At 45.7% G+C, this 115,343-nt stretch carries 80 protein-coding genes, 1 tRNA gene and 1 other RNA gene (1 of these 82 running past the window's edge); 39 read left to right on the top strand and 43 right to left on the bottom strand.

Annotated features, from left to right (window positions below; translation table 11 throughout):
* Positions 1–219: dTDP-4-dehydrorhamnose 3,5-epimerase (locus BMY80_RS01665; RefSeq protein WP_143066427.1), on the top strand; the 219-nt coding region annotated here is incomplete at its 5' end.
* A gap of 303 nt (positions 220–522) precedes the next feature.
* On the opposite strand, the gene BMY80_RS01670 is transcribed toward BMY80_RS01665, so the two are convergent.
* Entirely contained in the window at positions 523–1,209 is a 687-nt protein-coding gene (locus BMY80_RS01670; RefSeq protein ID WP_143066428.1) for a hypothetical protein, read from the bottom strand.
* Positions 1,210–1,594: 385 nt separating this feature from the next.
* Between BMY80_RS01670 and mepA the strand changes: the two genes are divergently transcribed.
* Positions 1,595–2,410 (top strand): penicillin-insensitive murein endopeptidase, encoded by an 816-nt coding sequence (gene mepA / locus BMY80_RS01675; protein WP_093140351.1) that lies wholly within the window; start codon positions 1,595–1,597, stop codon positions 2,408–2,410.
* Positions 2,411–2,570: 160 nt separating this feature from the next.
* Here mepA and BMY80_RS01680 read toward each other — a convergent pair whose 3' ends face one another.
* From BMY80_RS01680 to rbr, 9 genes are all read right to left on the bottom strand, one after another.
* The gene (locus BMY80_RS01680) at positions 2,571–3,290 is read right to left on the bottom strand and encodes a hypothetical protein (RefSeq protein ID WP_093140354.1); all 720 of its coding nucleotides are present in this window, start codon (positions 3,288–3,290) and stop codon (positions 2,571–2,573) included.
* A gap of 335 nt (positions 3,291–3,625) precedes the next feature.
* Entirely contained in the window at positions 3,626–4,597 is a 972-nt protein-coding gene (locus tag BMY80_RS01690; protein WP_031580072.1) for a diaminopimelate dehydrogenase, read from the bottom strand.
* A 446-nt stretch (positions 4,598–5,043) separates the two neighbouring features.
* Positions 5,044–5,955 carry a BON domain-containing protein gene (locus BMY80_RS01695; RefSeq protein ID WP_093140360.1) on the bottom strand — a complete coding sequence of 304 codons (912 nt, stop codon included), beginning with the start codon at positions 5,953–5,955 and terminating at the stop codon, positions 5,044–5,046.
* A 373-nt stretch (positions 5,956–6,328) separates the two neighbouring features.
* Positions 6,329–8,407, bottom strand: a complete 2,079-nt coding sequence (locus BMY80_RS01700) for an SEL1-like repeat protein (RefSeq protein WP_093140363.1) — start codon at positions 8,405–8,407, stop codon at positions 6,329–6,331.
* A 334-nt stretch (positions 8,408–8,741) separates the two neighbouring features.
* Complete coding sequence (locus BMY80_RS01705; RefSeq protein ID WP_031580069.1) at positions 8,742–9,221, bottom strand: hypothetical protein; 480 nt, start codon at positions 9,219–9,221, stop codon at positions 8,742–8,744.
* A gap of 340 nt (positions 9,222–9,561) precedes the next feature.
* The gene (locus tag BMY80_RS01715) at positions 9,562–11,892 is read right to left on the bottom strand and encodes a methyl-accepting chemotaxis protein (protein ID WP_093140368.1); all 2,331 of its coding nucleotides are present in this window, start codon (positions 11,890–11,892) and stop codon (positions 9,562–9,564) included.
* 369 nt (positions 11,893–12,261) lie between these two features.
* Positions 12,262–13,155 (bottom strand): hypothetical protein, encoded by an 894-nt coding sequence (locus tag BMY80_RS01720; RefSeq protein ID WP_093140371.1) that lies wholly within the window; start codon positions 13,153–13,155, stop codon positions 12,262–12,264.
* Between the two features lie 164 nt (positions 13,156–13,319).
* On the bottom strand, positions 13,320–14,156 hold the full coding sequence (locus BMY80_RS01725) for a hypothetical protein (protein ID WP_093140374.1): 837 nt from the start codon (positions 14,154–14,156) through the stop codon (positions 13,320–13,322).
* 810 nt (positions 14,157–14,966) lie between these two features.
* Positions 14,967–15,542: a rubrerythrin gene (gene rbr / locus BMY80_RS01730; RefSeq protein WP_093140376.1), complete on the bottom strand. Its 576-nt coding sequence runs from the start codon at positions 15,540–15,542 to the stop codon at positions 14,967–14,969.
* Positions 15,543–16,166: 624 nt separating this feature from the next.
* Here rbr and BMY80_RS01740 point away from each other — a divergent pair.
* Positions 16,167–16,243 (top strand) — tRNA-Pro (locus tag BMY80_RS01740).
* Positions 16,244–16,530: 287 nt separating this feature from the next.
* Here BMY80_RS01740 and BMY80_RS01745 read toward each other — a convergent pair.
* On the bottom strand, positions 16,531–18,465 hold the full coding sequence (locus tag BMY80_RS01745; RefSeq protein ID WP_093140382.1) for a hypothetical protein: 1,935 nt from the start codon (positions 18,463–18,465) through the stop codon (positions 16,531–16,533).
* Positions 18,466–18,492: 27 nt separating this feature from the next.
* Entirely contained in the window at positions 18,493–22,080 is a 3,588-nt protein-coding gene (locus tag BMY80_RS01750; RefSeq protein ID WP_093140385.1) for an AAA family ATPase, read from the bottom strand.
* A gap of 125 nt (positions 22,081–22,205) precedes the next feature.
* On the opposite strand from BMY80_RS01750, the gene BMY80_RS12020 reads away from it, so the two are divergent.
* Positions 22,206–22,424: a hypothetical protein gene (locus BMY80_RS12020; RefSeq protein WP_143066429.1), complete on the top strand. Its 219-nt coding sequence runs from the start codon at positions 22,206–22,208 to the stop codon at positions 22,422–22,424.
* Between the two features lie 1,006 nt (positions 22,425–23,430).
* Positions 23,431–24,039 (top strand): hypothetical protein, encoded by a 609-nt coding sequence (locus BMY80_RS01755; protein ID WP_031579832.1) that lies wholly within the window; start codon positions 23,431–23,433, stop codon positions 24,037–24,039.
* Positions 24,040–24,662: 623 nt separating this feature from the next.
* Here BMY80_RS01755 and BMY80_RS01760 read toward each other — a convergent pair.
* The 7 genes from BMY80_RS01760 to BMY80_RS01790 all read right to left on the bottom strand — a co-directional run bounded on the left by BMY80_RS01760 (position 24,663) and on the right by BMY80_RS01790 (position 35,497).
* Positions 24,663–25,007 carry a hypothetical protein gene (locus BMY80_RS01760; protein WP_093140388.1) on the bottom strand — a complete coding sequence of 115 codons (345 nt, stop codon included), beginning with the start codon at positions 25,005–25,007 and terminating at the stop codon, positions 24,663–24,665.
* A gap of 1,248 nt (positions 25,008–26,255) precedes the next feature.
* A complete protein-coding gene (locus BMY80_RS01765; RefSeq protein WP_093140391.1) occupies positions 26,256–26,870 on the bottom strand; it encodes a cell division protein ZapC domain-containing protein in 615 nt (204 codons plus the stop codon).
* A 114-nt stretch (positions 26,871–26,984) separates the two neighbouring features.
* Positions 26,985–28,010, bottom strand: a complete 1,026-nt coding sequence (pyrD, locus tag BMY80_RS01770; RefSeq protein ID WP_093140395.1) for a quinone-dependent dihydroorotate dehydrogenase — start codon at positions 28,008–28,010, stop codon at positions 26,985–26,987.
* A 365-nt stretch (positions 28,011–28,375) separates the two neighbouring features.
* Positions 28,376–31,030 (bottom strand): aminopeptidase N, encoded by a 2,655-nt coding sequence (gene pepN / locus BMY80_RS01775; RefSeq protein ID WP_093140399.1) that lies wholly within the window; start codon positions 31,028–31,030, stop codon positions 28,376–28,378.
* 287 nt (positions 31,031–31,317) lie between these two features.
* Positions 31,318–33,399, bottom strand: a complete 2,082-nt coding sequence (locus BMY80_RS01780; protein ID WP_177178465.1) for a carboxy terminal-processing peptidase — start codon at positions 33,397–33,399, stop codon at positions 31,318–31,320.
* A gap of 293 nt (positions 33,400–33,692) precedes the next feature.
* Complete coding sequence (proQ, locus tag BMY80_RS01785; RefSeq protein ID WP_177178466.1) at positions 33,693–34,385, bottom strand: RNA chaperone ProQ; 693 nt, start codon at positions 34,383–34,385, stop codon at positions 33,693–33,695.
* A 479-nt stretch (positions 34,386–34,864) separates the two neighbouring features.
* The gene (locus BMY80_RS01790; protein WP_143066430.1) at positions 34,865–35,497 is read right to left on the bottom strand and encodes a hypothetical protein; all 633 of its coding nucleotides are present in this window, start codon (positions 35,495–35,497) and stop codon (positions 34,865–34,867) included.
* A 270-nt stretch (positions 35,498–35,767) separates the two neighbouring features.
* Here BMY80_RS01790 and BMY80_RS01795 point away from each other — a divergent pair, with 270 nt between their 5' ends.
* Both BMY80_RS01795 and BMY80_RS01800 read left to right on the top strand, forming a co-directional pair.
* Positions 35,768–36,448 (top strand): hypothetical protein, encoded by a 681-nt coding sequence (locus BMY80_RS01795; RefSeq protein WP_143066431.1) that lies wholly within the window; start codon positions 35,768–35,770, stop codon positions 36,446–36,448.
* Between the two features lie 118 nt (positions 36,449–36,566).
* Positions 36,567–36,830, top strand: a complete 264-nt coding sequence (locus BMY80_RS01800; protein WP_093140413.1) for a DUF2498 family protein — start codon at positions 36,567–36,569, stop codon at positions 36,828–36,830.
* Between the two features lie 128 nt (positions 36,831–36,958).
* Here BMY80_RS01800 and dapE read toward each other — a convergent pair whose 3' ends face one another.
* The 5 genes from dapE to rluB form a co-directional block, all read right to left on the bottom strand.
* The gene (dapE, locus tag BMY80_RS01805; RefSeq protein ID WP_093140416.1) at positions 36,959–38,116 is read right to left on the bottom strand and encodes a succinyl-diaminopimelate desuccinylase; all 1,158 of its coding nucleotides are present in this window, start codon (positions 38,114–38,116) and stop codon (positions 36,959–36,961) included.
* 269 nt (positions 38,117–38,385) lie between these two features.
* On the bottom strand, positions 38,386–39,801 hold the full coding sequence (pykF, locus tag BMY80_RS01810) for a pyruvate kinase PykF (RefSeq protein ID WP_093140419.1): 1,416 nt from the start codon (positions 39,799–39,801) through the stop codon (positions 38,386–38,388).
* A gap of 338 nt (positions 39,802–40,139) precedes the next feature.
* Positions 40,140–42,278: a hypothetical protein gene (locus BMY80_RS01815; protein ID WP_093140422.1), complete on the bottom strand. Its 2,139-nt coding sequence runs from the start codon at positions 42,276–42,278 to the stop codon at positions 40,140–40,142.
* A gap of 265 nt (positions 42,279–42,543) precedes the next feature.
* Positions 42,544–44,121, bottom strand: coding sequence for a TerC family protein (locus BMY80_RS01820; protein WP_177178467.1), 1,578 nt, complete (start codon positions 44,119–44,121; stop codon positions 42,544–42,546).
* 122 nt (positions 44,122–44,243) lie between these two features.
* Complete coding sequence (gene rluB / locus BMY80_RS01825; protein ID WP_093140425.1) at positions 44,244–45,461, bottom strand: 23S rRNA pseudouridine(2605) synthase RluB; 1,218 nt, start codon at positions 45,459–45,461, stop codon at positions 44,244–44,246.
* Between the two features lie 753 nt (positions 45,462–46,214).
* Between rluB and BMY80_RS01830 the strand changes: the two genes are divergently transcribed.
* The 5 genes from BMY80_RS01830 (at position 46,215) to rpiA (ending at position 49,040) form a co-directional block, all read left to right on the top strand.
* On the top strand, positions 46,215–46,712 hold the full coding sequence (locus BMY80_RS01830) for a methyltransferase family protein (protein ID WP_037318745.1): 498 nt from the start codon (positions 46,215–46,217) through the stop codon (positions 46,710–46,712).
* Positions 46,713–46,945: 233 nt separating this feature from the next.
* Entirely contained in the window at positions 46,946–47,284 is a 339-nt protein-coding gene (locus BMY80_RS01835; RefSeq protein WP_031578910.1) for a cell division protein ZapA, read from the top strand.
* 5 nt (positions 47,285–47,289) lie between these two features.
* A non-coding RNA gene (gene ssrS / locus BMY80_RS12780) (6S RNA) lies at positions 47,290–47,466 on the top strand.
* Positions 47,467–47,531: 65 nt separating this feature from the next.
* Complete coding sequence (locus tag BMY80_RS01840) at positions 47,532–48,125, top strand: 5-formyltetrahydrofolate cyclo-ligase (RefSeq protein WP_031578909.1); 594 nt, start codon at positions 47,532–47,534, stop codon at positions 48,123–48,125.
* 252 nt (positions 48,126–48,377) lie between these two features.
* The gene (rpiA, locus tag BMY80_RS01845; protein WP_031578908.1) at positions 48,378–49,040 is read left to right on the top strand and encodes a ribose-5-phosphate isomerase RpiA; all 663 of its coding nucleotides are present in this window, start codon (positions 48,378–48,380) and stop codon (positions 49,038–49,040) included.
* Between the two features lie 207 nt (positions 49,041–49,247).
* On the opposite strand, the gene BMY80_RS01850 is transcribed toward rpiA, so the two are convergent.
* The 3 genes from BMY80_RS01850 to BMY80_RS01865 all read right to left on the bottom strand — a co-directional run bounded on the left by BMY80_RS01850 (position 49,248) and on the right by BMY80_RS01865 (position 52,582).
* Positions 49,248–49,877, bottom strand: a complete 630-nt coding sequence (locus BMY80_RS01850; protein WP_093140428.1) for a hypothetical protein — start codon at positions 49,875–49,877, stop codon at positions 49,248–49,250.
* Positions 49,867–51,138, bottom strand: a complete 1,272-nt coding sequence (locus tag BMY80_RS01855; protein WP_093140430.1) for an AAA family ATPase — start codon at positions 51,136–51,138, stop codon at positions 49,867–49,869. Before BMY80_RS01855 ends, BMY80_RS01850 begins: the two co-directional genes overlap by 11 nt.
* 541 nt (positions 51,139–51,679) lie before the next feature.
* A complete protein-coding gene (locus BMY80_RS01865; protein WP_093140436.1) occupies positions 51,680–52,582 on the bottom strand; it encodes a hypothetical protein in 903 nt (300 codons plus the stop codon).
* Between the two features lie 408 nt (positions 52,583–52,990).
* Here BMY80_RS01865 and BMY80_RS01875 point away from each other — a divergent pair, with 408 nt between their 5' ends.
* The 6 genes from BMY80_RS01875 (at position 52,991) to nrdD (ending at position 60,134) form a co-directional block, all read left to right on the top strand.
* Positions 52,991–54,730, top strand: a complete 1,740-nt coding sequence (locus tag BMY80_RS01875) for a PP2C family protein-serine/threonine phosphatase (RefSeq protein ID WP_093140442.1) — start codon at positions 52,991–52,993, stop codon at positions 54,728–54,730.
* Positions 54,731–54,756: 26 nt separating this feature from the next.
* Entirely contained in the window at positions 54,757–55,155 is a 399-nt protein-coding gene (locus BMY80_RS01880; protein WP_093140445.1) for an ATP-binding protein, read from the top strand.
* 51 nt (positions 55,156–55,206) lie between these two features.
* Positions 55,207–55,467: an STAS domain-containing protein gene (locus BMY80_RS01885; RefSeq protein WP_031578903.1), complete on the top strand. Its 261-nt coding sequence runs from the start codon at positions 55,207–55,209 to the stop codon at positions 55,465–55,467.
* A gap of 302 nt (positions 55,468–55,769) precedes the next feature.
* A complete protein-coding gene (locus BMY80_RS01890) occupies positions 55,770–56,477 on the top strand; it encodes a M15 family metallopeptidase (RefSeq protein ID WP_093140448.1) in 708 nt (235 codons plus the stop codon).
* A 259-nt stretch (positions 56,478–56,736) separates the two neighbouring features.
* Complete coding sequence (locus tag BMY80_RS01895) at positions 56,737–56,946, top strand: hypothetical protein (RefSeq protein ID WP_031578901.1); 210 nt, start codon at positions 56,737–56,739, stop codon at positions 56,944–56,946.
* A 1,049-nt stretch (positions 56,947–57,995) separates the two neighbouring features.
* Complete coding sequence (nrdD, locus tag BMY80_RS01900; RefSeq protein WP_093140454.1) at positions 57,996–60,134, top strand: anaerobic ribonucleoside-triphosphate reductase; 2,139 nt, start codon at positions 57,996–57,998, stop codon at positions 60,132–60,134.
* Between the two features lie 154 nt (positions 60,135–60,288).
* Here nrdD and BMY80_RS01905 read toward each other — a convergent pair whose 3' ends face one another.
* Both BMY80_RS01905 and BMY80_RS01910 read right to left on the bottom strand, forming a co-directional pair.
* Entirely contained in the window at positions 60,289–61,188 is a 900-nt protein-coding gene (locus BMY80_RS01905) for a hypothetical protein (RefSeq protein WP_093140457.1), read from the bottom strand.
* Positions 61,189–61,225: 37 nt separating this feature from the next.
* Positions 61,226–62,293: a 3'-5' exonuclease gene (locus tag BMY80_RS01910; RefSeq protein ID WP_177178468.1), complete on the bottom strand. Its 1,068-nt coding sequence runs from the start codon at positions 62,291–62,293 to the stop codon at positions 61,226–61,228.
* A 701-nt stretch (positions 62,294–62,994) separates the two neighbouring features.
* Between BMY80_RS01910 and BMY80_RS01915 the strand changes: the two genes are divergently transcribed.
* From BMY80_RS01915 to BMY80_RS01925, 3 genes are all read left to right on the top strand, one after another.
* Positions 62,995–64,092: a glycosyltransferase family 2 protein gene (locus BMY80_RS01915; RefSeq protein ID WP_093140462.1), complete on the top strand. Its 1,098-nt coding sequence runs from the start codon at positions 62,995–62,997 to the stop codon at positions 64,090–64,092.
* Positions 64,093–64,650: 558 nt separating this feature from the next.
* Positions 64,651–65,970, top strand: a complete 1,320-nt coding sequence (locus tag BMY80_RS01920; protein WP_031578896.1) for an SPFH domain-containing protein — start codon at positions 64,651–64,653, stop codon at positions 65,968–65,970.
* Positions 65,971–65,978: 8 nt separating this feature from the next.
* Positions 65,979–67,232 carry a TFIIB-type zinc ribbon-containing protein gene (locus tag BMY80_RS01925; RefSeq protein ID WP_093140464.1) on the top strand — a complete coding sequence of 418 codons (1,254 nt, stop codon included), beginning with the start codon at positions 65,979–65,981 and terminating at the stop codon, positions 67,230–67,232.
* A gap of 134 nt (positions 67,233–67,366) precedes the next feature.
* On the opposite strand, the gene BMY80_RS01930 is transcribed toward BMY80_RS01925, so the two are convergent.
* Together BMY80_RS01930 and BMY80_RS01940 are read right to left on the bottom strand one after the other, a co-directional pair.
* The gene (locus BMY80_RS01930) at positions 67,367–69,448 is read right to left on the bottom strand and encodes a tetratricopeptide repeat protein (protein WP_093140467.1); all 2,082 of its coding nucleotides are present in this window, start codon (positions 69,446–69,448) and stop codon (positions 67,367–67,369) included.
* Positions 69,449–69,922: 474 nt separating this feature from the next.
* Positions 69,923–70,603: a TetR/AcrR family transcriptional regulator gene (locus tag BMY80_RS01940; RefSeq protein WP_093140473.1), complete on the bottom strand. Its 681-nt coding sequence runs from the start codon at positions 70,601–70,603 to the stop codon at positions 69,923–69,925.
* Positions 70,604–71,854: 1,251 nt separating this feature from the next.
* On the opposite strand from BMY80_RS01940, the gene BMY80_RS01945 reads away from it, so the two are divergent.
* From BMY80_RS01945 to trxB, 8 genes are all read left to right on the top strand, one after another.
* Positions 71,855–72,226, top strand: coding sequence for a hypothetical protein (locus tag BMY80_RS01945; RefSeq protein WP_093140476.1), 372 nt, complete (start codon positions 71,855–71,857; stop codon positions 72,224–72,226).
* A 15-nt stretch (positions 72,227–72,241) separates the two neighbouring features.
* Positions 72,242–72,550, top strand: a complete 309-nt coding sequence (locus tag BMY80_RS01950) for a hypothetical protein (protein WP_093140479.1) — start codon at positions 72,242–72,244, stop codon at positions 72,548–72,550.
* Between the two features lie 37 nt (positions 72,551–72,587).
* Complete coding sequence (locus BMY80_RS01955; protein ID WP_093140481.1) at positions 72,588–74,858, top strand: anaerobic carbon-monoxide dehydrogenase catalytic subunit; 2,271 nt, start codon at positions 72,588–72,590, stop codon at positions 74,856–74,858.
* Between the two features lie 110 nt (positions 74,859–74,968).
* Positions 74,969–75,973, top strand: coding sequence for an ABC transporter substrate-binding protein (locus BMY80_RS01960; RefSeq protein WP_093140484.1), 1,005 nt, complete (start codon positions 74,969–74,971; stop codon positions 75,971–75,973).
* Entirely contained in the window at positions 75,963–76,754 is a 792-nt protein-coding gene (locus BMY80_RS01965) for an ABC transporter permease (RefSeq protein ID WP_031578888.1), read from the top strand. The genes BMY80_RS01960 and BMY80_RS01965 overlap by 11 nt, the downstream gene beginning before the upstream one ends.
* A gap of 4 nt (positions 76,755–76,758) precedes the next feature.
* On the top strand, positions 76,759–77,532 hold the full coding sequence (locus BMY80_RS01970; RefSeq protein ID WP_093140486.1) for an ABC transporter ATP-binding protein: 774 nt from the start codon (positions 76,759–76,761) through the stop codon (positions 77,530–77,532).
* A 301-nt stretch (positions 77,533–77,833) separates the two neighbouring features.
* Positions 77,834–78,601 (top strand): EF-hand domain-containing protein, encoded by a 768-nt coding sequence (locus tag BMY80_RS01975; protein WP_177178469.1) that lies wholly within the window; start codon positions 77,834–77,836, stop codon positions 78,599–78,601.
* Between the two features lie 273 nt (positions 78,602–78,874).
* Positions 78,875–79,822, top strand: a complete 948-nt coding sequence (gene trxB / locus BMY80_RS01980; RefSeq protein WP_031578885.1) for a thioredoxin-disulfide reductase — start codon at positions 78,875–78,877, stop codon at positions 79,820–79,822.
* Positions 79,823–79,955: 133 nt separating this feature from the next.
* Here trxB and BMY80_RS01985 read toward each other — a convergent pair whose 3' ends face one another.
* Positions 79,956–80,921, bottom strand: a complete 966-nt coding sequence (locus BMY80_RS01985) for a GTP-binding protein (protein ID WP_093140492.1) — start codon at positions 80,919–80,921, stop codon at positions 79,956–79,958.
* Positions 80,922–80,932: 11 nt separating this feature from the next.
* The gene (locus BMY80_RS01990) at positions 80,933–82,003 is read right to left on the bottom strand and encodes an NAD(P)-dependent alcohol dehydrogenase (RefSeq protein ID WP_281242261.1); all 1,071 of its coding nucleotides are present in this window, start codon (positions 82,001–82,003) and stop codon (positions 80,933–80,935) included.
* Positions 82,004–82,510: 507 nt separating this feature from the next.
* Between BMY80_RS01990 and trmL the strand changes: the two genes are divergently transcribed.
* From trmL to BMY80_RS02020, 6 genes are all read left to right on the top strand, one after another.
* A complete protein-coding gene (gene trmL / locus BMY80_RS01995; protein WP_031578880.1) occupies positions 82,511–82,981 on the top strand; it encodes a tRNA (uridine(34)/cytosine(34)/5-carboxymethylaminomethyluridine(34)-2'-O)-methyltransferase TrmL in 471 nt (156 codons plus the stop codon).
* Positions 82,982–83,157: 176 nt separating this feature from the next.
* Entirely contained in the window at positions 83,158–83,919 is a 762-nt protein-coding gene (locus BMY80_RS02000; protein ID WP_093140495.1) for a DedA family protein, read from the top strand.
* Positions 83,920–84,040: 121 nt separating this feature from the next.
* On the top strand, positions 84,041–84,970 hold the full coding sequence (gene cysK, locus BMY80_RS02005; protein ID WP_425441289.1) for a cysteine synthase A: 930 nt from the start codon (positions 84,041–84,043) through the stop codon (positions 84,968–84,970).
* Positions 84,971–85,336: 366 nt separating this feature from the next.
* A complete protein-coding gene (locus BMY80_RS02010; RefSeq protein WP_093140500.1) occupies positions 85,337–86,605 on the top strand; it encodes a dicarboxylate/amino acid:cation symporter in 1,269 nt (422 codons plus the stop codon).
* Between the two features lie 214 nt (positions 86,606–86,819).
* Positions 86,820–90,296: a hypothetical protein gene (locus BMY80_RS02015; protein ID WP_093140503.1), complete on the top strand. Its 3,477-nt coding sequence runs from the start codon at positions 86,820–86,822 to the stop codon at positions 90,294–90,296.
* 230 nt (positions 90,297–90,526) lie between these two features.
* Positions 90,527–91,147: a YigZ family protein gene (locus BMY80_RS02020; protein WP_031578875.1), complete on the top strand. Its 621-nt coding sequence runs from the start codon at positions 90,527–90,529 to the stop codon at positions 91,145–91,147.
* A 423-nt stretch (positions 91,148–91,570) separates the two neighbouring features.
* Here the strand turns inward: BMY80_RS02020 and BMY80_RS02025 are convergent, their stop codons facing one another.
* The 3 genes from BMY80_RS02025 to BMY80_RS02035 form a co-directional block, all read right to left on the bottom strand.
* Positions 91,571–94,093, bottom strand: coding sequence for a glycogen/starch/alpha-glucan phosphorylase (locus tag BMY80_RS02025; protein ID WP_093140506.1), 2,523 nt, complete (start codon positions 94,091–94,093; stop codon positions 91,571–91,573).
* A gap of 557 nt (positions 94,094–94,650) precedes the next feature.
* The gene (gene pgm / locus BMY80_RS02030) at positions 94,651–96,300 is read right to left on the bottom strand and encodes a phosphoglucomutase (alpha-D-glucose-1,6-bisphosphate-dependent) (protein ID WP_031579321.1); all 1,650 of its coding nucleotides are present in this window, start codon (positions 96,298–96,300) and stop codon (positions 94,651–94,653) included.
* A gap of 545 nt (positions 96,301–96,845) precedes the next feature.
* Complete coding sequence (locus tag BMY80_RS02035; RefSeq protein WP_093140509.1) at positions 96,846–97,526, bottom strand: UPF0149 family protein; 681 nt, start codon at positions 97,524–97,526, stop codon at positions 96,846–96,848.
* A gap of 475 nt (positions 97,527–98,001) precedes the next feature.
* Here BMY80_RS02035 and suhB point away from each other — a divergent pair, with 475 nt between their 5' ends.
* Both suhB and BMY80_RS02045 read left to right on the top strand, forming a co-directional pair.
* On the top strand, positions 98,002–98,805 hold the full coding sequence (suhB, locus tag BMY80_RS02040) for an inositol-1-monophosphatase (RefSeq protein ID WP_031579323.1): 804 nt from the start codon (positions 98,002–98,004) through the stop codon (positions 98,803–98,805).
* A 482-nt stretch (positions 98,806–99,287) separates the two neighbouring features.
* Entirely contained in the window at positions 99,288–101,756 is a 2,469-nt protein-coding gene (locus BMY80_RS02045; RefSeq protein ID WP_093140512.1) for a PKD domain-containing protein, read from the top strand.
* A 366-nt stretch (positions 101,757–102,122) separates the two neighbouring features.
* Here the strand turns inward: BMY80_RS02045 and BMY80_RS02050 are convergent, their stop codons facing one another.
* From BMY80_RS02050 to glgX, 5 genes are all read right to left on the bottom strand, one after another.
* Positions 102,123–103,523, bottom strand: a complete 1,401-nt coding sequence (locus BMY80_RS02050) for a replication-associated recombination protein A (protein ID WP_093140515.1) — start codon at positions 103,521–103,523, stop codon at positions 102,123–102,125.
* Positions 103,504–104,127, bottom strand: a complete 624-nt coding sequence (gene lolA / locus BMY80_RS02055; RefSeq protein WP_177178470.1) for an outer membrane lipoprotein periplasmic chaperone LolA — start codon at positions 104,125–104,127, stop codon at positions 103,504–103,506. Before lolA ends, BMY80_RS02050 begins: the two co-directional genes overlap by 20 nt.
* 302 nt (positions 104,128–104,429) lie before the next feature.
* Entirely contained in the window at positions 104,430–108,137 is a 3,708-nt protein-coding gene (locus BMY80_RS02060) for a DNA translocase FtsK (protein WP_093140521.1), read from the bottom strand.
* A 317-nt stretch (positions 108,138–108,454) separates the two neighbouring features.
* Positions 108,455–108,952 (bottom strand): Lrp/AsnC family transcriptional regulator, encoded by a 498-nt coding sequence (locus BMY80_RS02065; RefSeq protein WP_051621868.1) that lies wholly within the window; start codon positions 108,950–108,952, stop codon positions 108,455–108,457.
* A 58-nt stretch (positions 108,953–109,010) separates the two neighbouring features.
* Entirely contained in the window at positions 109,011–111,134 is a 2,124-nt protein-coding gene (glgX, locus tag BMY80_RS02070) for a glycogen debranching protein GlgX (RefSeq protein WP_093140524.1), read from the bottom strand.
* A gap of 785 nt (positions 111,135–111,919) precedes the next feature.
* On the opposite strand from glgX, the gene BMY80_RS02075 reads away from it, so the two are divergent.
* Entirely contained in the window at positions 111,920–112,498 is a 579-nt protein-coding gene (locus BMY80_RS02075; RefSeq protein WP_093140527.1) for a thermonuclease family protein, read from the top strand.
* 122 nt (positions 112,499–112,620) lie between these two features.
* The gene (locus BMY80_RS02080) at positions 112,621–114,762 is read left to right on the top strand and encodes a DNA topoisomerase 3 (protein WP_177178471.1); all 2,142 of its coding nucleotides are present in this window, start codon (positions 112,621–112,623) and stop codon (positions 114,760–114,762) included.
* A 70-nt stretch (positions 114,763–114,832) separates the two neighbouring features.
* Here the strand turns inward: BMY80_RS02080 and BMY80_RS02085 are convergent, their stop codons facing one another.
* Both BMY80_RS02085 and BMY80_RS02090 read right to left on the bottom strand, forming a co-directional pair.
* A complete protein-coding gene (locus BMY80_RS02085; protein WP_093140531.1) occupies positions 114,833–115,219 on the bottom strand; it encodes a hypothetical protein in 387 nt (128 codons plus the stop codon).
* Between the two features lie 35 nt (positions 115,220–115,254).
* Positions 115,255–115,343, bottom strand: the end of a protein-coding gene (locus tag BMY80_RS02090) for an SEL1-like repeat protein (protein WP_093140533.1). The gene runs 2,038 nt beyond the window's last position; 89 of the gene's 2,127 nt are visible here — the last part of the coding sequence; its start codon lies off the right edge, out of view — the gene reads right to left on this strand; its stop codon occupies positions 115,255–115,257.

Consider the following 115,343-nt stretch of genomic DNA (forward strand, 5'->3'; position numbering starts at 1 on the left):
ATACCTGAAGGATTTGCGCATGGTTTCTACGTAATGAGTGAAACAGCAGAGTTCGTATATAAATGTACAAACTACTATGACCCTACATCTGAACATTCAATTTTATGGAACGATCCTGATATCGGTATTAAATGGCCTTTGGCAGATGGAATCAAAATAAATCTTTCTGATAAAGATACCAAAGCATCAGCTTTAAAGGATGCCGTTCTTTTTGAATAATTAAATAATCTGCTCAGTGGTATGAATTTTTATGAGTAATAGTCAGTGATTAATGCTTAATTTGGTATAAGAGAGATTTTTACGGAGCCAAAATAGCGGCCCTTATCCTTAAAAACGGTTTTTAAACTTAATTTGATACACGTATCCATACTTTTCTGCATGCATACCTGCATTTACCCGACCGGACTACTCTATAATTAACCGCAGTACACACAGTCAGAACCGGAAAAGGCCACGGCACAGGCCTTAACCAATCTTTTTCTGAACTCCGCGGCTGATTTGTACTTAGGAAACTGTTCCTTTTTACATTCCTGATATGTTTTTCCCGGAACCGGAATCCAGACGATGTCTTATTGCCAGAATCTGGGCACAGGCATCCGTCATTCTGTTTTTCAGAAGAGTGATGCGCTTCTGACAAGTCATGGCATTAAAGAAACTGTTTATCCAGAAAAACTCGTAAATAATCATCAGTCTGTCAAAACTGCCGAGACATACGGCCAGTTCCTTCTCCATTGGGGTTTTAATCTGCAGACTGCGTCTGTATCCGCCGGTTGCTGCGGTATTATCCAGAAGGTTCATCAGACCGTTATCCGAAATCAGCTTCTTCATGCGTTCAAGCTCTTCGGCAAATGCCGTACCGAGATCGACAATTCTTTTAAATCCCTTACGGATATTCTCCAGTTCAACGGAAGTGAGTTCCTTTTTCTTAAAAAAGAATAGTACTGACAGTCTGCGCATGCTCCACATGGTTCCCGGCAGCATACGCCCCGCTATCTTCCCGGCTTCGGCGGAAAGCAGCACCAGTTCGTATTTCTGACTCAGATGACGAAACTGAAGCCGTTCCCCTGTTTCCTGCTTCAGCCTTTTTTCAGGTGATTTTCCTTCATCTGCTGAACCTGCCGCGACGCCTGCCGGCAGACTCGTGCCATTATTTTTTTTCTGAATACCGTTCCTGACGCTCTTTTCAGGGATCTGCTCTGCCGACATCATGTTCCTTCCTCATCAAAACTTACAGAATTCATGACGGAACAGTCTGCATGCCTTTTCCCGAACGGATACCTCATAAAACATTAAAATACCGTCAGGAATTTCCGTCGTCACGGAAATCACGTTTCAGAACAGCCCCTGTCCGGCAGGATTTCAGGGTTTTCGACACAAGATCACATTGTAGCTTCGCCCCAAAAACAATACACATCATTTCCGGGATTATTGAGATATAATCTAGAGCCGATAAATTGTTTTTCACGGATTCCCTTCTTTAAAAACTGCTGTCACGTAATTCCGTCAGCACTATCACGGTTATGACGGCGACAGGAATTAAGATCGACAGTTCGGGGAATTTTCTTTTTCTATTTTCAGGCATACAGGATACCAAATGTTTTTAGCCCCTATCATCATGGCAGCGGCCGTCACCGGAGCACCGGCCGACTGGGCAAGAATGACACATCCGGCAGGAGAGCAGGTTCAGTCAATCGGCGAATACAGCAACGGCTGCATAGCCGGTGCCGTAAGCGCGGATCTTAAAAATCCCTACTATCAGGTTATCAGACAGCAGAACAGACGTTTCTACGGTCACCCGGTTCTTGTAAGTTACATTGGAGATCTGGCGGACAGGGCTCATGAAGCGGGACTGCCTATCCTTCTGGTCGGAGACATGGCCATGCCGAGAGGCGGACGCTTCATAAAAGGCCATGCCAGTCATCAGACCGGTCTCGACGTTGACATCTGGTTCAGAATGGTTAAAAAGCCTCTTGGAAAAAAGGATCTGGAAAAACCATGGGCTCTTACCATTGTAAAAGACAATTTTCTGGAAACAAACGGTTACTACAGCAAAGACATTTATACCCTGGTAAAGCTTGCAGCCACGGATGATCGCGTCGCCAGAATCTTTATAAATCCGGCCATTAAAAACCAGCTGTGCAGAGACACTCCTGAAGAAGAACGCGGATGGCTACACAAAATTCGCCCGTGGTGGGGGCATACCGCTCACATTCACGTAAGACTCGAATGTCCTGAAGGAGCCGATTCCTGTGTCAAGCAGGCCCCTATTCCTGAAGGAGACGGCTGCGGAACCGAGCTTCAGAGCTGGCTTGATGAAATCAGACATCCTAAGAAGAAGGACACCAAACCTAAGCCAAAGGTCAAAAAGATCGTACCTGAGCAGTGTATACAGTTACTGCAGATGAACTAGCGGGGACTGCAGCCCGGTGTGTTTTTCCGCCGTCGGTATTTCACGGAAATCACCGCATTTTTTCAGTTGCCCGATAAACATGAAAGCCTGTCATGATATATCATGACAGGCTTTCCCTATTACGAAACATGGTTCCTTCGTGACAGGAAACCGTTTAATCCTAGTCAAAGAGAATAGGCATTCTCTTCTTGAGGTATTTGGCCAGCTGCTCACTCTTGATGGAAATCTGCAGATGGGTTGCGGTATCATCAACGGACCAGTCAAGAAGTCTTATCATATCAAGGGAAAGCTCCTTTTCCTTGATGGTATTCTTGATGGCAGGAGTCAGATCAACGATGTATTCCTTGGAATTGAACTCACTCTTGCTTACGTTGATTCCCGGAATGGCCTTGTTTATGGCGGAAATTTCCAGTCCGGTCACCATCATGCCGATTTTAATCATGTTGCGGATAAACCATGAGGTATCAGGCATTTCCCATGAATTAAGCATAAATGCCAGCTTGAAGGTATCCCTGTTCAGAATGATTTCACGAACGGAAAGATCCAGAATGATTTTTCCAAGCTTTACGTGCTCCGCCACCAGCTTGATCTTGTTGATGCTGGAGGTTGAAACCTGCAGGCTGTTCAGAACTTTCGGAATCTTGATGTCAGACACGTACTCGTTAACCAGTTCGGTCGGCACTACAAAACGGCCGAAAACCATATCCTCAAATCTCTGAGCCTTCCAAATTTCCTTACCCAGCTTTTTCAGGTCGCTGAATTCGGCACTTACCTGGGACTGAGCATCCTTCACTCTTAACTCATAGCGCTGATGAATACCATCCACCACGTTAGAATCAAACATGGTTCCATTGTTGGGATTGTAGTATTTCTCTGACATTTAAGCCTCTTACTTATTCTTATTCTCCGTCATGCCTCTTTAATCTATCCCGAACGCCGCCCCGGAAAACTCCGGCCGGCACCGCACGGCGGAATACCACTTTACTACGGTTCATTATAACCTATCTGCATTCTTTTTGTAAAAACATGTCAGGCGTCTTAACCGTGAATGTGTGCTTTCTCAAGATTGCACCATTCCATATGGATAAAAAACCGCCGATTCCGCCGGAAAAGCCACCTGAAAACATCATACAGGTATTTTTCAGGGACAAAAAAACCGGCTGTCGGAATAAAACCAGCAGCCGGTATTCTGTCAGAACTGACTCAGGTCAGACATTAGAGCATGTGAGCTCTTAATTCTTCACCGCTTAACGGGCTTAAGTATGAAGGAGCAACGTCAAATACGGTGAGACAGCCGGTCTTGCCTTCAGCGTGTAATCTGTAAGAGGCACGTGCATAGGCAACGAGTACGCTTGAAGTGAATTCCGGGTTTGAATCAAGCTTTAAGCTGTATTCGATAACGTGGGTCTTGTCACCGGTAGAGCCTGAACGGATTACGAAACCGCCGTGAGCGATACCGCTGTGATCTCTTACGAATTCTTCTTCAGAAATGAAGTGAACGATGGTATCGTAGTCAGAGAAGTAGTTAGGCATGGTCTTGATTTCGTTTTCAACGTAAGCTGCATCAGCACCTTCCTGAAGAACAACGAAACATTCACGTAAGTGCTTCTGACGGGTGGTTAATTCAGGATTTGAACCGCTGCGTACTGCTGCAAGAGCTTCTTCCTTAGGAATGGTGTACTGCTTAGCGTTCTTAACACCCTTGATTCTTCTTACTGCATCAGAGTGCCCCTGGCTTACGCCCTTACCCCAGAAGGTGTAATCCTTGCCGTTTGGTAAAATTGCGTTTGCATAAGCACGGTTTAATGAGAATAAACCCGGATCCCAGCCTACTGAAATCATACCGAGGGTACCGTTGGCACGTGCGGCAGCATCAACGTTTGCAAAGTGTTCAGGGATACGTGCGTGGGTATCGAAGCTGTCGATTACGTTGAATAACTTAGCAAGTTCCGGAGTCTGCTGAGGTAAATCAGTAGCACTGCCGCCACAGATAATCATAACGTCAATCTTGTCCTTCCATTCAGCAACCTGTGAAGCGCTTACTACAGGTGCACCGCATGCAACCTGAACTGAAGATGGATCTCTGCGGGTGAATACTGCTGCGATTTCCATGTCTGGATTAAGCTTAACAGCCTTTTCAATGCCTCTGCCAAGATTACCGTAACCATAAATACCAAGTCTAATCATTTTTGACTCCTTACTTTAATGTATTTGTAAATTTGAAATGATCCTTAACAAAACATGTGGACATTTTAGATCAATATTTCGCGTTTCTGAATAAAAAAAATCAATAAATTCAAATATTTTTTTGAATTTCCCACTTTTTGTGCATTAAAAAATATCAATTAGCCATAACTAACTAAAAACGTGCAGAATCCTGTCTTTTTCGTGCATCTTTTTTGAGCGTTTTTCGGCGGTTTTTCGGAAATTTTTCATTTTCTGCATTTTTCATGAAGTTTTTTTTAATTTTCCCCGTTCTTTAACCTGACATCCGGAGGGGCATAACCTTTTCCGCAGAGTGTCATCCGTCCCCGGCCGTGATTTTCCGCAGGAAGATGCGCATTCCCGTGCACAAAAAAATCCCGTTACCGGCAAATCATACCTGATAACGGGACTGATGCTTATCTTAAGCCCTACTCAATGATGAACATGTCACTTGAGCTGTCGGAGGCTGATGCTGAAGGAACCGGATCTACGGATACGTTCTCTTCAAGCAGGTCATATACCGGTTTAGGCTGATGTGCGCTGTCGGTTGCCGGAGCGGAATTCAGGTGAGTTATCGGAGCAGATGCTGATGATGCAGCCGGCGCAGCAGTAGCAGCCGGTGACACGGGCTGTTCCATGATAGTTGAATCCTCCTGAAAAACCGGAGTATCGGCAGCAGGTGCGGTAACTGCAGGAGCTGCGGATGAAGCTGAAGAGGCAGGAACATCCCCTGCTCCCACAACGGCAGCCTGGCCCCTTTCGTTGAGGTATTCAAAAATCTTGACAACCTTCTTAACCCCGTCAATGCCCCTGACCACGTTAACGGCTCTGTTGGCTTCAGAATGGTTAACCAGACCGATGAGATAAACCACCCTGTTTTCGGTGATAACCTTGAATCTGCCTGAATTGATTTCCTGACCGAAAAGCAGCTGGGTCTTGACCTTGGTGGTAATCCAGGTATCGGTTGAGCGGTCAGACATGCTCAGAGGCTCAATCATTTCGATTCTGTTGACAATCTTTCTTACCTCAGGAATGGTCTTAACCCTGGAAACGATGTATTCAATGTATTCCTTGTCACGGCACTGACCGGTCAGAAGAACAATACCGTTCACGGAAGTGGCATCCAGCTTGGAAGCCTCGTAAATTTCACGATTATTTGAAAGATATTTGTTACTCTTGTGCTCTATGGCTTCATCGTCAACCATGGTTCCCACGGTTCTGCTGTCCGCCGCCACCACGGCACCGGCCCCTATGGCACTGCCGGCAAGAAGCGCGGTACAGCCGCTTGCGGTCACGGCCGTAAAAACTCCGAGCATAAGCAGAGAAGCAATTCTGTTCATATAATCCCCCTAATAGTAATCAGTTAAGCTCCCATCCGAGCGTTTTTCATATTCATTTATGTATTACGGACAGGCAATATTAAGCTTAGACAGGCAGATATGCATCAGGTTCTGCCGAATAAGTCGAACTCTATCACACTGTCATTTTTTTGGCAATAAACGAACTATACGTATATTCTGCCGTATAGTGTACATTTATTGTCGGATACTGTGACTTAAAGAATGAGAATTCCGGGAAAACGGGGATGTTTCCGCACTTTATCCGAAAAATTCCATTCTGAACCGAACACGCAGAAAAAAGCCGGTTTCAGCTTCATGACGCACCGATGCGGCACATCCTCAGCTGAAACCGGCCTGACTTTACAGAAATACCCTAATTACCGGTTAGAGGTGTCTGAGAACACATGCTTTTCACTGAAGAGTATTTTGATTCCAGATAATCTCTGGATGTCTTAACCTTTGACAGGGCGAGAGATGCTTCATTTATACCATGATCACGGGCACCGTACATCAGCCAGGCGAACCCCTCATCTGAATTACCCACTGAAGCATAATATTTCAATCCAAGAAACATTATGGATTCAGCGTGTCCCTGACAGGCGCTCTTTGTCAGCAGAGGCTCTATTTCACTTCTCATTTCATCAGGAAGTGTCTTACTGCTGAAAATAAGGGCAGCCTCAAGATATCTGGCGTCGATACTGCCTCTGGCAATGGCCTTTTCGTACCATTCTGACGCATAAACGTCATTCTTCTGAACCCCCTGACCGCGCTCATACATGATTCCCAGGAATGTCTGGGCATAGCTGCTCTGCTTGGCTATCTTCATGAAGGTTTCCCTGGCTTCATCGTATTTACCCTGAATGTAATACATGCGACCGAGATTCTCGGCTCCCACAGTATGCCCAAGGTCTGCTGCCATTTTGAAGAACTTCTCAGCCTCAGGATAATTATGCAGTTCAAAATAAATATCGGCGGCACGGGCAGCTGCTTCAGCGGCATTGATATCTTCAGATGAAGCAACCATTCTGTACCATGCGAGAGCCGACTCAGCATCACCGACCTCGTCATAGGCACTGGCCAGAGGGAACAGGGCTTCGGCCACCCCGCCGTTTACGGCCTTCTTGAGATACAGAATGGATTCGTTGACGTTTCTCTCCACGCCCATTCCGTAGAAAAGAAGTTCACCGTACTGAAAAGCTGCAGGAGCATAATCAGACTTGGCCAGATTCTCAAAAATCACCAGGGCTTCATTGCCGTTGAGACTTGCACCTCTGCCGTCCTGAATCATCATGGCCTTTCTGAAAAGGGCATCCCTGTTTCCTGCCTCTGCGGCCTGATTGATGTACTCAAAGCCTTTTTCGCTGTCTTTCTTGGTACCTACGCCGTCAGCATACATGACACCGATAAGATAGGCGGCTTCAACATCGTTAGGAGAAACCTCTATGGCTCTTCTGGCGAAACTGAAAGCCTCATTTTCATCCTTGTTAACTCCGATGCCTTCAAGATAGATTCTTGACAGGGCGACCAGAGCCCTGTTGGAACCGGCACTCTGAGCCATGCGGACGTAGTGTACCGCTTCCTTAACATCCCTGTTCTGACCGTAGAGACCGTTAAAATAGATTTCATAAAGTTCATATGCGGCATCAGGATAATTGGTCTTTCTGAGGAATTCCTTCATTCCTGCAATACCCTTTGCAGAAACCTCAGGATTCTTGTTCATCACCATAACCTTCAGCTCAAGAAACTGAGCTTCGAGATCATTGGTTCTTGAAGAATACTTCTTTATCAGCATCCCGGCCTTGTCAAGGTCAATCACTGTACCGAGGCCTTCCATGTAACATTTTGCCAGAAGCATGTCTGACTCGCGGGAAGGATGGTCATGCTGTTCCTGATAAACCAGACGGAAAACCGATTCCAGCTCATCACGATGAACCAGATTATCAAGATAGATTCTGGCAAGTGGAATACGGGCCCTGAAATCCCTGTTCTGCACGGCCATTTCATAGTTCTGAACAGCCTTCTCGTAATCCTTTTTCTTGAAGTAGTATTCTCCGAGAGGATAGTAGGCATTGGAATTGGTTTTGTTCTTTGCGATGGCTTCCTTTAAAAGCTCCGCACCGCGATCCATGTTTTCCTGATTTTTGGTATCATTTATAAGGAATATGCCGTTGATGATGTTATAATCATTCGGCCTGCTGGTTCTGAACTTTTCAGCGTAGTTTCTGGCGCTGACGATATTGTTGTTTCCCAGCTCGTAATAAGCCATGTACAGAGCGGCATCAACCGATCCCGCATCCACAGCTTCCCTGTACATTTCTATTAACTTTTCCTGAGGAACTTCTCCACTGGTCTCCGCGACCCTGCACTTCATAAACAAATCGTTCGGATCATCACCGCACGCACTTAGTCCCAGACAGACTGAGAGACCAACAGCAAGACATAACTTATTCACTGCCAATATCCTCAACTAAAATTCTCTATCTTCTATTTTCTTATATCTTTTATAAAGCATTATTTACAGATGCACTAATTATACAAAAAAAAACACATGATACAGCTAAAACCTCATACTTTATGTTCATTATGCTGATTGTGTATTATTTCTCACCGCAATAACACATTTTATGAGCAGTTCTGAAGCCTCAGGAGACGGTACAGGCATACGGATGACGACGAAAAACGAAAAAAGCCGTCACTCTGAAAAATGACGGCTTCCACGTATTACTGAAATTATCCTGACGTACTGCCGGCCCTCTGCGTCTTCAGGGCTGTTCCGCTACCTGTCATCAGAGACTGTAGGTCTTTACAAAACGGGAAACCTCGCGATTTCCGTAATTTCTGAAATCACCCCTGCCGTCACCGATGCCGTTGGATTCTCTGATCACCACGTCATAGAACATCAGACCGTTATTCAGTCCGGTGTCGCTGCTGTTGCCGATGTATCTGCCGTCACGCTCAAAATAGCTGACAGTGCCGTCAGCCGAACTCATGGCGTAACCGACAGGTTTTCCTTCGGCATTGAAATAATCTGTTCTTCCCGCTTCATTCTTTACCGCTGAACCGATCTGCTCCCTGTCAGCATTAAAAAACAGCTCATTACCCGCATCATTCTTCTTCATGGTAACAATAAGCTTACCTTCGGAAAAAATCTGTTTACGTCCGAGTAAATCCGTCTGTACCTCGTAATTTGCCCCGTATGCCACTGATGCCAGATTCCATAAAAGCATCACGGCGGAAATCTTTAATAGTGTTTTTCTTATATGCATTCTAATTATTATCTTCGTTATTATCCTGGCGGATTCGATATATCGGGCCGAGCCTCCTGCTGCAGCACAAATCCATCACCAGTGTCTGAAATTTTAATAAATAACCGCGTATAAAAAAAATAAAGAGATCTAAATAAATCAAAATATTGAGTGATCCGGATAACAGATCCGTAAAATTCTGCAAAGGTTTTCATAAAATGATGTTATGGGCGAAACATCTGTCGCCCATCACTCCGGAAAACGCCGCATTTCCAATCCCTGACCGCATTCATCTCCGGGATGCCGAAAAACAGGAAAGGGGATGCAGTGCATCCCCTTTCCGCTTTAAACCGTATAAGGTTTACTTTTTAGGCGGCTGAGTCTTTTTTCTGAAAAACCCCTTCTTTTCCGTCTTAGTTTTATTCTCGGGAGTCTTTCCGTTTACCTCCTTTGACTTTGCATGCCCGAAAAGTCTTGCAAAAAATCCAGGTCTGTCTTTCTTTTCTGCGGTTTTCTTTACCGGTCTGACAATACCGCCTCTGGAGGCACCGGAGAGCAGTTTTTTATTTTTTGCAGCGGCATCAGTCTCCGCACATGTCTCAGGCAGCACAAACTTGTTGATACTGCTTTCGGTGCTGGCGGCAAGGGTATCCAGTGTCTGACTGGTAATGGCCAGAGCTTCAATCTGAATCTGGTTGTCGTTGGACAGATCGCTGATTCTTTCGATATTTGAGGAAATGCCTTCAGAAGTCTTCATCTGTCTGTTTACGGATTCCTCAATGATGGAAGCCATTTCGTTGATGTGCACCACGGCGGTCTTGATGTCGTCGATGGCGTTGCTTGCCTGTGCGGACTTGTCCTTGGTAAGCTGCATTTCGTTGAGACAGATTTCAGAGCTGTTTACCGCTTCAATTACGGTGGCCTGCAGGTCTTCAATCATCTTGCGGATGTCATTGGCTGAGTTTGCCGTGGTATTGGCCAGACTTCTTACTTCGTCGGCTACCACCGCAAAGCCTCTGCCGTACTCGCCGGCACGTGCGGCTTCGATGGCGGCATTCAGAGCCAGCAGATTGGTCTGATCCGCAACGCCCTTGATGATGTCGATAATCTTGGCTATGTCGGAACTCAGATTGCTTACGTTCTTGATTACTATGGTGTTTTCCTTAATCTTGTCTGACAGAACCAGAGTCTTCTCCATGGTGTCATTCATGATGTTCTGAGACTTGACCGCCTCATTTTCCACCCCGTGAATTTCAGTCATGGTGCTGTTAACGGCCTTGGCGATTTCATTGATGTTGGTAAGCATCTCATTCATTGCGGAAGCCAGATTGAGGGTTTCATTACGCTGTTCGCTGATGGCGTTCTTGGAAATATCGGCCGCCACCAGATTATCGGTAGAGGCCATCTTCAGCTTCTTGGCGGAATCAGCCATCTGAAGCATTACCTCACCGGTTTCCGTGGTTACCCTGTTGAGGTTCTTGATGATTACCCCGAATTCGTTGACGTCTCTGGTATAAACCTGTCTGTTCAGATTACCGCCGGCGATTTCCTCAAGACGCTTTACGATGATTTCCATAGGCTTCTTGATACCGCGGCTCAGGAAGAACAGTACCACGAAGGTAATGGCAATGGCGACGATGAAGGATATGATACTGATAACCTTTGACTTGATGTACTTGTCGGAAGCAAGCTCCTTTGATTTGTTCAGTTCGTTGTCCACAAGCTGCTGAATGTTGGTTATTTCAGTCTTGATTTCATTAATCTTTTCCTTGGCCCTGTTCATGCTGTCGACAAGATCGTCAGTGGTCTTTACCAGATTTTCATGCTGACCTACCACGCCGTTGTCATCTGAACATGAATATTTGAAGTTGGCAATTAGCGCGCCTATTTCATTCTGTGCTTCAGGCATTTCGGAATAAAGATTGTCAGCCCATTCCTCATATTCAACAATGAACACGCCCAGCGACTTGCGGTCCTTGACGATTTCGTCATAGTTGTCGGAACCGAGGGCTTCAAGCACCTTCTTTTCAACCAGGGACTGGTAGGTCAGAAGGTTAAGCATTACATTATCAACGTAGTCATCAAAAACCTTAAGCTTGAGTTCCTGAATCATCTGTCTGAAAACGGGGAGCCACGCAATGAAGTCAGCCTGACTCTTGTTGGCCTTGATGGTAAGCTCCATGTTCTGTCTCTTCAGCTCAGGGATGGTATCGATAATATCGAGGTAACTTCTTGATAAATCCGCAACCTTGGACATTCCCCTCATGATTTCCTGATCATCTCTTGATAAATCAATGAACTTGTTGAGGCTGTTCTCAAATTCGTCTCTGGAACGGTTCAGGATGATAATCTGATTATCAAGATCCGCAACCGTGTTGGAATTTATCACGTCATAAAGACGGACACTGAGGGAGAGAAGCTTGATTTCAATTTCCTGAGACTTGTTGTTCAGAGGAATGTTCTGTTCGGTGATGTCGTTGATGGAAGAATTCATGGAACTGATATTGTAGAAGCCTCCAAGCAGAAGGGCTGATATCAGAAAAATAAGAATGCCGAAACCGACATACACACCATTGATTATGGATTTTTTAACAAAAGACAGAGTCCCCAGAGACAGGACGTTAAGCCATCTCCTTTTTAATCCGGAAACGAACTTTGATTTCATTTGTCCGACAACGTTCATTTTACCCATAATTCTCTTCTCAAAACATCTTGTTCGTACACGAAAAAAAGCTTTATTTTCAATAATTACCGCCACTTTTCACCAAAACGGTTCTTCCATTCCGACTGGTTAAAAAAGGAGCAGAAAACATGGTTTCGCTATTACATCATGATATGATGAACTATCTAAAAAAAATGAGACAATTACCGTAAATCAGATATTAAACAGCAAAAGAAAAGCCACATGTTGCTTATTTTTCCGAGAATATCACATTTATAACCCGACTTTTTCCGGGCTTTTACGGTAAATAAAGATAACGTTTTCAGAAAATTCGTTTTCTGACGCTTTTAAACGGTAAAACCGGAGTTTCCTCCGGTTTTGCGTTAAGCCCCGAGATGACTATTTGAAATGATGTTCCTCACACAGTCCCTTGGCGAGACATCCTGAACTCGGACTTATTCTGTAGTCCACATCCGGACCTGCCATGAACATTTCCAGAATCATGTCGGCATTATCTCCGAATTCCTTGCCGGTGGTATTGGCTCTTACTATGTAATTCCCCTGCTTGATGGTTATCACGTCAATGGAGCTCACGTATTCGGTTCTGAACCTGTTCCAGTTCATCACGTCAGGAACCTGCCCCTTGTCGCATTCACTGATACCGCCGTATCTGTAGATGCATTTTCTGAGATCGGATACCAGACGGTGAACCGGCTTTTCAACCTCACGGGTATACACGACCTTCTTATGAAGCTGATCAGGATCGATTTTTTCATTAATCATTTCCATATTAACACCGATAAGCTTCTTAAGAATACTGATCTCTTTGGACAGATTCTTTCCCTTTGCCGTCGCCTCCTCAAGATCATGAAGCTGCATCATGTTCATTTCCAGATAGGATTTAAGCCATTTCTGATTTACCGGATGAGACACGTACTGCTTCAGAGTCTTGCCCTTGAAATCATCGCACTTTACCCCGGTACGCACCATTTCAGCGATAAAAAACAGATCGGGATGCTTTTCCATGAAGAAATTTGAGGCTCCGGCCTGATCGTTTCTGTCAAGATATTCCTCTCCCTCCTCAATAACGGAATCCTTGTCCAGACCGGTTACCTTTTCTATAACGCCGGCACGGCATTCAAGGATAGTTTTCTCCAGTGTAAGTTCAGTCTGGGTCTTAGGCTTATTTTCCGTATTATCCAGCGATATGACCACTTTGGTCCCGCTGTCGCCGCATGAGGCTGCCAGCATGATTACTGCAGGCAGACAGCATAATTTAAAAAACTTCATCATTTTTCCCAACCTAACAGATTACAAAAACACAAAAATCCTACCCCATTCGCAAGCCCCGGCAGAAACACCGGAAACAGGCGTTCACATAAAATAAAATCCCGCTATCAGCAGACTTTAAAGCTTATGATAACGGGACTTTCCTTATTCAGACAGTAACTGAAATCCTAGTTGAATCTTGCCTTCAGCTTGATTTCAATCTTGTCGATTTCCTTGATTACATCCCTGATGGCCTTGTTGAAATACATATCGATACCATCCTGAACTTCCTTCATCTGCAGATAAGAGTACAGTTCTGAACCGTAACCCTTGTTTGCAAACATCTTCTTGAAGGTTACATTAGCTTCATCAAAAGCATGCTTGAGTTCCGGGAATACATCCACGTTATCGTTTATAAGTCTCATGTATTCTTCATGAGATTTCTGAATTCTGTCCACCACCTCGGTCATTTCAGTGCTTGATTTGCATGCAAAAAGCTCCTCTACGGCTGTTTCATAGATGGCTCTGGCACTGGTTATCTGTACGTATCTTACTTCCTCTTCAGGAGAAAATTCACGCCTGCTTACCAGCTGTTCAGTTTCACGAATGTTTCTGAACACGTTTTCCAAAACGTCCGGACCGTCTTTGAAATTGTTGTACTTGGCCACTATTTCATTCTGGTTGTTGGCGTAATCTTCGCATTTGAGCAGAATTTCACGTATCTGCTTGACAATTTCAGATGATTCAGCGGCGTACGGATCGTTTACACTGTCTTCAATAACCTTAACAGCGTAACTCAATTCTTCTCTGCTGCGCCACAATTCGTCTCTGTTAATCAGAAAATCGTCACGATTATTTGTGTTTGCCATCAGAATCATTGCTGAATTAAAACGATAAACGTCAGCCTTGAGATCCTTTACCTGCATTGCACTCACCAGGAACGGAATATCACCGCTGGTGAAATGACGATCCTCTGCAAGGGCATCTGATGCCATGCATGAACCGAAAGCGATAATGCCGGCCATTGTTAAACACAGAGATTTTCTACGAAATACAGTCAATATACTCATCATAGTCTCGCTATAACTAAAATTGTCCAAACCTAATTATGTAAAGTGCACGGATTTGTTAAAGAGATTGTATATACTGCCGTCTGATTATCAAAACATAAAATAGCATTCCTGTTATGTCGTAAACATTTTTTATAACATTTATCTTGTTTACGTCACAAAGTAGCAACTATTTTCAGTATTCGACACCCCGGTACAGACAAACTTCGTCATCCATGACTTCTTTGTACTCAACGATCATCTGTCAATGATCTCTATGGCAGCCAGCTATGCTATATACATCGCAGATACCGTTTCTGAACGAAACCTGCATAAACGCGGATGAGCCCCGCTTAAAGCAATCTGAATTTCCGTTATCCGTAACAGGCAGTCAGATATTTTTTGAATTTTTCCTAGCTGATCTGTTTTATCCTTCATGAAGCATCTTTAATTATTCTGTTTCTTATCCGCCGCGTCCATCATTGTTACCGATAAACACTCTGACAACACCTCACGAGTCCGAAATATTATAAATGTCTGAGTCTGAAATTATCTTTTATATTTAACCAGCAAAAACCATATTTGTGAGCTGAGTACAATTTTTGAATTTTATCCGTATGAACAATTACAGGCAGTACATCTCTAATCAGCTTCATTATTCAGCACCACGGACCGTAACTCATAATAAAAAGGGAGGCTGAATAAATCAGCCTCCCTTCAGCGGCATCGTTCAGTCCAAGCCCCTCCGGGCTCAGGAAACCGATGCCTGAAAAACCTTTCGCAGTATTACTTTACAGGTTCGTAGATTTCAAAATGAGCCTGAGGATGGGCACATGCCGGACATACCTTAGGAGCTTCGGTTCCCTCATGGAGGTAACCGCAGTTTCTGCAGCGCCATACAACCTTGTCGCCGCGCTTGAATACCTTGCCTTCCATCAGATTGGTATATAAGGCGGAGTAACGTTCCTCGTGGCACTTTTCAGCTACGGCGATAGCTTCAAAGATTGCGGCAATTGCAGGGAAACCTTCTTCTCTGGCGGTTGCTGCAAAAGACGGATACATGTGGGTCCATTCTTCTTTTTCGCCGGCGGCGGCAGCCTTGAGATTGTCAAGAGTGGTTCCGATGATACCGGCCGGATAGCTGTCGGTAATTTCAACGACACCGCCTTCTAAAAGCTTGAACAGACGCTTTGCATGTTCCTTTTCCTGATTGGCGGTTTCTTCAAAAATCGCACTGATCTGAACCAGACCTTCCTTCTTGGCTACTCCTGAATAAAAGGTGTAGCGGTTTCTTGCCTGAGATTCACCGGCAAAAGCCTTGAGAATGTTCTTCTCAGTCTGGGTACCTTTAACACTTGCCATAAATGACTTGCTCCTCTATTGTAGAATCATTGTTTATTGACCGGGGCTGAAACGCATGTGATAAACACGCCTCCCCGATAAAATCATCCCGCCTTTTTAGCTTTTTCAGATCTATCTGATAGTTCCTTGGAAACTAAATTGATTGGGGCCGTTCCGTTACCGTAAGATCCTCAGAAAAAGGCCTCACCGGAAACGGTCTCTTCAGTTACTCTATAAGAGAATTTTTCTCAGGTCAATCATTCCTTACAAATGCGTTGTTAAAATGAGCGACATGTACTCTTTCCAGGAAAACATCACCTTAATTCCTTACCGGCATCAGTCAAATTTCACTTTTTGTCAGATGTTCTGCACGTTCCCGGCTTTTCTTAAAAAAGTTCCTCCGGGCAGACCTTCAGAACTTTACTCTGCTTACCTTCATTATTAATGTATATGCATTTACCGGCATTTTCTGAAGACTGACAGGGGGGCCCAAAAAAATCAGAAGCGCGTGTTTTACGTTTTCTCTGAACAAAAAATCGGCGTACAAATTCTTTTTTTACCGAAATTGGTTAATTATCAAGCGTATAAAACAAAAATGCTTGACCAATCAAATTAAAGATATATAATGGACTCACTTTCAAGGTACGGCGATTAGCGCAGCCCGGTAGCGCATCTGGTTTGGGACCAGAGGGTCGCAGGTTCGAACCCTGCATCGCCGACCATATTTCAAAATTCCCCATTATCCATTTTTCATCATACACATTACATTGTCGGACTTTAGTCTGTGACCTGTTCTGTAATCAGAATCTGCATTTTGCTTCAGCATCATAAAAAACAGCGCGACTGTATACGTTCATGCCCTTATGCGCAATCCGTTCTGTCTGCAGGAAATCTTTTCAGTTTATGAAACTTCAATGATATCTTCGCCATACGGAAAATTCGGCAAATAACCAAAAGAAAAGGACGGAACATGCGAAACGACGTTCTGTCCCTAATGAGAAATCAGCTCCTAACGTACGGCATTATTTTCCTGAAGCTTCTTTGCCAGCTGAATTACTCTTTCGTACTCGGCAAGATGAACCTTTCTCAGATTTTCAATAAACTGAGCCAGATAGTCACGGAAGGATTCCTCGTTCCCTTCTTTTGCCGGTCTTATGGCCACGCCGTCAATTGCCGGAAAGATTGCATGTTCGTTATTAAGCCCGTGCACCGGAGCATATTCCGAAACCCTGTCAACGTCACCGCGGGAATAAATCGCCAGCAGCCCTCTTATGCCGCTGTCAAAACCTAGACTGTTTCTGATATGCACGCTGTTAAGGTATTTATCCATAATGGCCGGCAGGGACTTCTGCTTCACCGTATTGCTGGAACTGTACTTGGCGTCCATAATCAGGTAATCAACCAGATCCGAGCATGACCACTTTATTCTGATTACGTAGTCAGGGGTAAAGTAGAAATTGCTGCTGTAGTTTCTGCTGCTGACCACCATCGGTTCGTTGTCTTTGGTTCTGCCGTAGGTATAGATCTTCGGTTCATACCACAGTTCAAGGGTGAATTCCTTGTTTTCGGAGATCCAGCGGTAGTAGTTAAACGGTTCGCTGGCAGGGCGATGCCCAGGTTTTCCGCCGAAATAAGGAGCGTCCATATCGTGCCATTCCTGAGCCACGCATGCCCCGCCCAGCGTACTTACCACATTCACTATTCTTGACAGAACCATGAACTCATAAAGCTTGTCAATCTTGATAAAGTGGGAGGCAAAGTCGTTGAAGGTCAGCTTCACGCTGCTTACGTCATACCATCTGGCTATCTGTTCAAACAGCGTGCGGTACACCTGGGTTCTGGCCACAAACGGAGTTATTCGCGGCATCAGAGGCTTATCCAGATAACTTATGCCGGTTATCCTTCTGAACCCCGCATACAGTCTGAAGAAACCGTCAAGCAGCTTCATCACCCTTTCATTCTGGGCTCTGAGATCCTGAGTCAGAAAATCCTGAACTATGTATGAGTATCTGAAGTACCCTCTGTACCGGGCAGATTCCCCTTCAGACTTATCCATTTTCTTTTCATGGGAGGCAATGAAATTGATTATGGCCCCCAGCTTCATCTGAATATGATTGAAGAAGCCGGCAATAACCATGTTTTCAAAAAGACGGTATGAAGGCACCACCTTCTCTTCAGCCGCAAAATCAGTCCTTACGGGCATGTTGTTTATCTGAAAAGTCTGTTCTTCCGGACTGCACAGGGCTATGGCGTCACTGTTGAGCGACAGCCAGTGAATGGCCTCGGGAGAATTCGGAAGGCCGTTCGGCGTCACGCTGAGTCTCGGTTCCAGATTATGTCTCAACTGTCTCAGCAGCACGGTCCACAGACTGCAGCAGAGTCCGTATATCATTTCCGCTTCGGAAATAAGGTTCTCAAGATCCCCCGTTGATTCCCCGGTTCCGCTGTCATCAAGACACATTTTGGAAATGGTGTCGTATTCATCATTAATAAAGTTGAGAATCGAAGTGATTTCCCTGGCTCGTTCCCTGGTGGCCAGAACCTCCACGAAAACAGAGCTTTCAAAAAACTCACTGCGACCGACGAAACACTGAATCTTAATCTCGTGGCGCCCTACGAGGCCGTAGAACGGACGGCCGCTGTGAGGCAGATCCTCGCGCCATCTGACTTCCCACCATATTTCAGATTCAGAACCGTACAGCTCCCCCTGACAGTAATAGGATTCATCTCCTATCACCACCCTTGGTCCCTCTTTGGCCAGTTCCTCGCTGAGAACACCCGTATGATGTATTCTGATATTCAGATAGTAATCTTCGGGTATTTCCAGCACACCGCTCTGCGTATCAAAGAACTGTTCGAAGCCGTCGTCCATGACGACGTACTCCTGAAAGTCCCCTGCCGCGGATCCGGTGGTTCTGGCGGCACTTATCCTTACATCAAGCATATGCGCAACTCCTCTCTAAGCCTCGGCTTAAGCAAGGAACTGGTAGCTGTTCATGCGTTCCGCGCCTTCTGACTTGATTCTCTGAAGCAGCGCATAAGACTGTTCAAGCTCATTCTTTTCCAGAATATCGGCAAGATTGCTGAGTCTGTTGCCGAAACTTTCCCCGAAACCGTTAATCATCGGCAGAACAAACTGTCTGATGGCAAAATCCATGGCCAGATTTTCAGATGAACCTTCAAGCAGAGGAGCGGCAACCGTCAGATACTTGATAATCTGCTGATGCTTTCTGTAGGAAACCACGATACGCTGTCCCAGATTTGAGTCTTCCTGATACAGTGTCTCCTCAACCGCGTTGAGAATCTGATACATCTTGTTGGTGATGCAGGGTTCACTGGTATCAAACAGTGTCAGCCAGTCAGCCGCGCTGTATGTCTGGGTATTGACGCTGTGTCCGGTTCTGCGTTCCCTGTTGTCATCACTCTGGCTTGGTTTTTCATCAAACAGAATAACCGCAGAACGGTCCAGCATTCTGGCTGACATGACATTCACGGTATCGTCACTGTTTACCGTTCCCACGAATCTCAGGTACTGAGGAATGGTCAGATATGCTCTTTCCGGAGAACCTGTGAAGATCTTGCGTTCTGATTCACCGTCGGCAAGCTGCATGAATGATGAGAAATAGTGTTCAGGAGATGAAAGGTTCATTTCATCAAGCAGCAGAATGGCAGGGGTAACCTTTGACGGATCCCTTTCCTCGTCCAGAGTGGTCAGAAGTTCCCATAAACCGGTAGGGGCCGGCTGGAAACTGCTGGTAAGGCTGTTCCAGTACCCCAGAATGTCTCGCTGGGAAGTCCAGCCTCTGGCCACTGGAATGGTGTGCAGACGGTTATCCAGATTAAGCGCCCTGCCCATGGTTTTCACGAAAGAGGTCTTACCTGAGCCCGGAAGCCCCGCCAGAATGGTAAACTGATTCTGGGCAATGGTAATCACCATGGATGCCAGATTGTCTCTTGACATATAGCGGCCGTAGCTTCTCATGGTCCCCATCAGATCCTCTATATATCTGTTTCTTACCTTTCTGAGGTTGTCCAGATTGATTACGCTGGGGGTTCTGCTTTCAAAATTGAAACCTGCGCCCTTGACCTTTCTCGGTGTGGTAAAGGCCTTGAGCATTGAATGCATTTCCAGATAGCGGGAACTCAGATCCGCAAATGAATGATTGAGCTCTACATCCAGGTTCTCCTTGGTTCTGCGCAGCTCACCGACCTGCTTCTTCAGCTCGTCATATTCATTGCGGAGCTGCTTGTATTCCGACTTGAGTACCTCATGCTCTTCCGCGGATACGGTTTTAACCTTCCCTTTGGTTTTTACCTGCACCTCTTCAGCTTCCTTTACCGGCTCGGCATCAGTTCTTGCCAGCTGGGACTTTCTGCTTTCCAGATCCTTCTTGATGCGGGTCAGTTCACTCTGACTGCTTTCAATCTTGCCGCGGATGGTACGAAGCTTCTTTTCTTCCTCAACCCTGTCGTTCTTGAGAGAGTCAACCATTGACCTGCGCAGCTGACTCATGATGAATTCACTGTTGCGGTTGAAGTATTCATCAAAGAACACCTTGAACTCAGGCATTTCCATCATCAGCTTGAACATCTTGCTGCGTTCGTTTTCAAATTCCACCACGCCGCTCATGACATAGAAGAATCTGTTTACTCTTTCAGGCTCGGTCTTGAACTGACGGGTACCGGCAATATTCTGATTGGCCTTGCTCAGCTGACTGGCCTTAAGATCGTTGAACACGCAGTTAAGCAGACTGGTACCGTAGGTGGTTACCAGCTTCTCATTGTCCATGAGGTCCACTTTCTTGCCGCTGTTAAGCCAGTTCTGTGCCGGCATCTTCACCAGATACTTTCTGGAAACGCCGTCAACCTTTACGGTTCTGATGAAATCCTGGAAAAGATCATAGTCGTTGACCTTGACGCACAGATTATGGGTATCCTTTACCCCCAGAACACAGCGGTTGTTGTCCGGAATGGTCAGAGTGCATCTGTACTGATACGGAGCTGCGTCTTCAACCCTGGTAATCTTGTTGGCGTTAATCATGAAAGGTCCCATGATTACCTCTCTGGCCCTGATAAGACCGTAGAGCTTTTCGGAAAAGACATGCTCATTCGCTCCTGAGGCGGAAGATCTGGTGTTTACCGCCTCTTCCTCTTCTTCCTCCTCTTCACCACCGTTCGGCACGCCGTTCATACCTTCAACGGATGACAGGCTGCTGAAATCCTCCGGTTTGATTCCCATTGCCTCCATCTGACTCTTCATCCTTTCCAGAAGCTGCTTCTTGGAAACCATGGATACGGCGTCACGCAGAGGATTGCCGCTCTTGAAGGAATCATCCAGACCGAAACAGAAACTCTGAGTGTAGTCACTGTGCATTCCGAACATTGAACCTAACTGCTGTTCGGAATTAATTGTTTTCTCGACTCTGTACTGCTTACTTATTCTTTCGGAAATTTGCTGAATGTTCTCATCACTGATTAGATATTCACTGGAGTTCAACGGTTTCTTTGCCTGAGAAGACTGATTTTCAGAAGGCGCGGAAACGGCGGATGATGACAGGGGGGCTGAAGTCCCCTGTTCCTGACCTGCGGACTGAACCACCGGTTCACTGAGAACCGGAGCGGCAGACACGGGTTCAGCACGTTCTCCTGAGGCGGAGGTCAGGCTCTGAACCTCTTCGTTACCGGCATCGTCTTCCCCGCCTGCGTTTTCATCCTTTCCGCTCAGCAGTTCATGATTTCTGGCGATAATATCGTCAGCTGCGGCCACCGCTCTGATATCACGGGCCACGGCATCAGAAGTTTCGCTTACGAACGCGCTGTCATCGGCAAGCCTGCGAATCTGCTCCTGAACCGCACTTCTTACGGCCTGCTCATCAATGGAGGAGTCCGCATCTTCCGGCAGATTACCGGCAACGGCATCCCTTATATATCTGAAGAACTGTCCGTTAAGCTCACGGGCCGCAAAATAATTGTTGTTGGTGAAACTTTCGAGATTGTCTCTGTCAACGTTGAAATAGGTGGTATTGAAGCAGTCTCTCACGTATTTCTGGGCATCCTTTTCATTAAAGAACTCTTCCGTCTTCTTTACAAAAGGAAAGTCATCCCTGGAAACAGTGTACTTGGTGCACTTGACCATCACATAGTCGGTACTAGGACGGTACTTTATATATGCGGTCTTTTCCGCCGCGCGGAAATCCTCCACCTTTGGCTCCATGATTTCCACGAAATCATAAGGATCCAGTTTTGTTATTTTTTCGCTGTATGCCGTGTATTTACACCCTCGTTCCTCGGGTGAAGGATTGGCAATCAGCTTTACCAGTTTGCACTCTCCGAATTTGGAGATCATGTTTTTGGCGTTTGAGGTCAGAAAAACCTGTGCGGGCTCATCCAGAAACGTCTCCATATTGACAACGGAATATCTGTTTGCATTTCTGTTTTCCGTATCAGGCATCTGCTCGAATGCGATATCAATATATGAACAGTCTTTATTGTTTGACTTTGTGATGTATACGTTTGGATTGATTATCCCTACCAGCGTTCTTTCTTCAAAATTGCTCATTTGAATCCACCTCAAAAAAATCTGTTAAACCGGCACGGGCGCAGGGATGCCCCGACGCCTTCCATATGTATATGTATGTGTGTTTTATGCAGTGCACAGGAATCGCATTATCTAAAGGATACATCATGACAGTTCCGGAAAACCGCCAAAAACGTACAGAATGCCATTTCCAGAAAAAAACATGTGCAGAGAGAAAAAATAAGGAGCCAGCAGCAGCATCTGAATTCCCCCTAATGAATCATAAAGAAACCAAAAACGGGAAATTCCGGCCGATGAACAAAATGCATGAACCATTTTCCGGTCTTACCGAAAAAGATTCAGTCTCCTCCATTACAGAATTCTAACGCAGAAAAGGGCTGACACAGAAATGAATCAGTACTTTATTGTGAATTATGACAATGAGTTTTTATATTGACGAAATATTTCCGCTGAAAAAACGGCCGAAACGTTCAAAAAAGAAGCATTTCTCATCGAAATAAAGGAAATTGATAAAATATCAACCGTTTTTCGACATCAGCAAAGAAAAAACTGGTTAAAAAATACAAAAACAGTACTTAAAAAGCACTGAAAAAATGAAAATTTACTCCAAATATCCGCTCAAAACTCAAATAAATTATGACAAATATCACAAATTTAATAATTTTCTGACAGTCAAATCCTAGAAAATTTACATATTTTTAACAAAATTACATTCAACAAAATATTAATCACTGTCTGACATGCAAAATAACATGATATTGGTCACATTTTAGCTGCAGTGTCTGCAGGAATATTACCGCTAACGTACCAAACCGTAAAAAAAGATACCCTTAATTGATATTTTATACACTGAAGTTAAAAATGCAGAAAACATTACATGTAAAGGAAAAGAGTCGGATAACATCCCTTCCAAATTCATGAAACCGTATTCATCTCTACTGGTCAGGAGACGGAAAAAACAAAATTAAAACCTGTTTAACAATTAAATAACATTTTATTAAACTTATGATTAATGCGTTATTGGAATTTTTGATTAATTGCCATACATTAATCATATAATTCCCCGAAACCATTGATTTTTTACTGTTTTTTAACAATTAAAAGGAACCAGAATGCTGTTTTTGGTGATGAAAAAATAAATCTTATGTAATACAATAAGCTCATCAGAAAAGTCTAATCTGATAAGACTAAAGATTGCTAAAAAACATTTGTGAGCGTTTTCACAGAACAAAACAAAATAAAAAAAGTTTAATTGAAAAACGTTTTCACATTTGAAATAATTAAAGTGTGCAAAGGATATGCACTATACATGGATAACCTTGAATACCACCGAGGCTTCCATTGAATTCAATAAGAGAAGGAGTAACAACCATGACAGCAAAACTTTACGAACTCAACACCGAGATCCTGGGCAAATTAGTTGAAAGCCCTGAAGCATCTCAGAACTTTATCGAATCTATCATCAAGGATTTACCTGGTACCGTTGACGTTGAAACCATCAGCGATGTAACCGTTGGCGACATGAATTCAAGCAAGGTTGCAGGAAAGAGTGCAGAAGGTTTCTCTCAGATTAACGGTATCGTTTTCCAGTTCAGTCTTAACAGCAAGCCTGCAGAAATGATTCTTGTTGTTGAACCAGTATCATTCCTGAAGTGGTGGCATGATAAGAGCTTCTTCAGCTATAAGCTCTATCGTAACCACAGCAATATCAATGACGGCGTAAGACGTTTTGTAACATTCGTTGTAACTGACTCTGAAGTTAAGGCTTCACGTTTCCATGCTGTAAGTTGCTTCAACAACAACAACGGCGACAAGTGTGAAAGCTGCCAGATTCACGATATCTTCGCTGTTAAGCAGAGTGGCAATGAAGACTCTATGCTCGAAAACTGGATTCGTGCGTTGATATCCAAAAGCGACGCCGATGAAAGCACCAATAATGTATCAAGCATAACAGAGGCTTCAGGCTATAAGGTAGCTTAATATAATAAAATCTCTTATTGTATGTGGTATATTTCACCCGCTTCTGGCGGGTGATTCTTTAGCACAGTACACAAGATAGAACTGCTCGAAACATATAAACAATACAGGTAATCAATGACTTTCAGAGCCATTGATTTCTTTTTTTAAGTCCCCCACCTCCCCACTGCTGTGTTATTTTTAACCAAAAGACACCGGCACACCTCATAAGACAGACAAAACCGTATTATTTCAGCAGAGAACTCCAGACATTTCCTGAACCAGACATGAAACGGATTATTCATCCGTCAGTCATACAGGATTCATCTTCGGTTCACAACCACGAAATCAGGCTGCAGTTATCTGGCAATTCATGACATACACATTTCCATCCACTCATAAGAAGCCGGCCGATACCACAAAGTGCAAATTCCTGAGTCATGGAAAAAACACTGAACCACAGACAGTAACAAAAAACAGTCAGAATCTCCCTGAAAAATCAACCTCCGGGTAAAGAACAATCAGAATATCTCCTGAAAGAACAATCTTAACCGCTCCATAAATACACCATATAAGACGCCTTAATCGCTGCAGAGTCATATCCGATTCATTATTTGGCTTATGCACTCATGCAGAAGATGCGCTAATCAGTATAAGAAATCTGGCGGCAGACTCTTCATTAAGCCTGATATCCTTCCATACGCCACCATAATAAACACATATCCGGGACCATAAAGCAATTCATATATCTCACCGTAAATCACTGCAGCAGGCATTCCGGCCCGCCCTATTCCGTTACCATTACCGGAGAAACACTCAATAACATTTTCGGCGTATAAAACCGTCTCAGAAAACATCTCCTCACCCCGGTTCTGCCTGCAGGTATTCCTCAGGCCGGAACGACATACATCATCATTCACGAACCATAAAGTTCTTTGGTATGAATCAGCTGCCGGATCGTTTTCCTCCGCACAGTTTGCCCCTGAAACCATACCCTGGATCTTCCGGAATCAAAATCCCACGTTACAGATTTACAAAACTTCAAAAAAACGTCCATATTTAACGACCCGGCAGAAACCATATCTAAACCCCGCTTCAGTACCGCAACGCAACAGTGAGCGTTTTTCAATATTAATACCTAAGGATAAGTACGCCGGACTCAGTCAGGCTGCAATTGATTAAGAAATTCAGCCATACAGTATTATTTCAGATACATGTCATTATCAGTCATGGAATTTACTGAAAGACATTTACAAACCGAATACTGATACGTACACAAATGAAAGAAATCTACATTTACGCAGTTTTTCAGACTGTAGTTTATGATTAATAATCATAATAAAGCACTGTTTTATACTGATTAATTAGTGACCCGTTTTTTATAAAAAACGAAAAAACTCTGTAAAATCAAGCCTTTCTACATTAATATTTTGTGTATTTTCTTTATTTAAAAACTTATTTAAATTTAAATAAGCAGTGGAAATTAAAACTAAATAATTATTTAAATTTAAATAAGTTTATTTTATCTTATTTAATTTAATAACTTTTTATATTTTAAATTTAATTATTAAATTTATATAAACACATTCTTATTTAATTTTTACTTAACTTTACTTGTTTAAATAACAGTTAAATACGTTAAGATTAATGTTATAAATTTTTATTTCTGTTTCAGGTATTATCCCCTGCTTTCCCATACCCGGGATTCATGCTTTTTCCGGCGTCTGTTATTGTGTAATATCATGTAATTACATATGTAAATTACACTGTAAATTATTTTTAGGGTATATAACCCGGTCCCCTATCCAACCTTAATAAAGAAACGACGCTCCTGAGCTTCTGCAGTCTCAGGCATCCATTTACCGGCAAGCAGTCAGGAGAGTCACCCGGTAACCGCCATCCCCCTTTCAGCCCCATACTCTTACACTGCTGTTGTTCCCGCATGGAGACACGCAGTATAAGGAAGCGGCACAACATTCCTGAACACGTTAAATAACAGGGGGAGAGTACACACGTTTAATCCCCTTCATAAAGGGCTCCGTATGACGTGCAGCAGAACAGTAATAAATACACCTGGCCTGCAGAGGGGAGGTATCAGGAATCGTTTGTATCGGCTCTATAACGATGCGGAATATACGGGCGCAAATAAGGCCTGAAATGATAACAGGGGATATGACCGGAGTTCTGGAATGGGCAAAAAAAAGCCCCGGAGAAGTTTTCTCCGGGAGGCAAAGACTAGCCTAAGCTATATTGAGAGTTTTAATCAGTTCATAATTTAAGGCAGACGGTCTGATTACACGGTCAAATGAAAGTCTGATACATGTTCCCAGCTTGATGGAGATATCAGCTTTATCCTTTGCCGTTTCACCTATTACGATAGGATCCTTGCTTATCTGCATTAAATAACAATTTCTATTAACGTAATCTACTTCAACCACCAGAAAATCGGCTTCTTTAGGGGTACCACTCCCCTTTATTGTATACTCAGGGAATGCAAGTACAACCTCGCCTACTTCTACAGGCTTACCGCCTGAGAAAGTTCTGAATATAGGGTCAACCGGCTTCATTTCCTTATGGAAACGTCTTGTTGCAACTGCATTAAAGACAATCATGCTTTTTTCGTCGTAAGAGAAGGACAAATCAGCAAGACGCTGCATGAATTCATAATAGCAGTCGATATCATCCTTGGTGAAGTAGCTTTCGCCAAAAGCTTTTTCATTGAGATTCACCTTGCCGAGAAGAGTCTGTCCGACTGCTTCACCGACGTTTGTAATAATTGTAACGCAAAGTCGATCGATTCTGGCATTGTAATGCCATTTGAATCTCTCCCATTCGTTAAACTTCACGTAGTTCATTATTCAAACCTCAAATAAATTCGCTTTACTTATTTTGAGTTTAATCGTTATTTAAACTTAAATCAACCTAAAAAATCTTATTTAACTTATTTTTTCAAAAATTGTATTAAATAATTATAAGTAGTTCACGATATTTTTAATTAAGGTTGGTCCCTTGTAAATAAAACCTGAATAAATCTGAACCAGAGAGGCTCCGTTTTTAATTTTTTCGGCGGCAGCCATAGGAGAATCAATTCCCCCCACTCCTATAATCGGGATGCGGCCATTAATAATTTTATTAATCTTGGCCAGCACGTCAGTACTCTTTCTGAATTCAGGACGTCCGCTGAGTCCGCCGGTTTCAGTTGCGTGAGGCATGTTGGCAATCATGTCGCGGTCTAAGGTGGTATTGGTTGCGATGATGCCGTCCACTTCATTCTCAAGGAATATTCTGCAGATATTCTCGATTTCCTCATCGTTGAGATCAGGCGCAATCTTGATGGCAATAGGAACGTATTTCTTGTTGGCCTCTGCGAGTTCCTTCTGTTTCTTCTTAAGAGCCTGCACCAGTTCAACGAGAGCGTCGCCAAGCTGCAGGGTACGCAGATTAGGAGTATTAGGAGATGAAATGTTTACGGCAACATATGAAGCGTAGTTATAAACCTTTTCCAGACAGTAGAGATAATCGCTTACACTGTCTTCGATAGGAGTTGTCTTGTTCTTGCCGATATTAACCCCGAGAATTCCCTTGTAACGTGATTTCTTGATGTTTTCAACAAGATTGTCCACGCCGAGATTGTTAAAGCCCATACGGTTGATTAAACCTTCCGCAGGAACAACACGGAACAGTCTTGGCTTGTCATTGCCTGGCTGCGGCTTTGGCGTAACGGTCCCCACTTCGATGAAACCGAAGCCTAAGGCCGCAAACGCGTCGATTGCTTCACCGTCCTTATCAAGACCTGCGGCAAGCCCTACCGGATTCTTGAAATCGAGTCCCATAACCTTGCGTGGTCTTGCCTCGACTTCCTGGGAAACAAGGCTTGTGAGCAGCTGACTGCGGGAGGCGATTTTCATCATCTTCATGGTGAGATTATGCGCCTTTTCAGGATCCATTGTAAAAAGACAAGGTCTTATCAATGGCTGATAAAGAGAATAAAGCATATTAGATTTCCTTGATTTAAACTTCTCATATATAAGTGAATGAATCCGGACGGTAATCCCCCTTTCTTCATTCCGCGAGCCTATTTTATCATAATAAGCGTCAGTTAATAGCATTCAGAAAGAAAACAGGCCGCAGAACTTCGCGGGTTGCCCTCTCATTTTCTCCTTTAAACCTTTTCCGGAACTTGGGATACCTTAACTTTCCGGACGTAATCCGGCGTTTTCACGGCTTTTCCGTCAATTAACTTCAGTTTCAGTGTCTCTCAGTCCGATTTCGGAAGTTTTAGAAGCCTTCTTTTTCTGCAGGATAAAAAAATACCGGAAGTCTGCTGACTTCCGGCTTTATTTTAAGGTACCCTGAAGAATTACTGCTTGAAGGCCTTGTCAATCTTTTCAAAAATTGAATCACTGAGTCCCGGGATTCTCATTATTCTGTTGAAACAGTCAGTTATCATCCCCTTTCTCTTTATATCCAGACGATTCAGATTAAGCATCGGAGTCATGATGGCGGCAGCCACATGAGGATTGGTGCCGTTAAGCTTTATCAGAATCTCGGTCAGGAATTCATACCCCCTGCCGCTGATGTCGTTAAAACATTCAGGATTAAGCTGAGAGAAGGTTCCGAGAAGAGCTCTGACACGATTAGGATTGGTTAAGTCAAAGCATTCGTGTTCCATCAGCTTTCTTACGTTATCCAGAGTATCCGGATACGGAGCGCTGGCCACTGCCCTGAAATAATTGTCGAATACCAGAGCGTTGTCGCGCCATCTGCTTTCAAAATCCTTCAGAATCTCATGTCTTGATTCCAGATTATGCGCGGTTGCGGCATTAAGGGCGATAAGAGTATCAGTCATATTGTCGGAAATGCGGTAATGCCCTGACACGATGGCGGAAGCCTTTGCCTCTTCTCCTTTCAGAACAAGTCCCCTGACATGGAAGTTCAGGGCAACTCTTATCAGATCTCTTGAGCCAATCTGCTCTTCGGTGCATTCATAACCGCGGCCTTCGGCAAGACGCTGTCTGAATTCAGCCAGAAGCTTCTGATACAGCTTTTCCCAGATGTCTGCAAGTTCAACACTAAGCACTCTCACCAGTTCCTTGCGGGAAGCGATAATCGCATCAAGATCTATGGCGGTAAAGAGCCCCATCAGCGTATTCACCGGAGGGATTCTCAGAATATATGCCATGAATCTGTTGTCTAGTCCTGATTCCTCAAGAATGTATCTGAAGCTCTGAACCACCAGTTCAGAATGGGTAAACGGCAGACGTCTCTGAGCGTTTACGGTATTCAGCACGATATAGCTGTTAATGATGTTCTGCATTGATTCGTAACGGGTTACCGGATCATCAGCGCACTTAAGCAGAGTTTCCAGCTCACCCTGGGCATAAGGATATTCCACCTTTACCGGAGCGCTGAAATTCTGCAGCAGTGCCGTTACCGGTCTTTCAGGAACATCATCGAAAACCACCACATTGTGTTCCTCAGTCAGAATCTGAACCTCTGATACGGGTTCACCGTTGCGCTTTAACAGAATCTTTCTGCCGTCACTGCCGTAAAGTGCCATGCTGAGAGGAATGACGAACGGCTGCTTGACGCTCTGCCCCGGAGTTGCGGGAGTTGACTGATTGAAGGTATACACGGCCTGCTTCTTTTCGGCATCATATCTCAATGAACCGGAAACACACGGAGTTCCGGCCTGGGAATACCAGTTGCGGAACTGTTTCAGATCAATTCCGGAGGCATCCTCCATGGCGGAAACAAAGTCTTCACAGGTTACGGCACAGCCGTCATGACGCTTGAAATACAGCTTCATGCCCTTCTGGAAGAGCTCCTCTCCGAGAATGGTATGAATCATTCTGATGACTTCAGCCCCCTTGTCATAAACGGTTACCGAATAGAAGTTGTTCATTTCCATCACGTAATCCGGACGGATAGGATGCGCCATCGGACCGGCATCTTCGGTAAACTGAGGTCCCTTTATGATGTTTACCGCCTTGATGCGTTCAATCGGACGACAGCAGAGATCGCTGGAGAATTCCTGATCCCTGAATACTGTCAGACCTTCCTTGAGGCTTAACTGGAACCAGTCTCTGCAGGTAACCCTGTCACCTGTCCAGTTATGAAAATATTCATGACCGATAACTGACAGCACGTTCTCAAAGTCCGTATCGGTTGCTGATTCGGCATCCACCAGAACATATTTTGAATTGAAGATGTTCAGGCTCTTGTTTTCCATGGCTCCGGCATTGAAGAAATCCACCGCAACCACATTGAATCTGTTAAGGTCATATTCCAGACCGAATCTCTTTTCATCCCACTCCATGGCTCTGAGAATTGAATCGATGGCCACGGTACCGCAGGATGCCTGCCCCTTGTCCACGTACAGATAAACGTCAACGTGTCTGCCGCCGCAGGTCACGAAATCACGGTGAAGTTCATCGAAATCACCTGCCACCAGAGCAAAAAGATAGGAAGGCTTCGGGAAAGGATCCTCCCAGGTTACCACCCTTTTTCCGTCCTTTACCTCGTCCTTTATCAGATTACCGTTGGACAGCATGAAAGGATAAGCCCCATCGGGAGCGATAATGTGAGTGGTGTATCTGGCAAGAACATCGGGATGATCGGTAAAGAAGGTAATTCTTCTGAATCCTTCAGGCTCGTTCTGGGTACAGAACTTGCCGTCGGAAACGTAAAGTCCCATAAGTTCGGAATTGTCTTTCGGATTGATGCAGGTCTTTACGGTGAGGGTAAACTCATCGGGAACACTGTCCAGCTCCAGGGTGTTTTCCGTTTCCCTGAAGGCGCATTCCGCTCCGTCAAGCTTAACATCAAGAAGTTTAAGAGAGTCACCGTTAAGAACCAGCGGAATTTTTCTGTCTTCGGTCAGACGCTTTACCCTGCTTACCGCGGTAACGATAGTGGCGGTCAGATCCAGCTCAAAGGTTAAATCAATATCCGTGATGGTAAAATCAGGCTTTTTATAATCCAGTCTTCTCTTTTCCTGTCTGATAACCGCCATACTTTCCCCCTTTCCTCTCTGTATCTCATCAAAGATTACAATAAAACATTATATTGATAATATATTTTATTATAACGTTATTTATTCAGATAATACCAGGTATTGTTTTTATACTCTGTATTATGCTTCTTTTAAAAAAACCATGCTTTATTTCACACGATTATATTATACACTGCTTTGTCATTTTATCATCAATTAAAAAAAATCATTTTCTCCTGAAAAGAAAAAACCTTAAGAATAATTATTATCCTTAAGGTTTTTGTAACATGTTTCCGGAAAGTTTTCCGTTAGTTCTTTACGGTAGCCAGATTCTTCTTTTCAAGATCCGCCAGATCAAGAGCTATACGGGCACTTTCGTCAAGATAGCAGTCAAACGGCTCGTACTTTGAAGGAAGATCCTTGATGTTGCTTATCGGAGCCTGACCGTTGGCTTTCAGATTTCTGTTTATAATCTGCAGATACTCGGCATCATCCTTATCCTTTTCAGCCTTTCTTTCCGCAAAATTCAGAGAAATTCTGTTACCCGGCTTCATCTCCTCGCTGAGCTTGCGTTCGGCATTTTCCATATCCTTAAACAGCTCATTGTTCTTCACTCTGTTTTCATGGATCTGTGACAGTTCGGAAATGTAGTTCTTCAAATCCTTCGGCTGATATTTGACTGAACTTATCATGTCCCATTCAAGAGCATTCGGTTCATTCTTTTCACCGACAATATCGTAGCTGATAATCTTAGGGAAGAGAATATCAGGCTGAACCCCCTTCATCTGGGTGCTTCCGCCGTTGATACGGTAGAACTTGGCGATGGTATAGTGAATACTGCCGAGAGGTTCTGAGTTGTAATCGAAGATACGATCGAGAGGACGGCTCTGCTGAACGGTTCCCTTACCGAAAGTGGTGTCACCTACCACCACGGCTCTGCCGAGGTCCTGCAGTGCGGCAGCCATGATTTCGGAAGCTGAGGCACTCAGTCTGTTGGTAAGAACCACCATAGGTCCGCTGTAGGTAACTCCCGGAGTCACGTCACCTCTTACGGCCACATTGCCGACACCGTCTCTTACCTGTACAAAGGCATCATTGTCGACAAACAGACCGGTGGAAAGGATGGCTTCACTCAGAGCGCCGCCGCCGTTGTATCTTAAATCCAGAACAAGAGCTTCGATCTTCTTGTCGTTAAGCTTCTTGAGTTCCTTGTCAATATCCTCATAAAGATTAACGTAGAAACTCTTTACGGTAAGAACACCGACCTTGCGGCCGTCTATTTCCCTGACCTCGCCCTTGGCGGCGCTGTCTTCGAGACGGATACGGCTGCGTACGAGATCCACGGTGAAGGTGGTTACGTTACCGCCGTTGTCTCTCTGTATTTCCAGGGTAACCTTGGAGCCCTTCTTGCCCTTGACCATAGGAACAACGTCTTCAAGACGCATGCCTACAACGTCAAGCATCTTGTTGTTCTTGCCGTCATGCTGACGGATACCGATAATATAGTCGTTAGGCTTGAGCTTCTTGCTCATCTCAGCAGGTGATCCCGGAACCAGTGAAACAATCTTCACATAATCATCTTCCTTGGTAAGGACGGCACCGATACCCTCCATTGCCAGACTCATTTCGTCCATGAATTTGGCACTGTCATCAGGTGACAGATATGAGGTATGCGGATCGATGGCATGAGCATAAGCATTTTCAAAGGCGCTGAACGCATCTTCGCTCTTTGATTCGGTCAGAATTCTGAGCTGATTGGTATAACGTTTCTTAAGCAGTTCGCGGGCCTTTTCCTCAGTCTTGCCGTTAAGCATAAGCTTGATAAGGTCGTTCACCACCAGCTTGCGCCACAGATCTTCAAGCTGAGCCATGTCCTTGAGCGGAGGAAGTTTGCTGCGGTCGCTGTCAATATAGTCATGACCGTTGAGATCAACAGGCTTGTCCAGAACACTCAGATAATAGCTTAAACGCTTGAATTTACGGTTGATAACCTTTGTATACAGCTCGAACGGATAATCAAGACGGCAGGCGCTCATGGCGGCAATCACGTCATTGTAGCGGCCGTACATATCCTTCACTTCATCAGCAGTGAACAGGCTGTGATAACGATCATTTTCATATAAATATGAATCTATAACCTTTTCCGCAAATTTCTTATCCAGCACAATTTCCTTATAGTGGGATCTGGTAAAGAAACTTGAAACCCTGTTACAGGATTTTGAATGATTCTGCTGTGCGGAAAGAGTCGGTAATTCACTGATTTTCGGAACTGTCTGCTTTACCCTTTCGGATGCGTAGGCAGAGCCGGAGCCGATAACCATGCCGATCACGGCCGGAAGTATAAATCTGCGCCAGCCTGAACGAATTACAGTATTCTTGTTATATTTCATATTTATATCGCCTGTGTATCTGTAACGATATCCATCTTTACAGCGTTTTATCCTATTTAAATCTGTCTTCATCCTGAATTTCAGATAGCAAATGCATAGCATTCATTATACTGACAGATATCATCTTCGATAGTTTCAGTTTGACCTGAATATTATTTCCCCAAATTGTACATACTACAACTCGAATGATTATTCTACTTGTAAAACAAAAGTTTTTTAAGTATACATAGCAAAAAAAATCGCAGAGATCACGTTGCTGACCTCTGCGATTGGTTACGGTAACGTTTTTTAGCCTATCTGCCGATACGATCCGGACTTACACGGATGACCATACCGGTTGCAAGTTCAACACCCACAACGTCTCTTGCAAGCTCAATAATGGTAGCTTCAACGGCCTTTGAACCGCCGCAGAGCACATGAACCTTGCTTCCTACATTCACGTTGCTGATGTCAATCTGTTCAAAACTTTCACTGCCGATGCTGTTAACCTTTTCGGCAGGTGCGCTGTTCTTGCGGAACTGACGACGGTTGCTGAACTTTCTGTCCTTTGAAGACTTTTCTTCACCGTCAGCGGCCTTTTCACCTTCAGCCTTTCTGAAAGGCTTCTTGAACTTACGCTTTGCGGTAGCTGCCAGACTCTTTTTCTTCTGTTCGAAGGCAGCCTTTGATTCTTCCAGATTCTTGGTTGCGTATTCAACCTGTTCTGCGGTAATGGTATCAACCTCATTACCATCCAGATCAACTCGTGCCGCGCCAACCTTGAATGATTCAAGGTAGTTCCAGCGGGTGGTATAGAATCTTAAAGCCTGACGCAGACGAGTCTTTGACAGTTCAGGAGTTTCCGCACAAACTCTTTCGGCCAGTTCATTGAACAGACCAATTTTTAAAGGTTTGCATTCACCCTTGACAACAAAACACTTAGGGAATTTTTCAGCCAAAAATTCAACTACATCTTTAACTGTTGAAAATTTATTTTCGTTTTCCATATACAAATCCATCTGTTCAGAGTGTTCCGCCCTTTCCCGCCCGTAACATGTACGGACATTGCGGAAACTTCATACAGTTTTCATGCAGGACAGCAGCGTGTCCGAACTCTGACAGTCTGTTTTCCTTTTTAATTTAAAAGTACACTCTCAAATAATGTATGTGGGCACGTCCTTTTCCTTCATAAGCCACACCTGAAGCTTATAGCGGATGCTCCGGAAAAGCCTGAAAAAAGTCTTATGAATCAGGACACCACAAAAACGTTTACCGCATAACGCACGCCGATTATATCACAATTTTTCAAATTGACAGCATCTCTCACGATTTTAAACGACTCTTAACCGCAAATAATGGAATATATCACACTTTATCCGTGTAAACGGGCTTTTTCAGTACTTTATCAGGCGCGGAACAAAAAAGATCCTTTCACGTGCGGACGTGAAAGGATCCTTAAGACATCCCGGACCTGTCAGGCCTTCCGTTACACGTCAGACATGCAGGCTTTCGCGAAAGTACCGAAATAGTCCCCCGTCAGCATTTCACATACACGAATGCGCTCACGTACTATGTCAATGAGATTATGGGCATAGGCATCTGCAACTTCAAGCAGCATCAGCTTTCTTACGGTATCCTCGCCGGCCTCTTCGATAAGCTTTCTTACCGAAGCGCATCTGCTGTTGTCTGAAAGCATATTGTCATCATGATGTCTTACATAGAACAGAAGCCGGGTCTTTTCCTCATCAGAAAGACGGATGTCGCGTCTTTCCAGTTCAGGTAAAACCTGTTCTCTTACCAGAACCTCGGACATTTCCGGATGATGATAGTAATGCATGTTTGGATCATCGGGATCCTTACCTCTGCACTGGGCATCCGGTTTGGCTATGTCATGCAGAAAGGCTCCCAGATAAAGCATGTCGTCGTCCAGGTTTCTTGGAAGATTCAGTACGGTATGCAGAGAATGCTCCCACAGAAAGTACTGATGACTGTAATGCTTCTGATCAAAATTCAACGCTCTTCTCATCAGGGGAAAAAGCTCAAGAAGTTCCTCCCTGACCGTCTGCATTTCTTCTATTGAGTCAGAGGTTTTTAACACGTTAACGATTTTTCTGAGCACTGACATCACCTCTAAAAATTAAAACAATCTTCCTGAGAAAGCATAATAGCACAATTCCGACGCCTCTGTTTGAAAATCATTTTCACCAGTTTCGCCTGCATACGCAGTCCGGCATTATCATCAATCTTTATAACACAGTCCGTTAATGCTATAATTCACGCGGTATTCATGTGTTTTACGGATAATTTCCCGCACCTGAATCTGTCATCCGGAAAAAGCGCAGCTCCGTCCGGCAGTAAAAACTTCATAAAAAACGTAAGAGAACATCAAATGACAGAACATCATCACTGCAGTGAATGCAATGACGGCACTCACGGATCATACAAGCCTCATCGCAAAATTGAATTTTTAAAAGCCCGCCTTGCCATGATTGTTGATCATCGTCTGTATACCAACGTATCCATGGAAGGCATTCTTGAACTTGCAGGTCTTATCAATCCTACCGCCAGGATGCTTTTCAGTACCGACAGGGATTTTATTGCCGAATTTACCGCCAGAGCTCCTGAAATCACCGAAATGGTAACTCTCTACGTTCCAAAGGATGAAGCAATGAACAGCTTCATTCCGGTATGCACTCCAAAGGCCGCCAAAATTCCGAAGAACGTGGAAATGGCCAGAGACACTGACGTGCTTGCCTCTTATGAAAACGAGGATCTGCTCAGGGATCTCTGTGATCTGCAGGTAAAGAACGAACTCAGTCTCATACCTCTTCCGCTTACTGACATGCTTATTCTCAAGAGCATTACCACCGTTCAGCCGTATGACCTGCCTCTTGCGAGACTCTATCTGAAACAGTTCATTGAAGCCAAGGAAGCACTCAGCGACGAAGACAGAAATCTCCTGAGAAACATCAAGGAACAGGGTTTGCCGACAATTGATGACAGCTATAACGAACAGGTATACAGATTCCTTAAGGTGGAAAGAAAGCTGTTTACCCAGTACGGACACTAATTTAGACAGAAACAGCGTATATTTATATAAAAATACGTATTAAATCAAACTTTATCAGATTTATTTATTATATTCTGATAAAGATATAACTTCAGATAATCATAAGGAAACGTTCATTATGTTTATGGGACAGGAAGATACAAGAAAAGAAGCAACAGCTGAGGAAATCTTGACTCTTGCAAATAAAATGATTAAGAATGATTACGAATACATGGACGGCATGAAGGCCGAATCCGTAACCCAGAACGGTGAAGTTCTGGTATTCAAGGGCGAATTCTTCCTTGATGACGACGGACTCCCTACTCCGAAGACCAATGCCGTATTCAACATGTTCAAGAAGGTAACGACTGTACTTTCTAAGCATTATAAACTCAAGGAATAGTCAGCGCCTGACATCAGGCAAATCATACCGGCGTGAGCCGCTCCATTAAATTTACTGAAAAGCCTGTTTCCGGAGAAACAGGCTTTAATCAATGATTATTTCCGTCACCTGACAATCTTTTTCTCAGACTACTCAGCCATAATCATTTCCAGAATCTTTTCATATATCACGGCCAGCTTTTCCAGATCTTCGGCACTGGTACACTCATTGGCCTTGTGTATGGTTTCACTGATGGCGCCGAGCTCAATAACCTGACATTCATTGAACTTGGCAACGAACCTGCCGTCTGAAGTACCGCCTGCAGTAGATTCCTGAACGTCAATACCGCACACATCCTTTATGGCTTTTCTGGTGATATCGAGAAGTTCTCCCTTTTCGGTTATATACGGATCCCCGAAGAATTCCCAGTCGATATGATAGTTAAGTTTATATTTAGACAGAATTTCGTCGGTTACGTGCTTGATTTCATCAGCTGTGGTTTCATTGCTGAAACGCCAGTTAATCTGAATGAAACAGTCTCCAGGAATCACGTTGCCGGCTCCCGTTCCCGCCCTGACATTCGGAATCTGCATTGAGGTTGGAGGGAAATATTCATTCCCGCCGTCCCACTGATAGGACAGGAGTTCATTTAACGCCGGCACGGCATCATGAACCGGATTTCTGCCTAAATGAGGGTACGCAACATGCCCCTGGATACCGAAAACCCTGATATTCGCGGTAATTGAACCTCTTCTGCCTATTTTAATGGTATCACCGAGTACACTCTGAGAGCTTGGTTCTCCGACAATGCAGTAATCGATATTCTCATTACGTTCCATCAGTCTGCTGACCACGTGAGGCGTACCGTTTTTAAAATCCCCTTCCTCGTTGCTGGTGAATATCAGGGAAATGCGTCCCTTATGATTGGGGTGCTTTTCCACAAAACGCTTGGCGGCCATCACCATGGCTGCATCCCCGCCCTTCATGTCAGCGGTTCCCCTGCCGTAAATCATTCCACCCTGAATCACCGGTTCAAACGGACTGTATGCCCATAATCCGGAATCCCCCGGAGGTACCACGTCAGTATGCCCTAAAAAGCAGAAATTCGGAGATCCGCTGCCGTGAGTGGCATACATATTGGTAGTATCGATATGAGTCAGATTTTCTATATGAAATCCGGAATCTCTGAGTCTTGTGGCAATAAGCTGCTGACAGCCTTCATCCTTCGGAGTAACCGATGGTCTGGAAACAAGTTCAAGGCACAGGGAAACCACTTCCTGTCCGGATCTGTCATCATGATTATTCATATGAACCTCCTTCAGTCTGAATGAATTTACGTATCAGACATATAATCAATATAACATACAATCAAATAATTATGCTTCTGCAAAAATCATGCAGATTTGAATAACGTTTAATGCTTCACGATTAGGAGAACGGACTGATATAAAAATCAGAATGCAGATGAATATTCTGTAAATTATCGGAATACCATACAAAGATTTCGGGAAAACAGATAAAAAACGGGCGTTATCCTGAGATAACGCCCGTTTCAGCTAATAATATTCTTTAAATATTAGAGAACATGTACTGATGAAGTGTTAGTAGTACCGGCTGGAACTAAAGCACCAGATACCATAACAACGGTATCACCAGCCTTAGCAAGACCAGACTTGATGGCTAATTCCTTACCAGCCTTGAAGAAATCATCAGTTGACTTGAATGATTCAACAACCTGTGGAGTTACGCCACGAACGATACATAACTGACGTGCAACCTTAACATTGTCGGTTAAAGCAAGAATGTTAGAGGTTGGGAAGTACTTACGTAATGCACGAGCTGACTTACCGAGGTGAGTAGCAACGATGATTAATGGAGACTTCAGGTGTTCAGCGATTTCTACTGCGCCCTTACATACAGCTTCAGTTACGTGTAAGGTTGATGGTGGAGTGTCGATGAAACGTGGCTGAACCATGGTATCGGTTAAGTCACAGATTGAAGCCATGGTACGAACTGCTTCACGTGGGTACTTACCCTTAGCAGATTCACCAGAAAGCATAACTGCGTCGGTACCGTCGAAAATTGCGTTAGCAACGTCACCTGCTTCTGCGCGGGTTGGACGTGGGTTCTTCTGCATTGAGTCAAGCATCTGGGTAGCGGTAATAACAATCTTACCTACTTCGTTACAACGACGGATGATGTGCTTCTGAGCGATGATAACTTCCTGAGGTGGAATTTCAACACCGAGGTCACCACGAGCAACCATGATACCGTCAGATGCAGCAAGGATGTCTTCGAAGTTGTCGAGACCTTCCTGATTTTCGATCTTAGAAATGATCTTAACGTCCTGACCGCCGTTGATGTCGAGCCAGTTACGAACGTCTTCAACGTCCTTCTTTTTACGTACGAAAGAAACAGCGATGAAGTCAACGCCTCTCTGGATACCGAATACCAGGTCACCCTTATCCTTTTCGCTTAAAGCTGGGAGGTTGGTAATAACGCCAGGAAGGTTAACACCCTTCTTGTTACCGAGCATTGCGTTGTTTAAAACTTCACAAACTGCTTCAGTTTCTTCAGCGTTCTTAGATAAAACCTTTAAGCCGATTAAACCGTCGTCGATAAGAATGGTGTTACCAACAGCGATATCCTTTACTAAACCAGCGTAGCTTACTGAGCAGCGTTCGTTAGTGGTGTATGAAGGGTAATCAGTAGTTACGGTGAACTTCTGACCTTTCTTTAATTCTACTTCACCATCGTTAGGTACTTCACCGGTACGGATTTCAGGACCCTTGGTGTCAAGAACAATGGCAAATACCTTACCGGTTTCCTGCATGATAGCATTGATAGTGGTAATACGTGCACCCTGTTCGTCATGGTCGCCATGAGAGAAGTTTAAACGCATTGCATTCATGCCAGAATTAAGAAGTTCCTGGAGAACTTCACGTGGCTCGGACTTAGGTCCGATAGTACATACCATCTTAGTCTTTTTCATAAGATACGATCCCTAATATTACAGAATATATAACGAATAATTTTCCCAGTACAAGCGGAAATTTTTGCGCATTTTACAAGAAATTTAAGAAAATTTAAAGTACTATCATGAGTGTTATTAAACTTTTTTCTAAAAGTATCCGTTCATTACCTTCAATATGACCGCACCGTCTCCTTGATGAATGTGTGAAACATACGGAAAAACCGGCCTTCATCGTACTTAAGGACAGCCTTTCCTGAATCAGAACAGTCATTTCAGCTCATAAAAAGCAAAAACACTGTTTCCATCCTATATTAAAGAATAAAAACAGTGTTTTATGAGTTTCAGCAGGATATTAACTACCTGTCAACCTCAACAGCCTTCAGTGCCGGCGTTTCAGTGGCCTTCAGCTCAGGTGCCGGTGTTTCAACGGCTTTCAGCTCTGGTGCCGGGGTTTCAACGGCTTTCAGCTCTGGTGCCGGGGTTTCAACGGCTTTCAGCTCTGGTGCCGGTGTTTCAACGGCTTTCAGCTCTGGTGCCGGGGTTTCGACGGTCTTCAGCTCAGATGCCTGTGTTTCAGTCTTAGCTTCAGACCTCTTGTCAGTATCCGCTTTAATCATTCCGGCTTCTGATTTCTTCTCGGAATTTCCGTTTTCGGCGGCAGATTCTGATTTGTCTGACAGTTCAACCGGGTGCAGGTCTCCTTCATCGTCATGCGGGATGACCACCTCAGGAGCTTTTCTGTACTTATACAGCCCCTTTACCACCTCTTCATAATTTGTTCTGAGGAAACGGGCAAAAGCCAGTTCCTGAGCGGAGAATCTGTCAGTCTGATTCTTCTTTTCGGCAGCCCTGAAATCATCAACGGACTTTTCACGAACAATGATAAACTTTGGCTTGAAGTAGTCAAGACTGTTTAAAACCTTGGTCTTGAAATCATAAGGAGCCATCAGCTGAGTGGTGATAAGATAAGGAGAGGCGGTGGTTCTGTCAGCCCAGATATAGTACTGATACATATTCCCTTCCACCCAGATCTTGTCATTGATTTCGGTGTTTTCATTAACAATCTTAACTTTTATCGCTGTACTTTCATCCCACGGTACACCAATGGTATGACCGATTGTCAGTGCATACATGCTTATGATAAACGAAATGAAAATACTGAGAACCAGGAACACGGTATGATTATGTCTGTAGAATCCCAGCCAGCGTCTGAGTATGAAAATTGACAGACATACAAACAGTGCGATGCCGGCATTGATTCCCGCATGGATATAAACGGCAGGTTCTTCCCACTCGAGTCTGTTCCATTCCCAGATTGCATGTTCTGAAACCAGGAAGACCAGCAGGAACAGAATGGTCAGGAAGCTGATATGAATATCCTGCTTCACGTGCAGGTATCTGTGCATCAGGAAAGCCAGAGGAATAAACATGAACGGCAGATAGAGCTGGTCATAGTGATCATATATATGACCGGTAAGGCTGTTGGCCACGATGGTGGCTATAATGCCGAAACCCAGATAGAGGAAGAACCATCTGCGATCGTTTCCTTCGTTGCTGACAAAAAGCAGGTTATCCTTGCTGAACATCAGCCATACGAATCCAGCCAGAATAATCCACAGACCGGTTCTGACGAAGCCCACAAATCCGGCAGAAAGATCAGGTATGTTCAGATTGTATGCCTGTTCATTGATATGAATGACAATGCTGTAGAACACAACATTGTTGACCAGTTCCATTCCACCTTCACTGTAGAAATACAGGAAATATCCGCCGAATACCGTCAGCATGGCCGTAACTACCGAAAGAGCCAGCTTTACGGCATTAAGAAGACTTCCGTTTGAACAGTAGAACAGGAACAGCATGGCATACCATGCTATAAAATAAGCCCCGTTGTTGAAATGAATCGACGTGGTGAAGGCAAATGCGAATGCCGGAATCAGACCTATTGTCCAGTTGAAACGGCGGAGACTGAACAGCAGCGCAAACGGATAGCTGGCAATCATGGCCAGATAAACCGCATAATCCTCAACCATGTCGCCGTAATAGTAACGCAGCCCCAGAAGTGATATGACCATGACAATGGAGCAGAAGCGTGAAAGAGGACTGAACTTGAACAGACGCAGGGCAAGGTCAACGCTGACTATACCGAACACCAGGAACAGTGTTTCGATAAAGGCAATTCCCGGATAACCGCCGATGCGGTAACCTATCATATTAATAAGATATATCCCCGGTCCCTTGACATCTATCATGTCCTGATAAGGGATCTCTCCGTGTGCCCACATTTTACCGAACAGTGCATATACGGAGGCATCGAATCCCGGTGCATGACTGTACCATAACGGATTAAGGAATGAGAAGATTATGCCGACTACACAAAGGGCAAAAAGAATCAGTTCATGTTCCCTGATCTGTGGAATCTTGTCCCGGATGATTTTTCTGATATCCGGAACCGGTTTTACCTTTGGATTTTCCGGCTTCTGATTACTATACATTAAATCCCCACGTAATTTATGAAACACCGGTTCTGCTGATGCTGTTCAGCATACCGGCTTATTATTATCGTCATTTTCGTATATAGATTCGATTATACTGTTTTAGACGACAAACTCTCAATTAAGTTTACCTTTTACGGACAGTGTTTAATAAAATTTGGAACACATCTCATTAATAGCCACCAAAAAGGTAAACAGGCTTTATGTTATCTGTTTACTGTTAACATTCCGGCCTCTCCTTTCGGAAAGAACTACGGTATGCTGCCTATTTTTTCTCATCAGGCTCCGTAACCTTGAGATTTACCAGTTCAATGGTATGGTCCTTCACTTCCCTGACCGTCAGCACGCAGCCGTCGATTCTGACCTGTGCTCCGACATCCGGAAGAATCTGCAGTGTTTCCATGATGAATCCCGCCACGGAGTGGTAATGTGATCCGGCCGGTATGTAGATACCGGTCTGACGTTCAAGTTCGGTCAGAGCCAGATCACCCTGAACATCAAAGGATCCGTCCTTGTTTTTTACGCAGTCCTGAATTTCAGACTTTTCAGGAAGCTCACCGGCAATTTCCTCCATGATGTCCCTCAGGGCAACAATGCCTTCGAAATTACCGAACTCATCAACTACAAAGGTGTTGTAATTCTTTGCCCTCTTCATTTCCTCGATACAGGTAAGAACGCTCACGGTTTCAGGAATGTACAGAGGCTTGCGGACCAGATTCTTCAGTACCACCTCTCCATGCCCCTTAATCAGCTTTTCGAGAAGTTCGGTCTTATTGATGAAGCCCAGCGGATTATCCTTGTTGTCTCCGATGTATACCACAATGTGTGAATAGCTGTTATTCACCATGTTGCCAAGCACTTCCTTATAAGGTTCTCCTATATCAACCATGACAATATCCCTTCTGGAAGTCATGATGGCCCTGATAGGCTGTGAATCAAGTCCCAGCACACGGGATACGAGATCCTTTTCCTCTCTGGCGAACACGTTGTCAACCGGCGGAGACACAATGGATTCCTTGATGTTCTGAAGCTGATTGTCGCTCTTTGCGCCAAGGATTCTCAGCACCAGACTTGCAGCCAGTTCTCGGCTGTTGTTGCGGATGTTCTTGTCAAGCTTGAGATTGTTCTTGCGGGCAATCTGGTTGAATATTTCAATAAGGATTGAGAAACCGATGGCGGTATACAGATATCCCTTTGGAACATGGATGTGCAGACCGTCGGCCATCAGGCTGAAACCTATCATCAGCAGGAAGCTCAGACAGAGAATCACCAAGGTAGGATGACTGCTTACAAACGCTGTCAGGAACTTGCTTAAGGAAACCATTACGGCCATGGCGATAATCACGGCAAACATCATGATGAACACGTGTTCACACATACCTACTGCCGTGATTACGGAATCCAGTGAGAAAATGGCATCGAGAACGACAATCTGCAGCACCACCATCCAGAATGCCTTGGCCACTGCCTTGTCTGAATCAGCTGACGCAGTGGAATCCTTGCCTTCCAGTTTTTCATGCAGTTCGCTGGTGGACTTGAACAGCAGGAACATGCCGCCGACAATCAGAATTATATCTCTTATGGACAGTCCCAGGCCGAACATTGAAATCACCGGATCCTTGAGGCTGACCACCCATGAAATCGCGGTAATTAATCCGAGTCTGGTAAGAAGAGCAAGTCCCAGACCTATGTATCTGGCCTTGTCCTGAAGTCTGGCCGGCAGCTTGGAAGCCAGTATGGCTATAAACAGAAGATTATCAATACCAAGAACAATTTCCAAAACAACAAGTGTAAATAATCCAACCCATGCGGAAGGTTCATAAATCCACACCATGTCAAACATAGCAATCAGTCCTTATTTATATAATTCAATATTGTTCAGAGCGACTCACTGAAAAAACATTCCGGCAGTCCGGGGATCCTCTGTTCCGAATCCGCACTGCCGGTAAACTTCAGTTTCAGATATCAGTCTTCATGACGGGAACCGTGTCTTCTGCCGGACTGTTCATGACGTACTCCGCTTTTTCCGAAGTTTCTGTCACGACTGAACCGTTCCCTGCCGAATCCGCGTTCACCTGTTTTTGAAAAATCACGTCCCTTTCCGGAATGAGCGCCGCGATCCCTGCCGTTCTTCTTTTCATCATTGAACGGAGCGTACTTGTTGTCGGAAAGACTGCGGCTTCTGCCTGAAGATGATTTGGCGGATCTGTTTTCGGAAGCGACCCTGTACAGTCTGCTTTCAAAAGTATCTCCTGAAGCGCTTCTGCCTCCGTCACGAGGGAATGAAGACTTCTTCTGATGAGAACCGCCTGCGGAAGCCCCGGCTGAACCGCGCTTCTGCTGTCTGTTCTGGTTATTGAAATTCTGAACCGCACGGCGAACCTGACGGTTCTTCACGAAAGCCTGTCTTACGGTAAGTTCCTTTTCTTCAACCACGGTTTCTGTTTCAGGCTTCATACCGGCAACCTCCCGCAGAGCATTAACCTCCGCAAGATTGAGCTCACGCCAGCCGCCTACAGGCAGTCTGTCAAGTTCCACGTTGGCATAGCGGATTCTCTTGAGTCGGCTTACCTTAAAACCGAGAGCTTCCCACAGACGACGCACTTCACGCTTGCGGCCTTCCTTGAGAACCACGTTGTACCACTGATTTATGCCTTCGCCGCCAACGTATTCTACGCTGTCGAAATGAGCCGGACCGTCCTCGAGTTCCACCCCCGTCTGAAGCTGACGGATCTGATCAGCGGTAACACCGCCGAACACACGTACGGCATAAACTCTTTCGATGGCATGACTCGGATGCATCAGGCGGTTTGCCAGTTCACCGTCGGTGGTGAACAGCAGGAGACCTGAAGTATTGATATCAAGACGACCTATATACAGCCATCTGCCGTTGCTTACAACCGGCAGTCTGTCAAACACGGTAGGACGGCCTTCAGGATCCGAACGGGTACACATCTGTCCCTCAGGCTTGTTGTACATCAGTACACGACAGATTGTCTTTGGTGAACTTGATGTATGAATAATCTGACCATCAACTCGAATTACTTCGGTACCTTCCACGCGATCGCCAAGCTTCGCGATTTTTCCGTCAACACTTACTCTGCCGGCGGAGATATATTCTTCCATGCTGCGACGAGAACCAATGCCTATGGCAGCTAAAACTTTATGTAACTTTTCGCTCATAAAAACCTATTTAAACCCTTTTTTGCGACGTATTTTGCCTCACGGCAAAAACAACCTGTCTCACGACAATTTGACCAAATACAATTCTGTAAGTAGACAGTCAAAAAAATCTGCGGCCGTCAGAAATTTTACTCAGACATGCAGCACAATGGAACCTCAGGGGTAATCCGCCTGTGCCAGCCACCTTCTGACACTGCTTTTCAGTCCGCTCAGACGTTTAAAAACGGGGGCAGTTATCCCCTCCTTCTTTCCGCCTATTGCGTATTATATGTTATTTGCACCTCAAATAACAATTTGAACATGAACCAAAAGAAAACAAATTCATGTAATTCATACGAAAGTCCGCTGTCTGTCAGTATAACCGGACTGAAGTACACGACTGGAAAAGACACGACTGAAGCAAAGCCTGAAACACTGAAAAAAGAAGGCAGCCGGACAGGCCGGGATGTATAAAGCAATTGAATTCAGTGATAAAAAGGCTGAAGCCTCTGCCATGGTCTTTTCCTCTTCTGAATGTGTTTACTGCGGACATTAAAAAAATGCCGGAACGATTTTTACGAAAGGAATTATCATGTTTTCATTACCGGTGAATACTTTTTGAGGCACTGTCCGGGATTTATCCGGCCACGGAATAAACGGTCCGGAAGATTATTCAGACCGTTTATCAAAAAAACGGTACGTTCCTGATTTTTAGGCTATAATCTACAGACTTTACATCAGGCACAGCCTGCTTACAGGAAATCCGAGGTCAGAATGAATTTGCCGTCCTTTCATGTCATTGCAGAAGAAACAGTCAGCCACGCCGCTGCCAGGATTAAAAAACTTCCGCCTCCCGTAATATTCGGTATTCTGGTCGTTCCGCACCTTTATCTCGGACTTGTATGCGGCATGATCGCTCCTTTTCCGTGGACAATCCCGAGCCTGCTGTTTCTGACGTCCGGAGGACTTCTGGGTTTTCTTTCCATTCTAAAATTTCACCGTGAAGGCATCAGTCCGCTGCCATGGACTCCGAACACCGTGGCTCTTTTTACTCACGGCATATACGGCCTCAGCAGAAATCCAATGTACCTGTCGCTGATCTTCGGTCTTCTCGGCATAGGCATTACCATGGGGCCTCTGCTTCTGCTTATCACTCTGCCTCTGCTGATTCATTTTCTCAGTCACGTGATTGACGGAGAGGAAAAAATGAACGGACTAATCTTCAAGAAACTTTTTGCAGAATACTGTTCAAAAACAAGAAGATGGCTCTGATTCAGGTTTAGCCGTTTCCGCAGCTCTCTAATCATCATTCCCCCGGACCACCGCCGTCCGTGCTGACAAATTTTTTTCGTTTTACGTCCTGAAAAACATCATTACCGCGCAAATATAGATTAAAATATCATCTGACTGTATCATTAACGAACAAACAGAACGGCATAGGACAATTTTGTCTTGAACCTGCCGTCTCAATGTGAAAGAATAAATCTGTTTTTAGGAAAAACCGTATGGAAACAAAAGAGCGGACAGAAAGTCCCGATGCTGAAAACAAGCCTCAGACTACAGTTGACGTGGCAGTACTGGGCAACAGTTTTCACATCACGTGTCCGGCTGAAAAAGCCGAGAGCATGAAGGAAGCCGAAAAACGTCTGATAGAAAAATTAGACACACTAAAAGCTCTGGCTCCGAAGTTCTCAAACGAGAAACTTGCAATTCTGGCTGCATTGGACATTTATCACGATTTAATAAATCAGGAATTGAAAATGTCATCTTTTGTGGATATAGTTAAGTTAAGGTTGGATGAGCTGGAAAACCTTGTACAAGGCATGATTGACAGTTCGTCTTAATCGCAGAATACCTCGGGGTGTGGATGTTGCTTTTGGTCCTGAGCCGATGATACTAGATTAGAGGAATTACTTCTGCACGGTGTGCAGGCTCATTAAGTTGAGAAGCCTAACTGTAGAACACTTTTCTCGCCCTGAACTTGCGGGTTCTTGGTTTCGAATCGACACACATTCCGGGGACTTTTTTATGGTCTATAATAATCATTATAATTTTTAACTTTGATTATATTTTATACGGGATTCCATAGCTATGTTTACATCTCGTCCTTTACTACGTCAGAAGATAAGAGAACTAAGAAAATCAATTTCTCCTGAGCTGCATGCTCATTACTCATCTCAGCTCATCGATCAGTTCGCCAGAAACGAAAGAATCAAAAAAGCCGAAAGCGTTGCTCTGTATATCAGCGTGGACGGAGAAATCGATACCCATGGTGTTATTGAATGGTGTCTGGCCAAGGGCAAGAAGGTAGCCCTTCCGGTTATTCATCCGTTTTCAAAGGGACAGCTTCTGTTCCTGAAGTACGACAAGACCACCGTCATGAACCCTAACCGTTATAACATTCCTGAACCTGAACTCAATGTTCAGAACGTGGTTCCGCTTAATCATATCGACATCATCTTCACCCCGCTTGTTGCCTTTGACAATCAGGGTAACCGTCTTGGTATGGGCGGAGGCTACTATGACCGCACCCTGCAGTTCTATCATCAGGGCAAAACCGGTCCGTATCCTATCGGTCTGGCTCTGGACATTCAGGAAGTTGAAAACCTCCCTACCGATACCTGGGACGTTCCGCTTCCGGAAATCATTACTCCTACCAGAGACATGGTTTTCAAACACGACTAAGGTTTCGTATCAGTCTTTAAACAGAAAACTGAAAATAAGGTATAAGGATGCCCGGACCGGGCATCCTTATCTGTCATTAAAGAGTCTTTACTCATTTATATTCTTCATGTATCTCTGAATTTCATTTCTTTTACAGGCGGTTTTCAGACACCGTCATTAAAATAATTTTGTTATATACATCACACTCTTGATATAATCTGATTAAGTTGTATAATTCACTTATCTTTAGAACTCATCAGTGGATTTCAGAAAATGGATCAGAACCAGAAGAAAATTTGTGCGGCGGAAGAAGCTGTTAAATACGTTAAGGAAAATGCCGTTTTAGGCGTAGGTACCGGTTCAACAGTTAACTACTTTATTGACAGACTTGAACCTATAAAGGACAAGATCAAGGGTGCCGTATCCAGCTCAGTAGCTTCAACCAAGAGACTTGAAGCCATGGGTATCAAGGTTTTCGATCTCAATGACGTTGATTCATTCGACATCTATGTTGACGGTGCCGATGAAATCAATCCTGAAATGGACATGATCAAGGGCGGCGGTGCAGCTCTTACCCGTGAAAAGATTGTTGCCGCGGTTGCCAGAAAGTTCATCTGCATCGTAGATGATACCAAGGTAGTGGACGTTCTCGGCAAATTCCCTCTTCCTGTTGAAGTTATTCCTATGGCAAGAGAATACGTGGCCAGAGAGCTTACCGCACTCGGCGGGCGTCCTGTTTACAGAGAAGGCTGCGTGACCGACAACGGCAATCACATTCTTGACGTACATGATCTTAAAATCACTGAACCGAAGAAACTTGAACAGACCATCAATGCCATCGCCGGCGTTGTAACCGTCGGTATCTTCGGCAGAAGAGGTGCTGATGTACTGATTGTCGGAACTGACAACGGCGCAAAGGTTACCGAAAAGAAATAACCACACACGATTCTGCGGCGGTATCGGTTCACGACATTACTATTCCGCTGATACCGAATGCAGTTTCGTACTCCGGTGTGAAAATTCATTCAGACAGAAAGACCGAACCCGGAAGGTTCGGTCTTTTTTTGGTTATTCGCGGAATTGTTGGGAATCCAAGAGAGAACTAGTATCGAATTAGAGTAAAATTCATACTCTTCATAACAGTTACAAATTTAATTTATCGTTTAATTCATCAATCCAACTGCAATCGTCTGACTCCAGGTTTTCAAGCAATTCAAAAAAATTGGTTGAACCGCAAATCTCATCATCTGTTGGCATTTGCATAACTCTGCCCTTCATTTCTGCATAATTATCAGATGTAATTGTTTCCATAACTTTCTCAATTTGATCTCCTCTTCCTTTATATTTTTCAACTCCAGTATAACTCTTAATTAGCGGAGCATTCACAGGTTTGGCAGGTGACGTAATATTCTGATCAGTCCAGTGTTTTGAGACTATTTGCATTGTACATGGATTGGCAAAAATAACGACGTATTTAGCAACGTCTAAACCATGGATGTCATTAATTTTCCTCTTAATATCCTTATATTGCTCATGCGGTTTTTTTTCAGTATCACAAAATACAAAAACAGCGTCATATACATCATTCTGATAACCGTCCTGATAACGTGCGGCTATATTTCCGTTTCCTTCAGCATTTTTCAGTTCGACTTTATAAATGGAATTCCACACATGCAGATCAATCAAACGTTTGAGATATTCATATTCTTCATTGCCTTCACACACTATACATATTTTTCTGGCTGCGCGATTAAAAGGAATGTTATTTGTCATCTCGGAATTCCTTTTTGGTATTAACCTTAAAGCTTAAGAGCGATTTAATTAGTTCAGGTTCAGGAAGAGCTGCAAAAAAGCCTTTACGATATTTTTCAATAATATCGGATGTATCCCTTACTCCATCAGTGGCAGTAAAATCAGCCAGCGAATACACATAAACTTTTTCTTCATCCTTGCTAACAAACCATATTTGTTCTTTCCTGAATAAGCGTTTACAGTCCATTAAATTTATATCATGAACCGTAAAAATCATCTGAGCATCAGTATTTAATTCATTATTAAACATGGCAACTATTGCTCTGGTCAGTCTAAAGTGTATACTACTGTCCAATTCATCAACCACAAGAATTCTGCCCTGCTCGAGTGCTTCAATGACATAGCTCGCCATGGCGGCTATTTTTTTTGTTCCCGTGGAGTCAAAAATGATGCTCGGAACCTTCTTTCCTTTGTATGTTGAAACAAGTCTGATTTGATCCATCAATTTTTCGGGCAAATCCAAAACTTGTTCATTTGGCTTAAGCGGGACATTGATTTTAACTTCTTCCTGATCTACATATTCAAAATTATCCAGATAAAGATCAGCATTCTTAATAAAATCAACTATTTTCTTCTGAAGACTATTTGGATTTTTCATCAGTGTTATGGTGTGTTCTATGGGAATGTTATTCATGTCGATAACATCGATTTTGTTGGCAAAACCTGTAAGAATTTCTTTCATTTTATCAATCGTCGGAGAGTTTCCAGTATCTATCAGATGAAAGAGAACATTGCTTTTTGTCACCAACTTTATCATATCAGTGGTCAGTTCATTATTTCTGAAGGAAAAATTCTTATCACTAGTATCCAAAACAAGCCATCTTTCTTCTTTTTCATTACCATACTGATCTTTTATTATTTCGGCGAAAGACTCATACAAATATTCTTTTTTTTTCGTGTCATATTTAAAATCGTAGGCAAATTTTTTCCCTTCATAAAGAAACGTAACGCCCATTTCACATATGACATTATGGTTAAAAATATTAGGAATCAAAGGATTTCCTTTATTCAGGAGAATATGTTTAAGAGCCATTATACATGTAACGAGACTAGTTTTTCCGACATTATTAGGCCCATAGATACCAATGGTTTTCAAAACAGAAAAATTTTTTTCCTGATGAACATTGCATGAAAGCTTTTTGTTCCGCATATCGGCTTTCATTGATAAGCATATTGGCTCATTAAACGAATAGCAGTTGTTGGCTCTAATTTCGATTATCATATTTCCCCCTAATATCAGTATATATAGAATATAATATACCAGTTTAATTATTTATGCATTTTTTTACATAAAAAATAGGTTTTGTTTTATACGGATTAACTATTTTCAAAGGCTCCAATAATGATAAGTTAAGTAAATGTTCTGAAATAACCTTTTAGTCAAATATCGTTATGTTTGAAATATCTGCCATATTACAAAAAAACAAATGTGACAATGAACGCATTTTTACATATAAAACTTTTTATATATAAAAATGTCTGTAAAAGCCGATATTTTGCGTATAGTAAGAAGGTGTTTTGCAGATAACATTAAAGGTGAAAAGAAGTCTGTTTACTCCAGAAAAGCTGTTAAGGTCATCAATGATATCTCAACATCCGAACGTTATGTCTGTATTTGATATGAAAAAATGGTTCTTCATTTTCAGAAACAGATTCTTATTTCATTTTCCGGCCTATTCTGAAAAACCGGTTGTTTCTTTCTGTAAAAAAAGGCGCGTCATCCTGACATGACGCACCTTTTTACTGACTGCTAAAACTGCCTTTTAATGGATTTCGCAGTTCATATAGGAACTGCCCTGCTGATTTCTTAACTCGATTTCAACCCCGCCGGAATCCACGAATTTTAGCTGGGTGCTGTAGTCACAGTCATAGCAGATACTGCTGATGTCACGAAGATATTCCCCTTTGTGCTGAGGGAAACCGTAAACACTGTAATCCTCACCCTTTATACTGAAATGTCCGACCGGAAGCTGAGTGGAATACATTTTTAGAATAACCAGCTGATGTCTGCCCTCACTGTCTGCATTTTCATTCTCAGCGGCTTTTCGGCCAGGAACACAGTCAAGGAGCATCTCCTGATGCTCTTCAGTTCCCTGATCTATACGCTCCTCGGCAATCATGAGCTCAAAATAGTTTTCCGCACAGCTGGAACTGAATCTGTTTTTCACGCAGGTATTCAGACGGCCGCGGTGAAGAGCACAGCCGAAAACGCATCCGTGTTCGTCATACTGAAGTCCCAGATACTTAAGATACTCCTCTTCAAGATACATAAGCTTCGGATTATGACAGATGATGCTTTCCGGATCGCTTTCCTTGTACCTGTCACATACATCACGACTGAGATTCATCAGACGGATGATTTCACTTTTCTGAAATTCCCTGCTTCTCGGATTATTCTGCAGATCCGGTATTTTTTTCACCAGAATCTTCTCTTCCTTTTTGAAGTTATTTGGAATAAGGCCTCCGCGGCTGAAATTAGCCAGGGACTCTCTGGCAGGCTTTTTGTTTTCTGCGGCAGTGTCCCGGGCTTCTTCACGGGCCTGTACAGGATTCATCAGAACAAATCCTGCCAGCGAAACCGCCAGTGCCTTTTTCAGAAAGGATACAGCTCCGCTGAACTCACCCGCCTTCCTTTCAGACAGGCTGATGTTTCTGTAGTCATGCATTTATGTTTTCCTCATTATCTGCAGTCACTGATTTCTCGGAATAAAATGAGACTGCAGCTTTTTTTATGTTATGTGTTTCTGCTTTATATTATTTTTGCTGTGTGCATTTTCTGATATTCCGGCAAGATTTGCAATATAAGAAAATCATGATGTTTTTTCCGTTCATAATTCCATATTTTCAGAACAGGCTGCAAACTGCCTGAAGACAGGCTGTTCTTCAGGTATTTCCGGCGACGGATGAAAAATACTGCCGCTCGCATGTCAAATTTATTGCTGTTTTTCACAACCTTGACATCATTTTGGAATCTTATTTTCATATTTATAAATCAGTCATCTTTCGTGCATTCCACAATGTGATAAAATTTCGTTCAGAATAAAAACAGTTTTTTCACTTTTGAAAGATGAACCATGACTATAAACTTTTCAGACCTGCGACATAAAATTGCGGTTGTGTTTTCCTGCAGTCTTTTTTACTTCGCCGTCTCCATTCCGTTCATTGATTATCTCCGGCTGTCTCCAACCACGGAAGTACGTCCATACTGCGTACTGCCCTTTATTTTGTCTCTGGTATACGGATTTCCCGGTGTTCTCGGTACAGCCCTTGGCAATATCTTTTCGGATATTTACTATGGCGGCATGGACATCAGGATCATGACCATGGGAGCCTGTTTTCAGATAATCTACGGCTACGGCGGTGCACTCATGTGGAAATATCTGCGCCGCAGAAGCAACAACATTTTCCGTCTGGACAAGATTCATAAAATTACTCAGTATCTTCTGCTCGTTGTTCTGCTCAGTCTTATTGTAACCTTTATGGTATGGCTGACCCTGCATTTCTACTACGGTCTGAATGTTTTCGGGGTTGGATTCAATAACACCCTGATGAACCACATGATCTTCTTCGTGGTTCTGGGAATTCCGTTTTTCGTGGGATATTCCTACCACCTGCAGAAAAAAAAGCTCAGTCTGCAGCCGACGGACATGAGCAATGCCTATCTGTTTTCCCTTAATGAAAAATTCATCCTTTTTTTCGTGATGATATCCGAGATTGTATCCACTGTTATTGCGATTTTCGCCTATCTGTTCTTCAGAGCATACCAGATCTACGACTCGGTAACACTGTGGGCTCATATCTACGTCATAGGCGGAGCCACGCTGTACATATGTCTTTGTCCATCCCTGCTTATACTCCGTTCCATTGAACGTCATATCTCCCGTCCCATTGAAATTCTATCCTCCATCGGCAAGAATTTCGGTGAGCATGAAGACATCAAATCCGAAATCGAACATATACAGTCAACCGTAAGTCAGTTCACTTCCTATAAATCGGAAATCGGCGAACTTGCACTGTCCTTCCGGACTTTCTCACAGAAACTCAAGGAATTCTTTCTTAAACTTACCAGCATATCAAAAGAAAGAACCAGAGTGGCCACTCAGCTGCGAATTGCCGCCGACATACAGAAAGGAGCCCTTCCCGAGCCGATTCAGCTGACGGAAATAGATCTGTATGCCTCAATGGATCCCGCTCTCGAAGTCGGAGGAGACTTCTATGATTATTTCAGAGTGGGAGAACATCATCTGGGATTCGTTATAGCTGACGTATCAGACAAGGGAATTCCGGCCTCCCTGTTCATGATGATATCCAAGACCATTATTCAGAAGAACATGATGGACGGCATGTCTCCGGGGCCGGCTCTCACGAAATCAAACGCCGAACTCTGCCGCAACAACAGAGCCGAAATGTTTGTAACCGTATTCTGCGGACTGCTGGATCTTGAAACCGGAGAACTGAAATATGCCAGTGCCGGACACGATCACCCGTTCATTTCCCAGAACGGAGAAGCCTTCAGAATAATGAACAACAAAACCGGTTTTGTTCTCGGGGCACTAGAAGATATCATATATGCTGAAAATGTTATAAAGCTCTCTAAAGGCGATATCTTTTTCATGTATACTGACGGAGTACCTGAATCCTCCAACGAGGATAAGGAACAGTTCGGATTTGAAAGGACTCTTGATGTTCTCTCTGCAAATCGGGACAGAGCAATGGAGGATATGTGCTGCGCACTTAAAGAATCCATCAGTCAGTTCAAGGGCTTTGCCAAGCAGTTTGACGATCTTACTGTTCTGGCAATTCGTATGAACTGACGGTATTTTGGCGAAAGAAGTACAAAATGATAATAGAAAAAAGGTTTAAGACGGAAGAAATTACCTCAGAAAGTATTCTGGATTTCATCAGCACTTCAGTTGAAGACTTCGGTATTTCAGAAACTACCATAGTTAGACTCAGTGTCTGCACTGATGAGATTGTATCCAACATTCTGAACCACAGTCATGCGAAATACATCGACGTCACAGTTGAGGTAGAACATAACGTTCCTACTATATCCGTTTCATTTACTGATGACGGAGAACCTTTCAACCCTCTGATTGAAGCAGAAGAACCGGATTTCAGCCAGCCTCTTGATGAACGAAAGGAAGGAGGCATGGGCGTGTATATGGTAAAAAAGATGGCAAGGAACGTAACTTACAGTCGTAATGACCGACAGAACATCTTCACCATCTGCATCTGACCTTTATCATGTATTACATAGACTTATATTATAACTTACGGAACAGTTAGAATGAATTTAACAGGAAGAATTGAAAGCACCAATGCTGCGGAATGGTATGACAAAATCAGGGCGGAAATCCCTGAATCCGGGGACATGGAACTTGACTGCAGTGATCTCGTTTATATTTCATCTGCAGGAATCCGCATCATCATTAACATCTACAAGATCGTCAGAAAGAACGGATATACGCTGATCCTCAGAAATATTCGTCCTCCGGTAATGGAAGTTCTGGAGCTTACTGGCGTATCAGACTTCATAACGATAATGTAATCTCTTCGGTTTTCCGGATAACTGAATAAACGCGTGTTCAGGATTACGTATGCCACATGCCTCCTCCTGTCTTTCAGGATTCGGAGAAAGAATTCCTGACACGTATGTGTCTTCATGCACTTACGGTCACGTAATATGCGGCATTAACCTGAACCTGATTTTCAGCAATATTGAATGTCGTCTGATATTTTGCACGGCTTAATCTTTGAAATTGTCAGGATTTTAATATTCCGGACAGACTGCAGAAAGTACCGCCAAAATTCCGGTTCCCATCAAACAAACATCAGGACTAACAGCAAATCATGTCTGACATAGATTATTCCGACAGCAGAATACTGCACGGTCTTAAAGAAGAACACCTGACAGAACTGACTTCCGGAAACGGAAGATTCCGTCTCACTCCTCTTACCGCAGAAGCCTTTACCAGAATGAGAAATGATGCTCTGAAAGACGGCATCAATCTCTGCATAGCCTCCTCCTTCAGAAACTTCGAACGTCAGAAACTGATTTTTGAGGAAAAAATCGCCGGAATCAGAAAGGTTCTTGATCGCAACGAGTGCCCTGTAGACATATCCGCCATGAGCAGAAACGAGCTTATCAGAACCATTATGTTTTTCAGCGCCGTACCCGGACTTTCAAGACATCACTGGGGGACGGATCTTGACGTGTACACTCCGGATACCCTGGCACGGGGAGAGGAGCTTGATCTGACAAACAGATGCTACAGCTGCGGCTGTCAGCAGTGTGTCGGAGACTGGCTGGGAGAAAACATGCACAGATACGGATTCTTCAGACCTTACAGCCATGACAACGATCTGTTTTCTTACGAACTGTGGCATATAAGCTACGGACCGGAATCCGATCTGTTTACCGGGAACCTTGATTATTACGAATGCATCAGTTTCCTGAGAGAAGAGGCAGGACTTTCCGCCCCAGAAACAGTCATCGACATTATTGCCGATGATTTCAATGAAAGATTCAAACTGCTTTCTCCTGAATGTCAGGCCTGAGGCCCGATACTCATGTGCTGTCATCAGACGTAAAACAATCAGTCGTTCCGAACCGTTTTACGTCTGTATGCAGAATCTCAGACTCGGGAATATTCACCACTGCAGCTTCTTCACTTCCAGATTATCTCAAATAATACGGAAGAGCAGTCGTAATCATCCGCAATTAACATAATTGTTTCAGTAACACAGATAATTATTGTCAGAAGCAGCAGCTTTATTGTTTAATGCAGTAAAGGAACTTTTTCCGAGGAGAAAGCTTATGGATAATCGCCCTGAAAAATTTTTGAAATGTTCTAAATGCGGATCCGGAAATATCGAAATCACCCGCAGTATTCCACCTGAAAACGAAGGTTTCTTTCAGAAGCTCCTAAGAAAAACCAGGGACAGAGCCATGCCTTCCGCACCTCTTTCCGGTAAATTTTACGTTATATGCAGAGATTGCGGTAACGTAACCATGATACTGAAATAGACAGTTCACATACAGCCGCCGTTCAGCCGGCAGGATATTGAAACATTTTTCATGAGAAAGTTATGCTCATTCACGGTAATGTTTCATAAAATTCAACAACAATTGTTGTGAGCACTCCTGTTTAAACAGTTCCTGACCGCAGCAGAACACCAGACTGTTCAATATTTAATCAAACAAACCATTGCACACCCAGTGGTTATTCCTACTGTTTTAATGTGATAAAACCGCATTCTCCGCCATCTGATTACTGCTTTCTGATTAATTTAACTACATATCTCTAATTATAGTGGCACTAAAAGTTACTAATATATCGTCTCTATTAAATTATAAGTTTTTTATATACACATCCCTGTTAAATGCGAATCTCTTTAAAGATAACGTTTTCACAAATATCTTAATCAGCTAAAAACTTATAATTTTTTAGTATGTGTATAGTTTTTATATTTTGTATTTGTAAATTTGGACACACTATATATAGTGGTATTCTTTTATTTTTTAAAAAAATTAACACCATATGTAGGAGGCGTGTTTTTTACACTGTTACTTTTTAACCAAAAATAACGTAAACATCGATTCTGCAAGACCTACAAGAAAAACATTGATCTGAATCAATTTTTATGCAATTAAAAATATAAAAAATTTTTTTGTTGTGTGACTCTCAAAAACTTGCTAAATTGCACAACGAAAAAGTTGCATACCTTTGAAGCTTGCTATAATCAAAGTATGCAGAGTGATGAAAGATTTTTCTGCGTCTTTTTTCAGGACGGAAAATAATCATGAGTCACTGGCAGCGTGCAGCAGAAATTTTGATTACGGGAACGACGTTAAATATATAAATTAAATATTATAAAAACGCATCCTTCGGGAATATCTGATTAAAAGAAATCAATATAACAACTTACACGCGCAACAGTCCGGCATAACAATACCGGTAGCCAAGCAAGCATAAAAAAAAATAAAAATTGAGAGTAAAAAAATAACATCCGCCGCAGTGCTCAAAAAAATAAAGTCTTTATTTTTACTGGAGGTCGGATTTACTAGAGAGAGATATGAAAGTGGAAGCTAAAATTACTGTAATTAAGCGCGATGGTAATCGTGTACCATACGATGGAATTCGTATTGTTAATGCAGTCTCCAAGGCTGCAGAAGCCTGCAGTGTTCGTGATCTGAACTTCGCCGCTAATATCGAATCCAAGGTTTTCGGACTTATCAAGGATAAGAGTGAAATCGAAATCAGCGAAATTCAGAAGTTAGTTGAAGATCAGCTGATGGCTTCCAAGTTCAAGCAGATCGCCCGTGCGTACATCGAGTACCGTCACGACAGAGACCGTATGCGTGAAAAGCAGAGTGACCTCATTCACGACATCGAAAGTCTTATCGAACAGAACAACCCTGAAATTCTTAATGAAAACGCCAACAAGGACAGCCGTGTAATTCCTACACAGCGTGACCTTCTGGCAGGTATCGTGGCCAAGCACTACGCCAAGCAGCACATGCTCCCGAGCGACGTGGTTATAGCTCATGAAAAAGGTGAAATCCATTTCCATGACCTTGACTACTCCCCTCTGTTCCCAATGTTCAACTGCATGCTCATTGATATCAAGGGCATGCTTACCCACGGCTTCAAGATGGGCAACGCTGAAATCGAAACTCCGCGTTCAATCTGCACCGCAACTGCAGTTACAGCCCAGATTATCGCCCAGGTAGCCAGCCATATCTATGGCGGTACCACCATTAACCGTATCGACGAAGTTCTGGCTCCGTACGTAACCAGCAGCTACAACAAGCATCTCGCAGTTGCCAGAGAATGGAACATTCCTGATGTTGAAAGCTATGCCCGTGCCAGAACCGAAAAGGAATGCTATGACGCCTTCCAGTCTCTGGAATACGAAGTAAACACCCTGCACACCGCCAACGGTCAGACTCCGTTCGTAACCCTTGGCTTCGGTCTCGGTACCTCATGGGAATCAAGACTTATTCAGCAGTCAATTCTCAAGAACAGAATTGCAGGTCTCGGCAAGAACCACAAGACCGCCGTATTCCCTAAGCTTGTATTCACCATCAAGCGCGGACTCAATCTTGAAAAGGATGATCCTAACTATGATATCAAGCAGCTGGCTCTTGAATGTACCTCAAAGCGTATGTATCCTGATATCCTCAACTACGAACAGGTTCTCCGCGTTACAGGTTCATTCAAGGCTCCTATGGGCTGCCGCAGCTTCCTCAGTCCGTACATCAACAAGGAATCTCACGAAGAAGAACATGACGGCCGCAACAATCTCGGTGTGGTAAGTCTCAACCTTCCCCGTATCGCCATCGAAGCTCACGGTGACGAAGCTGAATTCTACAGAATTCTGGACAAGAGACTTGAACTCTGCTTCAAGGCCCTCATGGAAAGAATTCACCGTCTGGACAATGTTCAGGCAAAGGTTGCCCCAATCCTCTACATGGAAGGCGCATGCGGTGTAAGACTCAAGGCTGACGACAAGGTATCCGAAATCTTCAAGAACGGACGTGCCACCGTATCTCTCGGCTACATCGGCATTCATGAAACCATCAATGCCCTGTACGGCAACAAGAAGCACATCTTTGATGACGAGGAATTACGCAAGAAGGGGGTTCAGATTGTTAAGGCTCTTCACGATGCCACCGTACGCTGGAAGCAGCAGACCGGTTACGGCTTCAGCCTTTACAGCACTCCGTCAGAAAACCTGTGCAACCGTTTCTGCAAGCTTGATACCAAGGAATTCGGTATTATCCCTGGCGTAACAGACAAGGGCTACTATACCAACAGCTTCCATCTTGATGTGGAAAAGAAGGTTGATCCTTATTCAAAGATCGACTTCGAACAGCCATATCCTGAACTGGCATCCGGCGGTTTCATCTGCTATGGCGAATTCCCTAACCTGCAGAGAAATCCTGAAGCTATTGAAGACGTATGGAACTACTCATATGACAAGGTTCCTTACTATGGTACCAACACCCCTATTGATGAATGCTACGAATGCGGCTACAAGGGTGAATTCGAATGTACCAGCAAGGGCTTCGTATGTCCTAAGTGCGGCAACTGCAACCCTAACAAGGCATCAGTAATCCGTCGTGTATGCGGTTATCTCGGTGCTCCTGATACCAGACCGTTCAATGCCGGTAAGCAGGAAGAAGTACGTCGCCGCGTAAAGCATCTTTAACGATGACATTCCGTAAAAAACACTGATAAAAAAGGAGAGCGGCAGCTCTCCTTTTTTTGTGTCTCTATAACATGTGCGGCAGATTTTTGTCTTGATTACCACCGGCGGCATAGTCGGATAATATCCCGGCCGGGAGCAGACATCACTTATTGTTTCAGCCGTGTTTTTTGCGACTGTCGAGAACCTCAATTTTTATGGCTTCAGGACTGGAACACTTTCCGCGCAGATATTCCTGTTCCTCCTTCACCTCTTCTTCAGTGAACACCCTCTTGCACCAGCATTTCTGTTCGCCGTTCCACAGGTAACCGTTGAATTTCAGTTCCTCCTTCACCTCGAATCTCGCGGTAAAGGCCCACACCATGTACTCGACATGAGAGGATGCGGCAATCAGTTCCGCAATGGAACCTTTTATGTAGCTGAAAAGCCACAGATTGGAAAACACGGCTTCTCGAATACTGTTGTACCTGAAGAAAAATCCCAGACGCTCGCAGTTCATCTGCAGAGTTGCCCCTGAAATGAGTCTGTCATTCAGATTCTCCCACCTGATGTCATGAACCGAATCGACCCATCGATATCCGGAAAACGAAGAAAATCTTCTTTCAAAAAACTCTCTGGCCGTCCTGCCTCTGGTGGAAACAATTATCGGATCGTCACGCAGCATCGAATCAACCGTTCTGTAATCAAATGACATGCCGTTGATGCTTTCAACTGTAATACCGGTGGTTCTGGTGATATAGGCGGGGATCGGATATCTCGGAGCTTCAAAGCCGCGATACATTCTGTCCACGCTGACTATTTCACCGGTACTCAGGAGACATGAGCACTTGACCATTACCAGCTCCAGAATCACGTCCTGACGTCTGCCGCCCGTGGTTACCATTTCCAGAAAAACAAGGGACTGCACCGGTTCCGGAGTTTCCCTGAAAATCACGGGAAGAACCTGTTCGTCCGCAAATCTTGCGTAGGGAACCCTGCTCTGAATCCTGTAATCTTCGGGATGAGCAATAATTTCCGGGATAAGTTCTAAAGGAAATCGATTGTAGTTATAGGCCATATCCATTCCTCCGTAACGTACCGGTCTTACTCTGACTTTACTTGTATCGGGTAAATGCAGTGTAAGCCATACTGTAGAATCCCTGATTCTGAGGTGTAATCATCGGATGATACAGTCCGGTAAGGAACTGAATCTCCTTCTGATATTCATCAGGGCTGCGAACTATCTTGTACCAGTATTTGTCCGCGGCACGCCACCACTGTGACTGATACCTGCTTCTGGTACTGTCATACCAGCTGTACCCGTTGTTTTTGAGCTGGTTTTTAACGTCATACGGAGCCTGAAGAGCCCTGATGACATATGTTGTGTTGTCAATACTTGCCAGAAGAGCAGTAAGAGCTCCCTGAATATTGTTAAGAAGCCACAGAAGAGCCAGACAGTCGGTTGACGCCCTGTGGGCATCATAAAAGAACCCCGTGGCTGAAGCGATGGCTTCCTGCTTTAATGATGAGATGCGGTCATCGAGCGTACTCCATCTGATTTCACTCAGTGAACAGCCCCACGGAAGACTGCACAGTCTGGAAAGATGAGCGAATCTCTTTTCAAACATAGGACGATCAAAGGAGGCATTGTGGGCCACAATCAGCGGATTGTCAGCCAGGAGTGCACACACCTCCCCTTCATTAATCTTTTTGCCGGCCACGTCTTCATTGCTGATGCCGGTAATCCTCTGAACATCAGGAGAAATCGGTTCGTAAGGATCCTCAAGTTCATCATAAATGGACTCAATGGAGGTAACCAGTCCGAGACTCGGGGAATATTTCACCTTCACCATGGCAAGCTCAATAATCTTGGCCTTGGCGATATCAAGTCCCGTGGTTTCGGTATCAAGAATCACCATGGATTTTTCATCACCCACCGGATCGTGAAGCTTTATTGATCTGGTGCCGATACCGAATTTGGTATATGGAATTCGGGTCAGAAGCTTGAAATTGTCCGGATTTTTGGCAATGGCAGGCAGCAGCTCCAGAGGAAAATGTTCCGTATTTCCGCACTGAGCCTCGGCTAAACTTATTAATTCTTCCGCATCCCTGAGCAGCTGTTCCGTATTCTCTGACAGCTGTTCATTTTCAATTACCGCCTTATCATTTAAATCTGTAGTCATATCCATATTCCAACCTTAATTCCGAAACGTCGGAAACATCCTCCGTCAGATGCATCGGAAAGTCCCGCGTTTCGCCTATTTACTGTTTATAAAACGATTTAACAGTCCGATTATAGCACATAAATCATATGAATGTTTTTTATACCTTCTATTTATATTCAGAAAAACATTGTATTATTCGCGGAATATCACAGTTTCATCGGCTTAAACACATTTTTCCGGTACCTATAAATCCGGAACATTTCTTAAACAGAAAGAAGGTTTTATCATCTCTCATGTCACATTAATAGCAACTTTTATTTAAATATTGTTTGTTTTTATATATCATATACTGAAAATACGTAATGGCAAACGGTTAATTCAATATCGGGATTCCCGGCATTTCATGAAAATAACTTTCAGTTAATGCTTAAGGAACGTCTTAAAGTGAAAAAGCCGTTATGATGGATTTCCGGGAATGCACCGGCAGCCCAAATAAATATTTATAATCATTTATATAGAATTCTGTACGTTCAGGCTCCCTTTATATCCGGCATATAAATATTTATTTTTTATAAACACACTTAAAAATTATTGACATGCTGTCGTTACAAAAATAAAATACACGAAGTTTTTCAAATAATGATATACGGATCACAAAAACCAACACAAAATAATAACAATAGTCCGTCTCATTCAAAACTGGTTTTAAAGGATAATTCATGGTCAAAATATCGGTTATAGTCCCTTGTCACAATGACGGACAGTACCTGCCCAGATGCCTGGACAGTCTCACTGGACAGACTCTTCAGGATATTGAAATACTGGTTGTGGAAAACCGTTCATCAGACAATTCACAGGCTGTCATTGAGGAATACGCTCAGAAGGATTCCCGTATAAAAGCCCTTTCCATAAGTACTGAAAGTCTGTCTCTTGCCAGAAACAAAGGTCTGGACAAGGCTTCCGGAACATATGTCATGTTCTGTGATCCGGACGGATGGTTTGAGCCGGACATGTGCAGAATCATGTACTACGCCATCGAAAACAGTGAAACCGATATTGCCGACTGCGGCATTTCATGTGAATTCAGTGCCGATATGACTGAACAGGACAGAGCCCGCAGATATTCAGAAGATTTTTCCGGTCCCCGCCGTTCAGGAATTCACAGTCTCACCAGAAAACACCTTTTGAGCACCAATCCTACTGTATGCAGCAAAATCTGGCGCCGGGATCTGATAGAACGCACGGCCCTGCGTTTCTCACCGCTCAGAGCGCATGAGGACTACGATTTCTGGTACCGCTATGCATTCAGGTCCCGGACCATCTGCTATATCAGAAATCAGCTGTATCATTATTTCATCAGCCAGGCTTCCATAAATGACAGTCTGGCATCGGAAGACAATCCGAACCGCAAATCAAGACTGGACGTGGCCATGAGTTTTCTGGATTTCGTGACGGTTCAGCAGCCAAAAATTACCGACCGGACAAGAAAGACCGTGGTGGCAGTTTTTGAGGAAATGGCTGAACAGATGTCGTGTCTGCTGAAGGGAAACGAGCAGGAGGAAATCTGCCGCATCATCAACAGCACCCTCCGAAACAGACTGCAGACCGAAACATTCTTCACTCCCGTCGCGGGAACAATCAGCAATCTGAATAACGGAGGAAGCATGACTTCGCTTAAGGTCCGCAGGCTGCTGATGAATACCCGCGTACTGCTTAACAGAATCAACGGCAGGGAAATCTCAGACAGCCTTAAGTACAGCATTGCCGTTAACGACAGCAGAATTCAGTACAGAAAGAACATTCTGTCTCACAAATAAAAAGAAGGAAGGAAGCTGACGGTTGGCCGGACACAAAAACTTCTGAGGATTTCAGAACAGCTGTCGGCTCTCTGTAATTCAGCTTCTTTAATTATTTCCAGTATTTACAAGACTCATTATCAATACTGACAAAAAAAGCTGTTAAGACACTTCAAGTCAGGAACTGCTCAGGAAGAAATGACACTGCCTGAACACACTGGCGTCATGTTTTAACACTCGGGAAAAACCTTTAACCATAAGTGTCGGGTTTTCGGAATTTCTGCTGAATACATGCTTGTCAGGTGCATGTTTTGCGCAATACATCCGGTTATGCTGTACAGACATCATTCATTTTCAGTCACGCAGGTCACTGCAGGAACAGTCCGGCTTTCATAAAAAACAGCCGCACAGCCCGGAGTGCGAATTATTTCACTATTATAATCACAGAACTGGTTCTAAAATATTTGTAACTGCATGAGACTGTATATACAATTATAATCAGCCTGCGGTCTCATGAACGGAGTTTTCCTGAAACCGCGCAAGCAGACAGATTCACCCTGATGATTTAGGAGAAAGATTATGGGTTTATTGAAAGCGGCAGCCGGTGCTATCGGCGGTACCCTTGCTGACCAGTGGAAGGAATATTTTGTATGCGACTCATTGAGCAATGATGTGTTGTTTGCCAGAGGTTACAAGCAGACCAGCGGCAGAAGCTCAAATGTAAACGGTCACGACAACATTATCACCCAGGGTTCTGCAATTGCAGTAGCTGACGGTCAGTGCGCCATTATAGTTGATCAGGGCGTGGTAACCGAACTCGCGGCCGAACCCGGCGTATTCACCTACGACAAGTCCAAGGAACCGTCAATTTTTGCCGGCGGTCTGAACTGGAACAATCTTAAAGCCGTAATGAACACCATGTGGGAACGTTTCAAGTACGGCGGTGATACCGGCAGGGATCAGCGTGTTTATTATTTCAACATCAAGGAAATAATGGACAACAAGTTCGGCACTGCAACTCCTATTCCTTTCCGTATTGTTGACAACAATACCGGCATTGACGTGGATGTATCAGTCCGCTGCAACGGTCTGTTCACTTTCAGAATCACCAACCCTATCGCATTCTATGCCAACGTATGCGGTAACGTTGCCGAAGAATACAACACCGACCAGATCCGTACTGTTTTAAAAACCGAATTCGTGGCAGCTCTGAACCCTGCTTTCGCACGTCTTTCAGAAGCCAAGATCAGACCTAACGCCATTCCTTCCCACGTTGACGAACTCAGCCAGGAAATGAACCGCGTACTTACCACAAAGTGGGCTGAACTCAGAGGTATCAGCATTGTTTCCATCGCCATGAACTCAGTAAGTCTTCCGGAAGAAGATGCAGATCTTATCAAGAAGGTTCAGATGGGTGCTGTTCTCAGAGATCCTAACATGGCTGCAGCTCAGCTTGCGGCAGCTCAGGCAGACGCAATGCGCGCAGCCGCCCAGAATGCCAATGGTGCCATGGCCGGTTTCATGGGCATGGGCATGGCTCAGGGTTTAGGCGGTACCAATGCAGCCGATCTCTTCAAGGTTAACGGCGGTGCGGCCAAGCCTGCAGCTGTTGCCGGCGCTGCGGTAAGCGGCGGATGGACCTGCACCTGCGGTACCGTAAACCAGGGAAGATTCTGCAGCGAATGCGGTCAGCCGAAACCTGCTCCGCAGGGATGGACCTGTTCATGCGGTGCAATAAACCAGGGCAAATTCTGCAGCGAATGCGGCAAGAAGAAGCCTGCGGGCGCACCTACCTACAAATGCGACAAGTGCGGTCACATGTTTGATGATCCGAAGAATCCGCCTAAGTTCTGTCCTGAATGCGGTGATCCTGTAGACGATAACGATATTGTTAAATAATTATAAAAATGGCAGAATCCATCAATTATAAGTGCCCTGCCTGCGGCGGCGCCATGGATTTCGATATCAAGACGCACAAATTGAAGTGTCAGTTCTGTGATAGCGAATTTACCGTAGATGACGTCGTCGCCACCAAAGGGGCCAAAAAATTCAATAAAGACGGCGAGTTTGTCCGTAAAAATCATTTCAACGAACCGGAAGAGCCGATTGTCAGACATCTGGCTCCCGGTGACGACGAGACCTGTAAATATGACACCTATGCCTGCAGGCAGTGCGGCGGTGAAATACAGATTCCTCCTACCGTTATATCAACCATCTGCCCTTACTGCGGCAACAACGTGGTTTTCTATGACAAGCTGACTGGAAATCATATTCCGGATCTGGTCGTACCGTTCAAGATCGAAAAGTTCGCACTTAAGGAAGCCTACCAGCGGCACCTTAAGTTTAAACCGTTTGTTCCCGGAAAGTTCAAAAGAGAAAACACCTTTGAACAGATCCGCGGATACTACATTCCGTTCTGGATCTATGATCTGAAGGCTGAAGGCGGTGCAACATTCAAGGCTGAACGTGAAGATCCACAGAAGGTTTCCGTATACAAGGCCCATCGCCACGGATACATGCTGTTTGAGTCAATTCCTGAAGACTCCAGCAAATTCTTTGACGATGCCATGACCGAATCACTGGAACCTTTCGTGTTCAATGACGCCATTCCGTTTGAAACGGAATATCTGTCAGGTTTTGAAGCTCACGTATATGATGAATCATGCAACGAAGGAGCGGAGAAGGCCAGCAACAGAGCGGCAATGACACTGATTGACGCGCTTCAGGAGACGGTTTCCCATGTGTACAGCAGAGTGACCTTTGAATCCGATGACATCAAAACCACGGATATTCAGGCTCAGTCCGTGCTTTATCCAATCTGGATGCTTACCACCAAATGGAACGGTGAAGAATATTACTTTGCCATGAATGCCCAGACCGGTACATTCGTGGGCAATCTTCCGCGCAACAACGTGGTCTACTTCCTTTCCCTGTCCATATCCACCCTGCTTTTAGGATGGCTTTTCTTCGCCATGTTTAAAGACTGGGTAGCCCTGGTGGTGGCCGCGATTCTGGCTGTCGGCATCCATATGGCCATAGACAGCAGCCGTGTTTCCGTAAAGAGAGCTTCCAAGGCGACAAACTACGGAAAAACCGAAACCTTCCGTATCACCTACTCCGACGACGTGTTCTCGCATGCATATCAGAAGAGCCGCCGATAGAAACGGAATAATTCATGCAAAAGAGAGAGCCGTGCTCTCTCTTTTTTTTCTTTCTGATTCATCAGCGTTAAAAAACTGAAAGCCGGACTTTCTGCTCAAGTGTCCGGCTTTCCATAATGTCAGTCAGTGAACGGCTACCATGCCGAACCGTATTTGCTGCGAAGGATATCAGCTTCGACATGAGCCTTCTGAACTTCAGCCGGAGTCAGATAGTAGGAATAGTTCTTTTCCATTTCACTTATGTCATCCTTGTACCAGCTGTCGGTATCAAAGGTTCCGATATAAGACTTGAGAACCAGGGTCCATATAAGAGCATTGAACATGTCTGACTGTGCCCCTCTGCCGCCCTTGGCAAGAGATTCGGCCAGCAGTTTCTGCGCGGTATGATCCCCTTCCATTGCCGCTTTGGTCAGCCATCTCTGTGCCTCCCTGGCATTCTCACGAATGGATCCTGAAGCACCGTAAATCAGCCCCAGACTCATATATGCCGGTTCATAACAGAGATCGGCGCTCTGAGTCAGCCAGTAGATGGCGGTATCAGGATTGTAGTATGTGGAGAAATCACTTGAATCATTATAGATACTGCCGAGTTCATACATCGCCTTGGCTTCACCGTGCTGTGCAGCCATGGTAAACCACTTGATAGCTTCCTCGTAGTCCGGAAGAATCACTTCCACGCCGTCGCTGTCCATGAATGATTCATCAACAGGAAGTCCCATGTCATCAGTCAGAGGACCGTCATCAATTTCGGCAATGTCCATCGGATCTTCAGAAGGAACCTGTTCCGGCGGGAAATCCTCATGTTCCGGCATCGGCGGAACTTCAGCAGTCTCCATCACCGGTTCATGATCCGCACCTTCGACTGAAGTATCTATAGAAGCCATGTTTTCTGAAGGTTCTTCAGATTCTCCAGGTACCACCGGTTTTTCAGGTTCGGTACGCTCCTCCGAAATGACAACCATTTCGGACTCTTCCTTTTCCTGTTCATACTTTTTGGCTCTTTCCTGGGCTTTTCTGGAATTTACCCTCTGTTTACCGCTCTCACCGTAACGATGATGGCCGGAACTTGCAAGGGTACCGGTCAGAGCATCAAATCCGAGACTCAGCATGGCTGAGATATCACCGTTTTCCGCCTGCTCTTCCCTGATCTTGCGGGCTTCAAAACGGAGAACCATCGGATCGGTATTGTTCACTTCTCCTGAAATCACGCCGTCTTCAATAAGATCAGCCATAATCAGCTTGGCTTCATAATTGCCGCGATCGGCAGCCATTATCAGATATTCAACGGACTTTTCCGGATTGTAGATGGAGGTATTCTCAATGCGGTAGATATCACTCAGGGAAAGCATCGCATTCTTGTCACCGCGATCAATCATCTCCAGATAAAGTCCTTCAAGCATGGAGAAATACTTGTTGGATTTTTCAATATTGTTTCTTACTCGGAAGAGTGTGGCCAGAGCCTCAACTGACTCCACGTCCCTGTGCTTTGCCGCTTCCTCATACCAGTAAATGGCCTTGTCCATGTTTATCGGGAGTTTGCTGCCGGTGGAGAAGTAGGCACCCAGTGTTCTCATGGCTTCAACATCGCCCTTTTCCGCTCTCTTGACATAGATGTCAATCCAGCGGTTGAAATAGCTGTTGGCCATGCTTTCATCAACATTGAGACCGCCGAGACCGCGTTTGTACATTTCTCCGATGGCATCAAGAGCATCAGGATTGTTGCCGGCCTTCATAAACCATTCGTAGGCCTGCTTGTAGTCATGTCCCACACAGGTGCTCACCTTGTCACCGCTGGCGTAGTACAGATTGCCGAGACGTACCTGAGCCGGTGAATAGCCGGCCTTTGCGGCTTCACGGAGATATTCAAGTCCCTTAACGGTGTTCTTCCTGGTTCCCTTGCCTTCAAGATACAGTGAGGCTATTTCATAAAGAGCCTTGACGTCACCCATGTTGATGAGTTTTTCGTAATTGTTCTGAGCTTCCTCATAGAACTGATTTTTAACGGCCATATCGGCAAGCGTGCGATAATTCTTCATGGTGAAATAGCGGTTCAGCTGATACACGGTTATGCCACCTGCAACAGCCACGGCCGCAATACCCAGAAGAATCATTCTTCCCCTGCCGGTTGACCATAATGAACCTCGTTCAGTCTTGAAACGATTTCGCCAGTCTTCAAAATCATCTAAAAATCTTAACCAGGATTTCTTCCACTTCATTTAAACAAACCCAACTGTATTACTTTTTGCCCTTGAAATATAGTTTCTTAAAAGATATTTTTCTGCTTTACGGATTAAATCTCACGTCACGCAATGAAGAAAAACGGGACCGTCAGACTTTCCGTGAATAAAGAATGACACCCGGCACTGAACATATCAGAAGCCGGATTGTATAAAAATATTTAATAGCAATATTTTAACATAAAGAAAACATAAATATCCTATATTCACAACAGATCTTTAATCAGATTTGCAGATATGAGATACAGATCTGTTGCATAAAAGGGTAAAAATAAAAAATTATCAGGTTTAACCCCCCAAAAATATTGAGCCATCCCTAAAACCCTGTATGAAATCACATTTTTGAAAAATTGTTCAGAAAAAAAAGAAAACACCGGACGGAATTTCATAAGAATTTCCGTCCGGCATTATACGGTCACGGTCTTTACTCAGAACCGTCGGCACACCCTATCATTATTCCGGAGTGTAATAGCTTCTGAGTCCGTACATGTTCACGATAACCCTGATAATGTTGTCCGGATGCACTTCCTCTCCTTTTTCAAGATAGTACATCAGTACGGATATCAGAATATCGGCAGACACGTAGGCACCGAGATCAAGCTCATCATCGCTTGAACTGTAGAGTCTGCCCTCGTAATGTTTTTTGATGCTTCTGTAGAATGAATCATGAAAGCTCTTGCGGACGTCAAGCTCTTCGCCGTTGAGTCTGAAAACCAGCTTCAGCAGCTCCCTGTTCTTTGACAGAGTGGACTGCAGGGATTTGAAAAACCCCAGATTGCCGATGGACAGCCGCTCCTCACCCAGCAGAGAGGAAATAATGGATTCCTGGCAGTTCGCCATTACTTCCGACGCAAGATCATGCTTGTTTATATAGTGCTTGTAAAAAGTTGAACGGTTTATTTTCGCACGCTCAAGAATCATTCCCACCGTAATGTCCGCATAGGAATTCTCCTCCAGCAGTTCAAGAAAAACCTTGTGAATTTTCTTTTCGGTACGAACCACACGTCTGTCTTTACGATTTAAAGATTTATTATCTTTTGACTTCTTAACATTTGCGGACAGGATATCTTCCTGAGCTGTCTGCAAACCACTGTCAGTCGCCTCAACCCTTACCATTTCTGAATCAGAGACCACAATACCTTACCTCCATGAAGATTATAATCAGTATCAAGACACCCAGTAACAGCCACACATCTGTACACACACCTGATATACCGAGCCTCAGGCACGCATTCATCAGCCGGTGAAGGCACGAAAAAAAATGATGAACACCAGCCGTTGCAATGGTCTTTATACAGTTATTAATTACCCCGTAAATTATATTTATTTATAAGTTTTATTATATTTTTCAAAAAACCAAGTAACGTTTTGTATTTCTACCACAAATGCTAATGATGATTGATAAGCACAGGCTTTTTATAAGTATGTTATGTTTTTTGACTTCCGGTGTTCTGGAAAACAGGTTATAAATTTTTTAGTAGTTTTTAAGTTATAATAATATCGTTACAACCCGTGATCCCGTGACCACTCTGAAGTCATCCCCATCGACGGGCGGTTCCAAACCGGAACAACTCCGTCTGTGCCCGGTTCGTCATTTTCAAGGAATCCCTTAAAAAATAACAGCTCCGACGCTCTGATTAATAAGATAGCACATAATTTTTTAATATTCACAGTAGAACTTCAAATTTTTTCAACAAACCTATTATTAATATATATTTATCTTCATCGAATCCTTACTTTTCAAATCAAAAAATCTTAGAATGCATAAAGTTTTTTATTATAACTTAAATTAAATAACGATATATTTGTTATATTCAAATAATCTGATAATAAAGAAAAAAGCATACACATATAAATAAAAAGTTTCCAATAATACAAAAATCCATAAATGTATCTTATTTAGACATATGAATATTCCTGCATGGAATTAACAGATTCCTGCACAATCAATGTATATTTTTTGAACATTTTTATTTTGAACACGCATAAAAACTTTTTTTCGGAAAAGTGATATTTTTCATTTTTTGCTTATTCTGCTTCCTGTCTTCTGACATACGGATTCAGAAATTATGTACAGTATTCACGTCACGGCACTGCTCCAGGAGTCCTGCGGACAGTCTCTTTAAACCTGCTTTTTTCCATGAAATTAAGTTTTTTAAATTCCTAGTATTTTAGTATTGATTTTATCCCCGGAATTATGTATCATTCGCATATCATAGTTTTTCAGTATGTTTTCAGGAGTATTTGTTTTTCAGGCTTCAGACCTATCAGCATCAGCCATTCCTACTGAAATGCCGAAGATTCATCATTTCCCCTGAAAACACGAACCGTTAACAGTTTTAAGGCAGAAAACCAGGTTTTCCGCCAAGAATGAGGATTATAAAAATGTGCTGTTTTTTCATTCCGACCGCCGAGGCCGCCATCCTGACCCTGACCTCAGCCGCACTAAAAAATAACCGCAATCCCGGAGTTCAGCTTTTCAGAAGGCATGCAAACGGACTGTCAAAGCTTCTTGCAGGCGGTTCACTGTTACTCGCGTTAGAACACATATGGCACGGTGAAATAACCTTCCACTTCCCTTTCATCACCGCCATGGAAACCCCGGAGGATACCGCGGTCATGCTTCAGGAACTTGCTGACGTGGGCGTACCGATGGCTTTTCTGGTAACCTTCGCCTACATAACCTTCTCGGCGCTGAGATCCTTCTTTGCCGGACACGCATCCGCAGCCCGCGATCTTTCAGGTTCAGCAAAGTAAAACGGGAGGAAGAAAATGATACTGGTACTTTCAATGCTTATCTTCGGTCTGATTTCAACCATAGGCTACATCCTTGACCGCAGCGGCAGATTCAGAATATCAGCTCTCTGCTACATGTTCTACGGCAGTATGCTCATGTGGAGCGTGGATCTCTATACCGAGCTTAAGGAAGACGGTCTTGAGGCGCTGGCCATGAATCCCGGGGACGTGATTGACGATCTTCTTCTTTCAGCTTCGGTTACCGTACTGGCTCTGGCCGTATGGGGGGTAATCAACGCATGGCACGCATTCAGAAAACCGGCCCGTATTACTGAAGCGGCATAGGTTTCCGCTTATAAGAAACGACAGACAGGAGAACGAAATGTCAGATAACGGCAAGTCATTGCAGGATAACGGCAAGTCATTGCAGATTAAGGGAATCATCGGCAGTTCCTCAGAGGAGAGTGACTGTATTCACTCCGTAGAACATGCGCATTCCCATGACCATGGTCACGACCATTCACATGCCCACGGACACGGTCATTCACACGGCGGTCTGGAACATTTTCACAGCCACCGCAATATTATCGGTTTTGACGAACACGGCATCCCTACCGTAATTCTGAAGGGAGACCATCACGCCGGAGATGAAGCGGAAGAGAATGAGGATTCATTCATAAAGGACTACACCAAAGCGGTTAATGAATACCGCAAGACCTTCCCTTCAAAGCAGGACGTAATCGAAAACACTCCGGATCCTGCCGTAAGAGACATGATTTTAAGAGCGGAACAGATTGGCTTTGACACCGCCTTTGACCGCTTCGACAGACAGAAGCCCCAGTGTAACTTCGGCATGGCAGGTATCTGCTGCAAAATCTGCAACATGGGTCCGTGCCGTATCACTCCGAAGGCAAACAGAGGCGTATGCGGAGCCGATGCGGATCTGATTGTGTCCCGCAATCTTCTGCGTGCGGGAGCCGCCGGTGCAGCTCAGCACGGCATGCATGCCAGAGAGGTTATTCTCAACCTCAAGTGGGCTGCCGAAGGAAAGCTGGACGTACCGATCATCGGTGCGCAGAAGGTTAAGGATGTGGCAAAGGCCTTCGGTCTCGAAACCGAAAACCGCACCGTGAACGAAATAGCTTCAGAGCTTGCCGACGTGCTGCTTGAGGATCTTTCAAGACCTACTCCGGACGACTACAGAACCATAAAGGCTCTGGCACCTGCGGAACGTCAGCAGGTATGGAAGGAACTTGACATCATCCCCATCAGCGCCTACCACGAAGTGTTCGAGGCCTATCACAAGTCAGGATGCGGCATTGACGGCGACTGGCGATCCATCATGCAGCAGTTCCTGCGCTGCGGACTGGCCTTCACCTTTACCGGCGTGGTGGCCACCAACATCGCCACCGACTGTCTGTTCGGCGTGGGTGACCGCGTAACCTCGATGGTTAACCTGGGTGCACTCAAAAAGGGATACGTTAACATTGCCGTACACGGACATCTGCCGCTTCTCGTAAGCCAGATTGTAAAGTCAGGCCAGACTGAAAAGATGATTAACCTGGCCAGGGAAAAAGGAGCTCTCGGCATCAGATTCTACGGCATCTGCTGTTCAGGTCTTGCCGCCATGTACCGCTACGCCGGCGTTATTCCGCTCTCCAACGCGGTATCCGCCGAGCTTGTTCTCGGTACCGGAGCCCTGGATCTGTGGGTAGCCGACGTACAGGACGTGTACCCTGCGATCATGGATGTGGCCAGATGCTTTAAGACCGCCGTGGTCACCACCTCCGAAAGCGCAAGACTTCCGGGAGCCGAAAGATTCGAGTTTGACCACCGTCACTCCAACATCGGCGAAACCAGGGAACTGGCTGACAGAATCGTACTGAGAGCCATTGAGAGCTTCGAACAGCGCAGGGGCATTCCGGTATATATTCCGCCTTATGAGGTGGAAGCCGAAATCGGCTTCTCGGTTGAGTACGTATGCAGAAGATTCGGCAGCTTCGATCCGCTTCTTGAGGCGTTAAAGAGCGGACAGATTCTCGGTATCGTGAACATGGTCGGCTGCAACAACACCAAGGTGGTATACGAACGCACCATCATTGACGTTGCCGACGTACTGCTTAAAAACAACGTGCTTATCCTGTCCAACGGCTGCGCCTCATTCCCGCTGATGAAGCTCGGCTACTGTGCGAAGAACGCTCAGGACAAGGCCGGAGACAGACTGAAGGAATTCCTGAAACCGGATCTTCCTCCTGTATGGCATGTGGGCGAATGCATCGACAATACCCGTTCTTCAGGTATTTTCGGCGGAATCGCCGGAGCTGCGGGCAAATTTATTTATGAAATGCCGTTCGGCTTCGCGTCTCCTGAATGGAGCAACGAAAAGGGTGTCGATGCGGCTCTGGGCTTCCGTCTCATGGGCGTGAACTCATACCACTGCGTTGAAGCCCAGATTCACGGTTCAAAGAACATTATCGAGTTCCTCAAGGAAGGAACCAGGGAAAAGCTCAAGTCGGTAATGTACGTGAACACAGATCCGTTCCTGGTGGGCAAGAAGATCGTGGATGACATGATCGTTAAAAGACGAGCCCTCGGCTGGTGGGTTCCTGATTTCATTCTTGATCCCCGCACCGAAAAAGCCGGAGAACAGTAACCGGAAATAAACAGATAACGCCGCCGGGCCCTGAATCCGATTCAGAGGCTGGCGGCACGGAAACAGACTGAACATATTACAAAAAAAACTGATAAATAAGGAGAAACAGCATGATCAAAAAGTTTTATACCCCTATTGCCATAGCACTTCTTGCAGCCCTTACCGCCTGCGGTGACGGCAGCACAGGTTCCAAAGAACAGAATGCGGCCCCGGCGGAAGCCCAGAAGGTGGAAAATACCGTATCAAAGGCGGAAACCAGGGAACACCGCACCATCAAGCTCGCCTATCTGCCGATTACCCACTCACTGGCAGGTTTTGAGGCGGCAGAAACCGAAAGACTGAAAAAGGAAACCGGTCTTGACATCGAACTGGTGAAATTCGGCTCCTGGACTGAACTCATGGACGCACTCAACACCGGTCGCGTTGATGCGGCGGTTGCCCTTGTTGAACTGGTAATGAAGGCAAGAGAACAGGGAATCGACGTTTATCTTACCTCCCTTGCACACCGTGACGGCAACGTGATTGTGGTAGGCAACGACATTCAGAGCGTGGCCGACCTCAAGGGCAGGACCTTCGCGATTCCGCACAGACAGTCTTCACACTACATTCTTCTTAACGAAGCTCTGGCAAAGGAGGGTGTGGACATCAACGACATCACCATTACCGAACTGGCACCTCCTGAAATGCCATCAGCGCTTGCCTCAGGTCAGATTGCCGGCTACTGCGTTGCAGAACCTTTCGGAGCAAAGGCCGTATCACTCAATATCGGCAAGGTTCTCTTCAACTCAAAGGATCTGTGGCCTGACTCAATCTGCTGCGGTCTGGCTTTAAGCGGCAAATTCCTCAGCGAACATCCTGAACTGGCCTCACAGCTGGTAAGAGCCGTAAGGGAAGCCGGTCTCAACCTTGAACATGACCACGAACATGAAAAGGAACTGGCCGCGAAGTACTTCAAGGTATCAAAGGACACACTGGATGTTTCACTGCAGTGGATCTCCTTTGACAATCTGGAAATCAAAAAGGAAAACTATGACATTCTCAGTGAAAAGGTAAAGAAATACGGTCTGTCAGAAAATCCGGTACCTTATGAGGATATTGTGAAAAATGTCGAATAAAGCTCTGCGATACCTTTCCAAAAAAGCTGTCGGCTTCGGCTATGCCGCGGTTTCATTGCTGCTGTTTGTAACCATATGGCAGATAACCGTCAGCCTTTCCGGAGTCAACGAGGCACTGTTTCCGTCACCGCTCTCGGCCTTCAACGCCCTGCTGGAAATCATCGGTGACGGAACCCTGACGGATCACGTGATTTCAAGCATGTTCCGTTTTGCCGTCGGTTTTGTGGTTGCCGTGGCCATCGCCGTGGTCGGAGGCATCATCTTCGGCTGGTTTGACGTACTGTACCGTCTCATCAATCCGATCATTCAGCTGCTCCGCCCCATTTCACCTATAGCCTGGATGCCTTTCATCGTGCTGGCATTCGGTATCGGTGACATGCCGGCCATCGTGACCATTTTCATCGCGGCCTTCTTCCCGGTATTCATATCCACCGCCGTAGGCGTGAAGAACGTTCCGGAAATCTACCTCAAGGTAGCCCGCAACTTCGGTGTCGGCAAAGTGGAAATCTTCTGGAAGATTATATTTCCGGCCGCGTTTCCGCAGATTACCGGAGGTATTCATCTGGCTCTCGGTTCAGCCTGGGTGTTCCTGGTGTGCGGTGAGATGATTGGTGCCCAGTCCGGTCTCGGTTATCTGATTATCGACGCCCGCAACAATCTCAGATGCGACATTCTGGCCGCCGACATTGTGATTATCGGTATCATCGGTCTGCTGCTGGATACTGCTCTAAGATATGCGGAAGGACAGATTCTTAAAAAGTGGGGACTGCAGAAGGAGTAATTGAATGTATATCAACATCAGCAATGTAAACAAACAGTTCACCCACAAGGGAAAGCTGTTCACGGCTCTGAATAACGTAAACCTGACCATCGAAAAGGGAGAATTCATCTGCCTGCTCGGACCGTCAGGATGCGGAAAAAGCACCCTCCTGAATGCCATAGCGGGATTTGATCATCCGACCTCGGGTTCAATCACCATTGACGGAAAGGAAGTAACAAAGCCTTCCACCAGAAACGTGACCATCTTTCAGAACTACGGTCTGCTTCCATGGAGAAACGTACTGAAGAACGTTGAGCTAGCCCTGGAATCAAACAAGGCGCTAAAGTCCGGGGAAAGAACCGAAATCGCCAGAAAATATCTTGATCTGGTAGGTCTCGGAAACTTTGCGGACGCGTCCCCTCATCAGCTTTCAGGCGGCATGCAGCAGAGAGTGTCAATTGCCCGTGCCCTTACCGCCAATCCTGACATCATCTTCATGGATGAGCCGTTCGGGGCTCTGGATGCCATCACCAGAATGAAGCTGCAGGATGATATTCTGTCAATTCAGAAAAAGGAAAAGAAAACCATCATCTTCGTTACCCATGACATAGATGAAGCGGTTTATCTTGCGGACAGGGTTGTGGTAATGACTCCTAATCCGGGCATGGTAAAAAAGGTGCTTACCATAAATCTCGGACCGGGAAGGGATCGAACCTCTGACGATTTTCAGAAGATCCGCAACATCATTTTTGAAACCTTCAATATGAAGCACAGCTATCCTATTGAATACAGTATCTGATATGTATGTTCCGGAGAAATCCGGAACATAAACCTCATATCATCAGGGCGGACATGCAAATCCGCCCTTTCTTTTTCCGGATTTCTTCTCTTCCTCAAACAGTCATTCCGCGAAAAATCAGCCTTATTTCAGCCGTTCATTACGTTGTGACAGATCATGTAACAATTTGTAATACATTAAAACCTTTCTGACACAGATCCTGCGAAGACTGTTTGTATAATTAACACAGATTCAGTGAGAAACAGCCACACATCAGTTTCATTCACTGCACGAATAAAGATTAAATAATGAGGACATGAAAATGAATAAGTCATTAATTACCGCCGTAGCACTGGCAACCGTATTTACCTGCGGTTATGCATCCGCTCATGAAAATCACGGTGCACATCACCATGGATTCTCCCCTCTGGCAGAATTTGATGCCGACAGGGACGGCGCTCTTAACAGCAGCGAACTCAAGGCATTCTCTCAGAATCTTTCCGAGAAAGCCGACAGACATCAGAAGTCTCTGGTAACTTTCGAAAAGGCTGATGCCGACGGAAACGGCTTTGTTACCCTTGACGAACTGGCAGTGGTCATTCCTAAGCCTGAACAGCCGAAAGCTGATGCCGGAAACAGAGCAAAGGCCGACGACGGAACCAGGGCGGACGGCAAGGCAGGAAAGGCAGATCGCAGACAGAAGGTGAACAGTGCTCACCACAGGGGACACCACAAGTCTCACGGCAAGCACGGCTTCCACCACGGCCCCGGCAGCTTTGACCAGCACCAGCCAAATCCTGTCATCTTTGTTTTACATCATTTTGATACCAACGGTGACTACAAGCTGGACAAGAGTGAATATGCAAAATTCATTGAAGCTGAAAGCGGCAGGGTCGCCATGGAAAAGCAGCTTGCCAAGGCAGTGCTGGGTGCGGATCTGAACAAGGACGGTCTGGTAATACCGCCTGAATTCGATGCCGTTTCACACCATATATTCCTGCAGAACGCTCCTGTCTACCAGCCAAAGGCTGCTCCTCAGCCTGAATCAGCCGATGATGCTGATGACGGTCAGGAGGAAGATATCGAATAACAGCTGATATCTGATATCCGTAGCGCGTATCCCGACTGGCTCCCGCGGTCAGTCGGGCTTTTTGCGATCCCGGCTCACTGCGGTTCCGTCTGAATTTCAGCCTGACATTACGCCGCATAATGAAAAAACCGGTCAGACAGTCTATAATGTTACGGGGTGACTCACATACTTTATCGGTAAGTGCGAGAAAACCTTCAGTATAAGGATTCAAAATCCATTAGAATAACGGAAATGCCCTGCGGCATTGCCGAACCAAACAACATCATTATGGAGATGCTTCAAATGTCAAAACATAAAGTGGTTATCATAGGTTCCGGTCCTGCCGGATGTACTGCCGCGATTTATGCGGCAAGAGCCAATCTCAGTCCGGTAGTCATCACCGGCATGAACGAAGGCGGTCAGCTTATTCAGACTCCCGACATTCAGAACTGGCCCGGAGAAACATCAATTTCCGGATATGACCTGATGGAAAAGCTGATAAATCACGCCAAGTCTTTAGGTGCCGAATTCATAAGCGATGAAATCAGCGAAGCTGACTTAAGCTCACGTCCGTTCACCCTCAAAGGTGATGCCGGCGAATATCAGGCCGACTCGGTAATTATCGCCACCGGAGCAAATCCAAAGTATCTCGGTCTGGAATCAGAAGAAAAGTTCAAAGGCAACGGCGTAAGCGCCTGTGCCACCTGCGACGGCTTCTTCTTCAGAAATCAGCCCGTAGCCGTAATCGGCGGCGGCAATACCGCTCTTACTGAAGCACTTTACCTTTCCGACATCTGCAGCAGCGTTTATCTGGTGCACCGCCGTGATTCATTCCGTGCCGAAAAGGCCGTCATCGACAGAATTCAGCAGAAAATAGATGAAGGCAGAATCACCCCGGTATACAACGCGGTTACAGATGAGATTCTCGGTGACGATCTCAAGGGCGTAACCGGACTCAGGGTTAAATACAGAGACGATCGCAGAGAGGAAATCAGCGTCAGCGGCATCTTTGTGGCCATCGGTCATACCCCGAACACCGGAGTTTTTGCCGGCCAGCTTGAAACCGATAACGGAACCATCATCACCGGCGTAAATCCCAAGTACAGAACCTCCGCCAGCATTTCTGGCGTGTTTGCGGCCGGCGACTGCGCGGACTCTCACTACAGGCAGGCCATCACCTCGGCCGGAACCGGCTGTCAGGCGGCTCTTGACGCGGAAAAATTCCTGCAGGAGGCAGGCTGATTTCAGGACTGAATTAAAAGGGAACGGATTTACGTCCGTTCCCTTAAGGAAAATTCCCGGATACCGGCTGTTCGTTTCAGCCCGGGCATTCGGGAATTTTTTTATTGTGTCAAAATCACCGCACGAAAAAACACTAAAATCTCACGCTTCTGCCTGCGGCGTTCATTCCGCTCAGAAAATCAAAAGGACTTTCAACCAGATACTGCGATCTGAGACAGTCGGAAATCTTCTGACGGTCGATGTTTCTGCCTATGAACACGCACTCGGCAGTGAGCCCCTTTTCCCCGCCGCAGCCTTCTACGGATACTCTGCCGTTCACGACGTCAAACCGGATCCAGTCCTGCCCTGCGGGAATAATCCCCTTGGCCCTTACGATGAATCCGAACTCACCGCGAAGAACAGATTCAAGAATCCACAGCAGAGCTCCGGGTGACGGTACGGAGCAGTTCCTCACGGTTATGCTGTCAAGCTGCAGTCCTTCACACTCACCGTCACCGCTCATCACGGTTCCGTCATGAGGATTAATCAGGCCGTTCCACCATTCATCAGAACATTCCGAATAATGTCTGTCCAGAACCTTCGCTTCAGGATTGATTTTTAAAATCTCATCCCTTATTCCCGCAAAGAGTTCAGGATCCGGATGTTCAGGCCTGGATATCACCACGGTGGAGGAATATCTGAGCTGATCGGCGCAGACATCATGAAACAGATTCATGTTCTGATAAAAGCTCTCCGCATCAACCACCGTAACCGGAGGCAGGACGGAAATTCTTTCATATTCGATTTTCTTCAGGATCCTGAGGACATTGCCTAAAGCCCCCACTCCTGACGGTTCGACTATAAGCAGATCGGGAGAAACGGTATTTTCAATGGTTATCACCGAAGCATGCAGCTCTGAGCTTTTGGTACAGCAGACGCATCCTTCACGCAGATCAATGACATCGGCCCCGGAGTCCGCACTGATTATCTGACCGTCGACATCAGTGCGGCCGAATTCATTCTCCAGAACGGCAAGCCGTTCCGTGGAACGGCTTATCAGTTTCCGGATAAACGTAGTTTTACCGGCTCCGAGGAAGCCGGAAACAACCAGAACCTTCATGGAAAATCCGCTTAATCAGGGATAACCACAGGCTTAATCAGATCCTTCGGCTTGTCACGCATCAGTTCCAGAGCCTCGGCACAGTGGTCCCAGCCGTGGAAGACGTGGGTGATTTCAGGTTTAACGTCGAGTCTGCCCGAAGCAACCAGAGAGGAGAGTTTTTCCATGCGCAGACGGCCGCCGGGCATCAGACCGGTAAGAATCTGCTTGTGGCCCATGCCGCAGCCCCATTCGGTTCTCGGAATGTTCACGAAGTCTCCGCTTCCCAGGTAGTTTACGGAACCTATGCGTCCGCCGGGCTTGAGGGATTTGATGGCGGCCTCGAAGGTACTTACGTCACCGCCGGCAATGCATACGCGATCCACGCCCTTGCCTCCGGTAAGTTCCATTACCTGATCCTCAATACTGCCGTCCTTGTATGAAATGAAATCGGTGGCGCCGTATCCCTTTGCCGCATTGATGCATACAGGTCTGGTACCTACGGCGATTATGCGGGAGGCACCTCTTAAGGAGGCTCCGGCAACGCTCATGAGACCTACCGCACCGATACCAATGACCAGCACGCTGTCACCGAACTGCACGTCGGCAAGTTCAACGGCGTGGAATCCGGTCGGAACCATGTCTGAAAGGATACAGGCTTCCTCCACGGTCATGCCGTCGGGAATGAGAGCCAGATTGCCGTCGGCATCGTTCACATGGAAGTATTCGGAGAAAACGCCGTCCTTGAAATTGGAGAACTTCCATCCCGCGAGCATACCGCCGGAATGCATGCTGTATCCGGCCTGAGCCTCGAGAGAGTTCCAGTCAGGAGTAATGGCCGGAACAAGCACCCTGTCGCCCGGCTTGAAATCCTTGACTTCAGAACCGACTTCCACAATTTCACCGCAGCCTTCATGTCCCAGAATCATGTTGTGACGGTCACCGATGGCGCCTTCATACACGGTGTGAACATCAGAGGTACAGATAGCAATGGCCAGAGGTCTTACGATGGCATCCAGAGGTCCGCATTTAGGAACCTCCTTCTCTATCCAGCCAACCTTACCGATGCCAAGCATGGCAAAACCCTTCATCATTTTTCCCATAGCACAATCTCCAGAGTATCAGTCCGTCAGCCGATACCGTCCGAAAAACCGCCGCTTCACCTTCTCCCCTGCACGGAGATTCGGTGAACGGTAACAGCCCGCGGAAACGGCACGGCGACAGACAGGAACAGTCCGCTCCCGCAGTTCTTTCCGGATAACGGGTTTACACTGCGGCAACGGTATATAAAACGATTTTGATTTTTTATGTTTTTTATCTATCCAGATATATTAAAACATACAACTAACGTGTTTTTGAACAGTAAAAGAATTCCTGATTGATAAAACCCGCCCATGGTCACAATTACCGTCAGTCCGGAAAAAACGTTCAGGAAAACAATTTCACTATTTGTGAACACTGGAAGTGAAAATTGATCTACAATATTGCAGCGCTGCGGATTCAAACGCCGCAGCACCGTGAAACACTTGAATTTTCTGAATCCGTCCCCATGTAGAAAGAGACGGAATTCATGTTTACCAACTCATGAATACAAGCCCCGAGGAGAGTCCATGTTAAATATCGTTCTGTTCCAGCCTGAAATTCCGGCAAACACCGGCAACATAATCAGATTATGTGCAAACACAGGATATCAGCTCCATATAGTGGAACCGGCAGCCTTCGTTCTTGACGACAAGAGACTGATGCGTGCAGGTCTTGACTACCATGAATTCGTAAACATCAAAAAGCACCGCAACCTTAACGAATGTCTGGAATACTTCAGGGGACACAACATTTATGCCTGTACCACCAAGGGACATGCATATCCCGACCAGTGCAGATTTCAGGAAGGAGATGTTCTGATTTTCGGAAAGGAAACCAAGGGACTTCCGGATGAATTCACCGACACTCTTGATGCCGACCACAAGGTCAGAATTCCGATGGTTCCGGGCAGCAGATGCATGAATCTGTCAAACAGCGTGGCAATTTTCATATTTGAATCATGGAGACAGCTGAAATTCAGCGGCTCTCAGCCGCAGTAATATTTCGGCATGCGGTTGAACTATTCCATTCTTTAAATATCAAAACTGCATGGTATGCCTTTGCATGATATAATCAGACGGATTTCAGAACGGATGATTTTGATGCGGGCGGTTTTACACAGAATTCCCCCGGGAAGTCTGCGCTTTAACATAACAATCAGGGATTTTTATCATACATGTTAGAAAAAACACTGAACTGGGTAGTGGAAAATCTTACGGGTCTCGGACCGTGGAATTACTTCATTGCCTTTGCCGTACTTATTCTCTGCGGTTTCGGAGTTCCGATACCGGAAGACATCACCCTTGTGGCCGGAGGTCTGGTATCAGGACTCGGGGCAACCGATATCGCCATCATGTCCCTCATATGCTTTGCGGGTGTTCTTATCGGTGACGCCACCATGTATTTCATAGGCAAGATTTTCGGATACAGAATTCAGAGATTCAAACCCATGCGCAGGATACTTACTCCTGAACGATTTGAATCTGTTCAGGAACAGTTTTCCAAATACGGCATCTGGGTGCTTTTCGCGGCCAGATTCATGCCGGGTCTCAGATCCCCTATTTTCATGGCTTCAGGCATGAGCCAGCGTGTTCCCTTCATACACTTTCTGCTTATGGACGGTTTTGCCGCCCTTATTTCAGTACCGGTATGGCTTCTTCTCGGTTACTACTGCGCAAAGAGCATTCCGGAACTCATTGACAAGGTCAAGCACGGTCAGAGCGTCATGCACATCATCATCCTTGCGATTGTAGTTATAGCCATTGTGCTGGTTACCAAGAACCATCTTGCCAAAAAGAGAAAGCAGAAGGCTGAGGCACAGGCCAAGAAAAAGGAAGCTGAAGCACCTGCCGACGGGAACGAAGAAGCAGAGCTCCAGGTACAGGATGCAGATGCCGCCAACGACAGCGCTTATGCAAACAAGGACAGGATAGATTAAATCAATGCGTCTGAAAGCCCGGGATCCCCCGGGCTTTATGTCGCTAAAAAGGAAGTTTCAGTTTTAAAAGCCTCACTGCAGGAATTAAGCTGAACTCGCAACTGGACTATACGGACGGAGAATTATGGCACTTTACAATTCAGTAGAAGAACTCATCGGCAACACCCCTCTGGTAAGATTAAACAGATTTGAAGAAAAATATCAGATCAAAGCCCACCTTTACGCCAAGCTGGAAATGTTCAATCCTGCAGGTTCAATCAAGGATCGCGCAGCCTTAAGCATGGTCAAGGACGCTCTCGACAGAGGTCTCATTAAAAAGGGAAGCACCATCATCGAACCGACCTCAGGCAACACCGGCATCGGTCTGGCTCTGGTGGCAAGACTGTACGGTCTCAGACTCATCCTTACCATGCCTGAAAGCATGAGCATGGAAAGAAGAGCCCTGCTCAAAGCCCGCGGAGCCGAACTGGTTCTCACTCCTGCCGCCGACGGCATGAAGGGAGCCGTAAGCAGGGCGGAAGAAATCCATAAATCAGTTCCCGGCAGCATCATCGTCGGACAGTTCGAAAATCCTGCCAATCCGCTTGCTCACGAAAAAACCACAGCAAAGGAACTCTGGAAGGATCTCGAGGGAAAGATTGACGCCGTGGTGGCCGGTATCGGTACCGGCGGTACCATTTCCGGCATTGCCAGAGGCCTCAAGGCCCTCAATCCGAAAATCAGAGCAGTAGGCGTTGAACCTGCCGAATCCCCTCTTATCACTCAGGGCAAGGCGGCTCCGCACAGGATTCAGGGCATCGGTGCCAACTTCATTCCGAAGTGCTACTACCCTGACGCCGTTGACGAGGTTCTGACCGTTAAGGGCGATGACGCCATCGATTTCACCGTTAAGCTCAATCAGGCTGAAGCGATTCTCGCCGGCATTTCCGCAGGCGGCAACCTTGCAGGAGCCGTGGAGCTTGCCAAGCGTCCGGAATTCGCCGGAAAGAACATCGTGGTGATTATTCCTGATACCGGTGAACATTACATCTCAACCGACATCTACGGTTAAAAGAACTCCCGATAACATTTTTTTCAGTCAAAGCCATCCTTAAGAGATGGCTTTTTCATCAAAAAAGCCGTCATACACGGCTTACTTCCGCCTAAACTGAGAGATCCTCTGCCATTTGAAAGCAAGCCTGTTTTCCGCACCGCATTTATGATTTATAGTAGGAAAAGAGGTGGTATCAGATCACTAACCGCAGACTTCGTCATCAGTCATGATTTCCAGAGAAAAATCCTGACGGCTGTGATAAAATACCGCAGTATCACAATTCATATATGTTTTATATGATTTATTTAACCGCATTCAGTTTTTTAAACGGAAATCAGGCTTAGAGATAATGAAAAGTCTTCCGTTTATCATCCGGAGGTTCGCATGACCGAAATAAACATCAGGGCCCGACAGCATACCAGCTGGAAATACATAGGATTCTACATTGCCGCGGTAATTCTGGGCGTTATTGACGGCCTGTACCCTACAGTGGCAGGTATCGGCGTAGCCAAATTCATTTCCGACATCTTTATCAGGATGTTCAGTTTTGTCAGTATTCCCATCATCGGAGTAACCATATGTCTTACCCTGGCAACCCTGGGGGCATCAGCTTCATCAAAGTCACTCTGGAAACGCACTCTGACCTACACCCTTACCACCACCGTGCTGGCGGCATCCGTCGCGGCAGTTCTTTATGCCGTTATCTCTCCGGAAAACTATATCCGTCCGGACACCGGAGATCTGACAATATCGGATGTGGGTCTTGAAGACAAGAAGGAATACATTGAATACTTCGTGAACATTTTCCCTGATAATATTCTGGCTCCTCTTGTCAACGGCAATATTCTGAGCGTACTGCTCATTGCGATTGTAACCGGCATTGCCATCCGCTACATGCGCAATGACGGTCACCGTCAGAGCGTTATCAGCGTACTCAGCGGTTTTCAGGAAATTCTGTTCATCATCATCAAGTGGATCATAACCATTCTGCCTCTGGGCATCTTCGGTTTTATTGCCGTGTGCGTGGAAAAATTCAGCTCCGGCCTGCAGCTTGGCGGACTGGCCTCATACTTTACCGTGGTAGTGGGCGCAAATCTCATTCAGGCCTTTGTGATTCTGCCTCTGTTCCTCATCATCAAGAAAATCAACCCTGTAAAGACCTTTACGGGCATGTTCAACGCCCTGACCGTGGCTTTCTTTTCCAAGTCATCCGCAGCCACCCTGCCGATTACCATGGAATGTGCCGAAAAGAACAACGGCATTAAGCCGAAGGTATCAAGATTTGTACTGCCAATCTGCACCACCATCAACATGAACGGATGTGCGGCCTTCATTCTGACAACCGTTATGTATCTCATGCAAAATGACGGCGCCCAGATAGGACCTACCATGCTCATCATGTGGGTGGGCATCGCCACCCTGGCGGCTGTCGGCAACGCCGGCGTTCCTATGGGATGCTACTTCCTTTCCGCAAGTCTGCTGTCATCCATGGGGGTACCTATTGAGCTTTTAGGTATCATCTTCCCGATTTACGCCCTGCTCGACATGATTGAAACGGCACTCAACGTCTGGTCGGACTCATGCGTGGCCACAGTAGTCAACAGGGATATTGAAAACAGGGAAAAAGCTTCCGGCGGAGAAACCTCAGCCTGAAAAACCTAACCTCTTTTCTTAAAAAACAGGAATCCGAACTTCGGATTCCTGTTCTGACATGAATATCCTGCTTCCGCCGTCAGTCTTCCGAAATTTTCAGTTTTTCCGGCGAACATCCCCCGTACTTGTATTTATTTTAACTAATCAACAGAAAAGCAACGCTTTATATATTAGAATTTTAAATTAGTGGAACTGTTTTTTGTGGAGTCCGGCAATGAAAAGAGCAACCTACATATACTGTCTGACCGCCGTATGTCTTATGTCTTTTTCCGGCAGCGCTGAAGCGTTAACCGTGCACAGCTGTGCCGATACCCTGTACGAATTCGTACAGACCTGCCGTGATGCTGAAACGGAGATCCCTGAAAGCACCCAGAGAAGCATGTACAACAAAGTCGCTGCCAACTGCTTCCCCAACGCCTTTCAGGCAAACAACGGGGCCAACGACACTCAGGCGACTTCCGACTTCAGCAGTTTTTCACAATGTTCAGACATAACAAAGAATAAGCAGAAGTTCCAGTTTGCCAGTTCCGTAAAAACCCAAATTAATATAAATCAGAATATATCCGGAGACCAGCTGTGCAGACTTGCCACGCTTGAACCGAACAAACAGGATAACATGAAAAGACTGAAATCCTTCTGCTATGCTTCGGTGAATAACAGTACGGTACGCACTCAGGCCGAGCGTGTTCACGACATTACTGATTTCTACAAAGACTTCGTAATGCAGGATCCTGATCCGGAAAAGGAACAGTTCAGAAAAGACAATCTGTCCAAAGCAAAGAAGAACTGCGGAAGCACCTTTGAGTATTTTATTGATCCGTCATCAGTTGATTCAAGCGGAACCGTACACCTGTCATCAAACAAAATCAATATTCTGAACAAATACGTTTTCGGAAACAACAGTATCAATTATTATGCAACCAACAGCAGCCCCCAGAGTCCTTCGCTGATACTTATTGCTGAAAATGATATTGTTCTCACCAGAGATACCGGCGATCCGTATCACGGAACTGCCTATTTTATGACTTCCGGCAAGGCTACCATTTCAGGAGTAGTGGACTTTACCGGTGGAATCAACTCCCGCGAGCTCAAAATGACCAATCTCTACTGCAGTGCTTATTTTGGATTAGGTATCCCATGCAGCTCTTCGGATACTTTTGAGGTTACCGGCTCCACTCAGCTGACAGCTTGTGAAGAGGTCGAGCTGGAAGATGACATCCATTTCTCCTACTACCGCGTGTATCTGGAACAGCTTTCAGGCTGCGCACCTACCGTAAGTCTTGTGGTTCAGAACTGTACCCAGGGCGGTTTCTGCGAGGTTCCGACCGAAAATGTCAGCATAAACATCAACGGCAAGGCCTATACAGCCAGCAGTGCAAACGGCTACCGCATCACCTTCGATCATGGTGATCCCGTAACCTATTCCGTAAAACCTTCAGGCGAAAACACCTACCTGTTCTGCGGAACCGACAATACCGCCCTGCTCAGTGAATCATGCAGCTTCACCACCACTGAATGCGTGGAGGGCGCTACCGAGGATCTGGAAAACTACGTCAATTCCATGAACACCTCAGCCATCTACAGCGACACCCTTTCAAGTGACGTCAAATCCGTTGACAGCATAACCCTTACCCTGAAAGGCAATACCGAAGTCACCTTAAAGGATTCGGCAAACAATACATATACCCTGTTCTCAGGCAGGGATCATGAAACCTCCTTTACCGAGGCGAAGGTAACCCTGCCGGTTGAATACGTCAAAACTACCGGCAGCATAATACCTAAATTCAAATTCATGACCACGGTGGATCGCAGCACTCTGTATACTGTCAAGTCAGAACTCAACGTAACAAAGGTAACCATCGTTGCGGGCAAGGAAAAGACATCAAAGGACGTGATTGTCAGAAACTTTAACGAAGGGGAAACACCGGATCAGTATCTGGTAGCCATCCCATACGCCATCTGCTACGATCTGAGAACCTCCCAGGCAACTGAAACCGACAGAGTGAGCACGGTTAAATACAGACCGGTATATGCCAATGCTCCGTACTACCTCAGAGGATATGCCGTCGGCTGTCCTGATTCAGGATGTTCCGGTTCGGTAACCCAGACCAGCCTTAAAAACTTGTGCAGCACTGCCGCCATCGTAAAGATTCCGAAAGCCGGCAATCAGGCAAAAAGCATAGTCTATCCGACAGAGGCCACCAAATCACTGTCTCCGCAGAAGCTCTCTGTCTGGAGCACATCACTTGCGGGCAATACCACCTCCGCATCCAAAACGGCTGACTTTACCGTTTACAGTGACGGTTCCTCAGAAACCGAGTATCTGAACATCGGCTATACCGGCAATCCTGCTCTGACCACCAGGGTTCAGCTGACGGACTCCGGATGGTACAGCCTGTCTGCCCAGCCGGCAGTGAAGCATCAGGCCACCTCTCCTATATCAACCTATTTCTACAGTCCGGTATTTACCGTAATCCCTCAGAAGCTGGCACTCGCCTCTGACAGATTTGTCATCAACGACTTCTACAGGTTCAGAGCGGCCGACGGTTTCAGCTACCGTTCATCAGATGAGGGCATGGTCAGTTTCCTGAAAAACGATGCCCATGCCTACGTAGGTACCGCCACCTGTCCTATGTACTACAACCAGAAGCTGACCATATCAGGATATCTCAACGGCTACGGCTATCAGGGCAAACTGCAGAACAATTTCACCAACGACTTCTTCAGAGTTCCGTCTGAAACCGAGCTCGGATACTCAGGAGCCGTACTCGTAATTCCGCTGGCTCAGTCCGCCACCTCATACGTTGAGGAAAGCAGCCACAATCCATGCGCCAGCACCTCATCATCGGCCTGTTCGGGATATGATGACTTTGTGGCGGGCAAAGGAATTCCTTTCTACACCACCGTTTCAGTTCCCGGAGTGAATACCGAAACCGTAAGACGCAAATCAGCGTCTGAAAAGTTTGCCTACTACAGCCGGCTGAACGCCTGTCTGGCAAACAATGACAGTTATACATTCTCTGAAGGAACTGACTGTGCCGAAACCACATTCACCTGCGGTTCCGGAAATGATTTATGCGTATCAGGAAATACGGTAACCACTGATAATACCGATATTACCGGAGCAAAACTTTCAACCGCTCATCAGGGGTACGCCTCAAAGCTCAGAACCCTTTCAGACTACACGGTTTATCTGGGCAGAATCATGACCGACCACATCGTGGGCCGTGGCACTGTCGAAAGCAGCAATACCGAAAGCAACACGCTGTATTCACCTCTGTTCATCAAGGCCTACACTGATGAAGGGTGGAAGGATGTGAACGACAGCTGTACCGTGCTGTACACTGAGGAGGAGGAACCGTATAAAGCCTCACTGGATTTCAGAGACCTTAAAGGAACCATCACCTATAAGCTCTGCGGAAAACCGCATAACAATACCGCTCCTGACTGCAGTGAAAAACACAGGACATTCAGCAGTGGCTCACTGTGGCTGCAGGCAGTGAAGACCGGCACCGGAGATGCCTACGTAAGCTATATGCTCAAAAACACCTCCGGAGGCGTTTCGGAATCACCTTTCTTCCATCTGGAACATCTTTATGATGCCAATACCTCCAAGGGCTCTTTCAAGTTCAACACCCTTGTAGGCAATAAACGCATCATCGAAAGAAAGATAAACACCGGTTCAAGATAACCCTGCCGAATCAGCATGCCGCTCCATCGTGAGCGGCATTTTTATGAAAGGCACCTGCATGCCCCGATACGTAAAAAACGCCTTTCAATTCTGCTGATCCGTTTTTCACCTAATGAAACGATTTATCAGGCCACGATCATCGGATGTTCGTGCTACAATACGCGGACGGCGGTTTCAGACCGTCGTCTGACACCAGACACCATTCCGTCATCAACAGAGGAGAACCAGCAATGTCAGATTACGGTTATAAGATTCCGGCTCTGAATGACGGAGAAGTCTTTCGTAACGAAATCGTCATCAAAAAAAGCCGTTTCATCACCAGTGCAGGACACACCAGAGGTGTTGCCGAAGCCGAAGCGTTTCTTGCCCGAATCCGTCAGGAATTTGCCGACGCCAGACATAACTGCTACGCATTCAATGCCGGCAAAGGCAACGAAACCGCCTTTATCGGCTGTTCTGACGACGGCGAACCAAAGGGAACCGCAGGCAGACCAATGCTCAACGTTCTCGTTCACTCCGGCATCGGAGAAATCTCCATAGTGGTTACCAGATATTTCGGAGGAATTCTGTTGGGAACCGGAGGGCTCGTGAGAGCATACCAGGACAGCGTAAAGGAAATTCTGACAGCCCTGCCGTTAAAGGATCCTGAAAACCTCGAGGAAATACGCTTTACCGCGGATCTTGCAAGAATGCACATTCTCGAAGAGCTTGTAAGAAAATACGGAGGCAGAGTCATCTCCAGAGATTTTTCCGGCACCTGCTGCACATATACCGTCACGGCTGATGCCGTAAAGGCGGCTTTTCTCAAAAAGGATCTGGAACGCCTTAATCAGACAGCTCAGGTCAGCTGATTTTTCAGGTGTTTCTGAATGCCATATCATCCGGAAACCTTGTATACGGGTTTTCCGGGCTTTTTTTGTTTGAATGCTTAAAATATTAGAGTACTTTTGCCCCTTCTTCAATATTTACATTCCCAACAATTCCGTGAAAAACCATTATTTTTCTATAGAACTTAATCTTATGCGGAGCGAAATACGGATACTCAATTATCCGTATAACGCCGCCTGTTAAAAATAAAAACAACCCTGAACCGGCAGTGCCGGTTCAATCCACTGAGTCTCTTTGTTTTCAACATACAGTAAGACAACTATCACATGATAAAAGTTGATTTTTAACATGAATAATCAGAATATCTTTCAGTACCGCAATAAAAAAGGCGACGCATCCGTGTCGCCTTTTCAAAATATTAAGTTAGTTACTTAACCGAAATCAGATTACTTAACTAAACAGGTTTCGAGACTCCAAACCTGATCTACGTAATCCTGGATTGAACGGTCAGAGTTGAACTTACCCATGGTGATTGAGTTAAGAATTGCAGACTTAGCCCAACCCTTCTTGTTGGCATACATCTTTTCGAGACGTGCATGAGCGTCTGAGTAAGATCTGAAGTCAGCAAGAGCGAGGTAAGTATCACCGCCTTCAAGTAAAGCACGCTTGATGCCGGCTAATTCACCAGGGAATCCTGGAGTGAAGTAGTCGCTGTCTAACCAGTCAAGAGCCTTCTTGATTTCGTGATCTCTGTTGTAGTAATCCCATGGATTGTAGCCGTTAGCCTTAACAGACTTAACTTCATCTACTGAGAGACCGAAGATAGCGTTGTTTTCTTCACCAGCTTCTTCAACGATTTCGATGTTAGCGCCGTCCATGGTACCAAGAGTAATAGCACCATTCATGGCAAGCTTCATGTTACCGGTACCGGAAGCTTCGTAACCTGCAGTAGAAATCTGCTGTGAAACATCAGCTGCAGGGATTAACTTTTCAGCTAAAGATACACGGTAGTTAGGCATGAATACAACCTTGATCTTGCCCTTGATGCGAGCATCGTTGTTAATGCGTTCGCCAACCTTGTTGATAGCGTAGATGATGTCCTTAGCCATCTTGTAGCCAGGAGCAGCCTTAGAACCGAAAATGAATACGTGTGGAGTCATTTCGAGATCTGGGTTTTCAAGTACACGACGGTATAAAGCGAGGATGTACAGTAAGTTTAACTGCTGACGCTTGTATTCGTGTAAACGCTTGATCTGAATGTCGAATAAGGCATTAGGATCAACTTCGATGCCGGTTTCAGCCTTGATTACGGTAGCAAGCTTAACCTTGTTGGCGTGCTTGATAGCCATGAACTTCTTCTGGAAGTCAGCGTTATCGGCATACTTCTTGAGATCCTTTAACTTGTCAAGCTTGGTTACCCATTCATCTGAACCTAAGGTTTCAGTGTAGAGCTTAGCAAGTTCAGGGTTACATGAAAGCATCCAGCGACGTGGAGTTACACCGTTGGTTACGTTGCAGAACTTGTCGTTCCAGATCTGAGCGTATTCAGGGAATAAGTCTTCCTTAACGAGCTTAGAGTGGATTGCGGCAACACCGTTAACCTTGTGTGAACCAACTACGCAGAGGTTGCCCATGCGAACCATGCGGGTTGAACCTTCTTCAATGAGAGAAAGCTTAGCCTTGATGAAATCATTGCCTGGGAATACGCGTTCACATTCGCCTTCGAGGAAGCGACGGTTGATTTCATAGATGATTTCGAGGTGACGTGGCAATACTCTTTCGAAGATGTATACAGGCCACTTTTCGAGAGCTTCCGGTAATAAGGTGTGGTTGGTGTATGAGAATACCTTGTAGCAGATATTCCATGCTTCTTCCCAGCCTAAACCTTCTTCATCCACGAAAATTCTCATTAATTCTGGGATTGCGATAGTTGGGTGAGTATCGTTCAGCTGAACGGCAATCTTGTTAGCGAATTCAGAGTAGTCAACCTTACCGCTTGCAAGAGTGTGAGCACGCTTGTAACGTCTTAAGATATCCTTTAATGAACATGCAGAGAAGAAGTACTGCTGAACTAAACGAAGGATCTTACCGGCTTCGGTAGAATCGTTTGGATATAAAACCTTGGAAATGGTTTCTGCTCTTGCCTTTTCAGCCTGAGCGTCAACGTAACCGCCTGCATTGAATACGTCCCAGTCGAATGATTCAGGAGCCTTTGATTCCCACAGACGTAAAATGTTTACTGTAGTACCGTTGTAACCTACTACAGGGATATCCCAAGGCACACCTTTAATCTTCTGAGCAGGGTGCCATACTTTCTTGAGAGAACCATCTTTTTCAGAGTAGATAGTTTCAACATAACCGCCTAAGGCAACTTCCTGAATTGATTCTGGACGGCAGATTTCCCATGGATTGCCGTATTCACGCCATGAATCAGGACGTTCGATCTGACGGCCGTTGTGGATTTCCTGACGGAAAAGACCGTTTTCGTAATGAATACCGTAACCTAAAGCAGGAAGGTTTAAAGTAGCGAGAGAGTCGATAAAGCAAGCAGCTAAACGACCTAAACCACCGTTACCCAGTGCCATATCAGGTTCTTCTTCGCATAAATCGGTAAGATTGATGCCGAGATCCTTTAAAGCATCTGAACATACGTTGAATAAGTGAAGGTTGTGAAGGTTGTTAGCAGTTAAACGGCCCATCAAGAATTCAGCTGAGAGGTAGTGTACAGCTCTGGTATCTTTGTTTGCGTGGGTCTGCTGAGTCTGAGTAAGACGTTCGTAAACCAGTTCGTTAACAGCTGCACAGGTAGCCTTCCACCATGACTGTTTAGTAGCCTTGTTTTCGCTGGTGCCAAGGGTAGAGTGAAGGTGATGAACAATCTTAGCCTTAAAATCTTCCTTGGTATAATTCAAAGATGCTGAATCAAATGATGATGCAGATGCAGCGTTTGCTGCCTTTTTATTTGCCATAAATTACTATTCCTATTCTACTCGAAATCAACCGAGCTCCAATTTACATCTATAAGATATAAGAAATCACGACCATATCGTATAAATATAACCACGATATGTATGTTAGCTAATGAATGATTAGCATTTTTTGATCTAAATCAATTTTAGTATAAATATGTGGATTATGTATCAAAATTTTTAAAAAGAAAATGTTTTCAAACTCATTTTTTCCATTCGCAATTTTCAAACTTTTTTAACAATTAAAATAATGTGATTTACATCACATTTTTAATTTACCCCGCCCGATCAACCGAATCAGACCATAATATTTCACTTCTTCCGTCGTGATCCGAACCGTCATAACGGCTCAGAATGAGGTCATTATAGTATCCTCATTAATGAGCGGTATCGTATTGTGCGCAAAAGTGACACTCAGTGTACAATTCCGGGATCGCAAATTCAGAAACGGTTCACTCTTCCTTATTATTGATGATTTCTAAAAAAAAAGACGCAGTTCAGACTGATGAACCGCGTCTTATCCTGTTTAACCGGCGGAATGTCCGCCCTTTCTAAAATTATACGCCTGCTTTTGCAAGAGCAGCTGAAACGATTTCCTGAGCTTCCTTCTGGATCTGCTTTAAGTGTTCTTCACTCTTGAAGCTTTCCATGTAGATCTTGTAGATTGATTCAGTACCGCTTGGTCTGGCAGCAAACCAGCCGTTTTCGGTTACAACCTTTAAGCCGCCGATGGCTGCACCGTTGCCTGGAGCTGCAGTCAGCTTGGCAATGATTGGTTCACCTGCGAGAGTTGAAGCTTCAACCAGAGCAGGATCAAGCTTTGAAAGCACTGCCTTCTGCTGAGTATTGGCAGGAGCGTCAACACGGTTGTAGATAGGATCGCCGTACTTGGCCTTGATTTCGTTGTAGAGGGTCTGAGGATCCTTACCGGTTACGGCAAGAATTTCAGCAGCCAGGAGACACATGATGATACCGTCCTTGTCGGTAGTCCATACCTTGCCGTTCTTACGGAGGAATGATGCGCCTGCAGATTCTTCACCGCCGAAACCGTAGGTACCGGTATAAAGACCGTCCACGAACCACTTGAATCCTACCGGAACTTCCTTAAGATCGCGACCGATGCCCTTAACAACTCTGTCGATGATTGAAGAAGAAACCAAAGTCTTGCCTACAGCGGCATCTTTGCTCCAGCCTTCACGGTGAGTGAAGAGGTACTGGATGGCTACGGCGAGGTAGTGGTTAGGATTCATCAGACCGCTCTTGCATACGATACCGTGTCTGTCGTAGTCAGGGTCATTGGCAACGGCGATGTCGAAACGATCCTTGTGGCTGATTAAGCTTGCCATTGCGTACGGGCTTGAGCAGTCCATACGAATCTTGCCGTCACGGTCAAGAGTCATGAAGCTGAAAGTAGGATCAACCTTATAGTTTACGACTTCGATATTGAGACCGTAGGTCTTTGCGATAACGTCCCAGTAATAAACGCCTGAACCGCCTAACGGATCAACACCGATCTTGATACCGGCCTTCTTGATGGCTTCGATATCGATAATGTTGATGAGATCGTCAACATACGGCTGTCTCATGTCAACCTGCTGAACGTTGTCCAGGGTAAGAGCCTTCTGGAAGTCAACTCTCTTTACTTCCTTAAGACCGTTTTCCAGAATTTCGTTGGCGCGGTTTTCAACCCACTTGGTAATGGTGGTGTCGGCAGGACCGCCGTTGGTAGGGTTGTACTTGAAACCGCCGTCGGTTGGAGGATTGTGTGAAGGAGTGATTACGATACCGTCTGCGAGATCAGAGGTTCTGCCTTCATTATAGGTAAGGATGCTGTGAGAAACTACAGGAGTCGGAGTATATCCGAAGTCCTTTTCAAGTCTTACCTGACAGCCGTTTGCTGCCAGAACTTCAACTGCGGTGATAAGAGCAGCTTCAGATAAAGCATGGGTATCCATACCTACGAAAATAGGACCGGTCACGCCTTCCCTGTTACGGTATTCAACAATAGCCTGGCTGATTGCAAGGATATGTGATTCAGTAAAAGCAGAAGTTAAAGAACTGCCACGGTGACCTGAAGTACCGAAAGCTACTCTCTGTTCAGGCTTGCTCATGTCAGGCTTGTTAGCATAGTATGATGCCATTAAACGAGGGATGTTAGTAAGATCTTCCAGTCTGGCTGGTTTACCGGCGTTTGGATTCAGTGCCATATCAAATCCTTAAATAAAAATTTCAGAACTTATATAAACTTATATATAAAATACTATCCGGCAGTTACCTTAAAATGCGAAATATCGGAAACAAACGCAAAATATGTTCTTTATCTGCTCCGGATTACGCCATTATATGATTAAAAAATATCAATATAATTAAACATTTACTGCCGAAACCTTAACTTATGCCGTGAAAATATTTTCACCTCGCTAAATTAAAGTCACTCTATAATCGTGCAATATATCACATTTTAGGCGAAATATAAAAATTTTATTTCCCGGGATCGTAAAAAACATCTCTTTTATGCCTCTTATTTTTTCCGGAACCCCCCCGCGGTACGCTTAACCGTCATAATCAGGCATGATTCCTTCAGTGCATGCTCCGTCATTTTACGGAGCATGATTGAAAACATCTCCGCAGCACTCCGGCAGGACAATAAAAAAGAAGATCATGCCTCTGCATGATCTTCTTTTTTAATGTTTTCTCCAAAGCCTTCCGCTGTCAGCTCACCTGAACTGATTCCGGCAGAACCTGATGTCTGTTATTCATCACCTTTGGCTTTGTTTTCCCAGTAGTTCTGTTCACGGGCATGCGCTTCTTCACGTTCAGCGGAAAGCTTTACCGGCGCCCCCTCGTCTTCCGTAATGAAGTCTCCGGCCGCCTTCGGATAAAGTCTGGCCGCACATTCCTCAAAACAGATCTGCGCCCCTACTCCCACATGATCGGTAAGAACCAGCATGTCTTCCTCTATGGCATCGTCAGACTCGGCGGCATTGGGTTCAGCCACGTCCATTCGGCTGATGTCAACAAGATCATGGATAAACTCGTTAAGATCCTTGCTCAGATGGTTCAGCTGCTTCTGGGTTACGGAGAGTCCCGGCATGAAAGTGCATGCCAGATCCCTTATGTATGCCATTCTGTTTTCAATCTTTTCGTCATCATCCGGAACCAGAACATGGAAGCCTTCACCGCCAAGAAGCTCTTCAAGAGTCTCGGATGCCAGGGTATTTAAAGAGTTGAACAGACTGCCGTCAATTGACATGTCACTGAACACGAACTGTTCCAGAACCTTTTTGAAATTTCCGCTTTTAGAAGTGTTCTTAAGATTTCCGCCGCCGCAGATGAATCCTAAAATAAAGCCGTAAACCTCTGCAGGGCTGACCGGATGACCTGATTTATCAAGATCATTCTTCAAAGCCACATAATCATACTTGGCTGTCATGCCGTAGCTTCCTCCATATAGACAACAATACCTGTAAAACCGCACCGGAATATCCGCCGAAAAAAAACATTCCTGCAGTCCGCAGGCTGCCGGGACTTTCCGATACCGTCTTTAATCAGAAAAACACCGGGTATCTTATCACAATTTGACATTATCCTGAGTTTTTTCGTGACCTGCAGAGGAAAGATTTCCGGAAATCGACACCGTCACGGAGCCTGACAGAGAAAATCAGGAAACCTTCCGCCTCACGGGAAAGTCAGAGCCGGTCCATTCTCCTGACAGTCATTCAAAGGAACACGTCAGATAATTCAGGTTCCTGAAACTTCTTAAAGAAAACCTGCCGTCCTCCGCCTAATTAATCAGAAACTGTTTAAAATGATTTTTCTAAATTATTGCGAATCATCTCACAAAAAAGTATAATGACGATGTCGCGTAAACCGCAGGATCTTTAACCAAACAATAGAGTCAGATACATATGCATCCAATGTTGAACATTGCAGTTCGTGCTGCACGTGCCGCAGGTAACGTTATATCATTAAACTTTGAAGATCATCAGAACGTTTCAGCTGAAGAAAAGAACAAGAACGATCTGGTAACCAATATTGACCGCGAATGCGAAAAGGTTATTAAGGAAGTTTTATTAAAGAGCTACCCAAAACACTGCGTTAAGGGTGAAGAATTCGGCACCGAAGGCAACCCTGAATCAGATCACGTTTGGATCATTGACCCTATTGACGGTACCACCAACTTTGTAAAGGGTATTCCTCATGTTGCAGTATCAATCGGTCTGCGCATCAAGGACGTTACCACAGTTGCCGTGGTTTTTGATCCAATCAGAAATGAATTGTTCACCGCTTCAAAAGGCGACGGCGCACAGCTCAACGGCCGCCGTATCCGTACCGCTCAGGCAAAGACCCTTGACGGTACCATCATTGCAACCTCATTCCCTCACCGCAACCGCAACTATCTGGTTTCATACAAGCAGATGCTGTCAAACGTATTCAACAAGTGTGCCGACATCAGAAGAGCCGGTACCGCCAGCCTTGACCTTGCCTATGTGGCAGCCGGTCGTCTTGACGGTTACTTTGAATTATGTCTGAAGCCTTGGGACTTCTGCGCAGGCGAACTTATCTGCCGTGAAGCTGGTGCCATTGTTACCGATTTCTGCGGCGGCGAAAACATCTACAACTCAGGCAACATTGTCTGCGGTAATCCGCGCATCGTTCAGGCTCTTCTCAAGGAAATCATGCCTGTAGCCGAAAAGCAGAACATCAAGTAACATACAATCGGATTATATAAAACATATACAGAGTCTAATGATTTATTCATACTGTATATAAAACTAATTATTCGATATTTTTTATACAAAAGTTCGGTATCTGTAATGCCGAACTTTTTGTTTGTCTTTTTTGAACTTTGTCAAATTTCTGCCAAAAAATTCCTGCCGTTTGTGAACAGTTATCCATATTTCTGTCTTTTTCAAATCCCCCTGCAAACGTTACCACACAATAAACAGACCGATACAGCTGTTAAATTTTATGCGTTTCATTGTAAATCCCGTGTGAAGACGAAAAGTTAAAATGTGATCGCCTTAAAATTCCTGAAAACGTTTTATGTTATCATTCTCCATACAATAATTATAAAAAAACATTAAAAACACTTAATATAAAAAGTGAAGAAATCAACATAAAAACAAAACATAAGGAATGTCAACATTCCATGCATGAAAAATAATTACCCAATTCAGAAGGAAAATGGATAATGAACTTTAAAAATTCTAACAAGCTTAAAATGCTGGCCCTTGCCATTTCAACCATGGTAACCGCCATGTCAGCCTCCGGTGCCAATGCCGAGTCCTACGAACAGGAAATGGTTATCGTTCACCCGTTCCAGTGGACCTACAACAACATTGCCAGGGAATGTACTGAATATCTCGGGCCGGGCGGTTTTGACGGGGTGCAGATTTCCCAGCCTGCAGAACACATAAACCGCAACGACGTGTGGTGGGCAATCTATCAGCCGGTCAACTTTTACAACTACACCACCATGGAAGGTAATGAATCCGAGCTCAGAGCCATGATCAAGGCCTGTAACGATGCCGGAGTAAAGGTTTTTGCCGACGCTGTTCTCAACCAGAGAGGCGGCGGTTCAGGCACCGGTATCGGCGGCAGCTACTACACGGAATACAGCTATGCCGACGGCTTTGATTCAAGCGACTTCCATACCGGATGTGCCATTACCACCTACGCCGACGCCGGACAGGTACGTTACTGTGCTCTCAACGGCCTTCCTGACCACGCTACCGACAGGGATTCAACCCAGACCAAAATCGCCTACTACCTGGCTAATCTGATGAATATGGGAATCAACGGTTTCCGCATCGATGCCGCCAAGCACATGGGATACACCGACATTGAGTCCATACTTGCCAAGACTGCCAATATCACCGGCAAGCGCCCTCCTGCATACCTTGAGGTTATAGGAGCAGACGGCGAAGCAGCGGACATTCAGCCTGAGAAATACACCTATATAAACAATGCCGTGGTAACCGACTTCGATTACGTAAGACAGATTGCCTCCGCTTTCGGTGACGGCAATTACGGCGAAGCGCTCAGTCTGTCCACCTATCTCGGAAGCAATGCCGAAGTATTCGTAAACAATCACGACAATGAAGCCGGCCGATGTTCTGCGGGAACCTGCTCCATGGGCACTCAGAACAACGTGAACTACCATCTGGCACAGTCATGGATGTCCGTATGGCCTGTAGGTACAGTAAGACAGGTTTATTCCGGTTACTCCTTCACCTATCACGACCAGGGCGGTCCTTTAAGCGCCGCACGCTGTGAAGGCGGCTGGCTGTGTCAGCACCGTGTACCGTACGTGCTCAATGCTCCTAGATTTGCCAGAGCCACCAGAGGCGAAGCCGTAACCTCACAGGGTTATGATGACGGCGTACTCTGGTTCAACCGCGGTGCCAGGGGCTTCTACGCCATGAACACCTCATCTTCTTCCGTAACCCGTACCTTCAACGTCTCAATGTCTGACGGTACCTACTGTGATATTCTCGGAACCTACGATCCTAAGAACACACCTTGCGGATCCGACGTTTCCGTAACCTCAGGCACCGTTACCCTGACCATTCCGGCAAAGTCCGCCATGGCCATCTGCAGCGACGAACAGTGGTGCGGCAAGGTTCCTGATCCGTGCGATTCCAACCCTACCGGCACCGAATGCCTCTGCAAGAATGAAACCACTGACGTTAACGGCTACTGTCTATCCTACTGTCAGGCAAATTCATCAGATGAATACTGCTACTGTCAGCTGAATCCTGATGCTTCCGAATGTCTCAGCGGCACTCAGAACACCAGAATAAATCTCTGCTATGCCGGCACCTCTAACTCATGGGTTCTTGAAAAGATGAAGTATGACGTCAGAACCGGTTACTGGAACCTCAACGTAAGCCTTGACGGTTCAGCAAACCAGCGCTTCAAGGTTGCCGAACACTGCTCATGGGGCGGTACCGTATACGGTTCATCAGGCAATCAGGGACAGCTTGCCGTAAATACCTCAACCACCGGTGACGAATATACCTCACTTACCGGAAACTATGCTCTGAGAATCAGGGATTCAGACATGACCTATGTTATGGACAAGCTGGACAATACCGCACCTGTAGCTGCCTTCACCTACGAAGCTGACAAGCTTTCAGTATCCCTGACCGATGCTTCAACCGATGCGGAAAATGATGCTCTGACCTACTACTGGAATTTCGGCAACGGCACCTCATCAACTGAAAAGAATCCTTCAGTAACCTACGATGAAGCCGGTACCTATGTAATCGCTCTTACCGTAACCGACGCCAGGGGCGCTGCAAGCCGCACCGTATCACAGTCAGTTACCGTTAGCGACAGAACCGTAATCGACCAGACCAGGGGAAGTCTCTGCTATGCAGGTACCTCAAACAGCTGGACATTTGACCAGATGACCTACAACGAATCAACCGGCTACTGGACAGTCACCGTAAATCTTGACGGTTCAGCCAGCCAGAGATTCAAGGTTGTGGACGGCTGTTCATGGAGCGGAAGCACCATTTACGGTTCATCAGGAGTTGCCGGACAGCTCACCGTAAACACTTCCACCTCAGGTGACGAATATACTTCTCTCTCAGGTATCTATACCTTAAAGGTAAAGGATGCTGACATGAGCTACTCATTCGAAAACGTACAGTAACAGGAGGTTATAAAAGTTTTCCGGTCAAACCACCTGACCGGAAAACATCGGACACTGATTATCTTTTATCGGAAAAATCAGTGTTCTGAACATAAGTATCCGGATATGCCGAATCACCGGCATTTATTCTTCAGTTCAGGTCATTCCGAATAATCTGGAATTCTCATAAAATCCCGTCCGCGACAGTCTTTTCATGCGGTTTTCCGTAATCAGCGTTCACTGATTCTTAAGACTTTAATAACTTTTAACGGAAGTTTTCAGGTTGAATTCCGGCTGTTGTCCGTTCCCGCAGAATCCCGCAGAAACTGAAAGCTCATAATATGGAAAAAGCGGGCAGCCGCCCGCTTTCTCCCTGCATAAACAGCATCACTTACCGGAATTCTCAGCAAAATCCTCAGGATAACGCTTATTGTCTGAAGTCCTGTCCCGTTCTTTCAGATAGCTGATTTTTTTCTGAATATACTGCTCATAACCGCGGTCGTTGGGCACGTACCATTCCATGTGTCTTATTTCAGGAGGAAGGAAACACTCCCCGGCGGCATATGCTCCCGGTTCGTCATGCGCATACCGGTATCCCTGATGATATCCGAGATTTTCCATAAGTTTGGTCGGAGCATTTCTCAGATAAATCGGAACATCGTAATCAGGATTTTCCTTCACGAATTTCAGCACGCTGTTCCATGCGGTATACAGAGCATTGCTTTTCGGAGCCACCGCACAGTACACGGCAGCTTCGGCTATGGCCCTTTCACCTTCGGCCCTGCCCACTCTTTCGTAGCAGTCCCAGGCGGCAAGAACTATGCCCATGGCGTGAGGATCCGCACTGCCGATGTCCTCTGAAGCAATTGCCACCAGTCGTCTGGCCACATACAGAGGGTCTCCGCCGCCTGCCACGATTCTGGCAAACCAGTAAAGTGCGGCCTGCGGGCTTGAACCTCTTACCGATTTATGAAAGGCACTGATTAAATCGTAGTAGTCATCACCTTTCTTATCATATCTTGAAATCTTCTCACTGCCGATTGAAGAGAGAATCCTCATGGTTATGACCTTCTGATTCTCCTTGTCAGGAACTGCCGAACCGGCGGCAATTTCAAGAATGTTGAGAGCACGTCTCGCGTCACCGCCGGACATTACGGCAATGGCATCCAGTGCCCCCTGCTCAAAAACCACGTTGTCGTTCTTAAGTCCTGCCGGACTTAAAACCGCCCTCATGATAATCTTTTCGATATCGCCTTTGGAAAGAGACCTGAGCACGTAAACCCTGGCTCTTGAAAGAATGGCGCTGTTAAGCTCAAAGGACGGATTTTCAGTTGTGGCGCCGATAAAGATAATCGTGCCGTTCTCGATGTACGGCAGGAAGGCGTCCTGCTGTGATTTATTGAAACGGTGCACCTCATCCACAAACAGAACGGTTCTGTAGCCGTTGGAAAGATTATGCTCAGCCTTTTCAATGGCGGCACGAATCTCCTTCACGCCGGAGGTTACCGCACTCAGACGTTCCACCCTGGCGTTGACAGCCCCCGCGAATATTTCCGCAAGCGTGGTTTTACCGACACCCGGAGGTCCCCACAGAATCATGGATGAACAGCGGCCGGCGGCCAGATCTCTTCTGAGAATGCTGTCAGCTCCAAGAATATCATCCTGTCCTATGAAATCCTCAATGGTACGGGGACGCATTCTGGCGGCCAGCGGTTCATGTTCTTCCCTGAATCTGCTGCCCTTTGCTCTGGCGTCCTCTTCAAAGAGATCACTTTGACCGTTGATCATCTACGGTTACTCCTTCCGGAATGGCGTATTTGAAATCAGACGGCGTAAGTTCGGAATCCTTAATCGGAGTGAAATTGTAGATACTGTATTTACCGTCGTTTTCCACGAATCTCAGTTCCTTAAGCCCGTTGTCCTGCCCGAAGCTCAGAGACATTGATTTCACGTTTGCATTCTGATTCTTCGGCATCACGGTGAAGCTGTCCATTGATCCGCGGGTCACACTGTATTCATTCCAGAGTGATTCATCGTCTGAAATGACCAGCATCAGAGGAGATCTGTCAAGCTGCTGACGGAAACTGTAGATGGTTACCTGTTCCAGCATTTCGTCATAGCTGTAAACATCGCTGCCGTCCGCCACAATGGTGCTTGCATCCGGTTCCACGGTATCCATTCTGAAATAATTAGGTCTCAGGAGAAAAAGCTGGCCGCTCTGTTCCTGCAGCACCCTGTTGTCGGCAGAAAAAACGGTCTGCGCAAAGTTGACGCTTAATGATTTTTTCTCAAAAATCATCTTATGAAGAACTTCTCTGTCACCTGCGACAGCTTCTGAAGTCAGCCCCAGTACCAGAGCCGCACCCAGAATATATTTTAAGTGTTTAACCATATTCATCAATCCTGATTTACAGATGCCAATATGATAAAAATTTTTTGAGCCCGTTGCAATTGTTTTAACAGCAGGTTCAGACGAAGACGAAACAACCGCACGCAGTGATATAGACCGCTTGTCCATGCCGAAAGTTCACCATATACATGCATCCATGCATGTATATCCGCCATCTGTTCATATTAAACCGCGCCGCCGTACAGGACGAAGACGGTTAAGATCCATGCATGTTTCCTCTCCTGCAAAAAAGCCCCGCAACTGCGGGGCTCTGTATGATATATCGGATAATCGTTTACGGTCCGTTAGAAATCAACAAGGATTTCTCTGATACCGGTCTTGCCTATAGGTGCGGAAATAATGCCGTTTTCCTCCAGTCTGTCGGCGATGCGGCTGGCACGGTTGTAACCTATGGCGAAATGACGCTGAATAACCGATACGCTGAAGTTCTTGTTGGCTCTCTTGAGTTCACCGCAGAATTCAACGACACTGTCATACATGGCATTATCGCTTGCTGATGAAGAAGATGAAGCGGAACCGACGGAACCGGCGGCACCGGACATGTCTTCTTCCTCGCCGTAGCTGCTGATCATGTCGACATACTCAGGCTTGCCGCGCGCACGCCATGCATCGGCAAACGCGTTTACCTCCTCATCGGAGATGAAGGCGCCGTGAGCACGCTTGGTAACGTTGGTACCGTCATTGAACTTAATCAGCATGTCACCGCGGCCGAGAAGTGATTCAGCACCGATTTCATCAATGATGATGCGTGATTCCATTGATGACTTAACCTTGAAGGAAATCTGGCTTGGGAAGTTACTCTTGATGATACCGGTAATAACTTCCTTTCTAGGAGACTGTGTGGCAAGGATAAGATGGATACCGCAGGCTCTCGCCTTCTGAGCCAGACGGGCAACCAGACTTTCAAGCTCACCTCTCTGCTTTGCCTTCTGCATAATCAGGTCGGCGAATTCATCGATAACGATGAGGATGTAAGGAAGAGGCTTAAGTGCCGGAGCTTCCATGTCCATGCTGTCTGAAGGCTTCCAGGTAGGGTCCTTCAGAACCACGCCCCTGGCGATGTTGCTGCGGATGATTTCATTGTAGTTGTCAATGGCGCGCACACCGATTCTTTCAAGAAGCATGTAACGGTGATCCATTTCGTCACAGGCCCACTTCAGCACGCCCATAACCTTGGACATGTCGGTAATGATAGGAGTGAGCAGATGCGGAATGTCACGGTATACGGAAAATTCCAGAATCTTAGGGTCAACCATGATAAGTCTGAGCTTATCCGGGGTAAGCTTCATCAGCAGGGAAACCAGCATGGTGTTGATACCTACTGACTTACCTGAACCTGTTGTACCCGCAACCAGAAGATGCGGAGCCTTGGTCAGATCGTAAAGCACAGGATTGCCTTCAACGTCCTTGCCGAGACATACGGTAAGATTACCCTTGGCGTTTCTGAACACTTCTGATTCAAGAAGTTCTCTCATGTTTACGGTGTGACGATCGCTGTTCGGAATTTCAATACCCACATAAGCGGTTCCGGGAATGGTAGGAATCACGCGGGCGGACGGGACCAGCAGACTTCTGGCGAGATCCTGACTCACACGCTGAATCTTGTTGAGCGGGGTAGTGCCCAGGTCAATGAAGAAGCGGGTTACTACCGGACCGGTCTTGTAAAGCTTTACTCTCTTGCTCTGACCGTACTGGTCCACTACTGTTTCTTCAGCCACGTGAGCTTCAATGCGATACTGTTCAAAAGCGTTGTCCAGTCTGGTAATCATAGCCTGAATATCTGCTTCCCTGGTGGCCTTCTGAGCGGTAGGAGCCTTGAAAATCGCCGTGCTTGGGAAAGTTGAAAGCTCTTCGCCGCTGTCATATTCATAATGACCTGACTTATATCTGATGGCATCAGGAAGATCGTCATGGCTTACGAATCTGGCGCCGTCACCGTTTCTTTCGGTATCCCTGTTCTGCGGAGCGGCTGCAGGTGCTGAAGACGCGCCGTAATTCTCACCGGCGTTCGGCTTGTTCACGATGGTAAAGCCGGCAGGAATCGGTTCAAGACCTTCAGGGCTGTGCTGAATGGTTGCAAAATCAATTACGTTGCCTGAAGCGGCTTCCCTGTCGTTAAAGCTGGTGGCATACGGAGATATGCCGTTTTCACCGACTGCTCTCAGAAATTCTTCAGTTCTGGAATCTGCATCGTCACCGCGGCTGCCGCCGAATGCGGCTCTTTCCTCGTCTGCATAAGGATTGTAGCCTGAGGATGCTTCATGTACCGCTTCTCCGAGTGAGCGGCCGGCATGTTCACCGTCAAAACCGCTGAAATGAGGTTCAACACGTTCAAAACCTGATTTTTCAGGCTGCGGACGGGAGGTGATTTCAGGATGTCTTTCAGCGGCCTCGTCATTCTTGATGACAAAGCTGCCGGCACCGTCAGGATTGAGATTGGTTAAAGAGGCATCCCTGTCGGTTGAGGCTTCAAGATTCACGTCAGCGGCACTGAGATTTGCCGGAGCCTCTTCATTAACGATTCCGGCTGTTTTTTCCGGAGCGGTGTCAGCGGCGTTTTCCTGACCGTGAGGAGGAAGAACGTAGGAGCTGGCATATTTTACCGGTTCGCCGAGAGTGGTAGGCTCGCCCTGTGCGGTTCTGAGCACGCCGTCGGCAGGAGGAGTCACCCTTTCCGGAGTCTTGATTGGTGAAGGTCCCGGAGCAGCATAGGATGAGAACCTGCCGGTACCGGTCTGAACCTGAGGTTCAGGAGCAGGAGCTGAAGGAGGCAGTGATGCTGATTTGAAATCGGCAGGCACGTCACCGGCCATGCTTCTTGCCACTTCAGGAATTACTGAAGCGGAAGCGGCCGCAGCCATTTCAGGATGAGAGGCGGCAAAGGTTGCCCCGCCGCAGTCTTCGGCAGTAGATGATGAAACCCCGTTTCCTGAAGAAACCAGACCGTCTACGGCTGAAAGATCCAGAGTAGGTTCGATTCTGTCACCGTCATTCAGCGGCTGAGCCTTTGCCTGGGCAGGAGCCTGACGCTGGATGTCAGGATTGGCGGAGCCGAGTCCCGGAATTGACAGATCATCACTCCTCGGTGCGATGTTAGGCTTAGAGAAGTCCACCAGATCATCGGGAACGGTGATGCCGTCATCTGCCGGTGCGGCCGTATCCGCCGCAGGTGCCTGCTCAGTTACGACTGCAGGATCAGGAGTCTTTTCGAGGGGCTCAGACTGAGCCATAAGCTCTTTAGGAACCTCGATACTGACCTTTCCTGAATCCTCATCAACCAGATTAAAGGAGATATTGCCGTCGTAGTTTTCCTCATCCTCGTCGGAATATAAACCGTCGGCACTGCCTGAACGACCGTTGCCGCCTCCTCTGAAGAGCTCTCCGAGGTAGGCCATGCTGTTGCGAAAATCAAATACGGCCAGCACAATGGCTCCCACGGCACCGCAGATGGCTGACAGAGACCAGCCGGTGGCACAGATTATACCGATGATAAGGAGCACTATGTACATGAGAATGGCACCGTTATAGCCCATCATGGCATAAAGCTGATCGAAGCAGATTACGCCCAGCTGCCCTCCCCCTGCAAAATCGTCACCTTCCAGAAAAGATACCTTGGTGGCAAGTGAACACAGGGAAACAATCACCAGATTGAGTCCGAGAATACGCACTCCGGCAATGCCGAAGTTGTATCTGAGAATGCTCTGCCCTCTGGCAAGCAGAATATTGCCTACGTAAAGCATGAGGAACGGCAGAATATAGGCACATTTGCCGAACCACTGGAACATGGTTTCGGAAACCCTGGCTCCGAAATAGCCCATGGCATTACTGATGCGGGTATGGTTGGCGATATCCGGACTCCAGTTGTTGTCGTCGGGATTATGGCTGAGCAGCGCACACAGTAAAAGAATAAATAAAAACAGAAGGAGTATAAAGATAATTTCCTTTAATATACCTTTGGACAAGGTATCTGGATTATTACCGCTAGAAAACAAAATACACCACCTTTAAATCTGAATTCTTATAAGAAATATCAGAAACACAACATGCAATATATCAGTAAAAAACATTAAACCACGGTAATTATAAATGAATAAACGATATATAACAATTTTGAATATATAATTCGATTGAATTTAAGACTGACTTTTCAGATCAGGCCGGAACACCGGCCTGATTTTTAAGATTCATGTCACAAAATCAAGAGACTGAACATAAAATAAACAGCACAAAATTGCCGAAAAAGAGCATAAAAAACAAAAATGCCTGAAAGAATCAGAGGATTTCCTTCAGGCATCATGACAGGAAGCGGTTATTCAATGCTGTCGAGAACCACCGAAGACTGAATTTCGGCTATCCCCGGCTGGGCGGAGAGTTCCGAGCGCAGAAATCCGCTGTATTCATCCACGTCCCCTACCCTGACCTTCAGAACGCAGTCAAAGGCTCCGGTGATGAACATGCATCCGAAAATCCGCGAATTACCGTTCACAAAACTTCTGAAGGATTCCACGGCTCCCGGAACACGCCTGTCGAATTTAACCATCACCAGAAAAAGAACCGACTGTCCCAGAAGACTGTAGTTGAGTTTGGCAGTGTAGCCCGTAATGTATCCGGAATTCTCCAGGGAACGGACACGCTCAAGACAGGGGGTCGGACTCAGACCTATCTTTTTGGAAAGATCAACATTGGAAATGCGGCCGTTGTTCCGCAGTTCACTGAGTATTTTCAGATCCGTTTCATCCGGCGCCTTGACATGCCTGCCGCCGCGTCCGAAATCAAGTCCCCTGACTGAATCCATGTTTTTGTCCATATGCCACCTGCCTGCCGCGGCAAAGTCCCCGGGGATCCGCCGCGGCTGTTACACTCCACTACACTTCTTCCGCCTCTTCCTCTTCGGCTTTCTCTTCTACCGGAGCCTTCTTTTCGGAAACCAGCACCAGTATGGTGTGACTTGCCACATAGTAGAAATGACCTATGCGCTCCATCTGCTTCGGATCATTCCGGAAATCATCAGGAGACGGCAGAGAGGTATCCACTATTCTGAGCCACTTGAGGTTGTGGTTGCTCGGCACGTTAGGAATCTTGATGTGCAGACCTTCCCAGTAGGAGTTAATGAACATGTAGTAATATGAATCGGATGATTCTGAATATACGCACATGCCGATGGAATGAGAGGTCGGAGACCAGTCCGGCTGGTAAGGTTCAACACCGTGCCAGGTCACCTGGTTCTTTTCAATGGCCTCGGCAAGATTTCTGATGGACAGCTTGTCCTTGTCCATGCTGCTGCCGCGGTTTACGCGGTTGGCAATCAGCTTGCGGGTAAACTGGAACATCTCTTCGGCACGCTTGGATCGGTTCCAGTTGAGATAGCTTATCTCGTTGTCCTGACAGTAGGCATTGTTGTTGCCCAGCTGGGTTCTCAGCACCTCATCCCCCATCAGAATCATCGGTGTGCCCATGGCATACATGGTAAGCAGCATCATGTTCTTTACCTGACGCATGCGCAGAGCCGTGATTTCCTTATCATCGGTTTCGCCTTCAACACCGTAGTTTGAGCTGAAGTTGCAGTTGTTGCCGTCATTGTTGTGCTCACCGTTGGCTTCATTGTGCTTCTGGTTGTAGCATACCAGATCCCAGAGGGTGAAGCCGTCATGACAGGTGATGAAGTTGATGCTCTTCTGCGGGTCGTCATCAATGTTGCGGTAGATGTCCGGACTGCCGAGGAGACGGTTAACCAGACGGTGAATCATGTTTTCATCACCGCGGATGAAGCATCTCACGTCATCGCGGAACTGACCGTTCCATTCACGCCACTTCTTGCCGGCCATTCTGCCCACCTGATAAAGTCCGCCCGCATCCCACGGTTCGGCGATAAGCTTGATTTTGGCAAGACGCGGATCCGTCGCGATGAACAGTGTGGTCGGAGGATCGTTTAACGGCTCGCCCGAGGTGGCGCGTGACAGAATAGAGGCCAGATCGAATCTGAAGCCGTCAACATGCATTTCCTCGGTCCAGAAATGCAGACTGTCCAGAATCATTCTCTTAACCATCGGATGGCTGGAATTGAGCGTATTGCCGCAGCCGCTGTAGTTCTTGTAGCGCTGACCTTCGTCAAGAATGTAGTAGGCGTTGTTGTCCAGTCCCTTGAATGAATAGATGGGACCTGTATCTCCGCCTTCCGAGGTATGGTTGTACACCACGTCAAGAATAACCTCTATTCCCGCCTTGTGCAGCGCCTTCACCATGTCTCTGAACTCATCCAGGGGACCGTACACGTCCCTGCGTGATGAATACTCTCCGTGAATGGCGAAAAAGCCCATCGGACTGTAGCCCCAGTAGTTGTTCTTTCCCGGAGAGGCGTCGAATCTGTCAAACTGGAAAACCGGCAGAAGCTCGACCGCGTTGACTCCGAGTTCCTTGAGATAAGGAATCTTTTCGATAACGCCCCTGTAGGTTCCGCGGATTTTATCCGGAAGTCCCGAACTTCTGTCCTTGGTGAAACCCGCCACGTGCATTTCATAGATTACGCTGGAGGTCTGCTCGGTATTGAGACTCTCGTCGTTGTTCCAGTTGTACCTGTTCATGTCCACAACCACGTTTTTGGCACAGAACATCACGTTTGAACCGACAAACTGGTTGAAGGTACGGTTGTAGTTGTCAGGAAAGACTATGCGCTTTCCGTATGGGTCAAGAAGAACCTTCTGAGGGTCAAACAGCATGCCCGGACGGTTGTGCAGAACCTCCTTGACACGCCAGCCGTAATGCTGACCGTCTTTAAGTCCCCTGATGAAGACATGCCAGTAGTAAGAGCTGCGGTGCTTGGCAGCAGTGAGTTCAATAACCTGAGGTTCATCGTCGTTGACATCCTTGAAAAGGAGCAGCTCCATAACCTTGGCATTGCGACACCAGATGGCAAAGTTTACGCCATGTTTTTCAATGGTAGCACCCAAATCACGACAGTGACCGCCCAGTATATCTTTTTTGTGTATCATAAGAAACCTGCTTTATCATCAGGGACAGTCGCCCCGACTTTCATTCGTTTGATGCAAAATCCCGTAAGAAATACTTTCAGTTTTATCGCTTGTTAGAAAAATCAGCTTTGTTTTGAACTATTTTCCGATTCCGCGACGTCCGTTCATCAGTCCCATGGTCATCGACTGCGAAATCATCGTGAGTGCGGGGGATGCCGATCCCCGATACTCCGTTCCTTTACAAATGTTTATTGTTCATGTCTTATGAAGACATGCTTTATTATTTCTGTCTGTTTAAATTCTTATATATGTTTTTCTTCTGACATATGGTTTTCAGTATCTCAGGTAACGCCTACCGCCGGGTCCTGACGGCGGCTCCGGGTGTCAGACATCGTGAACGGCCTCCGGATCACGCATGAAAACCTTTACAGTTAGAATTTTATACTATAAATATCCAAAAAAGAAAATAATTATACAGTTACAGGCCACTTTGCTTACTTTATATTCTGATATGTCGTTCCTATCTAAAAAAACAGGGCCGTATCAGCCCAAATAAAGCAATAAAATAAATACGCATCCGTTTAAGATATAAAACAGAAACGTTCAAAATGTAGTATTTAGACAAAACGTCCGGAAAATTCCGATCCCGTAAAAACGCCTAAAGTTCATGATCTCCTTATTGCCGGTTCGGAAGAAAAACAGGATTAAATTTTATTCTCAAATGATTTTTTTACTGTAGAATGAAATTATGAATCACGGAACAGGTTTTCCGTATTTTTCCACTCCATGCATAAAGGACACAGCACATGACCATAACCGGTATCAGTCACGGACGGCACCGCGGATTTTTCAGAATATCCGGAAAAATTCTGCTTTCCCTGTTAATAACCTCTCTTTTTCTGACTGCCCCGGCCGAAGCGGCAAAACACCGAAAGAAGGCCGTGACCTCCTACAGCTATTCCTGCACCATTATCCGTGTTTCAGACGGAGATACGGTAAAATGCCTCGGCAGTGACAGAAAAGCGCACAAGATAAGACTGAAGAACATTGATGCGCCGGAAAAGTCTCAGCAGTACGGTCAGGAATCCGGCGGATATCTCCGGGGACTGGTTTTAAGGAAGAAGGTCAGCGTGACAACCTTCGGAACGGACAGATACGGACGTGAACTGTCCGTTATCCACGTGAACGGAATCAACGTGAATCAGAAGATGGTCGAATCAGGCAACGCCTGGGCCTTCCGCCGCTACCTTTCGGGAAATGAAGCCAGAATTTATACCGGACTTGAAGCATCGGCCAGAAAGAACCGCCGCGGCCTGTGGAAATATCCGAATCCGACGGAACCTTCAGTTTACCGCCATTCAAAAAAGGCAAAACGCAGAAAATAACACTGTCATCAGTCCCGGCATAAGGTACAATATCCCGACAGCCGCGACTGGCATTACATTAAGAGGAATCGGGCTCCCTCCCCGGATCAGAGTTAAAGAAAATGAGGAGGAGGTCCGGCAGCATGAACATGGCCCGAACAAAAACCATTGAAAATCTTTATATCTGTGAAAAGCCGTCACAGGCAAGGGATCTTGCCAGGGTACTGAATCTCGGCACGAAGCACGATTACCACATCAGCAATCCGGCCGATACGGTGGGAGTCACCTGGTGTCTCGGTCATCTTCTCGAGCTTTATCTGCCGGATGAATATTCGGAAAACTGGAAGCACTGGAATCTCGGCACCCTGCCCATTGTTCCCGAAATCTGGAAATACAGGGCAAGACTTGCCAAAAGAAAACCGGGATCCAGGGCCGCACCCAGAAAGGATCCTGAGGTTACAAAACAGCTTCAGGCCATTAAGAAGCTGATAAATTCCGCCTCCCTCATAACCATCGCCACCGACTTCGACCGCGAGGGTGAAGCCATTGCCAGACTGGTGCTGGACGAATATGCGGGATACAGAGGGCCGCTCAAACGCCTCTGCCTTACCGCTCTTGACGACAAATCCATCAGAAAATCCCTGGCGGCCGTAAGGGACGGAGCCGACACCTACAATCTGTATCAGGCGGCTCTCGCCCGCTCCAGAGCAGACTGGCTGGTGGGCATGAACCTCTCCCGTCTCTTTACCGTCACCGCCAGTCAGAACGGAGCCAGAACGGTTCTCAACATAGGCAGGGTCACCACCCCTACCATAGCCCTGGTGGTTCAGAGACAGACCGAAATCGAAAACTTCGTTCCCCGTCAGTACTATGTGCTGAAGGCCGAAATGAATTTTGCCGGATGCACCTATACGGCAAAGTGGGAACCGAAGGATGAGGCACTTGATGCCGGCGGTTATGTAACGAATCCCGAATACATGAAGGAGCTGATGAACAGACTGTGTCAGTCTCAGTTCGTGGTGGAACAATACACCTCGGGAAACAAAAAGCAGAAGGCGCCTCTGCCTTTTGACCTTACCACTCTGCAGCAGTTCGCCAACCGCAGATTCGGATACACCGCCAAAAAGACTCTGGACATTGCCCAGTCTCTTTACGAAAAAAAACTTACCACCTATCCGCGAACCGACTGCAGATATCTGCCGGCCTCAATTCATGATGAGGCCCCGGAAATTCTGGCGGCCTGCGGCAGCGACGGACATTTCAGCGCCTTTACCGGCGAAATAGATCCGTCCGCCCGTCATTACGCCTTCAACACCGGCAAAGTAACGGCGCATCACGCCATTATTCCCACATCAGTACCGATTTCCGGACAGAGAATCAGTTCCGATGAGATGAACATCTACAACCTGATAAGAAACTCCTTTACGGCGCTGTTCATGCCTGAAGCGGTATTCAGACAGGCAGCCATAACACTGGTGGCGGACACCGAACATTTTCATGCTAAATCAAGTGAACTTACGGTTCCGGGCTGGAAGGCTCTCTATCTGCCGAAAAACAGGGATGACGCCGCAGACTCCGATAAGGAGCAGTCCGACTACAAGAAGCCGAATGATGAGCAGGAAAGCGGACCGAAAGAGGAAATCAACCGGGTTCTTCCGGTTACCGAAGAAGGAGACGTGCATACGCTCATCATGCTTCATCCTTCCATTGAGACCACCAGACCTCCGGTACCGTTTACCGAAGCCACGCTCCTCGGAGCCATGGAAAACATTTCAAGATACGTGACGGATCCCGAAGACCGAAAGATTCTGAAGGAAACCGACGGTCTTGGAACTCCGGCAACCAGAGCCGACATCATAGGCAATGCGATTGCCCGTTCCTATCTTTATTATGAAGGCAAATATATTCTGCCGACGGAAAAAGGCACCTCAATGATTCATGCCCTGCCCCAGATAATCAAGGATGTGGGCGTAACCGCACGCTGGGAGAAGGGACTTGAAATGATTGCAACAGGAACCATGGACTACGAAAGATTCATGTCGCACATTACCGGCTGGATAGGAAAAATAATCGAAGACAACCGCAATATTCCGATACATATCGAGGAGAGCACCAGACAGTCTGCACCGGCGGCTGCAGGAAGATATTATGCAGGAAAAACCTCGGGAAGAAAAAGAGCCGGAAAAACATCAGGACGATCTTCCGGCAGAAAAGCCGCCCGAGGCTCAGGAACCTCATCCGTGAAGACCGTAGCTGCGAGGAAACGCCGCGGACAGACCGCCTGACGGAAAATTCCGGATAAGACGTAGAGACACGGTTAAAAAACGGCAGACGTTTTTTTGGCAGATTATCCGGTCAGTCCGGCTTTTTCAGATATTCCTTCACAAAATTCTCCATGGCGTCGCAGTCTTTTTTTTCGGTGCAGATCCCTCCGAACTGAAGAGGACCGGCCGATCCGTCCGCCAGGAATACCTGAATGCTGTCGCGGCATATGTAATGATAGACAGGCCTGCTCCTGACATACAGAGTACTCGGTTCTGAACAGCTGTTTGCGGAAAGGATTTCCTGAATGTTTGTCATGGTTAACTGACGGGTTCTGCCGAAATCCAGAATCTCCACAATCCTCAGGCTGTCATCATCCATATACGTCACGTTGCCGTCATTTTCATAAATGACGTTCCACTGAGCCAGGGCAGAAGCTGACCACAGGAGAAACGGAACCGCCGTCAGCAAAGATATCATAAAAAATTTCCGGTATTTCATTGTTTTTCTCCGTGTCACTTTTTCTCCGCGGACATGGTCCCGGTCTTTCGGCATCCTTTTTCGGAATTTAGGGAACAGGCACGTTCAAAATACCTGCCGGCTT

It is taken from the genome of Ruminobacter amylophilus, from assembly GCF_900115655.1.
Taxonomy (GTDB): domain Bacteria; phylum Pseudomonadota; class Gammaproteobacteria; order Enterobacterales; family Succinivibrionaceae; genus Ruminobacter; species Ruminobacter amylophilus.

What these genes read in the sequence shown, in the direction of transcription:
- rpiA (WP_031578908.1), top strand. Translation starts at nt 48,378, where the DNA reads ATGGATCAGAACCAGAAGAAAATTTGTGCGGCGGAAGAAGCTGTTAAA.
- pykF (WP_093140419.1), bottom strand. Translation starts at nt 39,801, where the DNA reads ATGAAAAAGACTAAGATGGTATGTACTATCGGACCTAAGTCCGAGCCA.
- BMY80_RS01745 (WP_093140382.1), bottom strand. Translation starts at nt 18,465, where the DNA reads ATGCTTGATGTAAGGATAAGTGCCGCCAGAACCACCGGATCCGCGGCA.
- BMY80_RS01955 (WP_093140481.1), top strand. Translation starts at nt 72,588, where the DNA reads ATGTCAGATAACGGCAAGTCATTGCAGGATAACGGCAAGTCATTGCAG.
- BMY80_RS01705 (WP_031580069.1), bottom strand. Translation starts at nt 9,221, where the DNA reads ATGCATATAAGAAAAACACTATTAAAGATTTCCGCCGTGATGCTTTTA.
- BMY80_RS01795 (WP_143066431.1), top strand. Translation starts at nt 35,768, where the DNA reads ATGACAGAACATCATCACTGCAGTGAATGCAATGACGGCACTCACGGA.
- BMY80_RS01865 (WP_093140436.1), bottom strand. Translation starts at nt 52,582, where the DNA reads ATGCATGACTACAGAAACATCAGCCTGTCTGAAAGGAAGGCGGGTGAG.
- BMY80_RS01840 (WP_031578909.1), top strand. Translation starts at nt 47,532, where the DNA reads ATGTTTACATCTCGTCCTTTACTACGTCAGAAGATAAGAGAACTAAGA.
- BMY80_RS01815 (WP_093140422.1), bottom strand. Translation starts at nt 42,278, where the DNA reads ATGTATAGTAATCAGAAGCCGGAAAATCCAAAGGTAAAACCGGTTCCG.
- BMY80_RS01690 (WP_031580072.1), bottom strand. Translation starts at nt 4,597, where the DNA reads ATGATTAGACTTGGTATTTATGGTTACGGTAATCTTGGCAGAGGCATT.
- lolA (WP_177178470.1), bottom strand. Translation starts at nt 104,127, where the DNA reads ATGGTTAAACACTTAAAATATATTCTGGGTGCGGCTCTGGTACTGGGG.
- BMY80_RS01875 (WP_093140442.1), top strand. Translation starts at nt 52,991, where the DNA reads ATGACTATAAACTTTTCAGACCTGCGACATAAAATTGCGGTTGTGTTT.
- BMY80_RS01720 (WP_093140371.1), bottom strand. Translation starts at nt 13,155, where the DNA reads ATGATGAAGTTTTTTAAATTATGCTGTCTGCCTGCAGTAATCATGCTG.
- BMY80_RS01910 (WP_177178468.1), bottom strand. Translation starts at nt 62,293, where the DNA reads ATGACTACAGATTTAAATGATAAGGCGGTAATTGAAAATGAACAGCTG.
- BMY80_RS12020 (WP_143066429.1), top strand. Translation starts at nt 22,206, where the DNA reads ATGACAGTTCCGGAAAACCGCCAAAAACGTACAGAATGCCATTTCCAG.
- BMY80_RS02080 (WP_177178471.1), top strand. Translation starts at nt 112,621, where the DNA reads ATGAACATGGCCCGAACAAAAACCATTGAAAATCTTTATATCTGTGAA.
- BMY80_RS02020 (WP_031578875.1), top strand. Translation starts at nt 90,527, where the DNA reads ATGTCAGATTACGGTTATAAGATTCCGGCTCTGAATGACGGAGAAGTC.
- BMY80_RS02050 (WP_093140515.1), bottom strand. Translation starts at nt 103,523, where the DNA reads ATGATCAACGGTCAAAGTGATCTCTTTGAAGAGGACGCCAGAGCAAAG.
- BMY80_RS01965 (WP_031578888.1), top strand. Translation starts at nt 75,963, where the DNA reads ATGTCGAATAAAGCTCTGCGATACCTTTCCAAAAAAGCTGTCGGCTTC.
- suhB (WP_031579323.1), top strand. Translation starts at nt 98,002, where the DNA reads ATGCATCCAATGTTGAACATTGCAGTTCGTGCTGCACGTGCCGCAGGT.
- rluB (WP_093140425.1), bottom strand. Translation starts at nt 45,461, where the DNA reads ATGAGCGAAAAGTTACATAAAGTTTTAGCTGCCATAGGCATTGGTTCT.
- BMY80_RS01880 (WP_093140445.1), top strand. Translation starts at nt 54,757, where the DNA reads ATGATAATAGAAAAAAGGTTTAAGACGGAAGAAATTACCTCAGAAAGT.
- BMY80_RS02015 (WP_093140503.1), top strand. Translation starts at nt 86,820, where the DNA reads ATGAAAAGAGCAACCTACATATACTGTCTGACCGCCGTATGTCTTATG.
- BMY80_RS02045 (WP_093140512.1), top strand. Translation starts at nt 99,288, where the DNA reads ATGAACTTTAAAAATTCTAACAAGCTTAAAATGCTGGCCCTTGCCATT.
- BMY80_RS01985 (WP_093140492.1), bottom strand. Translation starts at nt 80,921, where the DNA reads ATGAAGGTTCTGGTTGTTTCCGGCTTCCTCGGAGCCGGTAAAACTACG.
- BMY80_RS01830 (WP_037318745.1), top strand. Translation starts at nt 46,215, where the DNA reads ATGAATTTGCCGTCCTTTCATGTCATTGCAGAAGAAACAGTCAGCCAC.
- proQ (WP_177178466.1), bottom strand. Translation starts at nt 34,385, where the DNA reads ATGGAAAACGAAAATAAATTTTCAACAGTTAAAGATGTAGTTGAATTT.
- pepN (WP_093140399.1), bottom strand. Translation starts at nt 31,030, where the DNA reads ATGGCGGTTATCAGACAGGAAAAGAGAAGACTGGATTATAAAAAGCCT.
- BMY80_RS01975 (WP_177178469.1), top strand. Translation starts at nt 77,834, where the DNA reads ATGAATAAGTCATTAATTACCGCCGTAGCACTGGCAACCGTATTTACC.
- BMY80_RS01950 (WP_093140479.1), top strand. Translation starts at nt 72,242, where the DNA reads ATGATACTGGTACTTTCAATGCTTATCTTCGGTCTGATTTCAACCATA.
- BMY80_RS01780 (WP_177178465.1), bottom strand. Translation starts at nt 33,399, where the DNA reads ATGAAATATAACAAGAATACTGTAATTCGTTCAGGCTGGCGCAGATTT.
- BMY80_RS01920 (WP_031578896.1), top strand. Translation starts at nt 64,651, where the DNA reads ATGGGTTTATTGAAAGCGGCAGCCGGTGCTATCGGCGGTACCCTTGCT.
- glgX (WP_093140524.1), bottom strand. Translation starts at nt 111,134, where the DNA reads ATGATACACAAAAAAGATATACTGGGCGGTCACTGTCGTGATTTGGGT.
- BMY80_RS01750 (WP_093140385.1), bottom strand. Translation starts at nt 22,080, where the DNA reads ATGAGCAATTTTGAAGAAAGAACGCTGGTAGGGATAATCAATCCAAAC.
- BMY80_RS01760 (WP_093140388.1), bottom strand. Translation starts at nt 25,007, where the DNA reads ATGGTTTCAGGGGCAAACTGTGCGGAGGAAAACGATCCGGCAGCTGAT.
- BMY80_RS02085 (WP_093140531.1), bottom strand. Translation starts at nt 115,219, where the DNA reads ATGATATCTTTGCTGACGGCGGTTCCGTTTCTCCTGTGGTCAGCTTCT.
- BMY80_RS01930 (WP_093140467.1), bottom strand. Translation starts at nt 69,448, where the DNA reads ATGAAGTGGAAGAAATCCTGGTTAAGATTTTTAGATGATTTTGAAGAC.
- BMY80_RS01765 (WP_093140391.1), bottom strand. Translation starts at nt 26,870, where the DNA reads ATGAACTACGTGAAGTTTAACGAATGGGAGAGATTCAAATGGCATTAC.
- BMY80_RS01855 (WP_093140430.1), bottom strand. Translation starts at nt 51,138, where the DNA reads ATGATAATCGAAATTAGAGCCAACAACTGCTATTCGTTTAATGAGCCA.
- trxB (WP_031578885.1), top strand. Translation starts at nt 78,875, where the DNA reads ATGCTTCAAATGTCAAAACATAAAGTGGTTATCATAGGTTCCGGTCCT.
- BMY80_RS01800 (WP_093140413.1), top strand. Translation starts at nt 36,567, where the DNA reads ATGTTTATGGGACAGGAAGATACAAGAAAAGAAGCAACAGCTGAGGAA.
- BMY80_RS02010 (WP_093140500.1), top strand. Translation starts at nt 85,337, where the DNA reads ATGACCGAAATAAACATCAGGGCCCGACAGCATACCAGCTGGAAATAC.
- pyrD (WP_093140395.1), bottom strand. Translation starts at nt 28,010, where the DNA reads ATGCTTTATTCTCTTTATCAGCCATTGATAAGACCTTGTCTTTTTACA.
- BMY80_RS01990 (WP_281242261.1), bottom strand. Translation starts at nt 82,003, where the DNA reads ATGGGAAAAATGATGAAGGGTTTTGCCATGCTTGGCATCGGTAAGGTT.
- dapE (WP_093140416.1), bottom strand. Translation starts at nt 38,116, where the DNA reads ATGAATAATCATGATGACAGATCCGGACAGGAAGTGGTTTCCCTGTGC.
- pgm (WP_031579321.1), bottom strand. Translation starts at nt 96,300, where the DNA reads ATGGCACTGAATCCAAACGCCGGTAAACCAGCCAGACTGGAAGATCTT.
- BMY80_RS01890 (WP_093140448.1), top strand. Translation starts at nt 55,770, where the DNA reads ATGTCTGACATAGATTATTCCGACAGCAGAATACTGCACGGTCTTAAA.
- trmL (WP_031578880.1), top strand. Translation starts at nt 82,511, where the DNA reads ATGTTAAATATCGTTCTGTTCCAGCCTGAAATTCCGGCAAACACCGGC.
- BMY80_RS02000 (WP_093140495.1), top strand. Translation starts at nt 83,158, where the DNA reads ATGTTAGAAAAAACACTGAACTGGGTAGTGGAAAATCTTACGGGTCTC.
- BMY80_RS01905 (WP_093140457.1), bottom strand. Translation starts at nt 61,188, where the DNA reads ATGGCCTATAACTACAATCGATTTCCTTTAGAACTTATCCCGGAAATT.
- BMY80_RS01960 (WP_093140484.1), top strand. Translation starts at nt 74,969, where the DNA reads ATGATCAAAAAGTTTTATACCCCTATTGCCATAGCACTTCTTGCAGCC.
- BMY80_RS01715 (WP_093140368.1), bottom strand. Translation starts at nt 11,892, where the DNA reads ATGGGTAAAATGAACGTTGTCGGACAAATGAAATCAAAGTTCGTTTCC.
- BMY80_RS01755 (WP_031579832.1), top strand. Translation starts at nt 23,431, where the DNA reads ATGACAGCAAAACTTTACGAACTCAACACCGAGATCCTGGGCAAATTA.
- BMY80_RS01835 (WP_031578910.1), top strand. Translation starts at nt 46,946, where the DNA reads ATGGAAACAAAAGAGCGGACAGAAAGTCCCGATGCTGAAAACAAGCCT.
- BMY80_RS02065 (WP_051621868.1), bottom strand. Translation starts at nt 108,952, where the DNA reads ATGGACAAAAACATGGATTCAGTCAGGGGACTTGATTTCGGACGCGGC.
- BMY80_RS01850 (WP_093140428.1), bottom strand. Translation starts at nt 49,877, where the DNA reads ATGACAAATAACATTCCTTTTAATCGCGCAGCCAGAAAAATATGTATA.
- BMY80_RS01670 (WP_143066428.1), bottom strand. Translation starts at nt 1,209, where the DNA reads ATGATGTCGGCAGAGCAGATCCCTGAAAAGAGCGTCAGGAACGGTATT.
- BMY80_RS02025 (WP_093140506.1), bottom strand. Translation starts at nt 94,093, where the DNA reads ATGGCAAATAAAAAGGCAGCAAACGCTGCATCTGCATCATCATTTGAT.
- mepA (WP_093140351.1), top strand. Translation starts at nt 1,595, where the DNA reads ATGTTTTTAGCCCCTATCATCATGGCAGCGGCCGTCACCGGAGCACCG.
- BMY80_RS02075 (WP_093140527.1), top strand. Translation starts at nt 111,920, where the DNA reads ATGACCATAACCGGTATCAGTCACGGACGGCACCGCGGATTTTTCAGA.
- BMY80_RS01970 (WP_093140486.1), top strand. Translation starts at nt 76,759, where the DNA reads ATGTATATCAACATCAGCAATGTAAACAAACAGTTCACCCACAAGGGA.
- BMY80_RS01885 (WP_031578903.1), top strand. Translation starts at nt 55,207, where the DNA reads ATGAATTTAACAGGAAGAATTGAAAGCACCAATGCTGCGGAATGGTAT.
- rbr (WP_093140376.1), bottom strand. Translation starts at nt 15,542, where the DNA reads ATGGCAAGTGTTAAAGGTACCCAGACTGAGAAGAACATTCTCAAGGCT.
- BMY80_RS02035 (WP_093140509.1), bottom strand. Translation starts at nt 97,526, where the DNA reads ATGACAGCCAAGTATGATTATGTGGCTTTGAAGAATGATCTTGATAAA.
- nrdD (WP_093140454.1), top strand. Translation starts at nt 57,996, where the DNA reads ATGAAAGTGGAAGCTAAAATTACTGTAATTAAGCGCGATGGTAATCGT.
- BMY80_RS01695 (WP_093140360.1), bottom strand. Translation starts at nt 5,955, where the DNA reads ATGAACAGAATTGCTTCTCTGCTTATGCTCGGAGTTTTTACGGCCGTG.
- BMY80_RS01820 (WP_177178467.1), bottom strand. Translation starts at nt 44,121, where the DNA reads ATGTTTGACATGGTGTGGATTTATGAACCTTCCGCATGGGTTGGATTA.
- BMY80_RS01895 (WP_031578901.1), top strand. Translation starts at nt 56,737, where the DNA reads ATGGATAATCGCCCTGAAAAATTTTTGAAATGTTCTAAATGCGGATCC.
- BMY80_RS01945 (WP_093140476.1), top strand. Translation starts at nt 71,855, where the DNA reads ATGTGCTGTTTTTTCATTCCGACCGCCGAGGCCGCCATCCTGACCCTG.
- BMY80_RS01925 (WP_093140464.1), top strand. Translation starts at nt 65,979, where the DNA reads ATGGCAGAATCCATCAATTATAAGTGCCCTGCCTGCGGCGGCGCCATG.
- BMY80_RS01725 (WP_093140374.1), bottom strand. Translation starts at nt 14,156, where the DNA reads ATGGCCGGCATTATCGCTTTCGGTTCATGCATGGCATCAGATGCCCTT.
- BMY80_RS01680 (WP_093140354.1), bottom strand. Translation starts at nt 3,290, where the DNA reads ATGTCAGAGAAATACTACAATCCCAACAATGGAACCATGTTTGATTCT.
- BMY80_RS01915 (WP_093140462.1), top strand. Translation starts at nt 62,995, where the DNA reads ATGGTCAAAATATCGGTTATAGTCCCTTGTCACAATGACGGACAGTAC.